Here is a 115343-nt window from a genome sequence, read left to right as displayed (position 1 = left end):
CAGACGCTGAGCTTTCTACCCAGGTTGCTGGTGACCTTGCTGGCGGTGATCCTGGCCGGTCGCTGGATGTCGACTTACCTGATGGACTTCTGCGTGTCCATCTTTACCCGCGCCGCCACCCTGGTCGGCTAGCCGCGCCCATGGAACCGATCTTCGCCCAGTTGCTGCCGCTGCTGACCGCCATCTGGTGGCCGTTCTGCCGCATCCTGGCGATGTTCATCGGCGCGCCCGTGCTGGGCGAGGCGGTGACGCCGACCACCATCCGCATCCTGATCGCGCTGGTGCTGGCGATCCTGATGCTGCCGCTGACCAGCGGCATGGACTGGGGGCCGGCGGCCATCAATCCCTTCTCGCTGCACGGCGTGGTGGCCACCATCGAGCAGGCGCTGATCGGCTTCGTGCTGGGACTGGCGTTCCACTTCGCGATGTCGGTGATCGGCGTGCTGGGCTTCATGGTGTCGTCGCAGATGGGCTTGTCGATGGCAGTGATGAACGACCCGATGAACGGCCAGTCGTCGGACGTCACCTCGGCGCTGCTGTCGACGCTGGCCATCATCGTCTTCTTTGCCATTGACGGCCACCTGGTGCTTGCCAACGTCATCGGCCAGAGCTTCAAGGCCTGGCCGCTGGGGCACGGCTTCGGCAACCACCTGCTGGAAGCGGTGGCGTACAACGTTGCCTGGATCTTCTCGGCCGCCATGCTGCTGGCGCTGCCGGTGGTGTTTTCGACCATGGTGGTGCAGATCGGCTTCGGCTTCCTCAACCGCGTGGCGCCCAGCCTGAATTTGTTTGCACTGGGCTTCTCCGTGATCACCATCTTCGGCCTGCTGATGCTGGCGCAGGTGGTGCGTTTCATCCCGGAACACTATATCCGCATGACGAATATGGTGCTGGAGATGATACGTCAGCAAATGCAGGTGGCGCATGGCTGACGACAGCACAGGCGATAAAACAGAAAAGGCTTCACAGCAGAAGCTGAAGAAATCCCGCCAGGAAGGGCAGGTGGTCCGCTCGCGCGACCTGTCGACCGCGATCGGCATCCTGGTCAGCCTGAAGCTGTTCGTCTACATGTTGCCGACCTACCTGGCCGAGTTCAACGAAATCTTCCACCAGAGCTTTGCGCCGCTGGATGGTGACGGTGCGATCGACAATGCCATGTCGATCGTGTTCAGCACCTCGATGATGTTGCTGATCAAAATGCTGCTGCCGCTGTTCGTCGTGCCGCTGTTCATCGTGCTGGGCGCGATGGTGCCGGGCGGCTGGGTGATTTCGATGAAGAACTGGGAGCCGAAGTTTTCGCGCATGAGCCCGGTGGCCAATATCGGCCGCCTTTTCAGCGGCAAGCACGCCTTCGAGCTGCTGATCTCGATCGGCAAGGCCGGCGTGCTGATCGCGGTGTTGATCCACGTGGCGCGCGGCATGGTGCCGGATTACACGCAGCTGCAGATGATGCCGCTGGGCCAGGCCTTGATGTCCGGCTCCAACCTGATGCTGGACGGCCTGATGTCGCTGGTGGCGGTGTTCATCATCTTTGCGCTGATCGACGTCCCGGCGCAGGCCTGGTTCTTTGCCAAGAACCAGCGCATGTCCAAGCAGGACCTGAAGGAAGAACACAAGTCGACCGAGGGCCGGCCCGAGGTCAAGGGCCGCATCCGCCAGTTGCAGCGGGCCATGGCGCGGCGCAGCGCGCGCAAGAGCGTGCCGACCGCCGACGTGGTGATCGTCAACCCGGAGCACTACGCGGTGGCGCTGAAATACGACCTGGACAAGGCTGCCGCGCCGTACGTGGTGGCCAAGGGCGTCGACGAAATCGCGCTGTACATCAAGGGGCTGGCGTTCGAGTTCAAGATCGAAGTGATGGAGCTGCCGCCGCTGGCGCGCGCCATCTACAACACCGCCCAGGTCAACCAGCAGATCCCGGTGCAGCTGTACCAGGCGGTGTCGCAGGTGCTGAACTATGTGTTGCAGTTGCAGGCATTCCGTGCCGGCCGGCGTAACGCCGAACCGGAACGTCCAAGAGAAAGTGAAGTTGTTGTGCCCACATCCATGAGCGAGGTTAAGCAGTGAATTTTTTCAAAACGCTGATTGCGGAGGCACGTCGCCACAAGTTTGCCACGCCGGCATTCCTGTTGATTATCCTGGCGATGATCATCCTGCCGCTGCCGCCGATATTGCTGGACGTGATGTTCACGTTCAATATCGTGGTGGCGCTGATTGTCATCCTGGTGTCGGTGTCGGCCCGCCGGCCGCTGGACTTCTCGGTGTTCCCGACGGTGATCCTGGCCACCACCATGCTGCGGCTGACGCTGAACGTGGCGTCGACCCGGGTAGTGCTGCTGCACGGCCATGAGGGCACGGCAGCTGCCGGTCACGTGATCGAGGCTTTCGGCAATGTGGTGGTTGGTGGTAACTACGTGGTCGGCATCGTGGTGTTCGTGATCCTGATGATCATCAACTTCATGGTGGTGACCAAGGGTGCCGAGCGGATTTCAGAGGTGTCGGCGCGCTTCACGCTGGACGCCTTGCCGGGCAAGCAGATGGCGATTGACGCCGACTTGAACGCCGGCCTGATCAATCAAGAGAAAGCCCAGCAGCGGCGCATGGATGTGGCCACCGAGGCCGACTTCTACGGCGCCATGGACGGTGCGTCCAAATTCGTGCGCGGCGATGCGGTCGCCTCGATCCTGATCCTGATCATCAACATGGTCGGCGGCGTGGCGATTGGCGCGCTGATGCAGGACATGTCGTTTGGCGACGCCTTCAAGCAATACGCGCTGCTGACCATCGGTGACGGCCTGGTGGCGCAGATCCCGGCGCTGCTGCTGTCGGCTGCCGCTGCGATCCTGGTCACGCGTATTTCGGACTCGGGCGACTTCGAGCAGCAGGTGGGCAGCCAGGTGCTGACCTCGCCGCAGGTGATGTTCAGCGCGGCCGGCATGATGATGATCCTGGCCGTGGTGCCGGGCATGCCGTGGCAGATGTTCGTGCCGTTTGCGCTGGTGCTGGCGTATGTCGGCTGGAAGCTATTGAACCGGGTGCAGAAACCGGAGACCTCGAATCTCGACGCCATCGAAGCGGCGCTGCGTGACGATCGCCTGCCGGACCTCGACTGGCACAGCCTGCCGATGGTGCAGCCGCTGCAGGTGGCCGTCGGCTACAAGCTGGTGGCGCTGATCGACAAGGCGCATGGCGAGCCGCTGACCAAGCGCGTCAAGGGCGTGCGCCAGAGCATTTCGGAATCCATGGGCCTGCTGCTGCCGCCGATCACCGTGCGCGACGACCTGGGGCTGAAGCCGACGCAGTATTCGGTGATCCTGTCAGGCAGCGTGGTATCGCAGGCCGAGGTGTTTGCCGACCGCCTGATGGCGATTCCGTCGCCGAACGTGTATGGCCAGATCGACGGCATTCCCGGCATCGAACCGGCGTACGGCATGCCGGTGACATGGATCGAAACCAGCGAAAAGGCCAATGCGCTGGGGCTCGGTTACCAGGTGGTGGAGACGCCAAGCGCGATTGCCACCCACTTGTCGAAGCTGATCCGCGAATACCTGCCGGAGCTGTTCCGCCACGAAGACGTGCCGGCGCTGGTGGAGCGGCTGACAGCGCAGGCGCCGAAGCTGGCGTCATCGCTGGACAAGGCACTGACGCATACGCAGCTGTTGCGCGTGTTCCGGGTGCTGCTGGCCGAAAACGTCTCGCTGAAAGATATCGTGCCGATCGCCACCACGCTGGTGGACAGCTCGGAGACCACCAAGGACCCGATCCTGCTGGCGGCCGAAGTGCGTTGTGCGCTGCGCCGCCAGATCGTCACCGCCTTGTTTGGCCAGAAGACCGAGATGCAGGCGTTCAACCTGGGCGGCGACCTGGAAAACATGCTGCTGGGTTCGCTGAACCAGGCGCGCCAGAGCGGCAAAGTCGTGCTGGACAACTACCCGATCGACCCGCATTTGCTGGCCCAATTACAGGTCAACATGCCGGTGGCGCGCGAGCAGATGAAGCAGCAGGCGACGCCGCCGCTGCTGCTGGTGCTGCCGCAGATCCGACCGCTGCTGGCGCGCTACGCCCGCCTGTTCGCGCCCGGCCTGCACGTCCTCTCCTACAACGAAATCCCGGAAAACCGCGAAGTCAGCATCATCGGCACCGTCGGTTAAAAAACCGGGGTCAGTTCTGCCAAACGTACACGGGCTCAACTGCGAAGCAGTTGAGCCCGTGTACGTTTGGCAGAACTGACCCCGGTGTTTAGCCTTGGAGTTTCTGGGCCCAGGCGGGCAGGCGGTTGAAGAGGCAGTGGGTGACGTTGTTGAAGCTGCCGAACTGCAGGCCGCGCTGCTCGGCCAGCAGCGTCAGGCTTTGCTTCGAGAACAGGCTGATGTGGCCGTTGCGCGGCGAGGCGTACCACCAGGTCAGGCGGCTGTTGGCCTGAATCTGGCCATCCGATAGCAGGGTGGAGAAAATCACCATGCATTCATCTTCCATCAGCGACGTCAGGTTGCTCATCAGCTCGGCCACGTCGGGTACGTGCTCGAACACTTCGAAGGCGGTGATCAGGTTGAACTTGCCCAGCGCGCCGATCTGTTGCTCGTTGCGCGGGAATGGGTCGTAGGAACTGGAGTTCCAGCCATGGCCACGCAAGGTTTCCGATAGCAGGCCGCTGCCTCCACCGTAGTCGAGGTGACGGATATCGGCGCGGCTGGCGCCCAGCAGCTGCTGTACAAATTCTGCATTCGACAGCGGACGCCGGCTGACATAGTCCGGATCAATCTCGACATAGCTGTCGTTGTAGATGTGCTGCTGGAATTCCTGCTCCGTCCACCCGCCGAACTCCGGCGCCAGCACGAAAGCGCATGCCGGGCAGCGGTGGTAGTAGACCGGACGTCCCGACAGCGGCAGGAACAACTGGCGCGCTTCTTCGCAACTCTTGTTGAAATCGACCACGTCATGGATGACAGTGGCTGCCTGACAGACCGGGCAGCTGACGCTGGCCGGCGTGTGTTGATGGTTCTGCATGGTACGCTTCCGTTCAGTTGGTGTGCAGCTGGAAGCGCGGCATGCCGCCCGCGCCCGGCAGTGTGTTCAGGTCGGCGGCGACGGCTGCAATGACCGGCTCCCAGTCGCCCATCTGCTGCTGGCGATACAGCTTCGCGCTGGGATACCATGGGCTGGTTTCACCCTGTTCCAGCCAGCGCCATTCAAACGGCTTCGGCAGCATGATCCACACCGGCTTGCCCAGCGCACCGGCCAGGTGGGCAACGCTGGTGTCGACCGTCAGCACCACGTCCATCAACTCGCACAGCGCGGCGGTATCGCTGAAATCCTTGATCTGGCCAGCCACCTGGCGTATCGGCAGCGTGTCGAGCAACCGCTGGTCCATGGTGCGGACGTCTTTTTGCAGGCTGATGAACTCGTACTGTCCGGAGATCAATGGCGTCAGCACCGACAGCGGCAGGCTGCGGTTATGGTCGTTGGCGTGCGTGGCGCTGCCGCTCCACACGATGCCGATGCGTGGCCGGGTTTTCGGGCCTAGCAGCGCCGCCCACGCGTCGCGCTTGGCCGCATCGGCGCGCAGGTAGGACGCTGGCGCCGGGACGCTGTCGACGCGGGTATTGAATGCGCCAGCCAAGCTCATCAATGGAATGTGGTAGTCGAAAGCGGGCAGGGCGTCGCCCTCGATGACGATCTGGTCGACGCCGTCCAGCGAGGCCATCAACGGCGCCAGGGTGCCCCAGACTTCCATCACGACGCGGGCGCCGCGTTGTTTCGCCAGCGCGGCATAGCGGCAGAATTGCAGCGCGTCGCCCAGGCCCTGTTCGGCGTGCAGCAGGATGGTCTTGCCTTGCAGCGATTCGCTGCCGCTCCATTGCGGCTTGACGAAGCGGCGCCGCGTCTTGTAGGTCGCCAGCTCCGGCGCGTGCCAGCGCCATTCGTAGCCGGCCCAGCCGCGCTCGTAATCGCCACGGGCCAGCAACAGCAGGCCCTTGTTGACGTTGGCGATGGGCGAGTCCGGCGCGATCGCCAGTGCCTGGTCGAGTCTGGCCAGCGCCTGATCGCGCAAGTCCAGTCCGCTCAGCAGCAGCGCCAGGTTGACGTAGGTGCCGGGATTGTCAGGCGCCAGCAGGGCCAGCTTTTCAAAAGCTGCCAATGCCGCTTCCGCATCCAGCGGTTGAGCGGCCTGTGGCGCGCCGTGTTGTGCGGCGCGTTCGGTTTTCAGCCTGAGCACTTCGCGCAGGCCGCGCCGCACTTCCTCGTGCTGGCTGCTGTTGTCGAGCGCGCGCGTGTGCAGTTGCTGGAGCTCGGCGTCGCCGCCATCGAGTTCCAGGGCGGCGGCGTACATCGCGGCTGCCGATGCATGTTGCAGCTGCTGTTCCAGTTCGGCGCCGCGCTGGCGATAGGCGGCTACCAGTTCGCGTTGCAGTTGCAGCGCCGTGGCTTCCGCCTGCTGCGCCTGTTCCGCCTGTTGCAGGACGCGCAGTGTCAGCGCGCGCTGGCGGTGCGCCTGTACGTGTTGTGGGTGCAGGCTAACTGCCTGATCCAGATGTTGCAGCGCATCGGCATGGCGTTCGCCGGCCAGCAGCAGGCGGCCCAGGTTGTAGTGGGCGTCGGCGTACTCGGGATACAGCGCCAGTGCCTGGCGGTAGCTTTGCTCGGCCTGCTCATGCTGGCCCTGGTCCTGCAGGATGTTGCCGCGATGATTGAGTGCTTCGATATTCTGCGGATTCAGCACCAGTGCCTGATCGGTGTTGACCAGTGCCAGGTCGTACTGGCCGGTCTGCCACAGCAGCGCTGCGCGGTTGCTCCAGGCCTGGTCGTCGCCGGCGTCGAGGTTGAGCGCCTGTTCGTAGGCTTGCAGCGCTTCGGCGCTGCGCATCAGCGATTGCAGCGTGACGGCGCGGTTGAAATGGGTGTTGGCGTCAGCCGGCGCCAACGTCAGCGCGCGGTCGTAACTGCGCAGCGCTTCTTCCAGTTGCTGCATTTCACGCAGGGCGTTGCCGAGGTTGTTGAGCGCGTTGGCATGCTCCGGATTGACCGCCAGCGCCGAGCGGATGAAGCCGGCGGCGGCGTCGAAATTGCCGCTCTGGAAGGCGGCGATGCCGGTATTGTGCAGGGCATCGAAATGCCCTGGGTCGAGCTGCAGCACTTGTTCATAGGCTTGCAGCGCCTGTGGCAACTGGCCTTCACTGTGAAACTGGACACCTTGGGCGAACAACTGGTCTACGTTGGATGGGATTGCCATAGAAAAGAGTAAATGAACGGGTAAGCCCGCCCTTATTGCAACTCATCGGCAAGGGCGGGTTGGGATAGCAGGGTCGCCACTTCCGCCATGGCCTTGAACAGCGCCAGCGTCAGCGCCGCCGTGTGCAGGCGGCTTGGGTGGGCGTGTTCGCCGGCTGGCGAAGGCAGTTCGCGCCGCAGGCGGCAGCGCAGGATGGTCAGGCCGGAGCGGCTGACCACCGCCGCCAGCTGCGGCAGAATCTCGCGCATGTGCTGCATGGCCGAGGTTTGCGTGGCGCCGATTTCCATCACCACGCCGTTGCCGCTGGCCGGTTCCAGCTGGATCACCACGCGGCCGACGCCGGGCAGCATCAGTTCCAGACGCAAGGCCACGCGCGAACGCCGGCGGCGGTTGCGGTCATATTCGTCGTCGTCCTTGACCACGACTTTCAATACCAGGCGCTCGGCGCCCCAGGCAAACACGGCAAAGCGCCATGGTTCCATTTCGGTCACCAGCGGCATGCCGGGACGAGCGTCGCGTGGCGAGTGGTCGGCCATGAACAGGCTGGCCGGCAGGTGCTGGCCGCTGGCCTGTTCCAGCCAGGCGGCGCGCTGCTCGGCATAGGTGCGCACCATGACCTGCCAGGAGGCGGCCATCAGGCTGGTATCGGGTGGTTGCCACACCAGCTGGCGTGACAGGAATACTTGATTGGGGCGCATGGCGGCCGGATCGGCGCCATCCGGCATCTCGGCCAGTGCACTGGCCAGCGCTTCGGCGGCGCCGGGCGGCAGGCCACGGGCGTCCGGGCCATCAACAATGGCGCCGACCGAATGCGGGCCGTTGGTGCCGTTGGGGCCACCGGGAGCGAGTGGGCCGAGCGGAAAATCGATATCGAGCGGGCCTTCGCTGCCGGGCACGCGCGTGACCTGGCCTGGCTGTGCCAGCGGCCGGTCCGGGACGCTCAGTGGGCGCGTCGCTGCTCCGATACGATCTACAGCCATCAAACTCGCTTTCTGAAATTACGGGTATAAAAAAAGCCAACCGAAGTCTTCCGGTTGGCCCTTGGTAGCATCCGGATATGTTGACATATCCGGATAGTACTACGATTACTGCAGCAGGGACATAACCAGCGACGAGGTGCTGTTCGACTGCTTCAGCATGGCGGTGCCAGCTTGCAGCAGCATCTGCGACGAAGTCATGTTCGACGATTCAGCAGCGAAGTCGGTGTCCATGATACGGCCGGTTGCAGCGGTGGTGTTGCTGGAGATGTTTTGCAGGTTGTTGTACACGTGGTCCAGACGGTTGGCCACAGCACCCAGTTGCGAACGCAGCGCGCCTACGGCGTCGATTGCGTCAGCCAGCTTGGTGATGGCGCCGTTAGCGGCAGTCGCGGTAGCGATCTCGGTACCGGCGGTACCGCCAGCACCAGCGGCACCAGCGGCGCCGGTCGATACGAACTGGGTCGCTGCTGCGGCGATCGAGCCAGTCATGGTGCCAACTGCGGTCGACATGACGACGTCCATTTTTTCGTCGCTCGAAGCACCGATCTGGAAGCTCAGGGTGGCAGCGTTGAAGGTACCGGTGGTGTCACGGAACAGCTGGGTGCCGCCGAACGAGGTGTTGCCGACGATGTTCGACAGTTCGTTCGACAGGGCGTCGAATTCAGCTTGTTGAGCAACGCGGTCATCATCGGTCGACGAAGCATCGGCCGACTGGGTTGCCAGATCCTTCATACGGGTCAGGATGGTGGTGGTTTCGTCCAGGGCGCCTTCGCCGGTTTGCAGCAGCGAAATCGAGTTCTGGGTGTTGCGCATAGCCATGGCCATGCCGCTGGTTTGTGCTTTCAGGCGGGTTGCGATCTGCAGGCCTGCAGCGTCGTCCATTGCCGAATTGACACGGAAGCCGGTGCTCAGGCGGGTTTGCGAAGTCGACAGGGCCGACTGGGTACGCGAGATCGAGCTTTGTGCGGAAAGGGCCGCGGAATTGGTGTGAAGGCTCAGCATGAAATAACTCCTGGTAGGTGGATTCAGTTCGGAGCAACGAATCTTTTTCGCTCTCCCAAGTACAAGACGACCGTATCTGGAAGGACATTAAATGCTGTGAGGAAATTTATTGAAAATAATTTGTAACCGGGCTGAAAACCGCCGTTTACCGCACTTCCCACCGGACAATTATCTGCCGATTGCAGTCTGGAATCAAATGAAAACAGCGCGGCTGGCGGGCCGCGCTGTTTTTAAAGTGTTGCTTTTTTACATATTCGGATAGTTCGGGCCGCCGCCGCCTTCCGGCGTCACCCAGACGATATTCTGGGTCGGGTCCTTGATATCGCAGGTCTTGCAGTGCACGCAGTTCTGGGCGTTGATCTGCAGGCGGTCGCTGCCGTCGTCGTTCTTGACGAATTCATACACCCCGGCCGGACAGTAGCGCGCTTCCGGACCAGCGTACTGGGCCAGGTTGACGTCCACTGGGACGCTTGGATTCTTCAGCGTCAGGTGGATGGGCTGGTCTTCCGCGTGGTTGGTATTGGAAATAAATACCGACGACAGGCGGTCGAAGGTCAGCTTGCCATCCGGTTTAGGGTAATTAATCGGCGCGAACTGCGCGGCCGGCTTCAGGCACTCGTGGTCGGCGTGCGAGTGGCGCAGTGTCCATGGCGCTTTGCCGCGGAAGACGATCTGGTCGATGCCCACCATCAGCGAGCCCAGGTACAGGCCCTTGTTCAGCCATGGCTTGACGTTGCGCGCCACATGCAGCTCTTCGTGCAGCCAGGACTGTTCGAAGGCAACCGGGTAGGAGGCCAGTTCGTCGCCCTGGCGGCCGGCGCCCAGCGCCTCGAATACCGATTCAGCGGCCAGCATGCCCGACTTGATGGCGGCGTGCGAACCCTTGATGCGGCTCATGTTCAGGAAGCCGGCGTCGCAGCCGATCAGCGCGCCGCCCGGGAACACCAGTTTCGGCAGCGATTGCAGGCCGCCGGCGGTGATCGCGCGGGCGCCGTAGGAAATGCGCTTGCCGCCTTCGAGGAACTGGCGGATTTCCGGGTGGGTCTTGTAGCGCTGGAATTCTTCGTAAGGCGACAGATAAGGATTGGCGTAATTCAGGCCAACCACGTAGCCGATCATCACCTGGTTGTTTTCCAGGTGGTACAGGAAGGAGCCGCCATAGGTCTTGCTGTCCAGCGGCCAGCCGGTGGTGTGGATTACCAGGCCGGGCTGATGCTTGGCCGGATCGATTTCCCACAGTTCTTTAATACCAATCCCATAGGATTGCGGGTCCTTGCCCTTGTTTAGGTCGAATTTGGCCATCAGCTGCTTGCCCAGGTGGCCGCGCGCGCCTTCGGCAAACAGCGTGTATTTACCGTGCAGTTCCATGCCCAGCTGGAATTCCGGGCCGGCTTCGCCGTCACGCTTGACGCCCATATTGCCGGTGGCGATGCCTTTGACCTGGCCGTCGTCGGTGTAAAGAATCTCGGCAGCGGCGAAGCCAGGGAAGATTTCCACGCCCAGCGCCTCGGCCTGCTGGCCCAGCCAGCGCACCACATTGCCCAGCGAGATCACGTAGTTGCCGTGGTTCTCGAAGCATTTCGGCAGCAGCAGGTTAGGGGTTTTGACGGCGCCGGTTTCGGTCAGGAACAGCACGCGGTCTTCGCTGACCGGGGTGTTCAGCGGCGCGCCTTTTTCTTTCCAGTCAGGGATCAGCTCGGTCAGCGCTTGCGGGTCCATCACGGCGCCGGACAGGATGTGGGCACCCAGCTCGCCGCCTTTTTCCAGCACGACAACGGAAACTTCCTGGCCTTTTTCAGCGGCCAGCTGTTTGATCTTGATCGCTGCCGACAAGCCTGCCGGGCCACCGCCGACGATGACGACGTCATATTCCATCGCATCGCGCGGGCCGTACTGTTCTACTAGGGTTTGGGGCTGTGTCATGGTCTATTGTTATAGTGATTTGGTGAATGAGAAAATTTTAGCACGAGTGTGCTTCTTTTTCGTCAGGAATGCAATTGTGGCGCCATTGTCCGCGACATTATTAGACACCGCAATCTAATACTGGCAATTTGTGTAATCATTATGTTTGGACAGTTAATTGTCGTCAGAGGAGCAGCTTGTGGGCATCGAAGTCAATTTTGAAGGAAAGATCGCGCTGGTCACCGGCGCTTCCAGCGGCCTTGGCGCGCGCTTTGCCAAGGTGCTGGCGCAGGCCGGCGCGCAGGTGGTGCTGGCCTCACGCCGCAGCGAGCGGCTGAAGGAATTGCGCGCCGAGATCGAGGCCGACGGCGGCGCCGCGCACGTGGTCAGCCTGGACGTGACCGACTACGCCAGCATCAAGTCGGCCATCGCCCACGCGGAGACCGAGGCCGGCCCAATCGACATCCTGGTCAACAACTCGGGCGTGTCGACCACCCAGCGCTTGGTGGACGTGACGCCGGAAGACTATAACTTCGTCATGGATACCAATCTGCGCGGCGCCTTTTTCGTTGCGCAGGAAACCGCCAAGCGCATGATTGCGCGCGCCAAGGGCGATCCGAACAAGACGCATCGCATCATCAATATCGCCTCGGTGGCCGGCTTGCGGGTGTTGCCGCAGATCGGCGTGTATTGCATGAGCAAGGCGGGCGTGGTGCAGATGACCAAGGCGATGGCGGTGGAGTGGGGCAAGTACGGCATCAATACCAATGCCATCTGCCCCGGCTATATTTCTACCGAGATCAACGAGGAGTATTTCTCCACCGAGCAGGGGCAGAAGCTGCTCGCCATGCTGCCGCGCAAGCGGCCTGGCAAACCGGAAGACCTGGACGGGCTGTTGCTGTTGCTGGCCGGCGAGGACTCCAACTTCATCAACGGCGCCATCATCTCCGCCGATGACGGCATGACCGCTACTTAAAGTTGCACGCCAACCAGCTTGTGCACCAGCTCGGACGAGGTGGAGGCAGAGAACTTGCGCATCAGCTTGGCGCGGTGCATTTCCACCGTGCGCGGGCTGAGGTCGACCTGGCGGGCGATGGTCTTGCTGGTCTTGCCTTCGACCAGCAGCGCGGCGATTTCACGTTCGCGCGGCGTCAGCTCGGCGGTGACCGGGCGCTTTTCGCTGACATCCTCGAAGGTCCAGATGCCGGCGCCCAGCGGGGCGCTGGATTGCATCGCGTGGCCGGTCACGTGGCACCAGAACAGCTCGCCATCGGCGCGGCGCATGATGCGCTCGTCGGAATAGCGGCCCTTGGCGTTCATGATGGGGATGATGCGGTCGCCGGTGCGCAGGAACTCGTCCATCGTCGGATACAGTGCGAGGAAGGACAGGCCTTCCAGCTGCGTGCGGCTGTAGCCGAACATGGCGGCCAGCGCTTCGTTGCAGGTCTGGATGGTGCGGTTTTCCGAAATGCACATGCCTACCGGCGCATGAAGGAAAATCGATTCGTAATCAATGATCGGCTGAGCGCGCATGTGGGTGCAGGTATTTCTACGGTATTGAACTTTTGATGTGCGTATTCTATGCTGGATCGCCGCATCGCTACGTATTTAACAACGTTGGCTATGCCCATGCAACATAATTCATAAAGGGACATTCATGAACAAGATCTATCCGGACGCCACCGCCGCCCTGGCCGGCGTCGTGCAAAACGGCCAAACCATTGCGGTGGGCGGCTTTGGCCTGTGCGGCATCCCGGAAGCGCTGATCGGCGCCTTGCGCGATTCCGGCGTCACCGGCCTGACGGCTATTTCCAACAACGCCGGCGTGGATGGCTTCGGCCTCGGCCAGTTGCTGGAAACCCGCCAGATCAAAAAGATGATTGCGTCCTACGTGGGCGAAAACAAGGAGTTCGCGCGCCAGTACCTGGCCGGCGAACTGGAACTGGAATTCACGCCGCAAGGCACGCTGGCGGAAAAACTGCGCGCCGGCGGCGCCGGCATTCCCGCCTTCTTCACCAAGACCGGTGTCGGCACCATCGTTGCCGACGGCAAGGAAATCCGCGAGTTCGATGGCGAGCAATATGTGATGGAACGGGCGCTGGTGGCCGATGTGGCGCTGGTCAAGGCCTGGAAGGCCGACAAGGCCGGCAACCTGGTGTTCCGCAAGACCGCGCGCAACTTCAACCCGAATGCGGCCATGGCCGGCAAGATCTGCATCGTTGAAGTCGAGCAGCTGGTGGAAACCGGTGAGATCGATCCCGACCAGGTGCACCTGCCGAGCATCTTCGTGCATCGCATCGTGGTCAACGCCACGCCGGAAAAACGCATCGAGCAGCGCACCATTCGCGCCGCCAACTAAAGCATACGGAGAGACAGACCATGGCATGGACTCGTGATGAAATGGCCGCGCGCGCGGCAAAAGAACTGCAGGACGGTTACTACGTCAACCTGGGCATCGGCCTGCCGACGCTGGTGGCCAACTATGTGCCGCAGGGTATCGAGGTGTTCCTGCAATCGGAAAACGGCCTGCTGGGCATCGGCCCGTTCCCGACCGAAGCGGAAATCGACGCCGACCTGATCAACGCCGGCAAGCAGACCGTGACGGCGCTGCCGGGCGCCGCTTACTTCAGCTCGGCCGATTCGTTTGGCATGATCCGAGGCGGCAAAATCAACCTGGCCATTCTCGGTGCGATGCAGGTGTCGGAACACGGCGACCTGGCCAACTGGATGATACCGGGGAAAATGGTCAAGGGCATGGGCGGCGCGATGGACCTGGTGGCCGGCGTCAAGAAAGTGGTGGTGCTGATGGAGCACGTGGCCACCGCCAAGGACGGCTCGACCTCGCACAAGCTGCTGCCGCAATGCGACCTGCCGCTGACCGGCGTCGGCGTGGTGGATCTGGTCATCACCGACCTTGGCGTCATTGAAGTCAGCGAGACCGGCCTGAAAGTCACCGAGCTGGCGCCAGGCGTCAGCCAGGACCAGATCCAGGCTGCCACCGGCGTCAAGCTCGACTTCTCGGCGCTGTAATCAGGCTGCGCGGCGGCGGCGGGCCATCAGGCCAACCAGGCCCAGGCCGCCCAGCAGCATGCCGTAGGTGGCCGGCTCCGGCACGGCGCTGACCGACCAGCGCGCGGCGGAGTAGGCGCCGCCGGTGCTACCCCATGGGGTGACGCCTGCACCAAGCAGGTTGGTCATCCTCGGCCCCAGATTCAAGGTGCTGCCGTAAAAAAAGCCGCCGCCAGGCTGCCGCGTTCCGCCGGTGAACAGCAGGTTGTTAGCCGTGCCATCGAAGGACGCCACCGCGCCGCCTGCCGCACCGCCCCACATATCTGACGCATAGTTGAAGATGGTGGTGGCAACCTCCCCATACTGGGTTTTGAACGCCACACCGTTCGCGAAGGCGGTGATGTTGGTCAGATCGGTGATCAGGTTGCCGTTCGCCGTGCCGTCAAACGTGCCGCTGGCAACATTGCCGTCAGCGAAGGTGTAGCTGTACTGGTAGGTGGTTGCCTGGGCAGCTGTCGCGGCCAGCAGGGCGACGGCGCAAGCGGCGTGACGCAAGATGGTGTTCATGTAGGATTCCCCTGTGTGGATGGTTGTGTGGGCGGGACTATCCCACAGCAGAGGTATCTTGTATGTCGCACAAATATGCTATTGACAATATCTGTGATGTGCGGTGCAATTGTCGTGAATCTAGTTGATGCTTTTCGGCAATGCGATGCCGCGATAGCGGCGGCGATACCACACCGCAGCCGTCGCGGCGAGGACGACGACTGCGGCAGCCGCCAGCAGATCCTGTCCGCCATGCGTGACCACCGCCGGCTGGCTGGAAATCATGGTTGACGCGGAAAACTTCTTGCCGGCGTAGCGCGCGCCGATCACCAGTTCCTCATTATTGATGGCGTTGACCAGGTACAGGCCGTAGCCGCCGGGATGCACGGTCATCTTGCCATCGCGGTAGACAAATGAACGCCGCTCGTCGCCGACACGGATGCTGCCGACCACGTGGCCGGCGTTGTTGACGGCGGTGGCGAAACTGTCGCCGTAGCCCACCAGCGCGCCGAGGTCGGTCATGCGGCCGCGCTCCCATACAAACGCATGCCATCGCCGGCCGGTGGTTTCCGATGCGCCGACCACCACGCCATGGTCGTTGACGGCGGTGGCGCTGCTCAGCCGCCCGCCCAGCGTGCCAAGGTCCTGCATGGCGCCGCCGCGGTACAGAAAGGCGTGGCGATAGCCGTCGGGCAGGGCGGCGGTGCCGACAATGTCGCCATGCGTGTTGATGCCGGCCGCATAGCTGATCTTGCCGCCCAGCGTGCCGAGGTCGACCGGTTCGCCGCTGCCATCGCTGCGGAATGCGCGGTAATAGCCGTCGCTGGTGTCGGCGTAGCCGGCCACCTGGCCGTGGTCGTTGATCGCAGCGCCGTAGCTGCTGTTGCCGCCCAGCGTGCCGACGTCGCGCATGGTGCCGCCGTGCGGGACGACAAAGGCGCGCCAGTAGCCGGCGGCATTCTGTGCGGTGCCGGCCACGTCGCCCCGCTGATTGATGTCGCGGGTGTAGCTGTCGCTGCCGCCCAGCGTGGCCAGTTCGATCGGGCGCTGGTCGTATAGCACCGCGCGCTGGCGGCCGCTGTCTTCAACGATGATGCCGGCCATCTGGCCGCGTGCGTTGATGTCGACGGCGATGCTCTCTTCTTTGCCGTGCGCGCCCAATGTCAGATCCGCCATGCTGTCTCCTTGTCTTGTCATGCAAGGCTTACAGCAACTCCCGTGCCACGCGTTTCTGCGGGCTGGCGCCGTCGCAGTGTGCGGAAATGAACGCTGTCGATGTCCGCTACCGGACAATCGGCCCGGAACACAGGCGCGCGGTCTTGCGGCGGCGGGCGGCGACGCCCACCAGCGCCAGTCCGGCCAGCAGCATGGCGCTGGTGGAAGGTTCGGGTACGGCGCTCACGCGCCAGCTGAAGCTGGAATAGGGCGTCATATCCGGTCCTTCGGCGTTGCCCTGGGTCGGCGTCCAGTAATTGATGACGTTGGTGACAGGGCTGCCCAGGAAGGCGCCAAGCAGCAGTACGTGGCTGCCGGACTGGAAACTGTTCAACACCAGCAGGCTGGTCTGCTTGCCGTCGAAAGACAGCACGCCAGCGCCGTTGCCGGTGGCATCGCGGATCTCCAGATTGCCATTGTTGGCGAACGCTTCGCCATTGACGTAGGCGGAAAAATTGCTAAGACCAGTAATCAGGTTGCCGTTGGCCGTGCCCTGGAACTTGCCGCTGACCAGGCTACCGTCGCTGAAGGTGTACTGGTATTCGTACAGGCCGGCGTGGGCAACGCCGGCCGAGGCCAGCAGCGCGGTGCAGGCCAGGGCGCGGAGGAACTTGTTCATGTGATCACCGTTAATATTAAAAATATCATTTTCACATGCGTGCTCATCCTTGTATGTAGCGCGTTTGTGCTACAAAAAAAGCCCCGGGCATCGCTGCGCGGGGCTTTGTTGGCAGGCGGGGCGCTTAGTGCGCTGCGCTCGCGGTCGCTGGCAGGACGACTTCCGGTTTGACGGTTGAGCCTGGATTGTTCAGCTCGGCGTTCAGGGTGTCGCGGTCCAGTTCTTTTTCCCAGCTGGACACCACCACGGTGGCGACGCCGTTGCCGACGAAGTTGGTCAGCGCGCGGCATTCGCTCATGAAGCGGTCGATACCCAGGATCAGCGCCATGCCGGCCACCGGAATCGTCGGCACCACGGCCAGCGTTGCCGCCAGCGTGATGAAGCCGGCGCCGGTGATGCCCGATGCGCCTTTCGAGGTCAGCATCGCCACGCCGAGGATGGTCAGTTCCTGCATCAGCGTCAGGTCGGTGTTGGTGGCCTGGGCCACGAACAGTGCCGCCATGGTCATGTAGATATTGGTGCCGTCCAGGTTGAACGAGTAACCGGTAGGAACCACCAGGCCAACCACTGGTTTCGAGCAGCCCAGGCGTTCCAGCTTGGTCATCAGCGAAGGCAGGGCCGATTCCGACGAGCTGGTGCCCAGCACGATCAGCAGTTCTTCCTTGATGTACTTGATGAACTTGATGATCGAGAAGCCGGTGTACTTGGCGATAATGCCCAGCACCACAAACACGAACAGGAAGCAGGTCAGGTAGAACGAACCCATCAGCTTGGCCAGCGGGATCAGCGACGCCAGGCCGTATTTGCCGATGGTGAAGGCCATCGCGCCGAAGGCACCGATCGGCGCGGCTTTCATGATGATGTTCACGACACCGAAGATGACGTGCGAGATGTCATCGATGAACTTGGTGATCGCACGGCCGCGCTCGCCCAGCAGCGACAGCGAGAAACCGAACAGGATGGCGATCAGCAGCACTTGCAGGATGTCACCCTTGGCGAAAGCATCGACGAACGTCTTTGGAATGATGTTCATGAGGAAATCGGTGGTGGTCAGACCTTCCGCGTGCGTGTATTGCGCGATGGCCTTGGTATCCAGGTGGGCTGGATCGGCGTTGAAGCCGGCGCCTGGTTTCAGCACGTTGGCGACGATCAGGCCGATCGCCAGAGCGAAGGTCGACACGACTTCGAAGTAAATCAGCGCTTTGCCGCCGACGCGGCCGATTTTTTTCACGTCCTGCATGCCGGCGATGCCGGAGACGACGGTGCAGAAGATCACAGGGGCGATGATCATTTTGATCAGCTTGATGAAGCCGTCACCCAGTGGTTTCATGGCGACTGCGTCGGTTGGCAGGTAAACACCCAGCAACACGCCGCAGACGATGGCGAAGAGTACCTGTATGTACAGGACTTTATAGAATGGTTTTTTCACGGGGTCTCCTCGTGGTTCGTGTGAGGAGTGCATCATCTCGCAAGCGGGCAGATATCACTATTGTGGAAAACCGCAAATACGCGCCAGTGATATCTGCCCGGAGTAAGGGATACTACTTACTGCGCGACCCAGCCGCCGTCCATATTCCAGGCCACCCCGCGCACCTGCTTGGCGGCATCCGAGCACAGGAACACCGCCAGCGCGCCCAGCTCTTCCGGCGTGACAAACTCGCCGGATGGCTGCTTGTCCGCCAGCAGGGCTTGTTTCGCCTGCTCGTTGGAGATGCCGTCGCGCGTGGCGCGGTCGTCGACCTGCTTCTGCACCAGTGGCGTCAGCACGAAGCCGGGGCAGATGGCGTTGACGGTGACGCCGGTGGTGGCGGTTTCCAGCGCATTCGCCTTGGTCAGGCCGATCAGGCCATGCTTGGCAGCGACGTAAGCCGACTTGCCGGCCGACGCCACCAGGCCGTGGGTCGACGCCAGATTGATGATGCGGCCCCAGTTCTGTTCGCGCATGCGCGGCAGCACCAGGCGCGAGGTGTGGAAGGCCGAGGTCAGGTTGATGGCGATGATGGCATCCCATTTCTCCACCGGGAATTCCTCGACATTGGCGACGAACTGGATGCCGGCGTTATTCACCAGCACGTCGACGCCGCCGAACTTGTCGCCGGCAAACTTGATCATCGCCTCGATTTCCGCCGGCTTGGTCATGTCGGCATTGTGATACGCGACCTGCACGCCGAATTCCTTGGCCAGGTCGACCTGCAGTTGCGCGATTTCCTTGGCGTCGCCAAAGCCGTTCAGCAGCACGTTGGCGCCTTCCGCCGCCAACGAACGGGCGATGCCCAAACCGATGCCGGAGGTGGAACCGGTAACCAACGCGGTTTTACCGCTCAAAGTCTTGTTTGCCATACTGTCCTCTACAGGGTTGGAGATTGGGGTGCGCTGCGCTACACTTTAATAGGATTTTAACCACAACGCGGTAAAATGGTGTTTCTGAACATTAAGGAAGCCGCATGCTCGAAGCCAAAATAAAGTCTGTTCAATGCCTGTCGCTGGCAGGCTTGCATCGCATGTCCTACAAAGAGTGGGGCGATGAGGCCAATCCCAATGTGCTGCTGTGCGTGCACGGCGTGACCCGCGTCGGCGATGACTTCGACTACATGGCGCGCGCGCTGGCCAAGGATTACCGCGTGATTGCCCCCGACATCGTCGGCCGCGGCCGCTCCGACTGGCTGAAGAATCCACAGCTGTACGTCATCCCGCAGTATGTCAGCGATATCGTAACCTTGCTGGCGCGCGTGCTGCCAGACGCCGAAAGTCAGAAGGTCGACTGGTTCGGCACCTCGATGGGCGGCCTGATCGGCATGGGCCTGGCTTCGCTGCCGGGCAACCCGATCCGCAAGCTGGTGCTGAACGATATCGGCCCGGTGCTGGCGCCGATGGCGATGCAGCGCATCGGTGACTACATCGGCCAGGACCTGCGCTTCGACAGTTTTGAAGCGGGCGCGCAGTTCGTGCGCGACGTCTCCACCCAGTTTGGCGAGCACACTGCTGACGAATGGCACAAGCTGGCCGCCGATGTTTTGCGCCAGGACAAGGACGGAAAATGGGTACGCCATTATGATATGGGGCTGGCGCTGCCATTCCGCTCGGCCACGCCGGAGCGCGCCGAAGCCGATCAGGCCATGCTGTGGGCGGCGTATGACGCCATCACCTGCCCGACCTTGCTGGTGCGCGGCGCCGACTCCGACCTGCTGTCGCGCGAAACGGCGCAACAGATGAGCCAGCGCGGCCCGAAAGCACAACTGGTGGAAATTCCGAACGTCGGCCACGCGCCGACCTTCATTCACGACGATCAGATTCACATAGCAAAGCAATTCCTGTTAGGTTAATAAGTATGGAAATCAAACGACTGTATGTAGGCAAGCGCCTGTCCGAGGTAGCGATTCACAACAACACGGTGTACCTGGCCGGCCAGGTGGCGGAAGACACGTCGGCCGACATCCATGGCCAGACGCGCGAAGTGCTGGCACATGTCGACCGTCTGCTGGCGGAAGCCGGCAGCGACAAGACCTGCATCCTCAGCTGCCATATCTTCATCAAGGACCTGGCAGATTTCGCCGGCATGAACGAAGAGTGGGACGCCTGGGTGGCGCAAGGCCACACGCCGCCACGCGCCACCGTCGAAGCGCGGCTGGCCGATCCGAAGTGGCTGGTGGAGATTGTTGTCGTCGCCGCGCAGCGCTAGGAATACCATGGTATCCACGACTGCGCTGACCAGTGCCACTTCCGAGCAACTGGTCCAGGGACTCACGCCTGACGAAAGCGCCCGCATGCTGGCGGCGCTGGAATTCGCCAGCACCATCTACGCCGACAAACAATGCAGCAGCGGCCAGACCGCGCTGGAGTTCGCGGTGGGCGTGGCCAGCACGCTGGCCTACCTCAGTACCGACGTCGAAACCCGCATCGCCGGACTGCTGTTCGAGCTGACCGTGCTTGACACCGAGCAGGCGGCCGTGATCGAGCCGCGCTTCGGCACCGACGTCAACGAACTGGTATCCGGCGTGCGCCAGCTGATACGCCTGCGCGAGCTGACGCAAAACCAGAACACCGGCGCTGCTGCCGCCGGACCGGGCCGCGGCCGCAACGCCCAGCAGATGGCGGTCGCGCAAGTGGAAACACTGCGCAAGATGCTGCTGGCCATGGCCTCCGACATGCGGGTGGTGCTGGTGCGGCTGGCGTCCTGCGTCACCACGCTGCGCTACTTTGCCGACATCAAGCTGTTCAACGACATGACCTGCGCCTACGGGCGCGAAACGCTGGACCTGTACGCGCCGCTGGCCAACCGCCTCGGCATCTGGCAGCTGAAATGGGAGCTGGAAGACCTGTCGTTCCGTTTCATCGAGCCGGATACCTACAAGCGCATCGCCAAGATGCTGGAAGAAAAGCGCATGATGCGCGAAGGCTTCGTCACCAACGCGATCGCCCGGCTGCAATCGGAAATGGCGGCGGCCGGCATCGAGGCGGAAGTGTTTGGCCGGCCCAAGCACATCTACTCCATCTGGAGCAAGATGAAAGGCAAGGAGCTGGACTTCACCGACCTGTACGATGTGCGCGCCTTCCGCGTCATCGTCGCCGACGTCAAGACCTGCTACACCGTGCTGGGCGTGGTGCACAATATCTGGACGCCGATCCCGAAAGAATTCGACGACTACATCTCGCGTCCCAAGCCGAACGGCTACCGCTCGCTGCACACGGTGGTGACGGCGGAAGATGGCCGGCCGCTGGAAGTGCAGATCCGCACCCAGGAAATGCACAACTTCGCCGAATACGGCGTGGCGGCGCACTGGCGCTACAAGGAAGAGGGTGGTTCCAACTTCCAGGGCCAGAAGTACGACGAAAAAATCGCCTGGCTGCGTCAACTGCTGGCGTGGAAAACCGACGTCGCCGACGCCGTGGTCGGCCAGGAAGAGCAGCAGCGCGAATGGGTGGAAAAGCTCAAGGCTGCCGCGCTGGACGACCGCATCTTCGTGCTGACGCCGCAGGCGCGCGTGATCGAACTGCCGGTCGGCGCCACGCCGGTCGACTTCGCCTATCACCTGCACAGCGATGTCGGCCACCGCTGCCGTGGCGCGCGGGTGGACGGCATCATGGTGCCGCTGAACACGCCGCTGAAAAACGGCCAGACCTGCGAAATCATCACCGCCAAGGGTGCACCGGGCACGGCCGGTCCATCGCGCGACTGGCTCAGCGACGAATACACGGTGGCGACGCGCACGCGCTCGAAAATCCGCGCCTGGTTCCACGCCATCGACATGCAGGAAACGCTGTCGCACGGCCGCGCGATGGTCGAGAAAACGCTGCAGCGCGAAGGCAAGACGGCGGTCAATCTGGAAGCGCTGGCCAACAAGCTCGGCTTCGCCAAGGTGGACGACCTGTTCCTGTCGGTGGGCAAGGACGAATTCAGCCTGCGCCACATCGAGCAAGCGCTGCACGACAGTGGCGAGCCGGCCGAGCCGGCGGACGAAGTCTTCCTCGGCAAGAGCCGCGCATCGAGCGTGGAGCAGGGCGCCAAGTCGGGCGTGCTGGTGGTGGGGACGGACGGCTTGATGACGCAGCTGGCGAAATGCTGCAAGCCGGCGCCGCCGGACGGCATTGTCGGCTTCGTCACGCGTGGCAAAGGCGTTTCGATCCACCGCGCCACGTGCAAGAACTTCGCCGAAATGCGCGCCAAGGCGCCGGAGCGGGTGATTTTTACGGAGTGGGGGCGTGCGGGTTCCGACACCGTCTACCCGGTCGACATCTTCATCCTGGCGAACGACCGTCAAGGCCTGTTGCGCGACATTTCCGAAGTCTTCTCGCGTGAAAAGATCAACGTCATCGGCGTGAACACGCAATCGGCAAAAGGTTTCGCGCGCATGACCTTCACCGCCGAAATCGGCGCCACCGCCCAGCTGCAAAAAGCGCTGAACGCCATCGCCGAAGTCACCGGCGTCCAGGAAGCCCGCCGCGCCTAAACCACATCCGGGGTCAGTTCTGCCAAATGTACATGAGCTCGTGTACGTTTGGCAGAACTGACACCGGTTTTTTATGCGGTGATTGTTTCGGCGATGCGCTGGGCGATGGCTTCGGCCAGCAGGTGGACGTGGTAGCCGTCGATGAAGCCGTGGTGGGCTTGCACCGCCATGGTCATTGTCAGCTTGCCGTCGGCGCGCGGTTCGCTGTAGCGGCCCCAGGCCAGTGATGGGATGTCGTAGCACTTGTGCTCGTAGATCGGATGCTCGATCGCGGACAGTTTCAGCCACGGCATGCAGGTGATGTAGATGTTGCGGCGCTGCTGGTATTCGTCGAGGTCTTCGGCGGTGTTGATCAGTTTGACGCTGGCCTCGGCTTCCTTGGCCGACGCTACACTGCGGGCGATGAATTCCTGCAGGTCGTCCGTCATCACGAAGCGCGCGAAGTTGAGGTTCTGGTCCTGGTTGATGACGGTGTAGGAGGCCCAGAAATCCTCAATCTTGATGACCTCACCCTTGTAGATGCGGTACAGATAGTTGTCGATGCCCTTCAGCGCGTGCAGCACGTGGTACAGGAAGAAATGGAAACTTGGCAGCCTGTGCTGTTTGCAGTAAGGCCGGAAATCCGGCACTTCCAGCTCAAAACTCAAATTGACCAGCGGGTTTTCGAACGACGCAAAGGCATTGTATCGGTCGCGGCGTTTTTCAAAATTCTGCATAAATTGAACGGTTCACTTTGGAGGCGCCGACATTATAGCTCTCTACCAATTTTCACTATGCATAAGCGCTGTTCTTCGGTTGCATGCCGGGCCAACTGCGCTAGCGCTTCGCTGGATGGTGGCGCGCTCACGGGAATCTTGCGCAGTGGCGCATGCGGATCGAACGCGCCATCGTATGTTGCCTCGCGCGGCAGCTGGCAAACAAGATCCAATGCTTGCTGATGATCCCCACGCGCCAGTGCCTCTTTCAGCATGCCCATGCCATAGCAGGCCTGGCCCTCAGCCCGGCGCAGATTGATGCGCAGCGGCGCCGTGGCTTGCAGCTTGTCCTCTATTTCCAGGAAGGCGACTTGCCCGCGAACTGCTGTCAGGTCGCCAGGCGCACTACAGTCGACTTGTATCAGGTCTTGCTCGTTGCCGTAGGCTGTTGCGCCAAATGTCGGTGACGAACACAATGCAGGCTGAAATATGCGATGCCTGAATTTGCCTTTTGCACCAACTTCGGAAAAGTATGTCATCGCTTGCTGGTAAGGTCGTAGCGCTTCAGGAACGACGTAGCTGAATTTCTGAGTGATTACGGGCTGATTGCTCGCGCAGCTTCCTCCGCCGTCCCCCATGGCTAGCAATCTACGATTTGGCGGCCCGTCCAGCTTCAGCTGGTATGACAGTGATTTCACATCGATCTTGTTGGCATCGACGATAAACGCGACTGATGTTGGGTAGTGCCACTGGCCGCTCTTGCCCACGTAACGAATGATGTAACGGGCGCCCGGCCTGAATCCTTCTGTTGGCCCGACGCGCACCAGTTGTTGCGCATGGATGCGGAAGTCAGGGTAAGTAAGCGTCACATTCAGCTGACCTTTGTGCTTGTTTGATGTGATGACGAAATCTTTTTCGTTCACATTCGCTGGAGGATCGCCTTGTGGCGTGAGGAATAGCGCGCCACGCGCATTTGCTGGTAAGCGCGTTAAGTTTGCATGTACAAAGCCTGCCGGTTCAATGAAGGGGCATGAGCATGCTACGGCGGTATCAGCAAACAGGAGTGCTGCTAATGTGATAAACGCTGCCCGGATCATTGGATGCCTTCAAGTATGGCCGCCAGTATGCCAGCAGAGCGCCGCTGGCCGTAGCCTTTGCCGTAGGCGCTAGAGGTGATGATGACGACCGATTTCAGCGCCGGAATCACGTGGATCTTGTTGCCGCCGTTGCCGGAGGCGAAGTGGACGACGATGTCGCGGCCGCCAATACGGTGCGTCTTCTGATACCAGAAATAGCCGTAGTGGTCGGCGTAGGGATCGACGTCGCTGATGCGTACGCGTGGCGCCAGCGCTGCGTCCAGCCAGCTGGCGCTGATGACGCGGCGCCCTTGATACATGCCACGCTCCAGCACCATCTGGCCGATCTTGGCGAGGTCGCGTGTGCGCAGGAAGAGGTTGCCCTGGCCCTTGGGATGATGGGCGGCGTCGCGCAGCCATTTCCAGCGCTGGATGCCGAGCGGCTCGAATAGCGCGGCGCGCGCGAATGCTTCCAGATCGGCGCCGGCCGCCTGTTCTACCGTGATGCCGGTGATGTAGGCGGTCAGGGAGTTGTAGCGGTAGCGCGTGCCGGGCGTGGTCTCCGCCGGCACGGCCAGCGCGAAGGCCACCGGGTCGGCGACTTCGTCCATCTTGTCCTCGTTGCCTGGCGAGGCGGGGTCTTCGTCGAAGGCGGCCAGGCCAGAGCGCATGGTCAGTGCCTGGTCGAGCGTGACGCCGGCCAGCGCCGTGCCTTGGGCTGCCGGCCACAACTGGCCGATGCGGTCCTGTGCGTTGAGCTTGCCCCGGTCGGCGGCAGCGCCTGCCAGCAATGCGGTGATGCTTTTGCCGGCTGAGCGGATGTCGTGCAGCGTGTCGGCGGTTTCGCCGTTGTAATAGCGTTCGGCAACGATGGCGCCGTCGCGCAGCACCAGCACGCTGCGCAGGTCGCGATGTTCGTCGCGGTCCCAGCGGGCCAGTACGTCGTCCAGCGGGTGCGCCAGCGCCTGGCCGGCCACCATTAACAGCATGCACGCAAGATATTTCATGACATTCCTGAAGAGTGACGTTCCGCCCAGTATGCTGCTAAATGTGCTCATCGGATTGTATCGATGAAACCTTCATCCGCTTGCGCCATGCGCCGGGCGTGATGCCGTAGACGTTGCGGAAGCTGCGCGTCAGGTGGGCCTGGTCAACGAAGCCGGCGGCATAAGCGGCGTCTGCCAGCGAGGCGGCGCTGCCGATGACCGCCGCCGCGCGTTCCAGCCTGCGGCCGCGCAGATAATCTCCCGGCGCGCAATGCAGGTAACGCCGGAATACCCGCGCCAGATGCACCGGATGCACACCGACATAGGCAGCTACTTGCGCTACGCTCAGGTCCGGGTCTTCGCTGGCATAGATCATTTCAAACGCTGTCTTCAGCCACGATGGCGGCTGCGTGGCACGCTTGCTTTCGTCCGAGGTCAGCGGGCTGCAAGCGGCAAGCAACTGTTGCGCGCTGCCGTCGAGCAGCAGGGGATTGAGGGAGGCGTGATGGAAATCTGTGGCGATCCGGCGCGCGGTCTGGATGGCGTAAGGATCGGCAACCGACATGGCGTAGCCGTGGCCATGCGCGTCGATGCCGCCTGAAACCGCGAGAAATGTCCCGCGCCCGCCATAGAACCGGTCGCGATGCGTCGTGCCCGGTGGATTAAATACCAGCAGCGGCGTGTTTGAAATCACCGGCGCATTCTTGGCCGAGGACATATAGCCGCCTGACAGCACCAGCACGAAATGCGCTTCTTCGTGCGTATGCAGTTGTACTTCTTCTTCCGGTGCATTCGCGGCCAGCAAATGAAAGCTGAAGTCTGCGGTCTGCCGCAGCGCCGGGCCGGAGCCCCAAAAGTCGGTCCGCTTACGCTGGATGGCCATCGCTTTGAGGGGCGACTTCTGCTTGCAGCGTGATGTGGTCGATGCCATGCTTTTCCAGCAGCATGGCCTTGATGGCGTGCAGGATGTCGGGCCAGCGCTCCAGTTCGACAATTTCGACGTGGCCGATCAGCGCCGGCTGTCCGGGTGACATATCCCACACGTGCAGGTCGTGCACTGAGCAGACACCGTCAATGCGCTCCAGGTCGGCGCCGACATGGAGGTAGTTGATGTCCTCGGGCACGCCGCCCATCAGGAAGTGGTAGGACTCGCGCAGCACGCCCACCGTGGATTTCAAGATCAGCAGCGCGACAAACAGCGACAGCAGCGGATCGATTTGCATCCAGCCGGTGTAGTAGATCACCGCGCCCGATACCAGTGCCGCCACCGAGCCCAATAAATCGCCCAGCACGTTGACCAGCGCGGCGCGCGTATTCATATTGCTATCGCCGCGCGACAGCAGCCAGGCCAGCACCAGATTAATCAGCAGGCCGAGCGCGGCGACGATGAACACGGTGGCGCCATGCACTTCTTCCGGATGCGAGAAACGTGACAAAGCCTCGTAGCTAATCCAGCCGACCAGCAACAGCAGCACCAGGCTGTTGACGAAGGCCGCCAGCGCCTCGGCACGGCCGAAGCCGAATGAGTGACGCGCTGATGGCGGGCGCTTGGCGATCAGTTGCGCCAGCAGCGCCAGGCCAAGCGCGGCAGCGTCGGTCACCATGTGGCCGGCGTCAGAAATCAGTGCCAGCGAATTCGACATGAAGCCAGTCACCACCTCGACCACCGCGAAGCCCAGCGTCAGCACCAGCGCCCACGCCAGCACGGACTGGCTACGCTGCGCCGTGTAGTGTTTATAGTGCGCGTCACCGGCGCGGTGTTCGTGCAGGTGGGCGGAGGAGGTGGCGGTGGTTTCTGCTTGCATGAGTTTGTGGTTGAGTAGGGATAGCGACAGTGTAATGTAAGCCGAAACGCCACGCTTTTACGTCGCCATAGGAGAAATAGAAATGTTTCCCGTGATTACCCTTGTTTTTCTTCGAATCGCTCTCTATAATGCTGGTCTTCGGGCGGTTAGTTCAGCTGGTTAGAATACTTGGTCGACATCCAAGGGGTCGGGGATTCGAATTCCTCACCGCCCACCAGATTACGCAGTACAATTTAAGCAGTACCCACGGGCGGTTAGTTCAGCTGGTTAGAATACTTGGTCGACATCCAAGGGGTCGGGGATTCGAATTCCTCACCGCCCACCAGACATCTGTAAGAGCGAGAAAGGCAATCACGGTTATGACACCGCGAACTACTACCAAGCTTTGGGAGTGACGCTAGTCAACGGGATTCTTTTGCTTGTAAAAAAGAGAGAAAAACGCGGCTAGCCCGCGTTTTTTTTCGTCCGCATTTTTTAAATTCAATCCGGCCCGCGCGCCGACATGGAGATCACAATGATTTCAGTTCGCCTTCCTGATGGTTCTGCCCGTGAATTTGACGGTCCGGTCACCGTTGCACAAGTGGCGTCCAGCATTGCTACCAGCCTGGGCAAGGCCGCGCTGGCTGGCAAGGTCGACGGCAAAGTCGTCGATACCTCCTATTTGATCGACAAGAACGTCGACCTGGCCATCGTTACCGATAAAGATCCGGAAGGCCTGGATGTCATCCGTCACTCAACCGCCCACTTGCTGGCCTACGCCGTCAAAGAGCTGTTCCCGGACGCGCAGGTGACCATTGGCCCGGTCATCGAAAACGGCTTCTACTACGACTTCTCGTACAAGCGCCCGTTCACCCCGGACGATCTGATCGCCATCGAAAAGAAAATGGCCGAGCTGGCCAAGAAAGACGAGCCAGTCACCCGCAAGGTGCTGCCGCGCGATGAGGCCGTGGCCTACTTCAAATCGATCGGCGAAGCCTACAAGGCCGAGATCATCGCATCGATTCCTGCCGACCAGGATGTGTCGCTGTACAGCGAAGGCAATTTCACCGATCTGTGCCGTGGTCCGCACGTGCCGTCCACTGGCAAGCTGAAAGTCTTCAAGCTGATGAAGCTGGCCGGCGCCTACTGGCGTGGCGACAGCAAAAACGAGATGCTGCAACGTGTCTACGGCACCGCCTGGGCGAAAAAAGAAGACCAGGAGCAGTACCTGCACATGCTGGAAGAGGCTGAAAAGCGCGACCACCGCAAGCTGGGCAAGCAGCTGGACTTCTTCCACTTCCAGGATGAGGCGCCGGGCCTGGTGTTCTGGCATCCGAAGGGCTGGACCATCTGGCAGCAGGTGGAGCAGTACATGCGCAACAAGTACCAGGTCAACGGCTATCAGGAAGTGAAGGCGCCGCAGATTCTGGACGCCAGCCTGTGGGGCAAGACCGGCCACTGGGATAACTACCGCGAAAACATGTTTGTCACCGAGTCGGAAAACCGCTCGTACGCGTTGAAGCCGATGAATTGCCCGGGCCACGTGCAGATCTTCAACAGCAATATGCGTTCGTACCGCGACCTGCCGCTGCGTTACGGCGAGTTCGGCCAGTGCCACCGCAACGAGCCGTCGGGTGCGCTGCACGGCATCATGCGCGTGCGCGGCTTCACCCAGGATGACGGCCACATTTTCTGCACCCACGAGCAGATCGAGCCGGAAGTGGTGTCTTTCCATACGCAAGCGATGGAAGTCTATAAAGATTTCCACTTCCATAATATCGACGTCAAGCTGGCGCTGCGTCCGGACAACCGCATCGGTACCGATGAAGTCTGGGATGAGGCGGAGGAAGCATTGCGCGCCGGCCTGCGCGCCTGCGGCGTGAGTTGGACCGAGCTGCCGGGCGAGGGCGCGTTCTACGGTCCGAAGATTGAATACCACCTGAAGGATTCGCTGGGCCGCCCATGGCAGGTCGGCACCATGCAGGTCGACTTCTTCATGCCGGAGCGCCTGGGCGCCGAGTACGTGGCGGCCGACAACAGCCGCCAGGTGCCGGTGATGCTGCACCGTGCGATCGTCGGTTCGATGGAGCGCTTCATCGGCATCCTGATCGAAAACTATGCGGGCGCGCTGCCGGCATGGCTGGCGCCGGTGCAGGTTTCGGTGCTGAATATCTCGGATGCGCAGGCCGAATACGTGCAGCAAGTGGCTGAAAAGCTGCGCCGCAGCGGGTTCCGTGTGCAGACCGATTTGCGCAATGAGAAAATAAACTATAAAATACGTGAACATTCCGTCCAAAAACTGCCGTACATCCTCGTGGTGGGCGACAAGGAGCGGGATGCCAACACCGTCGCCGTGCGGGCACGGGGCAATGTCGATCTGGGCGTCATGTCCGTCGATGCCCTGATAGAGCGACTGCAACAAGACGTCGCCACCAAGGCCTGATCGCACTGGCATATCATTAGATTTTAAAAGGAATCACCATAGCTACTGACAAGTCGTCGCATCGCATCAATGGCGAAATCACTGCCCCTGAAATGCGCTTATCCGGGGTCGAAAACGAGCCGCTCGGCATCGTGAGTTTGGCCGAAGCCTTCCGCCTGGCGGAAGAGGCAAACGTCGACCTGGTCGAGATCGCGCCGAACGCGGTCCCGCCAGTCTGCCGTCTGATGGACTACGGCAAGTTCAAGTATTCGGAGCAGAAAAAGGCGCACGAAGCGAAATTGAAGCAGAAAATCATCGCCGTGAAGGAAGTCAAATTCCGTCCGGGCACCGATGATGGCGACTACAATATCAAGCTGCGTAACCTGATCAAGTTCCTGGAAGACGGTGACAAGACCAAGATCACGCTGCGTTTCCGTGGTCGCGAGATGGCGCACCAGGATATTGGTTTCCGTATGCTGGAACGCCTGAAGGCCGACCTGGAGCCGCATGGCCAGGTCGAGCAATTCCCGAAAATGGAAGGCCGTCAGATGATCATGGTGCTGGCACCGAAGAAAAAGAAGTAATCCTGCTGTCAATGGCAGATAAAAAGGGCACGGATAGTGCCCTTTTTCATTTTTTCGGCTATAATTGCCGGCTGTAGTAAATGTAGTGGACTCGCATCCGCTGCACAAACAAGTGAGAGCAGGCATCTAAGAGCGACGTAGTGTTGCCACCTGTAATCCTGTTTAATAGGAGCTGTCCGAGAGGGCAGAATATCTATGCCAAAAATGAAAACCAAGAGCTCGGCGAAAAAACGTTTTCGCGTGCGTCCAGGTGGTACCGTTAAATCGGGTATGGCTTTCAAACGCCACATCCTGACCAAGAAGACGACGAAGAACAAGCGTCAACTGCGCGGCACCCGTAACATCGATGCAGCAGACGTCCAGCGCGTCTATGCAATGATGCCATCCGCTTAATCTCACACTCATCTAAGGAGCTAATATGCCTCGAGTAAAACGTGGGGTTACTGCGCGTGCCCGTCATAAAAAAGTACTGAATCTTGCCAAAGGCTACCGCGGTCGTCGTAGCAAGGTATACCGTATCGCCAAGCAAGCAGTGATGCGCGCTGGTCAGTACGCATACCGTGACCGTCGTAACAAGAAGCGCGTCTTCCGCCGCCTGTGGATCGCCCGTATTAACGCTGCTTCCCGTGAGCACGGCGTTACCTACAGCGTATTCATGAACGGTCTGAAGAAAGCTGCAATCGAACTGGACCGTAAAGTCCTGGCCGATATGGCAGTGATGGACAAGCCAGCGTTCGCTGCGATTGTCAACGTCGTTAAAGCTAAAATCGCTGCTTAATTTCAAGCGCTGATTTACGCAAGAGAACGGGGCAAGGGTCATACCTGTGCCCCGTTTTTGATTGAGGATAAGAAACGCATGTACTCCCTGGAACAACTCGTCGCCTCAGCAGTGCAGGATTTCGACGCGGTCAAAGATGACGCCGCCGCACTGGAAAACGCCAAAGCAAAATACCTGGGCAAGACCGGCCAGATTACCGAATTGATGAAAGGCCTGGGCAAGCTCGATCCTGACGCCAAGAAGGCGCAGGGCGCGCTGATCAACGCCGCCAAGCAGCAGATCGAAGCCGCGCTGACCGCGCGCCGTGATGCGCTGGCCGAAGCCCAGCTGCAAGCCCGTTTGAACGCCGAAGCAATCGATGTCTCGCTGCCAGGCCGCGGCCGCGCCGGCGGCGGCATCCACCCGGTGATGCGCACCTGGGAACGTGTCGAAGCGATCTTCCGCTCGATCGGTTTCGACGTGGCCGATGGCCCGGAAATCGAAAACGACTGGACCAATTTCACCGCGCTGAACAGCCCGGAAAACCATCCTGCCCGTTCGATGCAGGACACCTTCTACATCGAAGGCAACGACACGCAAGGCAAGCCGCTGCTGCTGCGCACCCACACCTCGCCGATGCAGGTGCGTTATGCGCGCAACAACCAGCCACCGATCAAGGTGATCGCGCCGGGCCGCACTTACCGCGTTGACAGCGATGCGACCCACTCGCCGATGTTCCACCAGGTTGAAGGCCTGTGGATCGCCGAGAACATCAGCTTCGCCGACCTGAAGGGCGTGTACCTGAACTTCGTCAAGGCCTTCTTTGAGACCGACGACCTGCAAGTGCGCTTCCGTCCGTCATATTTCCCGTTCACCGAACCGTCGGCCGAGATCGACATCGCGTTTGGTAGCGGTCCGCTGAAGGGCCGCTGGCTGGAAGTGTCCGGCTCGGGCCAGGTGCATCCGTCGGTGGTGCGCAACTTCGGCCTCGACCCTGAGAAGTATATTGGTTTCGCGTTCGGCTCCGGCCTGGAGCGCCTGACCATGCTGCGCTACGGAATCAACGACCTGCGCCTGTTCTACGAAGGCGACCTGCGTTTCCTGAAGCAGTTCAACTAATACGGCACCGATAAAAAGAAAGTCGAACGAATATGCAATTCTCTGAAAATTGGCTGCGTACCATGGTCGATCCGAAGATGACGTCGGACGAACTGGCCCATCTGCTGACGATGTCCGGCCTGGAAGTGGAAGAAGTCGAACCGGTCGCGCCGCCGTTCTCCAACGTGGTCGTGGGCCACGTGCGCGACATGGCCAAGCACCCGAACGCTGACCGCCTGAACGTTTGCCAGGTGGACGTCGGCACCGGCACCTTGCTGACCATCGTCTGCGGCGCGCCAAACGTGCGCCCGGGCCTGAAAGTGGTCTGCGCCATGGCTGGCGCCGTGCTGCCGCCTGGCGCCGATGGCAAGCCGTTTGAAATCAAGGTAGGCCAGCTGCGCGGCGTCGAGTCGCAAGGCATGCTGTGCTCGGCCAAGGAACTGAAACTGTCGGAAGAGGGCAGCGGCCTGCTGGAACTGCCGGACGATGCACCGATCGGCAAGAACTTCCGCGACTACTACGCGCTGAACGACCTCAAATTCACCATCAAGCTGACCCCGAACAAGGCGGACTGCCTGTCGGTGCTGGGTGTGGCGCGTGAAGTGTCGGCGCTGACCGGCGTGGCGCTGAACGTGCCAACCTTCCGCCCGGTCGCCGTCAACAGCGACGAAAAACTGCCGGTGAAAATCTCGGCGCCGGACCTGTGCGGCCGTTTCTCCGGCCGTGTGATCCGTGGCCTGAACGCCAGGGCCGCGACGCCGGACTGGATGAAGCAGCGCCTGGAGCGCAGCGGCCAGCGCTCGGTCTCAGCGCTGGTGGACATCTCCAACTATGTCATGCTGGAACTCGGTCGTCCGAGCCACGTGTTCGACCTGAACAAGATCCACGGCGGCCTGGACGTGCGCTGGGGCCGCAAGGGCGAATCGCTGAAACTGCTGAACGGTAACACCGTGGCGGTCGATGAATGGGTGGGCGTGATCGCCGACGACAAGGAAATCGAATCGCTGGCCGGCATCATGGGTGGCGATGCGACCGCCGTGTCGCTGGACACTGAAAACATCTACCTGGAAGCCGCATTCTGGTGGCCAAGCGCCATCCAGGGCCGCGCCCGCAAGTACAACTTCTCGACCGACGCGGCGCACCGCTTCGAGCGCGGCGTCGATTACGCCACCACGGTCGAGCACATCGAGCGCATCACCGCGTTGCTGATCGAAATCTGCGGCACGGCCAGCACCAGGGTCGGCCCGGTTGACGACCAGACCGTCAACGTGCCACAGCGCGTGCCGGTCAAGATGCGCACCGCGCGTGCGCAGAAAGTCATCGGCGTGGCGCTGGACGACCAAGTCATTGCCGACATCTTCACCCGCCTGGCGCTGCCGTTCACGCTGGAGGACGGTGTGTTCTCGGTCACCTCGCCGTCGTACCGCTTCGACATCGAAATCGAAGAAGACCTGATCGAGGAAGTGGCGCGCGTCTACGGTTTCGAGAACATCCCGACCGTGGCGCCGGTGGCTGCCAACACCATGATCATCGCGCCGGAAAACACCCGCTCGCTGTTCGCGGTGCGTCACCAGCTGGCCGACCTGGGTTACCAGGAAGTGGTCAACATGAGCTTCGTGGAAACCGCCTGGGAGCAGGACTTTGCCGGTAACGACAATCCGATAAAGCTGCAAAACCCGATCGCCAGCCAGCTGAGCGTGATGCGTTCGACGCTGGTCGGCAGTCTGGTGGCCAACGTGCGCTACAACCTGAACCGCAAAGCCAACCGCGTGCGCGCGTTCGAGATCGGCGCCATCTACCAGCGCGACGACAGTGTCACTGACGGTCCGCTGACGGTGGCCGGTTACCACCAGCCGAAGCGCGTGGCCGGTATCGCCTACGGCCCGGTGGCAGACGAGCAGTGGGGCCTGGACACCCGCGCCGTCGACTTCTTCGACCTGAAGGCCGACCTGGAGCACCTGTTCGCCCCGTTGCAACTGCGCTTTGTCAAAGCCGAGCACCCGGCGCTGCACCCAGGCCGCTCGGCGCATGTGCTGCTGGACGGCAAGGTCATCGGCTTCATCGGTGAGCTGCACCCGCGCTGGCTGCAGAAATACGAACTGCCGAACGCAGCCATTGTGTTCGAACTTGATGCGCTTGCCTTGCAGCAACGACCTGTGCCAAAGTATGATGAGATCTCCAAATTCCCGGGCGCGACCCGTGATCTGGCGGTAGTCGTCAAACAAGCGGTCCCGGCGCAAGACTTGCTGGATGCATTTAATGCAGCTGTGCAAGACATTCCACAGGGCAAGATTGTGCAAGCTATTGTTTTGTTTGATGAATATCGCGGCAAAGGTTTGGAGGCAGACGAAAAATCACTTGCTTTCCGCTTTAGCTTGCAAGATACTCAAAACACGCTGCAAGACGACGTGGTGGAGGCCGTGATGGCTGCCGCCAGCGACGCCGCCACGCAAAAACACGGTGCGCGCCTGCGTTAAATTGCGTTGCATTCTTGACTGATCGGGAGTCCGGCCTGTGCCGGACTTGTTCATTTTTACTATAAGGCAGGGCTGGAAAATTAATAATAACGACGTTGATTCCGCCGTACTCCAATCCGCATTGGCTGCCGATTTGCACCGCGCCATGCAGGTTGCCAGAGTGCGCCAGGATGCGGAAAAGGATTTGCCTACGCTGACCAAGGCGGAACTGGCCGAACTGCTGTTCGAACAGGTCGGTCTGAACAAGCGCGAGGCCAAGGACATGGTGGAGACCTTCTTCGACGAGATCCGCAACGCGCTGGAGCGCGGCGAGGCCGTCAAACTGTCCGGTTTCGGCAACTTCCAGCTGCGCGACAAGCCGCAGCGTCCAGGCCGCAACCCGAAAACCGGCGAAGAAATCCCGATCACGGCGCGCCGCGTCGTGACTTTCCACGCCAGCCAGAAACTCAAGGGCATGGTGGAAGAGAGCAATCCGATGGCGCGCGCCGCCTGAGCCGGAGCTGAGTCGCAATGAACGATCGTCCCGCCAAGTCCGAACTGGTGGTCCTGCCGCCGATCCCGGCCAAGCGCTACTTCACCATCGGCGAAGTCAGCGAGCTGTGTGGCGTCAAGCCGCATGTGCTGCGTTACTGGGAGCAGGAGTTCACCCAGCTGAAGCCGGTCAAGCGCCGTGGCAACCGCCGCTATTACCAGCACCATGAGGTGCTGCTGATACGCCGCATCCGCGAGCTGCTGTACGAGCAGGGCTTTACCATCAGCGGCGCCCGCAATAAACTGGACCACCGCAGCAACGGCAGCGCAGAGTATGATGACGGTGCAGCTGTCAACGGCATGCCGCCCGTGGCCGTTATTCCGCCACTGGACCGTGACTTCATCCGCAGCGAATTGCTGGCCATAATCGACTTGCTTAAAGTCGACTGAAAGGCCCGCACACGACTGGCGCAAAGCACGGATGGCAGCATGATTGCTGCTATACTTTCAATATTATTCGATTATCAGCGATGAAAGCTGATGCACGGTGGCGGACAGTCCGGGCCTATGCCGGACACGACGAGAGGAAACAATGATACGCGTTGCCATTTGTGACGACCATCAAATTGTAAGAGCAGGCTTTAAACAGATTTTTTCGTCCTCGGATGACTTCGAGGTAGTGGCGGAAGCCGGGACCGGCCGCGAAGCGCTGGATATCGCCCGCCGCGAAATTTGCGATGTGCTATTGCTCGATATCGCCATGCCGGATCAAAGCGGTATCGACACTTTGCGCACCATACGCCAGGGCCAGCCCGACCTGCCGGTGCTGATCTTGTCCGGCTATCCGGCGCAGCAGTACGCGCTGAACCTGTTCAAGATGGGCGCCAACGGCTACCTGAACAAGGAATGCGAAGCGGATGAGCTGATCACTGCGGTGCGCACGGTCTTCCAGGGCCGTCGCTACGTCAGTTCGCAAGTGGGTGAGTTGCTGGCGCAGAGCTTTGACCGCGACCCCAACAAGGCCCCGCACACGGAGCTGTCGGACCGCGAGTTCCAGGTGTTCCTGCGCCTGGCGCGTGGCGCCACCGTGTCGGACATCGGCGTGGCTTTGTCGCTGAGTATCAAAACCGTCAGTACCTATCGCACCCGCATCATGGAAAAGATGGGCATGCAGTCGAATTCCGACCTGACCTACTACGCGATGAAGAACAATCTTTTAGATTAGCAATATGTGCGCACTGTTGGGGTGCGCACAGACACATCTATTTTTCTTCCGGTCTATAATTGGTTAGCCTGGCATATCATTGCCTTGCCTCAATAGAGAAGGAAGTAGATGTATTTCACCGCAGAAACAGCGCCGCACCATCGCATGCCGCTGTACAAGACTGTCTTGTGCGTGACCTGCGCGTTGCTGCTGATCGTCAACGGTTTTAGCCTGTTTCATAATTTGCAAGCATTGCGCGGCGCGCAAGTCCTGCTCGGTCAGACTGCGCGCGTGGCCGACCGCCTGCAATACCTGAACGTGCTGGTGCTGGATGCCGAGAGCAGCATGCGCAGTTATTTCCTTTCCGGTCGCGATTCCTACCTGGGGCCAACGCGCACCGTGCTGGCCGACAGCGAAGCCGAGTTCCGCGAGCTGGAAAAACTGCTGGCCGATAATCCTTCGCAACTGAAAAACCTGGTCCAGCTGCATACGCTGGTGCGCCGCCGCCTCAGCATCATGAACCAGGCGATCGACGTCTATCGCGACGGCGGCCTGGCGGAAATCGTCAACATCGCCAAGCTCAGTGACGACCGCGCCAGCATGGACGAGATCCGCCTGCTGGTGGTCATCATGGAGCAGGAGCAGAACGAAACGCTGAACACGCGCAGCGCGATGTTCTATCAGGAGTACCAGAAGGCGGTGTGGCTGGGCGTCAGCATCAATGCGCTGGCCATCATGGTGCTGATCATGTTTTACCAGCTGGTGCGGCGCAGCTTTGCGCACCGCGCGGCGGTGGAATATGCGCTGCAAAGCGCCAACGAGAACCTGGAAACCACCGTGCAGCAGCGTACCGAGCAGCTGTCGGTGCTGTCGCGCCGGCTCATCAGCGTCAGCGAGGAAGAGAAGGTGCGCCTGTCGCGCGAGCTGCATGATGAACTGGGCGCCAACCTGACGTCGATCAGCATGGACATCGCCGCCGTCACGCAGCAGCTGCGCAACACCCATCCGGAACTCGCCGAGCAGCTGAAGCGGGCGCGCGGCACGCTGGTGGAAACGGTGGAAATGAAGCGCCGGATTGTCGAGAATCTGCGCCCGAGCCTGCTGGATAACCTGGGCCTGTGCGCGGCCATCGAAAGCTATTGCCAGGAATTCAGCCGCCTGTCGAAAGTGCGCTGCGACTGCAATGTGGCAGCGGAAATTGAAGGCTTGAGCCGTCATTCAGGGGATTTGTCGATTGCTTTGTTCCGTATCGTGCAGGAATCGCTGACCAATATCCGCAAATATGCGCAGGCCAGCCGCGTGACGGTCACGCTGAACCGCAATCAGGAAGGATTGATGCTGCGGATCATCGACGACGGCGTCGGCATTGCGCCGGACACCATCATCAAGCCGATGTCGCACGGCTTGCTCGGCATGCGCGAACGCGCCTTGCAGCTGGGCGGCACGATGAATATCCGCCGTGGCCGCAGCGATGCCGGCACCTGCATCGAGGTAGCGATTCCCTTGCGCAGCCGCGATGGGGCGGCGCCGTCCAACGAACCGCCGGACCACGAGCGCAGGGTGTCGCCGCAGGCGCCGCCAATGATGACGATACTGCCGCCCGCCATCAGCGAGGTCATCAGCAACGCGCTACATCCAGGCGCAGACGATCAAACTCCGTCTTCGCCACCTTATAGCACTCACCCGCATAAGCCTCCAGACCTGACCGATCAAGCACAGTGATGTTGCCACGGCGGTAGGTAATAAGGCCCTCGTCCTGCAGCTTGCCGGCGGCGGCGGTGATGCTTTCGCGGCGCACGCCCAGCATGATGGAAATCATTTCCTGGGTGACCTTCAGCGCATTCGATGGCGAACGGTCGAGACGGTCCAGCAGCCAGCGGCACAGTTTCTGTTCGATCGAGCTGTGGCGGCCGCCGACGGCGTTCTGCGCCATTTGTGCGAACAGCGCGGTGTTGTAGCGCATCAGCAGCGCAGGCAGGGCACCGCCTTTGGCAAACGCGGCGCGCAGGTGTTCCGCCTTCATGCGGTAGCCATAGCCGGCTGCTTGTACCACGGCGCTGCACATGGCGCGCTCGCCTTCGAACAGCGACACGCCTACCACGCCTTCATGGCCGACCACGGCGATTTCGGTGGTGGCGCCGTCTTCCATCACATACAGCAGTGAAACGATGGCGCTGGTTGGAAAATGCACATACTCCATCGCGGTGCCGAATTCAAACAGCTCCTTGCCGAAGGGCAGTTGTACCAGTTCCAGGTGTTCAAACAGGGATTCCAGGACTTCGCGGGGCAGCGCGCCCAGCAACTCATTCTGCTGTGCACCGCTGTAAGTGACCACAGGCCGGGCCGCAATATTCTTGTAGGCGTTCTTGGTGATTGCGTTGACTTGGGTGTTGTTCATGGAGTTCCTCACAAGCTAGTTACGTGTTGGTGTAACTTTATGAGGAATGTTAATTGGCGAACATAAGAGCAGGGGACGCACGAGTGTAGGCATGGATCAGGCAGGTCTGTAGTCCTGATCCTACGCGCCCACTGTCTTTCTATGGGAGGCAGCGGCATAATGGCATACATCCCGAAAACAGGGCGCACGAATATGCATGTACTGGTGGTCGAAGACGACGCAGTGTTGGCAGATGGCCTCAGCCGGGCGCTGGGCAGTCATGGCATGCAGGTCGAGGTGGTCGGCAACGGTGCCCAGGCCGACCTGCTGCTGCAACGCGTGACGACGGTGGAAGTGGTGCTGCTGGATATCGGCCTGCCCGGCATCGACGGTTTTGAGGTCGTGCGCCGCCTGCGCGCGCGGGGCGCCAGCGTGCCGGTGCTGCTGCTGACGGCGCGTGACGCCATCGAGGACCGCGTGCGCGGCCTGGAACAGGGCGCTGATGACTACCTGGTGAAGCCGTTCGCCACGGCCGAGCTGGTGGCACGCATCAAGGCGCTGGCGCGGCGCCATACGCCCAGGCCGGCTGCGCTGTCGCTGGGCGATTTGTCGCTGGATACGTGCACCAGGCGCGCGCGTGTCGGCGACCAGGCGATCGAACTGTCGGTACGCGAGTGGGCTGTGCTGGAATATCTGCTGCAACACGCAGCGCGCGTGGTGTCCAAGCAGCAGATCATCGATGCCATCCTGCCCTGGGGCGATGACCTGAGCCTGAACGCGGTGGAGGTGTATATCTCGCGCCTGCGACTGAAGCTGGCCGACGCCGGCGTCACCATCCGCACCATTCGCGGCTTCGGCTACCTGCTGGAGCTGGCCGCATGAGCAGCATCCGCCTGCGCCTGCTGAAGTGGCTGATTCCGCCCATCCTGCTGATGAACCTGGGCGCCGGCGCATTGGCTTACGTGCTGGCGCCGCCGCCATTGCGCGAAGCGGTGCTGCGCACGCTGGTGCTACTGGAAATCGTGCTGGCGCTGGCTTGCGTGGCGCTGATCTGGTTCTCCGTCAGCAGCGGGCTGCGGCCGCTGAACCGGCTGCGCGCCGAACTGAACCAGCGCGAAGGCGACGATCTTGCCGCCATCGCCGCCGATGATGTGCCGTATGAGCTGGAACCGGTGGTGTCGGCCTTCAACGGCCTGCTGGCCAAGGTGGGCGAGGGCGCGCAGGCACGGCAGGATTTCCTCGCCAACGTCGCGCACCAGCTGCGTACGCCGCTGGCGGGGCTGAAGACACAGCTGGAGTGGCTGGGCGCGCGGCATGCGGAGCCGGACAGTGCGCAGTCGGTGCGGCTGATGCTGTCCGCCACCGAGCGCATGATACGGCAGACCAATCAGTTGCTGTCGCTGGCGCGCGCCGAACCGCATCACTTCGAGAAAGCCCGGCTGGAGCCGCTGGCGCTGGATGCGCTGGTGGCCGAGGCGGTGCAGGGGTTTGTCGATCAGGCGACGCTGAAGTCGATCGACATCGGCTTCGACCTGCAAGCGGCCACCATCACCGGTGATCGTTTCCTGCTGCGTGACCTGATCGACAACCTGATCGATAACGCCATCCGCTACACGCCGCCGCGTGGCGCGGTGACGGTGACAGTGCGCCCCGGCCTGCTGACTGTGGAAGATAACGGCCCCGGCATCCCGCCGGCCCGGCGCGAACAGGTGTTCAACCGCTACGTGCGGCTGGATGACAAGAGCCACGGCAGCGGCCTCGGGCTGGCCATCGTGCGCGACATCGCCGTAGTGCACGGCGCCGGTCTGGTCATTTCCGCACCGAAAAGCGGGCGGGGCGCCTTGTTCACGGTGAAATTCCGCTGAGTTTGTGCGATCGTCAGCGGTTTGTCAGGTTTCCCTCAGGGAATTGCAAGGCGGCAAGCGTACACTGATCCCCAGCAGATAAGCGACGGGGAGCACGGCCATGAAGCACATTCACCGGGGTTTCACACTGATCGAAGTGCTGGTCACGGTGGCGATTGTCGGCATTCTGCTGGCGGTCGCGGTGCCGGCCTACAGCGACTATGTGACCCGTGGCCGCCTGAACGAGGCATTCACCGGCCTGGGCGGCGCGCAGCCGGCCGCCGAGCAGTTCTGGGCCAACAACCGCACCTATGTCGGCTTTGACGGTTCGGCCGGCTTTCCGCAGGCATCGCCCAACTTCACCTACGCGCTGAGCAACGCCACCGCCTCCACCTACACCATCACTGCCACCGGCCGCAGCAAGACCTCGGGCTTTGCCTACACCATCAACGAGAGCGGCACGCACGCCACCACCGCCAGCCCGACCGGCTGGGGCACCAATGCCGACTGCTGGGTCGACCACAAGGGCGGCGCATGTACCGAATAAGCTTCCAGCCCGGCTTCACGCTGATCGAGTTGCTGGTGACGATCACCATCTTCGGCGTCATGCTGGCGATCGGCATTCCCAACGCCGGCAGCTGGCTGCTGGCCAACCGCGCGCGCAGCGTCAGCGAGTTTTACGCTGAAGGCTTCGGCATGGCGCGGCGCGAGGCGATCGCGCACAACACCGCCAGCCGCATTTCGCTGACGCCCAACGAGAATAACGGCCAGATGGATTGGCAGATCGACCTGTGCTATGTCGGCGCCGATACCCAATGCCTGCCCGGCCAGGACGGCTGGTCGACCACCGACACGCCCTCGGCCAATGATCCGCTGGGCGCGACCGGCTACCGCTCGGTGCGGCGCCTGGCCGGCGGCCTGCCATCGGGTGAGGTGCTGCAACCGAGTGTGCAGCCGGAGGGCAGTTCGCAGGTGTATTACACGGCGCTGGGCTGGGTTAACACCACGTTTGCCGAACGCCTGACGCAGCTGCGGCTGACACCGGCCGGCAAGTATGCCAGCGAAGTGCCCACGGTCGCCTTGAACATCACGCTGGCCGGCATGGCGGTCAAGTGCGATCCGACTGTCACCGTCCACGATAGCCGGGCCTGTCCGCCATGAAAACGCTCGTGCGCCCACGCTGCCAGGACGGCATCGCCTTGCTGGAAGCGATGCTGGCCATCGTGATCCTTGGCATTGGCCTGCTGGGCACGGTAGGCATGCAGGCGCGCGCCTATTCGGCGTTGTCGGATGCCGGCATGCGCGCCGAAGCGACGCTGGCCACTGAAAAACTGATCGGTGTGATGAACGCCGACGTCGCCAACATCGGCCTGTACAACCTGGCCGAGAACGCCTCGCCGAATGCCCGGCTGACGCCATGGGTGCAGGAAACCAGGGCGGCCATCCCCGGCGCCGTGCTGTCGGTGGCGGTGGCCGACCAGCCGGCGCAGAACCGCTACCAGGTGGACATTTCGATCCGCTGGCAGCGCAAGGCGCGCAGCGAAGCCAACCGGCACCGCGTCACCTCCTATATCGCGCGCTGACATGGTTAACTTGCTCATACGCCGCACACACGGTTTCTCGCTGGTGGAGCTCATGGTCAGCGTGGTGATCGGCCTGCTGGCGCTGCTGTTTGCCACGCGGCTGGTCATCAGCGGCGAGGCCAACAAGGATGCAGCGGTTGGCGGTGGCGATTCGATGCAGAACGGCATGCTGGCCATGTTCCAGCTGAGCGGCGACGCCGCCATCGCCGGCTGGGGACTGAACGACCGCACCGTCAACGGCTGCGCCACCAATTTCAGCGACCAGCGCGGCTACCAGTTGCTGACCGCGCAGCGCGACGGCAACAGCATCACGCCGCTGGCGGCGGTGGTGATCCAGTCCAACGGCGCCAATCCCGACGTGATCTCGTTCAATAGCGGCAGCTCCAATGCTGGCGTCGGCTCGACGCTGATGAAGGCCAACTACACCGGCGAGGCGTTTGTGGTCGGCGCCGAGAGCACGCCTTACGGCTACAACCCTGGCGACGTGCTGGTGGTGGCGCCACAGACGCCGGACCGGCCTTGCTCGGTGATGCAGATCGCCGGCTTTAACCCTGCCACCGGGCGCGGCGCCGAGATGCAGCTGCAAGGCGGCAGCCAGTACCGCTACAACGCCATCGCCGGCATGGCGCAAAACTACGCGATGAACGTCACGTATATGTACAACCTGGGCCAGCCGGACCAGTTGCATTTCCACATCTGGTCGGTCGACAACGGCGTGCTGCTGCTGCGCGCCACCGACCTGGCCGGCGCGGCGGCGGCTGGCGTTTCGGTGGCGGACAACATTGTCTCGATCAAGGCGCAGTACGGCTTCGACACGCGGGTACTGGCCAGCTACGATCCGAACCCGGCCAACAACGGCAAGCAACTGCTGCCGACCGCCAACGGCGGCATGCAGATCGGCGCCTGGAGCGGTGCCATGATCGATGCCGACAGCGACGGCTCCAATGGCGGCCTGGGCGACTATCAGCGCATCGCCGCCGTGCGCATTGCCGTGGTGGCGCGCAGCAAGACGGTTGAGCGGCCGGGTCCGGGCGCCGAATGCACGGCCACCGCTGTCATGCCGACCGTGTTTGCCAGCAGCGTGCCGACCGGCGTGCAGGCGGTGCCGGTGCAGGTCAACGTCGCGGTGGCGGGCGACACACTCAGCTGGAAGTGCTACCGCTACCGTGTGTTTGAAACCATCGTTCCCATTGTGAATGCACAGTACCGACCATGATTACCTCGACCTTCCAGCGCGGCATCGCCTTGCCCATCATGCTCATCATGCTGGCGGTAATGATGGTGAGCAGCATTTACCTGCTGAAGTCCAGCACCTCGACCACGCTGACCACCAGCAACCTGGCCTATGACGCCGCCATGACCAAGGCCGCCGACGCCGGCCTGCACGCCGGCTTCACCTACTTGCGCAATCTGGCCACCAAGGCCGACCTGCTGGCCGACCAGCCGTCGGCCGGCTATGTCGCCACGCTGTCGCAGGCCTGGACCGCCAGCAATCCCAACTTCTGGCTGGGCTCGGTGACGTTGCCAGCGGATGCAGACGGCAACCGGGTCGAGTACGTCATTCACCGCCTGTGCAATTTTGCTGGTTCCTATGACGCGAACAACAACAAATGCCAGACCACGGCGCCGCGTCCGGGCACCACCGGACCGCGCGCGCTGGGCGAAACCTTGCGGGTCGATGCGCCCAACCTGGCCAGCACGGCGCAGATCCATTACGTGGTCACGGCGCGCGTGTTCGGGCCGCGCGGCGGCAATGTGGTGACGCAGGCGGTCATCATGAAGGGGCCTTGAGGAGATCATCATGAAAAAGCTATTTGCACTACTGGCCTTGCTCGCGGCTTTGCCGGCCATGGCCGCCACCACACAGATCGCCCAGGTGCCGCTGCTGAACATCACCGGCACCGGCACGGTCAAGCCCAACCTGATGCTGCTGTTTGATAACTCCGGCTCGATGGACCAGACCTACACGCCGGACTATGTCAATGACAACCTGTGCCGCAGCAACCTGACGCTGGCGCTGGGCGCCATGGCCTGCAATGTCGGCCATCCGCCGTTCATGAGCCCGGACTTCAACAAGCAGTATTACAATCCGGCCATCCGCTACATGGTGCCGATCAAGGCCGACGGCAGCTACTACCCGGAGCAGAACGCCGCCAACACCAGCAACTGGACGGTGGTGAGCAATGACGGCTTCGGCGCGCGCCGGGCCGACCTGTTCGGCACCGCGGGCGTCAACAACATCAACCTGGTGACTGGCTTCCCCGACCTGAAGTGGTGCGTAGTGAATGCGCTTAATCTGTGCGCATTCAATAGCGCGAGCTATACCTATCCGGACCTGCTGTACCGCACGCCGGTCGACATCACCACCGGGCCGTACTATTACACCATCGGCGTCGGCCAGTACTGCACCGACGACACCATGCGTACCTGCAAGTCGACCACCATCGGCGGGGCGGCGCCGGCCGGCTACCCGGTGCCGGTCAAGGTGCGCTGGTGCAGCGACCGCGCGCTGACCCAGTGCCAGGGCAAGCGCGTTGGCGCCTATATCTACCCGGCGTATTCGCAGCCGATCGGTGCCATCGTCTCGTACGGCACAATCGGCATCGGCGCTTCCAGCGCCGCCACTTCGCTTGGCATCAGCAATGTGCAAGTGACTGACACCAGCAACAATGTGGTCACGATCAGCAGCGGCACGGTGACGGCCAGCACCGGCACCAATAGCGCGATCAAGCAGCAGACCATGGCCAGTGCGCTGGCCGCCAACATCATCGCCACGTCAACCACCACTTTCAACAACAATCCCACGTCGGCGCGGCTGTACTTTGCCTGCGTGCGCACGCCGACCGGGCAGGCCAGCGTGCCGGCCTGCAGCACCTTCGGCATCAACCTGACGGCGGACAATGTGGTGGCGGTGGTGCCGATGCTGAGCTGCGCCGGCACTTTTGTTGTGCTCAACTGCACGCCGTACACCGATGGCACGCGCTCGGGCTGGGGCTTGTCGGCCACGTCGAGCGTCTCGCGCCTGTCGCCGGCCTCGGTGAGCTTCAGCGGCACCACCGGCAACTCGGCGCGCATCACCCTCAGTTTCAACGGCAACACCTTGATCGGCAATGCCAGCCTGGGCAATGGCCGCTCGGCGGCGCAGGTGGCCGCCTCGGTGGTCAGCGGCATCGGCACCGGCAATAGCTCGGGCCGCGCCTACATCGGCGGCAGCAGCAATTGCCCGGCGCCGCTGGGCAATACCAGCGTGTGCATCATCGACACCACCAGCACCGCCAGCGGCGGCACGATAGCGCTGTCGATCACCAATAGCGGCAGCCTGAGCTGGAACAGCACCGCCGCTGTGGTCGACACGATCCCGCTAACCTATGCCGCCATCACGCCCGGCCTGGCGGCGCCGAATGCGTTTGTGCGGGTCAACATTATCAGCGGCCAGTCCTATCCAAAGTCGGCAGAGCGCGTCGATTGCGCCGGCGCCACCTGCACCTACACCGAGGAAATGACCAATTTCGCCAATTGGTATGTGTATTACAAGAGCCGGCTGCAAATGATGAAGACGTCGGTGGGCATCGCCTTCTCGCCGATCACCGCCAACTACAAGGTGGGCTACGTCAAGCTGTCGGCGGCCGGCTCGGGTGGCGCCATCGACATGAAGCCGGCCGAATTCACCGGCGCGGCGCGCAGCACCTGGTACACCACGCTGTACAACACCACCACCTCCGGCTCGACGCCGATCCGCACCGCGATGGACAATGTCGGCCGCATGTTTGCCAACCTGTCGCCATATAACTACGCCGGCGGCCAGGAAGTGGTGCAGTACCCGTGCCAGCCGAATTTCCTGATACTGACCACTGACGGCTACTGGAACGGCAGCACCACCAACAACGTGGTCAACAACGACAACGTGGAAAGCGCGGCGCGCTTCTGCACCATCGCTTCCGGCTGCGTCGACAAGCGCGCGCAGAGCCAGCCGTCGATCGCCGACGTGGCGCTGCACTGGTACAACGGCGGCTCCAGCACCGGTACGGTGTCGCTGCGGCCGGCGCTGGAGCCCGATATGAGCAAGCCTGGCTCGGTGCCGGCAGCGGCTGGCGAAAACACCCATTTGCACATGAACACCTACACGCTGGGCCTGGGCGTGGACGGTATCATGACTTATGAGCCGAACTACGACACCGCGCCCAAGCCGGGCGGCGACTTCTACAACCTGATCACGCAGGCGCCCAGCGGCTGCCCCTGGAACGGCGGCGGCGCCTACGTCTGGCCGAATCCGGACGTGACCAGTACCGCCAGCACGGTGCAGGAGCGGGTGGATGACCTGTGGCACGCGGCCATCAACGGCCACGGCAAATATTTCAGCGCGCAAGATCCGAAAGATGTGGTCAACGGCTTGCGCGAAGCGCTGTCGAATATGCAGGTGCGCACCGGCGCGGCAGCCGCAGCGGCCACCTCCACGCCGAATATCACGCTGACCGACAACGACATCTTCTCGGCCACCTTCACCACCGTGCACTGGTACGGCGAGCTGACCGACCGCAAGATCGACACCAGTACCGGCCAGGTCATCAACACGCCGGACTGGAGCACCAACACCACCGTGGGCGCGGCGCTCAGCACGCGCCGCATCAAGATGATGAAGGCCGATCAGCTGCCCGGCACCGATCCGGTCGATTTCCTGTTCAGCGATGCGCTGATGGACGCCACCACCAAGGGCTGGTTTGCCAACAAATGCAGCATCCTGTCGCAATGCACGCTGCTGTCGGCCAGTGACAAGGGGACGGTCAACAACGGCGTCAACATGGTGAACTGGCTGCGCGGCGTGCAAACCTATGCCGATGACAACATCTTCCGCGCCTACACCACGACCACCGATGCCAACGGCAACATCGTGCCCATCGTCATTGGCGACATCGCCTCGTCCAAGCCGGCCTATGTGCGCGAGCCGCATAACAGCTATCCCGATCTGTCCTACACGCAATACAAGACCGACTACGCCGGCCGGGCCGGCACCGTATTCGTCGGCGCCAACGACGGCATGCTGCACGCCTTCAACGCCCGCACCGGCGCCGAACGCTGGGCCTATGTGCCGCGCATCGTCATGGGCAAGCTGGCGGCGCTGTCCAGCATCACCTACGGCACCAACCACCAGTTCAGCGCCGACGGTTCGCCGGAAGTCGCCGACGTGCAGATCGGCGGCGCCTGGCGCACAGTGCTGGTGGCCGGCCTGAATGCTGGCGGGCGCGGCTACTATGCGCTGGATGTGACCGAGCCGGATAGTCCCAAGGTGCTGTGGGAGTTGTGCGCCGACGCGGTGGTTTGTCCGCAGCACAACGATGTCGATCTCGGGCTGAGCTTCGGTAATCCGCAGTTCGGCAAATGGCGGGGGCGGTGGGTGGTGTTCCTGACTTCAGGCTACAACAATGTGTCGGGCACCGACGGCGTGTCCGGCGGCTCCGGCGTTGGCACGCTGTTCGTGGTCGACGTCGCCACTGGCGAAGTGCTGGCCAAGGCCGCCACCTCGGGCGATACCGGCACGCCATCCGGGCTGGCGCGCATCACCGCCATCAGCAACGATCCGCTGTCCGACCCGACCGTCACCTACATCTACGGCGGTGACGTGCTGGGGCAGATGTGGCGCTTCGACATGACCACCGAAACCGGCCCGATCGGCGTGCTGCGCATGGGCACGGCCGGCGCCACCAAGCCGATCACCACACGGCCGGACGTAACGCTGTGCGGCGTGCCGGTGACCAGCACCGACGCCAACGGCGTCACCAGCACGCGGACCACGGCGTCGCGGGTGGTGCTGTTCGGCACCGGCCGCCTGCTGGATGTGCCGGATACGTCCAATACCGATGTCCAGAGTCTGTACGCGCTCAAAGACAGCGGCACGGCGCTGGGGCCGCTGCCAACCAGCAATATGGTGCAGCAGGTGCTCAGCGTGCGCGGCTCTTCCAGCAACACGGTGACCTATGCGGTGACTGCCAACCAGGTCGACCTGTTGCAAAAAGATGGCTGGTACTTCAACTGGAACCTGAATGCCGGCGAGCGGATGAACCTGGACCCGCAGATCGTCAGCGGCGTGGCGAATGTCATCACCAACGTGCCGTCGTCGTCGTCGGCCTGCTCGGTGGGCGGCACCAGCAATCTGTACCAGATCGACGTTTGTACCGGGCAGGGCGTGAATGGCGATCCGGCCGGCGCCACGCTGTCGAATACCTCGGCGGCGGTCGGCTTCATCATCATCCGCTTGCCGAGCGGCCAGCTGAAGCTGATCACCACGCTGGCCGACGGCAGCAACATCACCAGTGCGGCCAAGGAGCTGGACACTGCCGAAGCGCACCGGGTCGGCTGGCGGCGTATAAAGGGGCAACAATAAAGGGGCAAGAGGCGGTATAATCGAGGGTTTGCAGAACCGCCTCAGATCGCAGAACACATGGTCAACGATACCGAAAACACAATCCCCGAGAATAATGACGACGCCGTTGCGGCCGCTGGTGCCAAAACGCCAGCGCTGATCGCCCGTGAAGTCCAGCGCCGCCGTACTTTCGGCATCATCTCCCACCCGGATGCGGGTAAAACCACGCTGACCGAAAAGCTGCTGCTGTTCTCGGGCGCGATCCAGATGGCCGGGACGGTCAAGGCGCGTAAATCGGGCCGCCATGCGACCTCGGACTGGATGGAGATCGAGAAGCAGCGCGGCATTTCGGTGGCCTCGTCGGTGATGCAGTTTGAATTCCGCGACCACGTGGTCAACCTGCTGGATACGCCGGGCCACCAGGACTTCTCGGAAGATACCTACCGCGTGCTGACCGCCGTCGACTCGGCGCTGATGGTGATCGACGCCGCCAAGGGCGTGGAAGCGCAGACCATCAAGCTGCTGGACGTCTGCCGCATGCGCAATACGCCGATCGTCACCTTCATGAACAAGCTGGACCGCGAAACCCGCGACCCGCTGGAACTGCTGGACGAGCTGGAATCGGTGCTGAAGATCCAGTGCGCGCCGGTGACCTGGCCGATCGGCATGGGCAAGAATTTCCGCGGTGTGTACCACCTGCTGAACGACACCATCATGCTGTTCAAGGCTGGTGAGGAAAAAGCTGACGGCGCTTTCGAGCTGATCGAAGGCATCGACAATCCGCGCCTGCAGGAAATGTTCCCGCTGGAGATGGATCAGTTGCGCATGGAAGTCGAGCTGGTGCACGGCGCCTCGAATCCCTTCAACCTGGAGCAATTCCTGGCGGGCGTGCAGACGCCGGTGTTCTTCGGTTCAGCGATCAACAACTTCGGCGTGCGCGAGATCCTGTCGGCGCTGGTCGACTGGGCGCCGGCGCCGCGCGAGCGTGACGCCACGGTGCGTTCGGTCGATCCGAAAGAAGAGCCGTTCACCGGCTTCGTGTTCAAAATCCAGGCCAATATGGACCCGGCGCACCGCGACCGCATCGCCTTCCTGCGGGTATGCTCGGGCCGTTTCGAGCGTGGCATGAAGGTCAAGCACCTGCGCCTGGGGCGTGAAGTCAAGCTGTCGTCGGTGGTGACCTTCATGGCATCGACGCGCGAACAGGTGGAAGAAGCGTATGCCGGCGACATCATCGGCCTGCCTAACCACGGCAATATGCAGATTGGCGACTCGTTCACCGAAGGCGAACAGCTGACGTTCACCGGCATTCCATTCTTCGCGCCGGACTTCTTCCGCCAGGTACGCATCCGCAACCCGCTGAAGATCAAGCAGTTGCACAAAGGTCTGCAACAGCTGGGCGAAGAAGGCGCGGTACAGGTCTTCAAGCCGGTGCAAGGTGGCGAGCTGGTGCTGGGCGCAGTCGGTGTGCTGCAGTTTGAAGTAGTCGCCAGCCGCCTGCTGAACGAATACGGCGTAGACGCCGTGTTCGAAAGCACCAGCATCAGCAGCGCGCGCTGGGTCTCCAGCGACGACCGGAAAGCGCTGTCGGACTTCGAAGACCAGTTAGGCCACAACGTCGCCTACGACGCCGCCGGCAACCTGGCCTACCTGGCCACATCCAGCGTCAACCTGCGCCTGACGCAAGAGCGCTGGCCGAAGCTGCAATTCCACGCCACCCGCGAACACTCCGCCAAGCTGTAAAACTCCGGGGTCAGTTCAAACTCCGGGGTCAGTTCTGCCAAACGTACACGGGCTCAACAGCGTTGCTGTTGAGCCCGTGTACGTTTGGCAGAACTGACCCCGGATTTAGTTGGTGGCGAGGGCGCGCAGGAGGGCGGGGACTTCGGTGCTGATTTCGCGCGCCAGGTAGCCTAGCGGGCCGTGCTTCAGGGTCAGCTGCTCGCCGGCCATCGCGTGTAACGCGACGCCCCAGGCGGCTGCTTGTTCCAGCGGCGCGCCGCGTGCGGCCAGGCCGGTGATGATGCCGGCCAGTACGTCTCCTGAGCCGGAGATCGCCAGGCCGGTGTTGCCGCCTTCGTGGCGCCACTGCTGCGCGCTGGCGTCGGCGATGACCGTTAGTGCACCTTTTAATACTACCGTGGCGTGCCAGCGCTGCGCCGCCAGCCGCGCGGCCGCTTCCGGCTGCGACTGGATGTCGGCCTTGTCGGCGCCGGTCAGGCCGGCGAGTTCGCCTGCATGCGGCGTCAGCAGCACGGGACTCGTGAAGCGGAAGCCGCCCGGCGTCTGTGCTTCGTTGCAGTCGGCGTCGCGCGCGGCGATGCTCATGCCAGCCGCATCAAGTATCAGTGGTTTGTCGGCACAGCAGGGCAGCAGCGCGCGGACCAGCTGGCAGCAAGCGGCGTCGTCTTGCATGCCGGGGCCGATCAGGACGGCGCTGGCTTGGCCGGCAACGTGCTGCACGGCGCCGCTATCGTCGACTCGCAGGCCGCCTTCTGCTGTCTCTGGCAGGCCAATCACGCGTGCTTCCGGCACGGCGACGCCGATTTGTGGCGCTACGCTGGCCGCCGTGGCAATTACCAGCTTGCCGGTGCCGGCACGCAGGGCTGCGTTGGCGGCAAGCAGCACGGCGCCCGGCATCTCCTTCGATCCGGCGATGATCAGCACGTATCCTCGTGCATCTTTGTCGGCATCGGCCTCCGGCATCGGCAGCGGCCAGTCACGTAGCAGACGGGCGTTGATGGTGTCGTTCATGGGTTGGCCGCCGCTGGCTGGTCTTTTTCATGCGTCACCGGCGTGCCGGATTGCTCCAGCGGGGCGACAAAGTTGGCTTGCACCAGCATCAGCTTGCCATGCTTGCCTGCCTCCGGGTCGAAACGGTATTCGGTGATGCCGCAATTCGGCACGTCGCTGGCGCGATCGATGGCGAGAATGGCGTCCTCATCCAGCCGCTCCAGCAGGTAGCGGAAGCAGTTGACGATGACCTGGTGCGCGACAATCAGCACGCGTTCGCCCCGGTATTCCCGGCTGATCGTGTCTATTACGCTGCGCAGCCGCAGAATGACGTCGCACCAGCTTTCGCCGCCAGGTGGCCGGAAGTAAAACTTTCCGACGTGGGCACGCTGCTCGGCCAGTTCGGGATATTTGTCGTGGATGCCCAGCGGCGTCAGCCGGTCGAGAATGCCGAATTCCTTTTCGCGCAGGCGTTCGTCAACGGCGATGGTCAGCTGCTCGCGGTCCAGCCGTTCCAGTACCGCCTGGGCGGTGGCGCGTGCCCGCACATACGGGGAGTACAGCACCACAGTCGGCTGCGCTTCGGGCCCGAGAGCCTGAAACCACGCGCTCATGGCGACGGATTGACGCTGTCCCAGTTTGGATAACGGCACGTCGACGTCACGGTCGGCAATATCGATCAGGAATTGTTTTCCCACTTCAGCGGCATCGCGCGCGACATTGCCGGCGCTTTGCCCATGCCGGACCAGCCAGAGTTGCTGCGGCCATTTCTGTTCCATTAGCCTATCCTTTTGAGATCGAGTTCGACCCACACCGGGGTGTGATCGCTGGGCTTCTCGCGTCCGCGCACTTCACGGTCGACCTCGGCTTTGACGAGCGCCGGTGCCAGCGATGGGCTGAGCAGCAGGTGATCAATGCGCAGTCCCGCGTCACGGCCATATGCGTTGCGGAAATAATCCCAGAACGTATAAATCTTTTCACCCGGATGCATGGTGCGGAGCGCATCAGTCCAGCCTTGCGCCAGCAGGCGATGATAGGCTTCCCTGACTTCGGGACGAAATAATGCGTCATCCAGCCAGCGCTCGGGCTTGTAAACATCCAGCTCTGTTGGCATGACATTAAAATCGCCGGCCAATATCGCAGGACTATCCAGCAGTTTTTCGGCATGCACGATCAGCCGCTCGAACCATTTTAATTTGTAATCGAATTTTGGACCTGACGCGGGATTGCCATTAGGCAGATATAAACCACCGATTAATATCCCATCCACCACCGCTTCGATATACCGGCTTTGGCTATCTTCCGGATCACCGGGCAGGCGTCGTCCTGTTTCGATAGGCAACTGCCCACGTGCCAATATTGCTACGCCGTTCCAGCTCTTTTGACCGTGCCAGATAGCTTGATAACCCGCCGCATTAATCGCATCCACCGGGAATTTCTCCTGTGGCGCTTTTAATTCTTGCAGGCAGACGACATCCGGCCGGGTTTCTTCCAGCCATTGCAGCAGGGCAGGGAGGCGGGCACCTATGCCGTTGACGTTGAAGGTGGCGATACGCATAAGACAAGTATGCGCTGCCCAGCCCCTGTTGCACGTGCGCCAGCGCACGAAAAACCGTGCAGTCATGCCAGTTGTTGGCGTGTTCGTGCTCACCACTGGCATGTCCCGGCAAGCGGACGACACAAGGAGCTTGACATCTACTCAGGTTGAGATTACTGTATTATTCAACTAATACACAAATACAACCATCATGGCCCCGCATACTTCCAGCCTGTTCTCGATAGCGACCGGATCGTCCGATCCTATCTATCGCCAATTGATCGAACAGGTCCGGCGATTAATTGCCGCAGCTGTATTGAAACCCGGTGACATTTTACCGTCGGTGCGTGATGTGGCCGTGGCATTGGCAGTGAATCCAATGACGGTATCCAAAGCTTATAACATGCTGGAAATCGAAGGTTTATTAAGCCGTGCACGAGGTATCGGCATGCGGGTAGCCGAAGGGAGTAAGCCACAGGGACGCGAGACGCTGTTGATTCCAACGCTGGAGCGAGCAGCCGCTGAAGCCAGGCAATTGGAATTGGATGCGGAAACCGTTATCGCACTGTTCACCAAAATTCTTGGAGAAAATAAATGAAGTCAATTGTCGACATTGCGAATCTGCATAAAGCTTTCGGTAAGCAGCAGGTATTGCAGGGAATTAACTGGAATATTGAACCAGGCAAGGTCATTGGCTTGCTCGGCCGCAATGGCGCCGGTAAGTCAACCCTTCTGGAATGCCTGCTGGGACTGCGGGAAGCCGACGCAGGCAGCATCGCGCTATTCGGCCAAAAGGCAATGGACAACGAAATCCGCGCGAATATTGGCTACGTTCCGCAAAAATCCGAGCTGTTTGAGTGGTTGACGCCAGTGCAACTTCTCGACTATTTCAAGGCCTTGTACCCGCGCTGGAATCAGGTCAAGGTGGACGCCCTGGTCCAGCGCTGGGGTTTCGGAGGCGAACTCAAGGACAAGCAGATCAGTCAGCTATCAGGCGGGCAAAAGCAGCGCTTGTCGATCATCCGCGCCTTGGCCCACGATCCGAAATTGCTGGTGCTGGACGAGCCAGTCGCCAGCCTGGACCCGGCCGGCCGTCGGGAATTTTTGCAAGAACTCATCAGCAGCGTGGTGGAACGCGACACCACTGTCATCTTTTCCACCCATATCCTGTCCGACCTGGAGCGGGTGGCGCTGGACGTGGCGTTCCTGCAAGGCGGCAAAATCGTGCTGCAAGGCCCCATGGATGAGTTGCTTGAGGGTAAAAATCTCAGCCTGGAGGATTTGTTCTTTGAGGTGACCAAATGAACGCCGCCACCCGCCACGGGTATCGCATCCTGCTTGCGCAACTGGTCAACAATACGGCGAGCTTCCGGATGATGAAGCGCATCACGCTGCTGCTGGTGGTGGCGGAAATTGTTCTGCTCAGTCTGTACAGCGCCGGTACGGAGGCGCCGCTGCCGCTGCTGATGATTGCCGTGCCCTGGGGCATGCTGCAAACGTGGTGCGGTTCCTTCATGAGCAGCGCCGTGCTACAGAACCGTCCGGAATACGCCTGCCTGGTGCCGCACTTGCGCTCGCGTCTGATGGTGCTGACCGCCGCGCTTTACTGCGCCAATTCCGTGCTGCTGGGGCTGCTGACCGGCGTGGTGTTTGGTCATCCCGGCTACGGCCTGTTGGCAGGCATGACAATTTCCACGTTGTCGATGTTCATGCATCGATTTAATGTGCTGGCCTGGGTGATGGCTTTCGTGGTTCCGGCGATCATACCGCTGGTGTTCAACGTTCTGCCGCATGTCCTGATCGCGATTGATCGGGAACTGCTGCTTACTGCCGTCGGCGTGCTCATCATGCTGCCATTGGGCGCCTGCGGCTTGCAGCTGATTTTTCCTCGGGGCGGAGAACGGCATTGGGCATGGCACGCCAGGTTTACCCGCCAGCAGAACGCCATGGCCGGCAAGACCGCCAAAATATCGGCGGTGCAGGGCGGTCAGCGTTGGCAGCGATGGATCGGGCGCCTGTATGCTGGCGCGCTACGCCAAGATAGCCAGCCCGGCGTCGCTCCGGCGCGCAGGATGATGCATGTGCTGGGGCCGGCCGCGTACGGCGGCAGCTATATGGCCTATGCGCTGCTGACGACGGTGGGCGCGTTGGTAATTGGCATGCTCTGCCTGGACGGTGGCAACCGCAGCGGCGTGCTGGCGGCGGCAGGCTGCCTGCAACTGAGCGCCGCGCTTGCTTATGTCATCAGCGTGGTCGACAACGTGCCACGCTACAGCGCCGAGCAACGCATGTATTTCCTGACGCCGGCCGCGCCAGCCGTTGCCGATATCAACCGTATGATCGGCAAGACGCTGCTGCGCCGCTTCTTCTGCGTATGGTTGGTGACGCTGGTCTGCGCTGTGGTGCTGGATTCGGTTGCCATGGGTAGATTCGGCCTGCGTGGCAGCAGCTTTGCGCTGGCGATGGGAATGTTGTGGGTTGCAAGGCCGCTGATGCGCGATTATGCCACCATGCAGCCAGACAGCGGCAGACTCGACGGTATGGTGGCCATCGTGCTGGTGACGTTGATCATTCTTGCCATCATGGCCGTTGCGGACCGGGCGCCAGCCTTTCCGTGGTACGAAATTGGTGTGGCGTCCGGCATCGCCGCCGCCATCAATCTGGCCATGCGCTGGCGCAAGCTGATGGCGATGCCACCGGTATTGCCTGCTGGCCGGCTGGCGGCTTGATCAGTTTTGCAGCACCAGCCCGAGCGTCACGATGCGCTTGCCCATAGTGCAGTCGATTTGCAGGTGGTCGGGAAGCAGCGCGTGGGCGTAGCCAAGCTGAAAACGCGGCCGGCCGCGCTGCTGGCCATAGCCTTCTGCCGTTAGCGAGTTGCGTTCGTTGAGTTTGAACTCGGCGCCGATGCCCCACGTGGCATCGGTGCTGCGCGTGGCTTGCGTGCGCACCACGCCGGCGTTCAGGTGCAGCAGCACATTGTCAGCAAGCAGTGAAAAGCTGAGTGGCACATTCAGCGACAGGTCGCCGTCCAGCCCGCGTCCGGTGCGGAACTGGTTGGCCAGCACCATGCCGATACCCCAGCCGCCGGCTTCCAGCGTCTTGAACACGGTCTTGGCCTGCAGGCGTGCATAGTGGGTACGGCTGGCGTCATCCTCCATCCAGGCGCCGCCGACCGCCAGTTCCCAGTCGCCGCCGACGTTGCACGCGGGCGTCGCCCAGTATTCACGTGTCTCGCCGGCGCGCTGGGCGTAAGTCTCCAACTGGCATTGGCCAGGCGAGGCGATGGCGGCATCGTCCACCGTCAGCGGGCGGCCGGCGTGGGCGGGCAGGGAGGCGCAGGCCAGCAGGCCAGCGCCGATCGCGCGGTGCGACCGGGTCAGGGTGTTCAGCAAGGTCATCAGGGTATCAGGGGCAGGGATCGCGACGGGATCACAGTGCGGCCGATTCTATCAGTCCGTGCCGGCGGGTAACATTACAGTCAGGATAATTTACGGCTGAGCCACAACACATCCACCGCCGCACCGATCCAGCAGATGAATACCACCGCCGAGGCGAGGTTGGTGGCGGCGTTGTCGACACCGGAGGCGTGCACGCGCTCCAGAATGACGAACGGATCGATAGCCAGTTTGCCGCTGGTGATCTCGTCCGCCAGCTGGCTGGCCAGTTGCAATACGGTCCGCAGCAGGTATAACACGGCAATCGCCGCAGGGACCAGGAACAGCATGCCGCGCACTGTGCGCCGTGGCCGCAGCGCCAGATGGCCTAGTCCGGGGAACAGCAAGGCGGAAATGAGTGCTGGTGCCGTTGATGCTTTCAATATCGCTCCTGTTGTTACTTTATGCCGATTGATCGAACGCAAGATTGCTCATCGGCAGCGAGCGTAGATTACAACATCTTGGCTGCGAGGGGGAATCATGCGTGCTTCGACTATTATCGCTGTGCTGGCGACTTGCGTGGCGCACGCCGCGTGTCGTGCAGGCCATGCTCAGTAAACTGCGGATAGGGCCGAAGCTGCTGCTGGCGCCAGGCGTGGTGCTGATCTTGCTGATTGCGTTGTCGGCAGGCGCCTACCTTGGCCTGTTGCGGCAGAACCAGTCGCTCGACAACATGGTACAGCAACGCGCCGTGCGCCTGAAGGCGGCAGCCGACCTGGTGGCCAGCGCGCACCAGGCGCACACGCAAATCTACCAGCTGCTGACCTGGGTCAACGGCAGCTTTTCGGCATCGCGGGTGGATGCGCTGGTGCGCGAGATCAACCTGCACCACGCGGCGCTGGACCGCCAGTTCGCGCAGCTGGAAATCGCCACCCAGGGTGATCCGGCCGAGCGGCGCTTCGTGGCGCAGTCACAAGCCGCGCACGCGGTCTACGTCAAGGCGGTGCGCGAGGTGATCGAGCTGGCGATGGCCGATCAGTCGATCGCGGCCAACGCCATGGCCAAGGCAGGGCGGGCGTTTGATGTGGTCGAGCAGCGCTTGCAGGAACTCAGCCGGCTGGAGCAAAGTCTGAGCGAGCGCGCCTACGCCGACGCCGAAACCGATTTTCGCGTGCTGTCGACCTGGATGCCGATTGTGGTGGCCTTGTCGATCGCGCTCTCGCTGCTGGTCAGCATGGCGGTGCGCAACGCCATGCTGAAGGAGGTGCGCGAGATCGGCGCGGCGGCGCTTGACCTTGCCGAGGGCAACCTGACGGTGCGCCAGCGCGTCTACGGCAAGGACGAAATCGCCGAAACCTCGCGCGCGCTGGACACCAGCATCCGCAACCTCAACACCACCTTGAAAACCATTCTGGCGACGGCGCATTCCATCGACAGCGCCTCGCGCGAGATCGCCCACGGCAACGCGCTGCTGGCCCGTCGTGGCCACGCGCAGGTCGGCACGCTGGGGAGTGCCGGCAGTACCATGCAGCAGATCAGCACGCGGGTGTCACAGCTTGCCAGCGATGCTGAACTGGCGGGCGAACTGGCCCACTGCACCAACAGCTTTGCCGCGCGCAGCGGCAGTGTGGTGCAGCGGCTGGTGGTGACGATGGCGTCGCTGCGCGGCAGCTCGCGGCGCGTGGTGGAGGTGGCCGGCATCATCGATGGCCTGGCGGTGCAGACGCATATGCTGGCGCTGAGCGCATCGATGGAGGCGGCCCGCGCCGGCGAGCATGGGCAGCGCTTTGCGATCGTCGCCGGCGAGGTGCGCACGCTGGCGCAGCGCTCGGCGTCGGCGGCGCTGGACATCAAGGCGGCGGTGGCGGATGCCGTGGCAGACATCGATTACGGCACCCGCTCGGTGGAGGAAGCCGGCGCCAGCATGGCGGAAATCGCCGATTCGGCACGCCAGGTCGGCAAGCTGCTGGAACAGATCGGCAACGGCAATGTGCAGCAGGCGCAGGACGTGCAGGAGGTGCAGCAGGCCGTCGTCAGCATGGATCAGGTGACGCAGCAGAATCTGGCGCTGGTCCAGCAGGCCGCTGCTGCCGCCAGCAGTTTGCAGCGGCAGGCGCTGTATCTATCGGAAGCGGTGGCCACCTTCAAGCTGGATGAAGGGGCGGAACCGCCGGATAATACGCGCCCGGCCGGCAGCCAGCGCGTGGTGCGGCTGCGGCTGGCGTCGGTGCGGAATTAGGCGGCGACGGCGCGCCAGCGGTCGCCATCCTTGCGGATGTAGTGGGCGAAGACGTAGCGCCACGGCATGGCCAGCGGGATGATGATGGCGACCGCGCATTCGATCGCCGTGCCGGCGATGCTGTCGTCCATGGTGCCGCTTTGCCAGGCCGGCATGGCGACCAGCAGCAGCCACAACGACTTCCAGATCAGCTCCCAGAACAGCACCGGCAGCATCTGCAGCGGATAGCGGATGCCAATGATGCACAGCAGGCTAAACGCGGTCAGCATGCACTTGACCACACCCTGCGCCAGGCCCCACGGCTCGGCGTGCTGGAGCACACCTGGCCATACCACCAGCGCCAGTCCCAGCGCGATAATCAGATAGACGGCTCTCAGCGAATACAGGCGAAACAGCGATACTTGTGGCATGGCGTAGCTCTCCGTGGTTGGGATTATTCGACTTCTTTCAGCACTTTTTCGATGGCGATGATGCGCGTTTGCAGGTCGGCCAGCGCAGCGGCAGCCTGCTCCTGCGCGGCGACCGCGCGTTCGGCGATGGCGCGGTAGGAGGCTTCGTTCTCGGCTTGCAGCTGCGCCTTCTTGATGGTGGTCTGTGCGCGCACCAGGAAGATCATGAAGATGGTGCCGAAGAAGATGGCCAGGGTGGTCAGATAAACGGGTTCAGACATATGCGCCTCTATTTTTCAGGGTTGTTGGTCAGGGTTGCCACTGCTTCAGCGATCATCGCGGGCGTCAGGTCGATGGCGAAGCGCGTGGTGTCGAAAAAGTTCAACGCCTTGCCATCTTCCGACAATTCCATCTGGCTGGTCACCAGCCCGGCTTCCTCCAGTTTCTGCAAATGCAGATGCAGCAAGGGGCGGCTGATATTCAACTCGCGCGCCAGCTGGCTGACATAATTCCGCCCACCGGACGCCAGCGCCGCCACCACCCGCAAACGGTGCGGGTTGGACAGCGCCGCCAACGCTGCCAGCAACTGATCGCCTGTGAGATGTTTTGATTTCATGTGTAAAGAATACCTGACAGGTGTAAGCAACGCAAGCAAAAAAAATCCCGGCGCGTGGCCGGGACTTCAGTGGAGCGATACGCGCTTATTCGTAGTCGCTGATCGGCGCGCAGCCGCAGAACAGGTTGCGGTCGCCGTAGACGTTGTCGGCGCGGCCGACTGGCGGCCAGTACTTCTGCTTGCGCAGCGATGGCAGCGGATAGGCAGCCACTTCACGCGAGTACTTGCGGTCCCAGACGTCGGCGGTCAGCACTTCAGCGGTGTGCGGCGCGAACTTCAGCGGGTTGTTCAGCTTGTCGAACTCGCCGCTTTCCACTTTGGCGATCTCGCTGCGGATGGCGATCATGGCGTCGATGAAGCGGTCCATCTCGGCTTTCGATTCCGATTCGGTCGGCTCGATCATCAGCGTGCCCGGCACCGGGAACGACATGGTCGGTGCGTGGAAGCCGAAGTCCATCAGGCGTTTGGCCACGTCTTCGTTGCTGATGCCGGTGGCGTCCTGCAGCGGGCGCAGGTCGATAATGCACTCATGCGCCACCAGGCCGTCGTGGCCCGCGTACAGAACAGGGAAGTGCGGCGACAGGCGGCGCGCGATGTAGTTGGCGTTGAGGATCGCGGTTTCGGTCGCAGCGGTCAGGCCTTCCGCGCCCATCATGGCGATGTACATCCACGAAATCGGCAGGATCGATGCCGAGCCGTATGGCGCGGCCGACACCGAACCGATGCCGGCGTTGTCGCGGATATAGCCGGTCGAACGCTGGTTCGGCAGGAACTTGGCCAGGTGTGCGCCAACGCCGATCGGGCCGACGCCCGGGCCACCACCGCCGTGTGGAATGCAGAAGGTCTTGTGCAGGTTCAGGTGCGAAACGTCGCCGCCGAACGCGCCGGGTGCGGCCACGCCGACCAGTGCATTCATGTTGGCGCCGTCGACGTACACCTGGCCGCCGTGGCTGTGGACGATGTCGCACAGTTCGCGAATGCCTTCTTCAAACACGCCGTGGGTCGAAGGGTAGGTGACCATGACGCAGGCCAGATTTGCGGAGTGCTGTTCTGCTTTGGCTTTCAGGTCGGCCAGGTCGACGTTGCCGTTGGCGTCGCAGGCGGTCACCACCACCTGCATGCCGACCATCGACGCCGATGCCGGGTTGGTGCCGTGCGCCGACGATGGAATCAGGCAGATGTTGCGGTGGCCTTCGCCACGCGACTGGTGGTAAGCCTGGATCACCAGCAGGCCGGCGTATTCGCCCTGCGAACCGGCGTTAGGCTGCAGCGAAATGGCGGCGTAGCCGGTCACTGCGCACAGCATCTCTTCCAGCGAGGCGATCATTTCGCGGTAGCCGACGGTTTGCGCTTCCGGTGCGAACGGGTGGATGGTCGAGAATTCCGGCCACGTCACCGGGATCATTTCGCTGGTGGCATTCAGCTTCATGGTGCAGGAGCCCAGCGGGATCATGGTGCGGTCCAGCGCCAGGTCCTTGTCGGCCAGCGAGCGCAGGTAGCGCAGCATCTCGGTTTCCGAGTGATAGCGGTTGAAGACCGGGTGCGTCAGGTAGGCCGACGAACGTGCCAGCGCTTCAGGGAATGCTTGTGCGACGGCGGCTTCGACGGTGTCGAAGTCCGGGCCATGGGCCGGGCCGCCAATCGGGTGCGAGAACACGGTCCACAGCAGCGCGATGTCTTCGCGGGTGGCGGTTTCGTCCAGCGACACGCCGATGTGGGTGGCGTCGATCACGCGCAGGTTGACGCCGTGCGAGTGGGCCGATGCATGCAACTGCTCGGCGTTTTTGACATTGACGGTCAGGGTGTCGAACCAGCTGTCGTTGGTGATGGTGTAGCCCAGCGTTTTCAGGTTGGACGCCAGCACGCCGGTCAGGCGGTGCACGCGCTGAGCGATCTGCTGCAGGCCCTGCGGGCCGTGGTAGACGGCGTACATCGACGCCATCACCGCCAGCAGCACCTGCGCGGTGCAGATGTTGGAAGTGGCTTTTTCGCGGCGGATGTGCTGCTCGCGGGTTTGCAGCGCCAGGCGGTAGGCCTTGTTGCCCTGCGCGTCGATGGTGACGCCAACCAGGCGGCCAGGCATCGAGCGTTTGAATTCGTCGCGGGTGGCCATGTAGCCGGCGTGCGGGCCGCCGAAGCCCAGCGGTACGCCGAAGCGCTGCGAGTTACCTACCACCACGTCGGCGCCCCATTCGCCAGGTGGCGTCAACATGGTCAGCGCCAGCAGGTCGGCGGCGGCTACCACCATCGCGCCCTTGGCCTTGATGGCTTCCACGTCGGCCTTGTAGTCACGCACATTGCCGTTCACGCCAGGGTATTGCAGCAGCACGCCGAAGCATTCGCCGACACCGGCCAGCTCTGCCGGGTGGAACAGCTTGACCTCGATCTCCAGCGGCCTGGCGCGGGTCTGCACCACCTCCAGCGTCTGCGGCAGCACATCGTCGGCGACGTAGAACACATTGGATTTTGATTTGCTGACGCGCTGTATCAGCGTCATCGCCTCGGCGGCAGCAGTGCCTTCGTCCAGCATGGAGGCATTGGCGATGCCCATGCCGGTCAGGTCGGTGATGGTCTGCTGGAAGTTCAGGATGGCTTCCAGGCGGCCTTGCGAAATCTCTGGCTGGTAAGGCGTGTAGGCGGTGTACCAGGCCGGGTTTTCAAAGATGTTACGCAGGACGACGTTGGGCGTCAGCGTGTTGTAGTAGCCCTGGCCGATCAGCGACTTCAGTACCTTGTTTTTCGACGCGATTTTTTTCAGCTTGTTCAGCGCTTCGTTTTCCGGCATCGGCTGTGCGTAGGCGCCCAGCGGCAGGTCGGCCTTGTTGCGGATGTTGGCAGGCACGATGGCGTCAATCAGGGCGGCGCGCGTGGCGTAGCCGAGTACCGACAGCATCTCCTGCTGTTCGGTGGCGTCCGGGCCGATGTGACGGGCGATGAAAGCGTCGCGCGCTTCGAGTTGGGTCAGGCTGGTGCGGGTCATGGTTTGTCAGGGCTGGCTAGAGGAGGGATAGACAAAAAGGCCAGCGCGGAGCTGGCCTTGTGGCGCCGATCAGGCGCCGATGTTTTTGCTGTAACCGGCTGCGTCCAGCAGGCCGTTGATGGCGGCGGCGTCGGCTGGCTTGATCTTGAACAGCCAGTTGGCGTAAGCATCGGCGTTGATCGACTCTGGCGCATTGACCACGTCGTCGTTGACGGCAACCACTTCGCCCGATACCGGTGCGTAGATGTCGGAAGCGGCTTTTACCGACTCCACCACGGCGGCGTCGTCGCCGGCGGTGTAGCTGGTGCCGACTTTCGGCAGTTCGACGAAGACGATATCGCCCAGTGCGTCCTGTGCGTACTCGGTAATGCCTACAGTGACGGTGCCGTCAGCTTCAGCGCGTACCCACTCGTGGGATTCGGTGTACTTCAGGTCTGCAGGAATGTTCATGTGCTAATGCTCCAGAGGGATTGAGTAATAAATTTAGACAGCCAGAAATTAAACAGCCAGGATTTTGCCGTTGCGGACGAACGGCAATTTAACCACAGACGCGGCCAGTTTCTTGTCGCGGATTTCCACGTGCACGGTGTCGCCGACATTGACGCCCATCGGCACGCGCGCCAGCGCGATCGCCTGCTGCATGGTCGGGCTGAAGGTGCCGCTGGTGATTTCGCCGGTGGCTTCGCTGCCGGCCACGATGACTTTCTGGTGCGCGCGCAGCACGCCGCCTTTTTCACGCAGGATCAGGCCGACGAATTGCGCGTTCTGGCCCTTGGCCTGCAGCGCTGCCTTGCCGATGAAATCACGCTCGGACACGAGGTCGATGGTCCAGGCCAGGCCGGCGTCCAGCGGATTCACGGTTTCGTCCATGTCCTGGCCGTACAGGTTCATGCCGGCTTCCAGGCGCAGCGTGTCGCGTGCGCCCAGGCCTGCCGGCTTGACGCCGGCGGCGGCCAGCGCATTCCACAACTGCTCGGCCTTGTCGGCGGCGACGCCGATTTCAAAACCGTCTTCGCCGGTGTAGCCGGTGCGGGCGATCATCGCCTCGCCAAACGCTGCGCTTTGCGCGAAGGCGACGTTGAATGGCTTCATGTCAGCGGTGGACGCTTTCGATTCCGGGATCACTTCCCATACCTTGGCGCGCGCGTTCGGGCCTTGCACGGCGATCAGCGCCATGGCGTTATCGCCATCGCGGCGCTGGGTGATGGTCAGGCCGCCGGTATTCTGCTGCTGCATCCACGCCACGTCCTTCTCGGCGGTGCCGGCGTTGACCACCAGGCGGAACCAGTTCTCGTTGATGAAGTAGACGATCAGGTCGTCGATGACGGTGCCCTCTGGATTCAGCATGCAGGAGTAGAGCGCCTTGCCCGACACTTGCAGCTTGTCGACGTTGTTGGCCAGCAGGCCGCGCAGGAAGGCGCGCACATTGTCGCCCTTGATGTCGACCACGCACATGTGCGCCACGTCGAACATGCCGACGTCGGTGCGCACGGCGTTGTGTTCTTCGATTTGCGAACCGTAGTTGACCGGCATGTCCCAGCCGCCGAAATCGACCATGCGGGCGCCGGCAGCGCGGTGTGCGTTATTGAGTGGGGTAGCTTTGAGCGTCATGGTACGGTCCGAACGAAAAGAGGTTAACAGGGAATACAATGATTCCAGCATGTTGCGCCCCTCTGTCCTTGGTACCTGAGAGATAGCGGAAGCAGGTTCCGCACGCCCCTTCGGTGGGTTGCGTCCGCAACCTCTCTCCAGAGTTTGAGCCATATTGCAGGCCCCTTGACCGGTCCTTTTGCCTGAGAGTTTTTGGGTAGTGCCCCTTCGGCGGCAACGCGAGTTTGCCCTCTCCCGATCAAGACTCGGAAATATATGTCAGAAGGGCCTGAATGTCAATCTTGCCTGCGCGCGCACGAATGAACGGAAGGAAACCCTAAAAAGCAACAATTTGCTAGAATAAATCACATTATTTCGAGAGCCCACAGATGAGCCAAGACCAAAACAATTACGACGGGCATGCGTGGTTTACGCTGTCCGGCGATGTTAACAGTGATATGGTGCGCCGCGTGTTCGACGCGGTGGCCGATATGACCGAAGACCGCATTACCACCGCCCACATTCTGATCCAGTCGAATGGCGGCTATGTCAGTGACGGCATCTGCCTGTACAACTACCTGAGCAAGCTGCCGATCAAGATCGTCACCTACAATGCCGGCGCGGTGGCGTCGATCGCGGTGATCCTGTTCCTGGCCGGAGCCGAGCGCTATGCCAGCGACACCGCGCGCTTCATGGTGCACAAGTCGCACGCCAGCGCGCCGCACGGCGCCCGTCCGGATGCGCTGCGCATCATTGTCGAAGGCCTGCAGGCGGACGATGCCCGCACCGAGCAGATCCTGCGCAAGCACGTGGAGCTGAGCGAGGAACACTGGCGCACGCACGAATATTCGGACCTGCACCTGACGGCTGGCGAAGCGTTGAAAGTCGGCGTCATCAACGGCGTCGAAGATTTCGTGCCGCCCGAAGGCCAGCGCGTGACCAACATCTGAAGCCCGTATTCTCGCGGCGCTTGATGTAGGGCATATTCATCAACTCCCGGTAAACGTTACGATAAATCAACACTGTGCTGGTGGAACAGCCGGTGTGGGTTTTGTGCAGCGATTTACAATGGGAGTTTCTATCATGCGCAGTCAATTCGTCCCCCTTTCCATCCTGGCGCTCGCCTGGGTGGCCGCCGTCGGCAGCGCTGTTGCCGGCGAACCGATACAGCCAATTCCGCCCGCCAAAGTGAGCAACCCGGCCATGGTCGAATTGGGCAAGAAGCTGTTCTTTGACCCGCGCCTGTCGCGTTCCGGCTTTATTTCCTGCAATAGCTGCCACAACCTGAGCATGGGTGGCACCGACAACATCAAGTCGTCGATTGGCGATCGCTGGCAAAAAGGTCCGATCAATTCACCGACGGTGCTGAATTCCAGCATGAATCTGGCGCAGTTCTGGGATGGCCGCGCCAAGGATCTGAAGGAGCAGGCTGGCGGCCCGATTGCCAACCCGGGCGAGATGGCGTTCAGTCACGAACTGGCGATCGGTGTGCTGGCATCGATTCCCGCCTATCGCGCGGAGTTCAAGAAAGTCTTCAAGAAAGACGAGATCAATATCGACCAGGTCACGCGCGCCATCGCCGCCTTCGAGGAAGTGCTGGTAACGCCGGACTCGCGGTTTGACCAATGGCTGAAAGGCAAAAAGAACGCGCTGACCAGGGATGAACTGGCGGGCTACCAGCTATTCAAGTCCAGTGGGTGCGTGGCCTGTCACAATGGCCCGGCGGTGGGCGGGAATTCGTTCCAGAAAATGGGGATTGTCGAGCCTTACAAGGCGACCAGCGTGGCCGAAGGGCGTTCAGCGGTGACCGGCAAGGATAGCGACCGTTTCAACTTCAAGGTGCCGACCTTGCGCAATGTCGAGCTGACCTATCCGTACTTCCACGATGGTGAGGCGGCCACGTTGAAGCAGGCGGTGGATGTGATGGGACGTTTGCAGCTGGGACGACAATTTGACAGTGAAGAAAACCGCAAGCTGGTTGCCTTCCTGAAAACGCTGACGGGCAAGCAGCCGCAGCTGGTGCTGCCGATACTGCCGCCATCGAGTGACGAGACACCGCGGCCGGTGCCGTTCAACTGAAGGTGAATGATGCGGCGCGCGCGGCGCCGCATTTACCGCTGATGTGCTACTTAGCGGTTGCCGGATTGCTTGTCGTTTTTGTGGCTTTGACGACCAGCTTCGACGTGTTGCTCATGGGTGCCGCCTTGCGTGCCGCCGCTACGCGATCCGCTGGACGAGCCTGCGCTGCCCGATTGTTTGCTGCTACCTTGGTTCGAGCCCTGTTTGGAGCCCTGATTGCTGCTGCTGCCTTTTTGGTTCGAGTTCATTTTGATTCCTTTGTAAAATAAAAAAGAACGTACTCGCCAGAATCGTCCCGGCTGTTGGGTAGCTGAGGCGTTTCCGGTGACGTCATGATGCGTTCTGGCGCTTCTGATCGCTATCGGAGTTCCTCCTTGTGGCTTGTAGGAGATAAGCTTGTTGGGCCGCGCTGAAAATCATGATTGCTTTGTGGAAGCGTGTCACAATAAGTTGATCAATCGGAGCAGATCTTTTCATGAGTGCAACTTCGACAACCATAGCCACGCAGAAGAAGACGGTGTCGTCGCGTCATGCCTTGCTGGAGGAGTTGATTGGTATTGCGGTCAGGCATGCAGGGGATCAATACCTGGAGTTGGCCAACAAGTTGGCAGGCGCATTGATCGACGCCACCGATGGCGACACGCGGTTGATCCAGCAGCGCATTCGTGCCGGTAATCTGCTGCGCAACCGCAATTTCGCGTTCCTGCATCTGGCGACCAGCGCGCTGGGAAAAGCGCTGCGGCGCGAGATTGCCGAATTAGCGCCCACCGCCAAGCCCGCCACGCGCGCGCCGGTGCAGGCTTTGTCGCTGGTGTCGCTGGAGGAGATGGACAACAAGGTTGCGCTCGGCGGTGCCAGCAAGCCATTCGAGAGTTTGTATGCCGATGCCTTGCAGACCTTGAATGTGCGGCTGGCGTTCCTGCTGGAGCGGGATATATTGCGGATGAGCCAGAATCCCTTCCGGCCGGCGGTATTCCTGGCGGCGTTGCAGCAAGCGTGGCTGGAGTTCGATCCGGAGGAGGAGTCGAACGGGTTATTGCAGCCCTGGCTCAAGCCTGGCATGTTTATCGAACTGGCGCCGATGCTGGAGGCCTTGAGTTTGGCTTTGCAGAGCAAGGGCGTGCTGCCGGGATCGGTGGATGGCTATCAGCGGCGCAAGGCGGATGGTGGCGCCGCCGCGCGACCCAGGCCGAATCAGCAGGTGCTGGCGCAGCAGTTGCGGCAATTTTTTGCATCCAGCGATGTGGCCGGATCGGCGGCCGGGGAGATCGTTGACGGCATCGCCAGCGGCATGCTGGGCGCCGACGGCGGTGTCGACCTGTCGATACCCGACTTGCCGGCATCAGCGCTGGCGGCGGGGAATAATTGGGCGCCGAATGCCGGTCAGACAACGCATGGCCAAGTAGTCGGCGCCGCCGCCGTGGCAGCGCAGGCCAGCTGGCCGCAAGGTCCGGCGCGCGGCTTCAGCAGTGCGGCGATCAGCAACGAGGACGCTCAGCGCCAAGCCCAGCTGCACGCCAGGCAGCCCTTGCTGACCTATCTCGCCGAACTGCAAAAAGCCGTCCCCTACGAATCCATCGGCAGCCTGGCAGCGGTGGCGGGAGGCGGCAATGTGTTCTACCTGCCCAACCTCAAGCAAGCCATGCCGGAAGGCAGCCTGTCACGTGCCGATGAATCCACCATTGACCTGCTGTCAGCCGTGTTCGACACCGTATTTCGCGACCAGAGCATTTCACCTGAAACTCGCGAGCTGATCCGTTTCCTGCAAATCCCGGTCCTGAAGGCCGCGCTGGTCGACAAGAATTTCTTCTTCCAGGAAGCCCATCCGGCCCGCCGCCTGCTGGAACTGCTGTCGCGCATGGGCTGGGAGCAGCGCAAAGGCCCGGATGACCCGCTATTTCAGGCGATGCAGCGCAGCGTCGATCGTGTGGGCCGCGATTACGACAATGAAATGACCGTCTTCACGGAAGCCGTCAACGAACTGGAGGCCCAGATCCAGGCGGAAGAAAAAGCCGCAGCAGCCGCCATTGCCGCCCCGATTGCCGCCGCGCTCAAGCAGGAAAAAGTGGCGGAATCGAACAAGCTGGCAAAAAACGCCGTCGCCCTGCGCATCGGCACCGGCGAAGTGATCGCGATTATCGAAGCTTTTCTTGAGCAGCGCTGGGTGTCGGTGCTGACCATTGCCTATAGCGTGGAAGACGACAAGCCCGGCGCCGTCAACAACGCCACCAAAACCATGGACGACCTGATCTGGAGCGTGCGGCCCAAGTTCAGCGCCGACGACCGGAAGCAACTGATCGCCCGGCTGCCGGGCATGCTGTCCGCGCTGAACAAGTGGCTGGATGTCATCAAGTGGCAGGATGCCGACCGCTTACGGTTTTTTGCCGAGCTGGCGGAATGCCACGCGTCCATCGTCCGCGCGCCGATTGAAATGTCTGCCGAGCGTCAGGTCGAGATTGCCATGCAGGTCGCCCGTCAGGCCGCCGAGCGCAGGCTTGCATTGCAGGCGCAGGCAGCTGCCATCGCGCCGGTGGCGGAAGAGGGCGATGAGGCCGCCGTCGAGGTCGACAGCCTGACGCGGGGCATGTGGCTAGCGTTCGAGGAAGCAGATGGCGGGAGCCGCAAGGTCAAGCTGGCGTGGATCAGTCCACGGCGCACGCTGTATATTTTTTCCACGGCAGCCCGGCAGGAAGCATTTTCGCTGTCCGGCGACGAGTTGCTGCGCCGCTTGCGCGCTGGCAGTGCGCAGGTGCTGCACGCAGAGGGCGTGGTGGCTGTCGCGCTATCGCAGGCGCTTTCGCGCGGCGCGCACAGCGATGCCGGCACCAATCAGCCGGCCGCTGGCTGAACGCTGTTCGGCGGAAGGTCAAACAGCGCGGCGCTGTGCCGATTACCTCAGCGCAGATCCAGCAGCGCGGCACCATGCCGATTTCCTCAGCGCACAGCCAGCAGCGCGGCGCCGTGCCGATTACCTCAGCGCACAGTCAGCAGCGCGCCGCCCATGCCGATGAACACTACTGCCGTACTGCGGCCAGCGAGGCGACGGCGGCGGGCACTGGTTGCCACATTGCGCTTCAGCCAGGCCGCGCAACTGACGTAAAAGAAATGCGACAGCAGTGTGCAGGCGGTAAAGGTCGTAGTCAGCAGCATAAAGCGCAGCGGATCAATGTGGTCATGCGGCATAAATTGCGGGAATACCGCAGTAAAGAACAGAATCGCCTTGGGATTGCTGATCGCCACCAGCAGTCCCGCACGGAAGGTGCTGAAGCGGCTTTCCTCCACCGGGCGCGATGCTGCTTGCGCCGTCTGCTGCCCTGCGCCGCGCCAGGCCTTGATGCCGAGATACACCAGATAGGCCGCACCGGCCAGCTTCAGCAGCCCGAATGCCAGCTCCGACGCCTTCAGCAGCAGCCCCAGTCCGGTCACCGCCGTGGTGGCAACAATGAATACGCCCAACGCATTACCCGCCGAGCTATAAAAAGCCCGCCGCGCGCCCTGGCTGGACGCGGTGGAAATCGCCATCAGCACGCCTGGTCCCGGACTAAAAGCCGCAGCCAGCGATACGGAGAGAAACAGCAGCCAGGTCGAAAAACTCATCTTGCGCACTCCGTCGAATTAAAAACCGAGTATCGTTTTAAACTGGTTAAACATAAATGCTTTATTATTTATAATATTTTTAACCAGTGATTCACAATCATGGATAAATTGCGCAGCATGGAAGTGTTTGTCGGTGTCGCCGACGCCGGCAGCTTTACGGCGGCGGCCAGGGCCTTCGACCTCTCGGTGGTCATGGTCGGCAAGCACATTGCCGAACTGGAGCAGCGGCTGGGCGCGCGTCTGCTGAACCGTACCACGCGCCGTCAGAGCCTGACCGAGATCGGCGAGCAATACTGTGAGCAATGCCGCCAGATACTGGCGCACGTGCAAAGCGCTGAATCGGGCGCGCTGGCCATGCGTAGCGGCGCGCGCGGCAATCTGCGGATCAGCGCTCCGGTGGCCTTCGGCAGCGCCTTGCTGGCACCCAGGCTGCCGATTTACATGGCCGCCCATCCGGAGGTCAGTGTCGACCTGGAACTCAGCGAACGCATTTCTGATGTGGTGGAGGAAGGGCTGGACGCGGCTATCCGCATCGGCCGGCTGGAGGATTCCAGCATGATTGCCCGCCCGCTGAAGCCGTACGGCATGGTGATCTGCGCCGCGCCAGCCTACCTGGCCCAATACGGCGCGCCAGCGACACCCGCCGACCTGGCGCGGCATCAATGCCTGGATTTCCTGCATTGGCGGCGCGTGGTGCGCTGGAAACTGGACGCCCAGGCCGCGCCGCAGCCTAGCCGCTTCCGCTCCAACAATGGCCAGGCGCTGAAGCAGATGGCGCTGAACGGCTTCGGCCTGGCCATGCTGGCCGAAATCGTCGTCGCTGAAGAAATCGCCGACGGCCGCCTGGTGCCGCTGCTGTCCGACTATCTGCCGCCGCTGCGGCCGCTGCATCTGATTTACCCGCGTGGACGGCAGGCCACGCCGAAGCAGCGCAGCTTTGTCGACTTTGTCGTCGAGCATTTCGGCCTGTCCTGATCAGGGCGTACCGTTGGCGCCGTGTTGCAGCCAGCCGGCGCGCTCACCCAACCGCGCGGCCCAGGCCGCCAGCGACGGCAGTTGCGGCCTTGCCATTGGCGTGGACGTCCAGCGATTGAACGACAGGCCCAGCACGATATCGGCCAGCGTGAAAATGTCGCCGGCCACCCACGCGCCGGTCTGCGCCAGTTGCGCATCGAGTAGCGCCATCAGGCGGTTCCACTGCTGGATGCTGGCATTGACCGCTGCCGGATCGGCATGCGTCTCGCTGCGCCGCACCAGCGCCAGGAAGGCGTAGCGCCATGCGCTGTTCAATTCAGTGGCCTGCCAGTCCATCCACTTTTCAACCTGCGCACGTGCCATCGGCGCCGCCGGCAACAAGTCGTGGCGGCCATGCTTGCCGGCGAGGTAGCGGCAGATCGTATTCGATTCCCACAGCACATGGCCATCGTCGATCAGCACTGGCACCATGGCGTTGGGATTGCGCTGCTGCACATCGGTCCCGCTAGATGGCTCCAGCTGATACTGCAGGCCGATTTCGACGCAGGTCCACAGCACTTTGCGGACATTGATGGAGGTGGACTTGCCAAGTATGATCATTTTCAAAACATTCGGTTTAATTGTATGTACTTTAACGCGTACTTAACTTTTGTTGCGCTGCAATAGAGGCTAAAATATTGTCATACGGTGAAATAGGAGAGCACGATGTTTTGGTGGCATTGGTTAAGTGTGGCGGGCAGTCTGGCGGTGACCGGACCAATAGGTGTCGCCATCGCAGTTTGGCTGCTGGCTGGCAAGTCCTGGCGGCTGACCTGGACTTGGGCGCTGCTGTTCGGCGGCGGCATGGCGCTGGTGGTACTGACCAAGCTGGCTTTCATGGGTTGGGCGATCGGCATCGAGTCGGTGGAATTTGCCGGTTTCAGCGGCCATGCTATGCGTGCCGCCGCCGTTTATCCAGTGGCCGCCTTCCTCCTTACCCGCTCGTTGCCGCCGCTGGCGCAGATACTGGGCAGTACCGCTGGCGTGTTGCTGTCGGTGCTGATTGCCATGTCGCGCATCCATACCGAGGCCCACTCGCCGTCCGAAGCCTGGACCGGCTGCATACTCGGCCTGCTGGTGGCCGCCGCCTTCATCTGGTACGCCAACGCCGAACGCCAGATGGCGCTGAGCCGGGTATTGGTGGCGCTATGCCTGCCTGTGCTGCTGGTGGCGCCGCGCGTGCAGCCGATTCCGGCGGAGATGTGGATCGCCAAGGTGGCAACCTACCTGTCCGGCCGCGATCATCCCTACACCCGCGCCATGTGGCGCGCGCCCAAACCGCAGGTGCGCTGACAACGGTGTAGCACTATCCTTTTTCGGCCTGATATGATGCGCAAAATGGTATTATTGTGAAATTTTCCAGCCCAAACACCTAGATAACAACGTGCGTCTATCCTCCATCAAATTGTCGGGATTTAAGTCTTTCGTTGATCCCACCAATTTCCAGGTACCGGGTCAGTTGGTTGGCGTGGTGGGTCCCAACGGCTGCGGCAAGTCGAACATCATCGACGCCGTCCGCTGGGTGCTGGGCGAATCCAAGGCTTCGGAACTGCGCGGCGAGTCCATGCAGGACGTGATCTTCAACGGCTCTACCCACCGCAAGCCGGCTGGGCGCTCGTCGGTGGAGCTGGTGTTTGATAACAATGCGGGCAAGGCGGCGGGCCAGTGGGGCCAGTATGCCGAGATCGCCGTCAAGCGCACGCTGACGCGCGACGGCACCTCTACCTATTACATCAACGGCCAGCCGGTGCGCCGGCGCGACATCCAGGACATCTTCCTCGGCACCGGCCTCGGTCCGCGCGCCTATGCGATCATCGGCCAGGGCATGATTTCGCGGATTATCGAATCGCGGCCGGAAGAGTTGCGCGTGTTCCTGGAGGAGGCCGCTGGCGTATCGAAGTACAAGGAACGCCGTCGCGAAACCGAAAACCGCCTGCACGACACGCGCGAAAACCTGCTGCGCGTGGAAGACATCCTGCGCGAACTGAATTCCAACCTGGAGAAGCTGGAAGGACAGGCTGCGGTGGCGACCAAGTTCCACCAGCTGCAAGCCGACCAGGAAGAAAAGCAAAAGCTGCTTTGGCTGCTGCGCAAGATCGAAGCCGAGAACGAGCAGAAAAAATACTTCCGTGAAGTCGAGCAGGCACAGAACGATCTGGAAGAGCAGACCGCCAAGCTACGCAATGTCGAGCTGTCGCTGGAGCAGATGCGCCAGTCGCACTTTGCCGCCGGCGACCGCCTGCATTCGGCACAGGGCGCGCTGTACCAGACCAATGCGGAAATCGGCAGCCTGGAGGCACAGATCAAGTTCGTGGTCGAGTCGCGTGGCCGCTTGCAGGCGCAACTGGCGGCGCTGACCGCGCAGCGCGATCAATGGCAGCGTCAGGCCAGCGAAACCGGCGAGCAGATCGAGGAAGCGGAATTCTCGCTGGAAGAACTGGGCGCCAAGGTCGAGGAAGCGCAGATGATGGCTGAGCAAAAGGCCGAGTCGCTGCCGATGCTGGAACAGGCCTGGAAAGAAGCGCAGACCAGGAGTACTGAATCGCGCTCCCGCATCATGCAGGCGCAGCAGCAGCTGGAGCTGGAATCCGCGCACCAGCGCAATGCCAGCAACATCCTCAACGGCCTGGCCGTGCGGCGCGAGCGCCTGATGCAGGAAAAGACCGGCCTGGCGCTGCCGGATAGCGCGCATCTATCCAACCTGCGCCTGCAACTGGAAGAAAAGCAGCAGGCGCTGGAAGAGCAGAGCTTTGTGCTGGAAGAAGCACTGGAACAGCAACCGAAGCTGGAGCAGGAGCGGCACGAAGCGCAGCAGCAGGTGAATACCGAAACCGCCGCCAACGCGCAGCTGGAAGCGCGCCTGAACGCGCTGCGCCAGTTGCAGGAACGCGTGCAAACGCAGGGCAAGGTCACGCCGTGGTTGCAGAAGCATGAACTGGAATCGCTGCCGCGCCTGTGGCAAAAGCTGAATATCGAAACCGGCTGGGAGCCGGCGCTGGAATCTGTGCTGCGCGAGCGCACGTCGGCATTGCAGATGTCGAACATCGAGTGGGCCAAGGCCTTCTTCAGCGATGCACCGCCGGCCAAGCTGGCGCTGTATGCGCCGTCGACCGCCGTGCCGCCGGCGCCGGTGGAAGCGCCGGGCCTGAAGCCTTTCCTGAATCTGCTGAAGATTAACGATCCGGGTCTGCGCGGGCTGTTACAGGACTGGCTGCACAACGTCTACATCGCTGAAGACACCGCCGTAGCGTTCAATGAGCGCGCCAAATTGCCGGCAGGCGGCAGCATCATCACGCGCCAGGGCCATATCGTCACGCAGGGCAGCGTGCGTTTCTACGCCGCCGATTCGGAGCAGGACGGCATGCTGGGGCGTCAGCAGGAAATCGACAACATCACCAAGCAGCTGCGCGCGCAGCAGATGCTGGCCGATGAAGCGCGTTCGCGCTCGGTGCGCGCGGAAGCCGCAGTGACCGACCTGACGCGCCGCCTGACCGAGTACCGCGCCAAGCTGCAAAGCCTGCAGCAGTCGGTGCACACACTGCAACTGGAAGTGGTCAAGCTGTCGGAGATCGAGGCGCGCTTCACTCAGCGCAGCACGCAGATCGAAACCGACCTGTCCGAAATCACCGCGCAGGAAGAGGAACAGACCCAGATCAAGCTGGAGTCCGAGGAAAAGTTCGAGCAGCTGGACATGGAGCTGGGCGAGCTGCAAGGCACGCACGAAGACGGTCAGACCGAATTCATGCAAAAGGAACAGCGCCTGGCCGATGCGCGCGAAGCGCTGCGCGACCTCGAACGCGCCGCACAGGAAGTGCAGTTCGCAGAAAAAACGCAGCGTAGCAAGATCGAGGAATTCCGCCGCACTATTGCCACCGCCACCGCACAGGTGGCGCAGGTGACGGAAAGCATGGAGGCCGGCCGCATGGAACTGGAAAGCCTGGAGCAGGGCACGGCCAACGAAGGCTTGCAGGACCTGCTGGACCGCCGCACCGACCAGGAAAAAGCGCTGTCCGATGCGCGCCACGAACTCGATCAGATCGCGCAGCAGCTGCGCATGTTCGAGGAAGGCCGCATGTCGACCGAGCGCGCGTTGCAACCGCAACGCGACAAGATCATGGAAATGCAGCTGAAGGAGCAGGCCGCGCGCTTGAATCAGGAACAGTTTGCCGCCCAGCTGGCCGAAGTGCAGGCCGACGAGGCGGCGCTGGCCGAGAAGCTGCACCCGGACATGAAGGCGTCCTACCTGCAAGGCGAGGTGACGCGCCTGACCAACGCCATTTCGATGCTGGGCGCCGTCAACCTGGCGGCGCTGGACGAACTGGCCACTGCGTCCGAGCGCAAGAACTTCCTCGATTCGCAAAACGCGGATCTGACGGAAGCCATCAATACGCTGGAAGACGCCATCACCAAGATCGACAAGGAAACGCGCGATCTGCTGCAGGATACCTTCGACCGTGTCAACGGCCACTTCTCCGAGCTGTTCCCGATCCTGTTCGGCGGCGGCCAGGCGAAGCTGATCATGACCGGCGACGAAATCCTCGACTCCGGCGTGCAGGTGATGGCCCAGCCGCCGGGCAAGAAGAACGCCACCATCCACCTGCTATCCGGTGGCGAGAAAGCGCTGACCGCCACCGCGCTGGTGTTCTCCATGTTCCGCCTGAATCCGGCGCCATTCTGCCTGCTGGACGAGGTGGACGCGCCACTGGACGACGCCAATACCGAACGATTCTGCCGCATGGTCAAGCGCATGTCCGAACATACACAATTCCTCTTCATCTCGCACAACAAGATTGCGATGGAGATGGCCAATCAACTGATCGGTGTGACGATGCAAGAGCAGGGTGTATCGCGCATCGTGGCGGTGGATATGGAATCCGCCGCAAACTTCGCTACCGAGGCACAAGCAGCATGACAGATCTCCAACTCAGTTTAATCGCAGCCGCCGGCGTGTTTGTCGCCGGTGTCTTCACGTACAACAAGATCCAGGAATACAAGGCCAAGAAAAGCGTCGAACGCGCTTTCGCAACCGACCATGACGATGTGCTGATGCGCAGCGGCGAAGAACCGCAGCTGGCACCGGGCGTGGACCCGGTCGCGCCGCACGTCCGTCAGGAACCGAGTTTCTCGCTCGATAGCGCGGCGCCTGGCGTGGCCGGCGGCGAAGCTTCCGCCGCTGCTGCGGCATTGGGCGCGGTAGCCGCTGAATTCACCACCGACGATGTCGCCGGCCAGCCCGCCAGCGATGCCGAACTGGCCGCACGCGCCAATGCCGCTTCAGCGGTGGCAGCGGAACAGGCCACAGCACTGGTCGATCCGCTGATCGACTGCCTGCTGCCGCTGGCGCTGGAAGCCCCGGCGCGCGGCGACAAGCTGCTGCCGGTGCTGCAAACCCTGCGCATGGTCGGCAACAAGCCGGTGCACTACATCGGCAAGGCAGTCAGTGGCGACTGGGAACCGATCGCCCATGGCGGCGTCTATACCGAACTGCAAGGCGGCGTGCAGCTGGCCAGCCGCAGCACCGCGCTGAACGAGCTGGAATACTCCGAACTGGTGACGCGCCTGCGCGCGATGGCCGATGAAATCGGCGCCGAGCCGGCGATTCCGGACATGATCGAGGTGATGGCCGAGGCGCGCAACCTGCATCGCTTCGTTGCCGGACATGACGCGCAACTGGGCGTCAATCTGCAATCGAACGGCGCACCGTGGGCAATCAACACGCTGATCGGCGCGCTGGAGAAGCAGGGCTTCGATGTGCGTCCGGACGGCCGCTTTGTCATGCCGGACGGCGAAGGCGGCTTCCTGTTCTCGCTGTCGACCAACGTGACGCCGGCCGAGGAAACCACGGCCCGCCTGACGCTGCTGCTGGACGTGCCATGCGTGGCGCCGGCGCGCGACGGCTTCGGCGCGATGGTGGCTTGCGCGAAATCGCTGGTGGCGCGCCTGGACGCGACCATCGTTGACGATTACAACCAGCCGCTGTCGGATGCGGCGTTGACCGAGATCGCCAGCCAGGTGCAGGATTTCTACACCGAGATGAATGACGCCGACATCCCGGCTGGCTCCACCCGCGCGCTGCGTCTGTTCAGCTGAGAAGGTTGGCAATGTCAGAAGTAGATTTCAAAACGCGCATCGAGCAACTCAGCGCGGAGCTGAACCGGCATTTGCACGCCTATCACGTCGAAGACGCGCCCACCATCCCGGACGCCGAGTACGACAAGCTGTTTATCGCGCTGCAAAAGCTCGAAGCGTCACATCCGGAGCTGGCGCTGCCGGACTCGCCGACCAGGCGTGTCGGCGCGGCGCCGCTGCCACAGTTCGAGCAAGTCAGCCATACGGTGCCAATGCTGTCGCTGAACAATGGCTTCACCGACGAGGACATCGAGAACTTCGACCGACGCGTGCGCGAAGGCCTGGACACCGCCGCGCTGGTGGAATACGCCGCCGAAGTCAAATACGACGGCCTGGCGATCAACCTGCGCTACATCCACGGCGTGCTGACCGAAGCCGCCACGCGCGGCGACGGCTACACCGGCGAGGACGTCACCACCAACATCCGTACCATCCGCAGCATTCCGCTGCGCCTGAAGACCGACAATCCACCGGCCATCCTCGACGTGCGCGGCGAGGTGCTGATGTTCAAGAAGGATTTCGAGTCGATGAATGCGCGCCAGCGCGAAGCAGGCCAGAAGGAGTTCGTTAACCCGCGCAACGCGGCGGCGGGCAGCCTGCGCCAGCTGGACTCGCGCATCACCGCATCGCGCAAGCTGAGCTTCTTCGCCTATGGCATTGGCGCGCTGGAAGGCGCTGAGATGCCGCCGTCGCACTCGGCGCTGCTGGACTGGTATCGCACGCTTGGCCTGCCAGTGGCCAAGGAAGCCTCGGTGGTGCGCGGCTACGATGGCCTGATGGCTTACTACAAGCGGATAGGCGATGCCCGTCCGGCCATGCCCTACGAAATCGACGGCGTGGTGTACAAGGCCAACCGCCTGGAAGACCAGCGCACGCTGGGCTTCGTTTCGCGCGCGCCGCGTTTCGCGCTGGCGCACAAATTCCCGGCGGAGGAGGCGCTGACCGTGGTGCAGGCGATTGAAGTGCAGGTGGGCCGCACCGGCGCCATCACGCCGGTGGCGCGGCTGGCTTCCGTGTTCGTCGGTGGCGTCAACGTCACCAACGCCACGCTGCACAATGAAGATGAGGTACGCCGCAAGGACGTGCGCGTTGGCGACACTGTCATCGTGCGCCGCGCCGGCGACGTGATCCCGGAAGTGCTGTCGGTGGTGCTGGAGCGCCGTCCCGATTCAACGGTCGCCTACGAACTGCCGAAGGAATGCCCGGTATGCGGTTCGCACGTGGTGCGTGAAGAGGGCGAGGCGATTGCGCGCTGCTCCGGCGGCCTGTTCTGCTCCGCGCAGCGCAAGGAAGCCATCCGCCACTTCGCCGGCCGCCGCATGATGGACATCGAAGGCCTGGGCGACCGCTATATCGACAGCCTGGTCGAATGGGGCAAGGTGCAGCGCGTGGCCGACCTGTATGCGCTGAAGCTGGAAGACCTGCTGGACATGAAGCGGCTGGCGGATGAACGCGACGCGCTTGATCCGACTGCGACGCCGGAGACGGTCGCCAAGGGCAAGATCGCCACCAAGTGGGCGGACAACCTGCTGGAAGCGATCGCCGCCAGCAAGAACCCGCCGCTGGAGCGCTTGCTGTTCGCGCTCGGCATCCGTCACGTCGGCGAATCCACCGCCAAGACGCTGGCCGAATGGCTGGGCCGCTTTGAACTGGTGCGCCGCGTGCCGGCCGCGCTGCTGCGCGTGCTGCCGGACATCGGTGGCACGGTGGCGGAATCGATCGCCGACTTCTTCGCCGAACCCAAGAACCAGCAAGCCATCGACGCGCTGCTGGCGGCCGGCGTGGCGCCGAAAGGCGAGCATGCGCCAAGCGCCAAGCTGCGTGAAAAACTCGATCCGGTCAAGCTGATGGCCGCGTTGGCAATCCCTAAACTGACCGAACCACGCAGCAAGCAGCTGGTGGAAGAGGGCGTGACGCTGGAGGCGCTGGCTTACCTCAACGTGTTCAATGTCTTCGGCCTGCCTGCTACGGTGGCGGAGTCGGTGGAGAGCTGGATGGCGCAGCCGGACAACCGCGCCAAGGTCAAGGCGCTGCACCTGCTGCGCGAAGACCTGCTGGCGCAACTGCCGGAAAGCGTCTCCAGCGAAGGCCACCTGACTGGCAAAACCTTTGTGCTGACCGGCACGCTGCCGACCATGGGCCGCGACCAGGCCGCCGCGCTGATCGAGGCGGAAGGTGGCAAGGTGTCCGGTTCCGTCTCGAAGAAGACGCATTATCTGGTTGCCGGCGCCGATGCCGGCAGCAAGCTGGCCAAAGCGCAGGAACTGGAAGTGACCGTCCTCGACGAAGCCGGCCTGCTGGCCCTCCTATCGCAGAAATAACCATGTCAAAAATCAGAAAAGCCGTATTCCCGGTTGCCGGTCTTGGCAGCCGCTTCCTGCCAGCGACCAAGGCGCAACCGAAAGAAATGCTGCCCATCGTCGACAAGCCGCTGATCCAGTATGCGGTGGAGGAGGCGGTCGCCGCCGGCATCACCGAAATGGTGTTCATCACCGGCCGTAACAAGCGCGCCATCGAAGACCATTTCGACACCGCCTACGAGCTGGAGTCGGAACTGGAAGCGGCCAACAAGCAGCAACTGCTGGAGCTGGTGCAGAACGTCATCCCCAAGCATATCAATTGCATCTATATCCGCCAGTCGGCGCCGCTGGGCCTTGGCCACGCGGTGCTGTGCGCCCGCCCGGTGGTTGGCGAAGAGCCGTTCGCCGTGCTGCTGGCAGACGACTTCATGGACACTGCCGACGGCGTCAAGCCGGTGCTGGCGCAGATGACCGACCTGTATGCCTACGAGCGCTCCAGCATTCTGGCGGTGCAGGAAGTACCGCGCGCGGCGACACGCCAATACGGCATCGTCAGCTCCAGCAACTATCAGCCCAAGCTGGACCTGGTGCATGGCATCGTCGAGAAACCGTCGCCCGAGGTGGCGCCGTCCACGCTGGCGGTGGTGGGGCGTTATGTGCTGTCGGGCCGCATCTTCAGCTACCTGGAGAACATCGGCAAGGGCGCCGGCGGCGAGATCCAGCTGACCGACGGCATCGCCGAGCTGATGAAGGACGAACGCGTGCTGGCGTATCGCTATGACGGCACGCGCTACGATTGCGGCTCCAAGCTGGGCTACCTGAAAGCTACCACCGCGATGGGCCTCAAGCACGCCGAAACCGGCGATGACTTCTGCGAGTTCCTGCGCGAGATCCAGTGCCAGACCAAAGGAGATGCGCCATGACTGTTCGTGAAATCCTGAAGATGGGCGATCCGCGCCTGCTGCGCATCGCCGAACCGGTGACCGAATTCGACACGCCGGCCATGAAGCAGCTGATCGCCGACATGTTCGATACCATGCACGCGGCCAATGGCGCCGGGCTGGCGGCGCCGCAGATCGGCGTCAACCTGCAACTGGTGATCTTCGGCTTCAAGCAGAACCTGCGCTATCCGGACGCGCCGCAGGTGCCGGAAACGGTGTTGATCAATCCCGTGCTGACGCCCTTGTCGGACGAAATGGAAGAGGGCTTCGAAGGCTGCCTGTCGGTGCCTGGCCTGCGCGGCAGCGTGCCGCGCTACGTCAAGCTGCGCTATGAAGGCGTGGATGAACACAATCAGCCGATCCGCCGCGAAGTGGACGGCTTCCACGCGCGCGTGGTGCAGCACGAAGTGGACCACTTGCTGGGCAAGCTGTACCCGATGCGCATCAAGGACTTCTCCAAATTTGGTTTCACCGAAGTGATGTTCCCCGGCCTCGATCCCAACGACGACGACTGACCCTATGCTCCAATTCTCGTTCCAACAAAAGATGTTCCTGGCGCTGCTGGCGCTCGTCACCATTGCGTTCGGCTGGATACTGGCGCCGTATGGCGGCGCGATTTTCTGGGGCGTGGTGCTGGCCATTCTGTTCGCGCCGGTCTACCGCTGGCTGCTGCAGCGGACGCGTAACCGCGCGGGCCTGGCTTCCATGCTGACGCTGTTGCTGATTGTGGTGATCGTCATCCTGCCACTGACGCTGGTGTCGATCTCCATCGTCAACCAGGCGGCGTCGGTGGTGGAGCTGGTGCGTTCGGGCGAGATCACAGTCGGCATGTTCTTCAACAAGGTCATGGCAGCGCTGCCCAACTGGATGGTGTCGCTGCTGGACCGTTTCCATCTGACCAGCCTGTCCTATTTGCAGGACAAGCTGACGGAAGCCGCGTCGCAAGTCAGCCAGGAGGTCGCCAAGCGTGCCATCAACGCCGGCTTGTACACCTTCGATTTCCTGACCAGCCTGTGCATTCTGCTGTACCTGTTGTTCTTCCTGCTGCGCGACGGCGACAAGCTGGCCAGACGCATCCGCGAGGCGGTGCCGCTGAGCCGCAAGTACAAGCAGCGCCTGTTCCAGAATTTCACCACCGTGATCCGCGCCACCGTCAAGGGCAACATCCTGGTCGCCATCGCGCAAGGCGCATTGGGTTGCCTGGCGTTCTGGTTCCTGGACGTGCGTGCGCCGGTATTGTGGGGCGTGCTGATGGCCTTCCTGTCGTTGCTGCCGGCGGTGGGCGCCGCCATCGTCTGGGCGCCGGTAGCGGTGTATTTCCTGGCGACGGGAGCGGTATGGCAAGGCATTTCCCTTGCGCTGTTCGGTGTATTCGTCATCGGCCTGGTGGACAACTTCCTGCGCCCGATCCTGGTTGGCCAGGATACCAAGATGCCCGACTATGTGGTGCTGCTGTCGACGGTTGGCGGCATGGCGCTGTTTGGCCTGAATGGCTTCGTCATCGGTCCGGTGGTTGCCGCGCTGTTCATCGCCGCCTGGGACCTGTTCACGACGGCCAGCGAGTTTCACGCCGACTAGAGGTCTTCTTCGCGCAGCAGGTCGCGTGCATTCAGCAGCGCATAGACGATGTCCGGCTTGTTGCGGAAGCAGCGGCGCACGGCGGCCGGTAGCGCCTCGTGCGTCTTGCGGCACAGGCCCGGTTGCTCGTCCAATCTGATCGACAAGCCCATCACCGTGCTGACGCCGCGTGCCGATGGCGTGATGCTGAGCGTAATGCCCAGCAGCTCGCGCAGCCTGCGCTTGATGCGGCCCAGATCTTCATAGCTGCCGATGGCTTCGATGGCGGCGATCAGCTTCTTTTCTTCCTCGCGCGTGAGTTGCAGCACGCGGATGTCGGTGCCATCCGGCGCTTGCTCCCACGCGTCCAGCAGTTCATCGCGGCCGCATACGCAAGCACCCGGCGGGCACTCTTTGCGAATCTGGAAGGGCAGAGGCTTGTTCATCCACCGATTTTACTCTCGTTTTTGCCGCTGGAGGCGTTGCTGCAACAGCGCGAGAACGGCGGCTTCCTCAGGTCGCAGCGCGTGCAGGTCTTCCTTGAGTTCCTGTTGCGCGCGGCGGCGCAGCGTGTCGAGCATGGTGCCGTCGAGATAGGACTCGATCACCGCCGGATGCACATAGCATTTGCGGCAGATGGTTGGCGTATTGCCGAGCTTTTTGGCAACCGCTTCAATCGCCTGCACGATGTTTTTCTTGGCCTGCGCTTCCGAATCGTATTTCTCGTACTCCAGCAGCGCGACCGCTGCCAGCACGGTGCCGGCCCAGGTGCGGAAGTCCTTGGCGGTGTAGTCGGCGCCGGTGACCGATTGCAGGTAGTCGTTGACATCCGCCGAGCCGATGGCGTGCGGTTGGCCGTCATCGTCTTCGTACTGGAACAGCTCCTGGCCCGGCAGGTCGCGGATGCGCGAGATGATGCGCGCGAGGCGGCGGTCATGCACCTCGACCGCGTGATGCACACCGCTCTTGCCACGGAAGCGGAACTCCACCTTGCTGCCGTTGAGCCGTACATGGCGGTCGCGCAGCGTGGTCAGGCCGAAGGACTTGTTCTCCCGCGCATATTCCTCGTTCCCGATGCGCATCAGCGTCGCTTCCAGCAGATAGACGATGGTGGCCAACACCTTCTCGCGCGGCAGGCCGGGCTTGCGCAGCGCTTCATCGACCGCCTTGCGGATTGCCGGCAGCGCCTTGCCGAAGCTGAGCATGCGCTCGTACTTCGCCTCGTCGCGGTGGCTGCGCCAGCGCGGATGATAGCGGTACTGCTTGCGGCCGCGCGCATCGCGCCCGGTGGCCTGCAGATGGCCGAGCGGGTGCTTGCAGATCCAGACGTCGGACCATGCCGGCGGTATCACCAGCGACTTGATGCGCGCCAGCGTGTCTTCGTCGTTGACGGCCTTGCCTTCGCTGTCAAGATAGCGGAACTTCTTGCCGTGTGGCCGGCGCGCGATGCCCGGCTGGTCGTCGTGCACATACCGCAGCCCCGCCAGTTTGGCGGCAATCGGGGCCAGGTCGGCGGCAGGCATGTCATCGCGCTTCATCACTATCCTTGGTGATCTAGGTACGATGCATCCTACCCGGCCTACCAGGGCGGTGATGTGCGCCAGCGCACGAAGTGTTCAGTCCATGCGCTTGAGGCGCTGGCCGACGATGCTCCACTTGCATGGCTCGCCGTCGACGGCGCCGGTCAGCACCCAGCCAGTGCCGATCTTCTCGACGCCGATCTCGGATTCCAGTTCTTTGGCCAGCTTCTCGGCCCAGCCCTTGGCGGCCCCCTGGCCCTTGAACAGTTCATGGCCGTCGTAGATGACGGTGGCGTCGAAAACAGGGGCGGCAAATATGGTCATGATGGTCTTCCTATTAAAAGCAAGCCGATATTGTGCCACGTCGGAGCGGTGTGCGAACTGCGCCACTACGTCATTCAACGTATATCTCGAAGATTGTCGGCTAGTTAATCTTGACGCATCCAAAACCAGACGGGGAGAGCAAGATGGGGTTGAACAAGGTGCTGTGGGCGGCGGCGGCCGCTGCGGCGGTAGGTAATGCGTGGGCCGGGGCGACGGTCAATTTTGGCGAGGACAAGTCGGTGACCGTTGGCTTCGGCCTGCGCGAGAGCTACACCAGTGCGGAAAACGGCGCGCCGGACGGCGGCCGCTCCAGCGACTTTAACCTGGACAGCGGCCGCCTGTTCTTCGGCGCCTCGCTGAACAAGAACATCAAGGGCATGTTCAATACCGAGTGGGACGGCGACAAGATCCGCGTGCTGGATGCAGCCGGCCAGTTCGCCATCTCGCCGGAGCTGAACATCTGGGCTGGCCGCCTGCTGTCGCCGTCCGATCGCGCCAATATGGCTGGTCCTTACTATTCGATGGGTGGCGGCTACTGGGCCGGCGTGGCCTCGCGTTACGGCTATAACGGCGGCATCTTCCGTGGCCGCGATGACGGCGTGGTCGTCTGGGGCAATGTCGGCGACGGCGGACGCCTTGGCTACTCCTTCGGCGCTTTCGAGGGCCACACCTTCGGCATCGGCTCGCTGACGCAGAACGAAGCCAAGGCGGCCGGCGTCAAGGCTGACGATAAGCTGATGTACGCGGGCCGCGTGCAGTACGATTTCTGGGATGCGGAGCCGGGCTATTACGGCACCGGCAATTACCTCGGCGGCGCCGATATCCTGGCCATCGGCGTGGCCGGCCGTACGCAGAAAGATGGCGTCCTCACGGTCGGCAAGGCAGGCGACTACAGCTCGTATAACGTCGACTTCCTGCTGGAGAAACGCATCAAGGGCGCCGGCGCCTTCGCCATCGAAGCTGCCTGGTACAAATACGATACCGACGACATCATCAAGTCCGAGCAGGGCAAGGCCTATTCGGCCGGTGCGTCCTACATCTTCGAGCAGAAGGCCGGCTGGGGCAAGTTCCAGCCCTTCGTGCGCTGGCAGAAGTTCGCCGCCGACACCAACATCGACACCAGACAGTTCGACATCGGCGCCAACTACATCATCGATGGCTACAACGCGCAGATCAGCGCCGTGTATTCCAAGACCAAAGTCACCAGCGCCGCCGATCAGGACAAGTTCCAGATCGCGTTGCAACTTCAATACTGATTAACCACCACGGAGCTAACCCATGCAAAATCGTCGTCATTTTATCGGCACCCTGAGCCGCATCGCCGCCGCCACCGCACTGATGGCCGCCGGCACGCAGGCCTACGCCGCCGACACCATCAAGGTCGGCATCCTGCATTCGCTGTCCGGCACCATGGCCATCTCGGAGACTTCGCTGAAAGATGTGGCCCTGATGACCATCGATGAAATCAACGCCAAGGGCGGCGTGATGGGCAAGAAGCTGGAGCCGGTGGTGGTGGACCCCGCTTCCAACTGGCCGCTGTTCGCGGAAAAGGCACGTGGCCTGATCGCGCAGGACAAGGTGGCGGTGGTCTTCGGCTGCTGGACGTCGGTGTCGCGCAAGTCGGTGCTGCCGGTGTTCAAGGAGCTGAACTCGCTGCTGTTCTACCCTGTGCAGTATGAGGGCGAGGAACTGGAGAAGAACGTGTTCTACACCGGCGCCGCACCTAACCAGCAGGCGATTCCGGCGGTCGAATACCTGATGAGCAAGGACGGCGGTGGCGCCAAGCGTTTCGTGCTGCTGGGGACCGACTATGTTTATCCGCGCACCACCAACAAGATCCTGCGTGCCTTCCTGAAGAGCAAAGGTGTGAAGGACAGCGACATCGACGAGGTGTACACGCCGTTCGGCCATTCGGATTACCAGACCATCGTCGCCAACATCAAGAAGTTTGCTGCGGGCGGCAAGACGGCGGTGATCTCGACCATCAACGGCGATTCGAATGTGCCGTTCTACAAGGAGCTGGGCAACGCCGGCCTGAAGGCGACCGATGTGCCGGTGGTGGCGTTCTCGGTTGGCGAAGAGGAACTGCGTGGCGTAGACACCAAGCCGCTGGTGGGCCACCTGGCGGCGTGGAACTACTTCCAGTCGGTGAAGAATCCGGTGAATACGGACTTCATCAAGAAGTGGAAAGCCTATGCGGCGGCGAAGAAGCTGCCGAATGCCGCCACGGTGGTGACCAACGATCCGATGGAAGCTACCTATGTCGGTATCCATATGTGGGCGCAGGCGGTGGAGAAGGCCAAGTCGACCGACACCAACAAGGTGATCGCGGCGATGGGCGGCCAGACCTTCAAGGCGCCATCCGGCTTCACGCTGACGATGGACGCCACCAATCACCACCTGCACAAGCCAGTGTTCATTGGCGAAATCCGTCCGGATGGGCAGTTCAACGTGGTGTGGAAAACGCCAGGTCCGGTGCGTGCCAATCCATGGAGCCCGTTCATTCCGGGTAATGAAGGCAAGCAGAAACTCTGATTGAGCCGCGCCTCATCCCCATGTGGCGGGGCCAGTCCCCTGGCCGCCGCCGTGCGGGTTGTGCGATTTCCGCATACTGGAACTACTATGTTACGCAAACTATTGTTGATTGCTTGCCTGTGTTTTAGCGCTTCGGCGTCGGCAGCCATTCCCCCGGAAACGCTGGCACCGCTGGCAGGCGATGATATGGACGCGCGCGTCGAGGCCGTTGGCAAGATCGGTGCGCTGGCCACCGACGAGGCCACGCGCTTCCTGGCATCGCTGCAAAACGGCGGCGTCTATGCCACGCCGGATGGCAAGCTATACATCGTCGCCGATGACAAGGCCATTGACGCCGCCAGCGGCGCCGCCGTGGCCATGCCCGAGGGCCTGGACGGCATCATGGTCAACAACCGCCTGCGCGGCGCCGTCGAAGACGCGATGTCCGCACTGAAGATGTTTTCACCCGACCGCGCGCAACGCCTGGCCGCTGTCACTGAACTGCAAAAAAGCGCCACGCTGGCGCAAGCGCCGTTGATCGAAAAGGCGCTGGGCAAGGAAACCGACGCTGAAATCCGCAGCCTGCTGCGGCTCGTCGCCGCCACCGCCAACCTGCATGCGCCGCAAGCTGCACAACGCCGCGCCGCCGTCGAGGCGCTGGCCGACAGCAGCAACGCCAGCCTGCGGCCAACGCTGCAAAGCATGCTGTCGCAAGATCCCGACCAATCGGTGCGCATCGCCGCCGCGCAGACGCTGCAAGCGCTGGACAGCCGCCTCGCGCGCACGGAATTTGTCGGCAACCTGTTCTACGGCGTCTCGCTGGGCAGCGTGCTGCTGCTGGCGGCGCTTGGCCTGGCCATCACCTTTGGCCTGATGGGCATCATCAACATGGCGCATGGCGAGCTGCTGATGATCGGCGCCTACACCACCTATCTGTGCCAGCTGGCGTTCCGCCGCTGGATGCCGGATGCGCTGGACTGGTATCTGGTGGCGGCGCTGCCGGCCGCCTTCATCGTCACCGCGCTGGTCGGCGTTGCGCTGGAACGCACAGTGATCCGCTGGCTCTACGGGCGTCCGCTGGAAACCCTGCTGGCCACCTGGGGCATCAGCCTGATATTGATGCAGGCCGTGCGCACCATCTTCGGCGCGCAAAACGTCGAGGTGGCCAACCCGGCGTGGATGTCGGGCGGCGTCACCGTGCTTGGCTCGCTGGTGCTGGCGTATAACCGCATCGCCATCATCGTGTTTGCCGCGCTGGTGGTGGCGGGTGTGTGGCTGATCCTGAATAAAACCCGTCTTGGCCTGTTCGTCCGCGCGGTGATGCAGAACCGCCGCATGGCCGGCTGTGTCGGCGTGTCGACCGCCAGGATAGACATGATGACTTTCGGTCTCGGTTCCGGCATTGCCGGACTGGGTGGCGTTGCGTTGTCGCAGCTGGGAAATGTCGGGCCGGACCTGGGCCAGGGCTACGTCGTCGACTCGTTCATGGTGGTGGTGCTGGGCGGTGTTGGCCAATTGGCCGGCACCGTGATCGCCGCGCTGGGCCTTGGCGAAGCCAACAAATTCCTGGAGCCGGTGGCGGGCGCGGTGCTGGCCAAGATCGCCATCCTCATTTTCATCATCATCTTTATCCAGAAGCGTCCGCAAGGGCTGTTCGCCATGAAAGGCAGGAGCGCTGAATGAACCAACCATCCTTGTTTTCGCGCCGGGCGTGGGGCGGCATCGCCGCGTGCACGCTGGTGCTGGCGGCGCTGCCGCTGCTGAATCTCTTCTTCGCGGACGGCCATCCGCTGCATGTACCGAGTTACATGGTGAGCCTGATCGGCAAGTTCATGTGCTATGCGCTGGCGGCGCTGGCGCTGGACATGGTGTGGGGTTACGCCGGCATCCTGTCGCTGGGCCATGGCGTGTTCTTCGCGCTGGGCGCTTATGCGCATGGCATGTACCTGATGCGCGCCATCGGCCGCGAAGGTGTGTACCAAAGCGATCTGCCGGATTTCATGGTGTTCCTCGACTGGAAAACCTATCCGTGGTTCTGGAGCGGCACCGACAGCTTCTGGGTGGCGCTGGCCCTGGTGGTGCTGGTGCCGGGCGTGCTGGCCTTCCTGTTCGGCTTCTTTGCCTTCCGCTCCCGCATCAAGGGCGTGTACTTCTCGATCATCACGCAGGCGATGACATATGCCTTCATGCTGCTGTTCTTCCGTAATAACACCGGCTTTGGCGGTAACAACGGCTTCACCGACTTCAAGCGCATACTCGGTTTTCCGATCAATGCGCCGGGCACCAAGGCGACGCTGTACCTGGTGACGCTGGCGGTGCTGGTCGGCGCGCTGCTGCTGTGCCGCTGGATCGTCAGGTCCAAGCTGGGACGCGTGCTGCAGGCGGTGCGGGATTCCGAGTCGCGCCTGATGTTCATCGGCTATAACCCGCTATGGTTCAAGCTCTTTGTGTGGACACTGTCGGCGGTGCTGTGCGGGATTGCCGGCGCGCTGTATGTGCCGCAGGTGGGTATCATCAATCCATCCGAGATGTCGCCGGCGAACTCGATCGAGATGGTGATCTGGGCGGCGGTAGGTGGCCGCGGCACGCTGCTCGGTCCTATCCTCGGCGCGTTTTCTGTGAACGGCCTGAAAAGCTGGTTCACCGGCGCCTTCCCGGACCTGTGGCTGTTCGCCCTCGGTTTGATCTTTATCCTGGTGACGCGCTATCTGCCGCGCGGCATCGCCGGGCTGGTACGCAAGGAGCAGGCATGAGCGCAATGAACGATGGACGCATCGCCCTGCAAGGGTTGGATACGACGCACGGTGCGATCCTGTATCTGGAAGAGATCAGCGTGGTGTTCGACGGCTTCCGTGCGCTGAATAAACTGAGCCTGGATATTTCGGTCGGTGAGCTGCGCTGCATTATCGGCCCGAACGGCGCCGGCAAGACTACCATGATGGACGTCATCACCGGCAAGACGCGGCCGACGTCCGGCACGGCGTTCTTTGGCCAGACCATGGACCTGAGCCGCATGAGCGAGCATGAGATCGCGCACGCCGGCATCGGCCGCAAATTCCAGCGGCCGACGGTGTTCGAACAGCATACGGTGTTCGAGAACCTTGAGCTGGCGATGAAGATGGACAAGCGCGTGCGGCCGACCTTGTTCTCGCGGCTGTCGTCCGAACAGCGTGACAAGATCGAGGAGATCCTCACGCTGATCCGGCTGAACGGCAGCGAGCGGCGGCTGGCCGGGCTGCTGTCGCACGGCCAGAAGCAGTGGCTGGAAATCGGCATGCTGCTGATGCAGGAGCCGCAATTGATCCTGCTTGATGAGCCGGTGGCAGGCATGTCGGATGCCGAAACAGCGCGCACGGCGGAGCTGCTGAACGAATTGCGTGGCAAGCATTCGATCATGGTGGTCGAACATGACATGGCGTTTGTCACCGAAATCGCGCAGCAGGGCACGGTGACGGTGCTGCACGAGGGTTCGGTGCTGGCGCAAGGCTTGATGGCCGAGGTGCAGGCCGACGAACGGGTGATCGAAGTTTATCTGGGACGCTGACGCTATGCTGCAAGTTGAAAAAATCAATCAATACTATGGTTCTTCGCACACCTTGCGCGGCGTGTCGCTGCAGCTGGAAAAGGGCAAGTGCATGGCGCTGTTGGGCCGCAATGGCGTCGGCAAGACCACCTTGCTGAAGTGCCTGATGGGCGTGTTGCCAGTGTCGGCGGGCAGTGTGCGGCTGGAAGGGCGTGACATCACGAGGCTGGCGCCGCACCAGCGGGCGCGGGCCGGCATCGCTTATGTGCCGCAGGGGCGGGAGATTTTCGCGCGCTTGACGGTGGAGGAAAACCTGCTGATGGGGCTTGCCACGCATGGCGGCAAGAAGGCGCATATGATCAAGGGCGAGGTGTATGAGCTGTTCCCGGTGCTCAGAGAGATGCTGCACCGGCGCGGCGGCGACTTGTCCGGCGGCCAGCAGCAACAGCTGGCGATTGCGCGCGCTCTGCTGGCCGAGCCGAAGCTGATTATCCTGGACGAGCCGACCGAGGGCATCCAGCCGTCCATCATCAAGGATATCGGCAACGTGATCCGGCTGCTGCGCCAGCGTGGCGACATGGCGATCCTGCTGTGTGAGCAGTATTTCGATTTTGCGCACGAACTGGCGGATCAGTTCATGGTGCTGTCGCGCGGCGAAGTGGTGGCGTCCGGCGCGCAGGCGGCGATGAACGATCCCGAGGTCAAGCGTCACCTGGCAGTCTGACGAGATTGTGCAAGGTTCGGGCGGACATGCGTTTTTTTTCAGTTATGGCTTCAGCAGGTAGGCGGCGATGTCGCGCGCATCGGATTCGGTGACGCCCATGCCGGGCATCGCGCTTTGCGCGTGAATGCGTTGTGGATCTTGTATCCATCGCGCGAGATTGGCGGCATTGTTGGGCAAGCGGCCGGCGATGTATTCGCGTTTCGCCATATCGTGCAGCGGCGGCCCGACCATGGTGGCGGGTCCGGTGACGCCGGGAATCTGATGACAGGCGTTGCAGGCGTATTGCGTCAATGCGAGGCGGCCACGCTCAATGTCTGGTTGCGCGTATGCCGCGCGTGGTGCACGTTCCGGGTGGCCAGCCTGCCCGGCAAGTGCATCATACGCCGCTGGCGACAGCGCTGGCAGCACTGTCAGGAAGGCGACGACGGCCCAGATGTCCTGGTCGGCGAGGTGGTACTGCCAGGCCGGCATGCCGCTCATCTTGATGCCGTGGCGCGTAATCCAATAGAGTTCATTCGGCTTCCAGTGGCGGGCGGCGTCGGACAGCGGGCCGGGGATCGGTTGCATGCTTTTGCCGATATCGCCTTGCGCCACGCCCGGCGCGCCGTGGCAAACCAGGCAATTGTCGCGATACAGGCCGGCGCCGCGCAGCACCAGCGCGCTTCGCACGTTCGCGTTCGCACTGACGCTGGCCGGCGTGGCGATATCGCGCGCGTGGTTGCGCACTGACCGGTGCAGCGCGATTTCCAGCAGGCTGTGGACCCACTGGAAATGCGGCTGCGTTGCGCCGGCGTTGTAGAAGCCGCCGTACAGCATCACGGCGCCGCCAGCAGCGGCCAGCACCGCCATCACCGCCAGCGCGGCGGCAATGGTGAGGGCGACGAGTCTGCGACGGGCGGTGGCCATGGCTTGCGTCCTATTGAAAAGACAAGAATATTGTGATTCTTATAGTATATCGGGACGACAGGCTTAGACAGGTCCCCAATCGTGCGCATCCTTTTTCTGCTCCCACTGGCATGGCTGGCCGCTTGCGATAGCGGCAAGCAGGAAGCTGTGCGTGTGGCGAATGGCGATGCCCGGCTAGGCAAGCAGTTGCTGGCGCAATACCAGTGCGGGACTTGCCATCAGATTGCCGGTGTGCCGGCGGCGCGCGGCCAGCTTGCGCCGCCGCTCGACAGTTTCGGGCAGCGCAGCTATATCGCTGGCAGCGTGCCGAATACGCCGGAGATGCTGGCGCGCTGGCTGGTCAATCCGCCGGCGCTGAAACCAGGGACCACCATGCCGGCCATGGGTGTGTCCGAAGAAGATGCACGCCATATGGCGGCTTATCTGTATTCGCTGCCATGACGAGCCCTCAGCAATCGGCATTGCATCCAGCCGGACCGGACGCGGAAGTGATCGCGCAGTTGGCGTGGGTGCTGACTGGCGGCGCGGTGCTGGTGTTTGTTATGGTCATGGTGTTGTGCGTGATGGGCTTGCGCGGGCGGCGCGTGGTGCGCGTGCGCTGGTGGTTGTGGGGTGGCGGCATTGCCTTGCCGGTGCTGGTGCTGTCTTCGCTGCTGGCATTTTCGACGTTGCGCAGCGCGCAGTTGAGCGAGGTGTCGTCGCAGCATGCGGTAAAGATTGCGGTGGTGGCGCGGCTTTGGTGGTGGGAGGTGCGTTATACCGATCCGGCCGGTGGGCCGGATATTGTGCTGGCCAATGAGATACGGCTGCCGGTGGGGCGGCCGGTGTATCTGGGCTTGAGCAGCGCGGATGTGATTCATAGTTTCTGGGTGCCTGCGCTGGCGGGCAAGGTGGACATGGTGCCGGGGCGCGTGCATGGCTTGACCTTGCGGGCAGATCGCGCGGGCGTGTATCGGGCGCAGTGCGCGGAATATTGCGGCGAGCAGCATGCGCGCATGGCGCTGCATGTCGTTGCCCAGAGCGAGCAGGAATTTGCGGCATGGCTCGCCGCGCAAGTCCGGCCAGCGCGCGCTAGCCGAGCCGCAGACGGCAGGGCAGCAGCGCGCGGCAGTCAGGCCGATGGGCAGGCGGCGGAGCATGGCGATGCGACGGCGGGGCTGGTTGAGGCGGGACGGCGGGCTTTTGTGGCGCAGCGCTGTGGCGCTTGTCATGTCGTGCGCGGCGTCAGCGAGGGCGTGGCGGGCCGGCCGGCGGGCGAGGGCGGTGTCGGGCCGGATCTGACGCATGTGGGTAGCCGCCTGTATATCGGCGCGGGCACGCTGCGCAATGACCGTGGCGCACTGGCAGCCTGGATCGCCAATCCGCACAGCTTCAAGCCCGGCGTGCGCATGCCTGCCAGCGCGGACATGGACGGCGCCACGCTGCAAGCGCTGGCCGCCTATCTGGAGCACCTCAAATGAACAAGCCACTGAGTTCCCTGCCGCGCCCGGAAGGCGAACTGGAAGCGCTGGAGCGCGTCTGGCGCACGCCGCGCGGCTTGCGCTTCCTCACCACGGTCAACAACGCCACCATCGGACAACTCTACATCGGCACTGCGCTATTGTTCTTCGTGCTGGCCGGCGTGCTTGGCTTGCTGATCCGCGCGCAGCTGGCGATGCCCGACAGCACGCTGCTCAGCCCTAACGTCTACAACCAGGTATTCACCATGCACGGCACGGTGATGATGTTCCTGTTCGCGATTCCCGTGGTGGAAGCGATCTCGGTATTCCTGCTACCCGCCATGCTGGGCGCGCGCGACCTGCCGTTCCCGCGCCTGTCGGCGTACGCATACTGGGCTTACGCGGCTGGCGGCATTGGCTTCTTCCTCAGCATCTTCGCCGGCATGGCGCCAGATGGCGGCTGGTTCATGTATCCGCCGCTGACCGGCAAGGAGCATTCGCCCGGCATCAACGCCGACTTCTGGCTGCTGGGCATAGGCTTCATCGAAATCTCCGCCATCGCCGGCGCGATCGAACTGATTGTCGGCATCCTGTTCACCCGCGCGCCGGGCATGACGCTGAGCCGCATGCCGGTCTACGCCTGGGCCATGCTGGTGATTGCCTTGATGATCGTGTTCGCCTTCCCGGCGATCATCGCCGGCACCACGCTGCTGGAACTGGAACGCGCCTACGACTGGCCGTTCTTCATTCCCGAGCGCGGCGGCGATCCGATACTGTGGCAGCATCTGTTCTGGTTCTTCGGCCATCCCGAGGTGTACATCATCTTCCTGCCGGCGGCCGGCATGGTGTCGATGATGCTGCCGACGCTGGTGGGCGCGCCGCTGGTGGGACACCGGCCGGTGGTCATCGCGCTGGGCGTGGTCGGCGTGGTCAGTTTCGCGCTGTGGGCGCATCATATGTTCACGGCTGGCCTGAGCCTGTGGTCATCCACGCTGGTGTCGGCTGCCAGCATGATCGTGGCGGTACCGACGGCTGTGCAAGTGTTCGCATGGATTGCCACACTATGGCGCGGCCAGGCCAGGATCAACGCGCCGATGCTGTTCATACTGGGCTTCCTGTTCATCTTTGTGCTGGGCGGGCTGACCGGCGTGATGGTCGCGGTGCTGCCATTTGACTGGCAGGCGCACGACAGCTACTTCATCGTCGCGCACTTTCATTATGTGCTGATCGGCGGACTGGTATTCCCGATGTTCGGCGCGCTGTATTACTGGCTGCCGCTGGTGAATGGCCATCGCCTGTCCGAAAGGCTCGGCCGCTGGGTATTTGGCCTGATGTTCACCGGGATGAACCTGGCGTTCTTCCCGATGCACATCAGCGGCTTGCTGGGCATGCCGCGCCGCGTCTACACCTATTCGTCGGAGATGGGCTGGGATGGACTGAACCTCGCCTCCAGCATTGGCGCGCAGATACTGGCGCTCGGCATATTGCTGTTCATGGTGGATGCGGCGCGCACGCTGCGGCGGCCGAAGCAGGAGCACGGCAATCCATGGCAGGCGCCGACATTGGAGTGGATACCCGCCGAGGACTACGCCACCCGCAGCATTCCCGATGTGCGTTCGCGCGAGCCGCTGTGGGACGATCCGCAGTTGTCGCAAGAAGTCGAGCAGGGCGCGCACTGGTTGCCAGGCACCCAGACCGGCCGGCGCGAGACGATCGTGACCAGCCCGGTGCAGGCCAGGCCCTTATACGTGCAGGTGCTGCCCGGTGACAGCTGGTTGCCGCTGACCGCCGCCCTCGGCACGGCCGGCTTCTTCCTGCTGCTGACGATACAGATGGCGATCGCCGCCTGGATTTGCGGTGTGATCGCCGTGGCATCAGTAGTGGCCTGGATGTGGCAGTCGGACAGCCTGCCGTTGACGCGCACCGCGCGCGTGGCCGACGATGTGGTGCTGCCGGTCGGCGCCCACGGCGTGCTGTCCCACTCGTGGTGGTCCACCATCATCATGCTGGTGGTGGACGCCACCATCTTCGCATCCTTCGTCTTCGCGCACATTCACATTGCGATGCGGCTGGACATTTGCCCGCCACCCGGCAACAGCCTGCCACCGGCGGCCTGGAGCTGGGCGACCTGCGGCGCGCTGCTGGCCGGCTCGCTGCTGATGGCCTGGGCGCGTCGCCGCGCGGCGGATGGCTGGCAGCGGGCGGCCTTCGCGCTGGCGCTGATCTGCATGCTGTCGGGTGTGGCAGGCGAAATCGGCGCGCATCTGGCGGCAGGACTGGACGCCACCGCCACCGCATGGGCGGCGACGGTGGCGGCGATGCTGGCTTATCAGGGCTTGCATGCGGTCTTGCTGACGATACTGGCGCTCTATCTGTGGGCGCGCTCGTGGTGTGGCCGGCTCAGCGCAGTCAACCGCGCGACGCTGGACAACTGCACGCTTGTGTGGCACTACGTCACGCTGCAAGGGCTGGCGATGGTGGTGGCGCTGCGTCTCGTCAGTGGGCCTTGAAAAAATTGCGGACGATGCTGTCGATCTCGCCGCTGCGTTTCATCTGCGCGATGGCGCTGTCGAACTGGTGGACAAAGTCCGCTTTGTAGGCGTACTTGCCGTTGTCCCGGCTGGTGTAGCCGAGGTAGCCCTGTTTCACCGCAATCACCGCCGCCTCGGCCAGTTCGGCGTGCGTGCCGCCTTCCATGTACTTGCCTTCGGACTTCAATTGATTGAGTGTCCACTGGATCGATACGCGGTCATTGATATAGCAGTCGATCCGCCTGAGTCCCAGTTTGATGATATTGGTTTCGCTGTCCTTGCCTTCTTCCATGCGTAGCAGGCCGGCGCGCACCGCGTACGAAAACGCGTCGCCGCCGACGATGAAGCCGGCGTTGTTGCCGATGGTCAGACCATAGAAGTCCTCCGGCCAGTGCTTGCGCGGCCTGGCCGTCAGCACCTCCTTGCGGCATACGGCCACCACGCGCTCATCGTACAGCGGCAGCGAATACGGCCAGGTCCACGGCTCGTCCTTGGTGTTCTTATAGGGTGGATACAGCGCGAAGCCGGTGCCTGTGCGCAGCAGCGCCATGCCGCGCTTCCATGGCACGGCCTGCACCTCGATCCGGTAGCCATGCATGCGGCTGAAGGCGGCGCGCGCGATCTCGTAGTACAAGCCGGCTGGCTTGCCGTCCTTTTCGTAGGAGTACGGCGGATAGCCGGCATCGGCATAGATCGTCACCGGAATATCCGCCGCACGTGCACTTGCGCACAAGGCTGAGACGAGGAGGAATAGGCGAACATTCATCCACCCATCCTAACATGATAGTCAGCGCGCGGCCCATTCCATGAGCTGGGCGCACAAAAACAGCAACAGGCCGATCATGCCGCCGACCAGCGTGCCGTTGACGCGGATGAATTGCAGATCCTTGCCGATATTGAGTTCGATCTGGCGCGACATGTCCTGGTTGTCCCAGGCCTTGACGGTATCGCTGATATGGCGCGTGAAAAAGCTGGAGAAGGCCGGCGCCAGCGTGCGCGCCATGCCGGCCAGGTGCTGGTTCAGCGAGGCGCGCATGGCGGGATGGCGCAACAGTTCCTCGCTCAGCCAGCCGGCGGCCTGGATCACGCCCTGGTTCAGGCGCGAGTCATCCTGGCTGATATCAGCCAGGACCCAGTCACGCACGCTGCCCCACAGGTCGCGGATGTAGTTGTTGAAAGTGTCGCCCTCGCGCAGATAGCGCTTGAAGTCCTCGCCCTTGGCGATGAAGGAGGGATCGGATTCCAGCCGCAGCAGGAAGCGCTGTACCATGTCGTCGAACTTGATGCGCAGCTTGTGGTCACGGTCGGCGGCGATATCCTCCATGACATTTTGCAGCGCCTTGGCGATCATTGAAGCGCCGCTTTCGCTGATCCATTCGGTTGGCAGCATCAGCTCCATGGTGGCGTGTTCGCGTTTCAGCCAGGCGGCGATCTGACCGGCGATCATGTCGCGCGTGGCGGGGCGGTTGATCACGCCCATCAGCGCGACCATGCCGTCATCCAGCAGTTCCTGGTGGCGGCCATCCCTGGTCAGGCTGGCCAGCAGGGCGCCCAGCGAGCGTGACATGTCCAGCTTGCCGATGGCGGCATTCAGCGCATCGCGCAGCAGTTGCTGGATGCGGGCATCGTCGACGGTGGCGAGGATTTCGGGCAGCAGCTTGAGCAGGTGGCTGGCAAGATAGCTGCGGTTGGCCGGCTCCCTCAGCCATTCCGCGACATGGGTGGACGGATCGGTCTTCAGGATCACGGCGGCCAGCGCTTCGGGCTTGAGGAATTTTTCCTCGACAAAGCCAGCCAGGTTATCGGCGATGCGGTTCTTGTTGTTCGGGATGATGGCAGTATGGCGCGAAACGAAGGGAATCGGCACCTTGCGGAACAGCGCCACCACCGCAAACCAGTCGGCCAGCGCACCCACCATGGCGGCCTCCGAAATGGCACGCAGCCCGTCCACCCAGAAGCCGCGCGGCAGCAGCGACGTCATGACGAACAGCGCCGCCGCTGCCGCCAGCAGCGACAGCGCCAGTCGTTTTGATCGCCTGAGTTCTTCGTCCTTGCTCATGCGCCGATTATGGCACGGTCCGGCGCCGACGTGCGCCGCGCTGGCGGCGATATGATATTAAACGGCTGCCGCACGGATCTTGCTGAGGGCGACGGCGGCAGCCGAGGTGCGCGTTTCGACACCCAGCTTGATGAATACATGCTCCAGATGCTTGTTAACCGTGCGCGGGCTGGTGCCGAGGATGTCGCCGATGTCGCGGTTGGTCTTGCCCTTGATGACCCAGTTCAGCACCTCCGATTCGCGCTGCGTGAGCTTGAAGCAGGCCATCAGCGATTCGATCGTGGCGACGTCGGATTCTTCGCGCAGCACGATCATCCATTGTGCATTTTCGCTGAACTCCGCCGCCGAGAAAATCAGCCGCCGGCTGCCGCGCGCCAGTGTCAGCGGCGGGTGCGACTGGCCCTGGCTGTGCGCCAGCTGCGTCGCCTGCAGCCACGCCGGCAGTTCGGCGTCCACCATATAGCCTTGCATCAGCGTGCGGGCAAGCGGCGTTTGCCAGACGATACGGCCGTCGCGCGGCGTCATGGCGATGACGGCGTTGCCGAAGGCGTCCAGTGCGCTGCGCGCCTGGTCGACCAGCCTGGCCGTCTGCATGTGCGAGGCGATGCGGGCCAGCACTTCGCTGGTGCGCAGCGGCTTGGTGACGTAGTCGTTGCCGCCGGCGTCAAAGGCGTTGACCACATGCTCGGCTTCGGTCAGGCCGGTCATGAAGATCACCGGGATGTGGCGCGTGGCGAGATTGCTCTTCAGTTGGCGGCAGGTTTCAAAGCCGTCCATGCCGGGCATGATGGCGTCCAGCAGGATGATGTGCGGCTGTGCCTCGGCGGCGCGCAGCAGCGCGGCCTCGCCATTGTTCGCCACCAGCACCGTGTAGCCCGATTCATCGAGCGCATCATGCAGCACGGCGAGGTTTTCCGGGACGTCGTCCACCACCAGCACGATGCTGGCTTCAGTGTTGAAGTTCATTGCTTTCTTTCACAAAGTCCGCCATTGCGTCCAGCTGGAAGCGGGCGGCGAAGCCGCGCATGGTCTGGGTGAAGTGCTGGTAACGCGGGTCGAGCGCGCCGATTTCGTCCAGCTTGTTCTGGATGCCGCGGACATAGCCGATGCGTATCAGTTCGCGTAGCGCGGCTATGGCGTCGGACGGCGGATAGACCAGCGCCGGTGGCGCGGCTGGCGCCGGATCTTCGGCACGGGCTGCGGTAGTCCAGTCCAGCGCCAGGCGCGCGCCTATCCAGTCCAGCAGCTCGCCGAAGTTGACCGGCTTGATGAAGAAGTCCTCGGCGCGGATGGCGGCCGGATTCTCCATGCCCTTGTCAAAGGCATTTGCCGAGACGATGGCGATCGGCACGGCCGACTTGCGCTTGCGGCGCAGGATGTAGCTGGTTTCCCAGCCGTCCATGCCGGGCATGGCCAGGTCCATCAGGATCAGGTCGGGCTGGAAGCTGTCATGCAGGTCCAGGCATTCGAGGCCGGATTCCGCCTGGGCGATGTCAAAGCCCAGCGGTTGCAGCATGTGCAGCAGCAGTTCCCTGTCGACGCGTTCGTTGTCGACCACCAGGATGCGGCGGCGCGCACCGAGGTAACCGGTGCGCTGGCTGGCCGGGCTGGAGGACAAGGCACCGCTGCGCGGCGCCGGCGCGTGCACGCTGGGCAGGAACAGGCGCACATGGAAGATGCTGCCGCGCGGCGTGCTGCGGACTTTCAGCTCGCCGCCCATCAGCTGCGTCAGCATGCGTGCGATCGGCAGGCCCAGGCCGGTGCCGCTGGCGTTGGCGTGCGCGCTGGCGCTGCCGCGCGAGAATGGCTCGAAGATGTGGTCGATCTCGTCCTGCTGGATGCCGGGACCGCTGTCCTCGATGTCGAACGACGCCATCTCGCGCGCGTATCGCAGCCGCATGACGATGCCGCCGTGGCTGGTGAACTTGACCGCGTTGCCGAGGATGTTGATCAGGATCTGGCCGAGCCGCTTGCGGTCGGCGCGCACGCAGCGCGGCAGCACGCCGCTCAGTTCATAGCGGAACTCCAGGCCCTTGTTGGCTGCCTGCAGTTCGAACATGCGCACCACCTGGCCGATGAAGTCGGGGAAGTCCAGTTCCTTCATGTCGAAGTTGAATTTGCCGCCTTCGATGCGGGCGATGTCCAGCGTGCCTTCGATCAGCGACAGCAGATGCTCGCCGCTGTTGCGTATCACCCGCACCGCCTGCTGCCGGTGGGCGGGAATGGCGGGATCGTTATCCAGCAGTTGCGCGTAGCCGAGGATGGCGTTCAGCGGCGTGCGGATCTCGTGGCTGATGCCGGCGATATAGCGGCTCTTGGCCTGGTTGGCCAGGTCGGCCGCCTGCTTGGCCTGCTGTAGCTGGGCGTCGGTCTGCTGGTGCAGTTCGATCTCGCGCGTCAGCAGGCCGGTCTGGCGGTTGGATTCCTCCTGCGCCACGCGGCGGCTTTCGCTGGTCAGCACCAGCCACCAGGCGACGATGCCGCTGGCCAGCAACAGCGCGGCGAAGATCTTGAAGAACACCAGCCGTAGCTGCGGCAGCAGCGTCGCATCCGGCAGCACCGATTGTTCATGGTAGTAGATCAGACCAAGCAGCGCGCCCAGCGATAGCACGGTGACGATCATCAGCAGCAGATAATGTCCGAGGCCGCCGCTCAGATAGCGCCATAGCGATTGCGGCAGCAGCGCGCGCATGGCTTCCTGCCACTGCACGGCGACGCGCGCGTGAGGCTTGCAGGTGTCATTGCAGCGGGCGTCGAGGCAGCAGCACAGCGAGCAGATCGCACCCTGGTAGGCCGGGCAGTGCGCCATGTCCTCGGCCTCGTATTCCTTTTCGCAGATGACACAGGTTTTGCTGTGTACCGGTGGTGCCGGGCGGGCGATGTAATACTTGCCGCGCGTGGCAACGGCAATCAGCGGCGACGCCACCAGCGCTGTCAGCAGCGCGATGAAGGCGGAGAAGGCATGCGCCTGCGGGCCGAACACGCCCATGAAGGCGGCAATCGACAGCGCGGAGGCCAGCAGCATCGCGCCCACGCCCACCGGATTGATGTCGTACAAATAGGCGCGGCGGAATTCGATCCCTTTCGGGCTCAGTCCCAGCGGCTTGTTGATGACCAGGTCGGCCACCACGGCGGTAATCCAGGAGATGGCGATATTCGAGTACAGGCCCAGTACCTGGTCCAGCGCCTGGAACACATCCAGTTCCATCAGCAGCACGGCGATCAGCGCGTTGAACACTGCCCACACCACGCGGCCCGGATGGCTGTGCGTCAGCCGCGCGAAAAAGTTGGACCAGGCCAGCGAGCCGGCATAGGCGTTGGTCATATTGATTTTCACCTGCGACACCACCACCAGCAGCGCGGTCGCCGCCAGCGCCGCCTGCGGATGCGAAAACACTTCGCCGAAACCGACCAGGTACATATGTGTGGGATTGACTGCCTGTTCCAGCGGCACAGCGACGCTGATCGCCAGGTAGGCCAGCAGCGCGCCGCCCAGCATCTTGGCGATGCCAAGCAAGATCCAGCCCGGTCCCGCGATCAGCACGCCGAGGTGCCAGCGCAGGCGGTTGGCGCGGGTCTGCTGCGGCATGAAGCGCAGGAAGTCGACCTGTTCGCCGATCTGCGTGATCAGCGCGACACCCACCGCTGTGGCGGCGCCGAACATCAGCACATTGAACTGGCCATTGGCGCCGTCGCGGCCCGCGTACTGCATCAGCTGCGCCGGCAGCTCCGGGCGCTTGTGCAGGATGGCGATGAAGGGCAGGGCCATCAGGATCAGCCACACCGGCTGGGTCAGCATCTGGATGCGGCTGATCAGCGTCACGCCGTGCGTCACCAGCGGCACCACCACCAGCGCGCTGACCATATAGCCCAGCCACAGCGGCATGTGGAAATACAGCTCCAGCGCGTAGGCCATGATGGCGGCTTCCAGCGCAAACAGGATGAAGGTGAACGAGGCGTAGACGAAGGAGGATATTGTCGAGCCGATGTAGCCGAAGCCGGCGCCGCGCGTCAGCAAGTCCATGTCGACGCCGTGGCGGGCAGCGTAGTAGCTGATCGGCAGGCCGGTGAGGAAGATGATCAGCCCGACCGCCATGATGGCCCACAGCGCGTTGACGAAGCCGTAATTGACGGTGATGGTGCCGCCGATGGCTTCCAGCACCAGGAAGGAAATCGCGCCAAACGCCGTATTCGAGACGCGGAACACCGACCAGCGGCGAAACGCGCGCGGCGTATACCGCAGCGCGTAGTCCTCGATGGTTTCGTTGGCAACCCAGGTGTTGTAGTCGCGCCGGATTTTGACGATGCGCTGTGTCGTGGTCATAAAAAAAGCAGCTAGTTGTCTAGCTGCTTTTTAAGCAAGGACCGTGCCGTGCGCTTTAGCGGTGCTTGTTGCTATTGAGCTTGTCCAGCAGCCGCGCCAGCTCTTCCTGCATGGCCGGCGACAGGTTGACGAACTGGCAGCCGATCTGCACCTGCTCGCCCAGCAGGAAGGAGCGGAAGGTGCGCGACAGGCGCACTTCCAGGTCGGCGATCATCACCGAGTCCGGCCCCAGTTCCAGCCGCACGCGCTGCAGCTTGCGGCCGACGTGCAGGCCGACTGCGTCGCGCGGCGCGGCGCGCATGCCGACGCCGCCGGCGGAGAAGTCGTACAGCTGCAATTCATACGGCTTGCCGTTCATCACGAACGACGCCATGTAGTAGATACCCAGCGGCGTTTCCAGCCGGGCCGAGGCGCGGCGGTTCAGCACCAGGCATTTGAGCGGGAATTCCAGCGGCAGCAGCGTGGGTTCGTTCGGCAGCGATGCCCACTCCGGCGACGACAGCGTGAACTGCACCTTGGACGCGCGCAGCCAGGCGACAAAGGTGGCGTCGCCGGGCGGCAGGAATTCACCCTCGTTCAATTCCAGCACGAAGTGGGGATTTTCCGGATCGACCGATTTCAGCCGCGCCATCACCACATTGGTGGCGCTGGAAGGATAGATCGAGACCGCCTCGCCGGTTTCAGCCAGGAAGGTCAGGGCATCACCGATGTCATGCTCATCGGTCATGTCGTGGGGTTTCGAACCCGTAGCGATGGGCTCCACAGCATCTTTTAGGGTGGGGGGCCCGCGACGGAATTCATTTGGTATAGGATCGTTCACGACGGCATATCTCTTTGATAATGACTTCCACAATGCGAGGTCGATCTCCGCAGTTTACAGCGGATTCTTGATCTTGGCTTGCAAAATGGCAAGAAATTTTAGGAACTTGTGGTTCAAAAGCGTTCGTCGGGACGCAAATAGCGCCACAGCCCGACCGGCAGATCACCCAGTTTCACTTTACCGATACGAACCCGTTTCAAACCGACAACTTTCAAGCCCACCATGTCGCACATGCGGCGGATCTGGCGCTTCTTGCCTTCGCGCAGCGTGAAGCTGAGCTGGTCGTCGTTCTGCCAGCGTACCTTGGCCGGCAACAGCGGCTTGCCGTCCATCCACAGGCCGTGGTTGAGTTTTTTCAGGTCGCTGTCGGGCAGCTTGCCCGGCTTGGTGTACTCGACGCGCACCAGGTATTCCTTGTCGACGTCGGTGGTTTCGCCGATCAGGTGCTTGGCGACGCGGCCGTCCTGCGTCAGCACCAGCAGGCCGACCGAGTCGATATCCAGCCGGCCGGCCGGCACCAGCGAGCGCAGCTGGGTCGGGTGGAACTGTTCCGGCGACGGATCGTCGGGCCAGCGGTTTTCCGGCTTGATCAGCGCCACCGCCGGCTGGTAGCCGTCCTCGGCCTGGCCGGACACATAGCCCATCGGCTTGTTGATCAGGATGGTCACGCGCTTGGACTGCTCGGCGGCAGCCTGGCGCTCGACGGTGACTTTCTGGCTCGGGTAAATCTTGGTGCCCAGCTCGGAGACGATCTTGCCGTCGACGCGGACCCAGCCGCGCGCTATCCATTCATCGGCTTCACGGCGCGAGCACAGGCCCAGTTCAGACATGCGTTTGGACAGGCGGAGTAATTCTTCAGACATTTCAAACTCTTTTTAAATCGGGTTAAACCTTGATGGCGTCCAGCAGGTCGGTTTCCAGCTGGATCTGGTTGCGGGCGTTGGACAGCGCCGCACCGTCGATCAGGAACACGTCTTCCACCCGCTCGCCCAAGGTCATCACCTTGGCGGTATGCAGGTTGATCTTGTACCGGGTCAGCACGTTGGCGATCGCATACAGCAGGCCGGTGCGGTCGTTGGCGGCCACCGACAGCAGATAGTATTGTCCCCGCTCGTCCGGGCGCAGGTCGACGGTCGGCTGGATCGGGAAGGTGCGCGACAGGCGCGACAGCCGCCCCTTGCCCGGCGCCGGCAGCGGCTCCGGGTTGGTCAGCAGCGAGCACAGCTCATGCTCCAGCAGGTTGATGATGTCGCGGTAGTTCTTGGCGAAATTCTGCTCGGTGACCATGAAAGTGTCCAGCGCGTAGCCGTGGCGCGTGGTGTGGATCTTGGCATCGAGGATGGAGAAGTTCTTGCGGTCGAAATAGCTGCAGATGCGCGCGAACAGGTCCGGCTGGTCCTTGATGTAGACGGCGATCTGCAAGCCTTCGCCGATCGGCGCCAGCCGGCACTTGACCACCGGCTGTTCGCTGTTGAAGCGCTCGTACAGCGCGCGCGTCTGCCATGCGATGTCGGAGGCGTCGTGGCGCAGGAAGTAGGCGACGTCCAGCTGCTGCCAGAACGCTTCGTGCGCATGCGCGTCGAGGCCATACAGGCGCAGCGTGGCCAGCGCTTCGTCCTGGCGCTGGCGCAGCTCGTTGGCGGCGCTGTGCGGCTCGCCGCCCAGCACGCGCTGGGTGATCTTGTACAGGTCCTCCAGCAGCTTGGCCTTCCAGGCGTTCCACACTTTCGGGCTGGTGCCGCGAATGTCGGCCACCGTCAGCAGGTACAGGCCGGTCAGGTGGCGCTCGTCGCCGACCACCTTGGCGAACGCCTGGATCACGTCCGGATCGGACAGGTCCTGCTTCTGCGCCACTTGCGACATGGTCAGGTGGTTTTCGACCAGGAATACCACCAGCTCGGTATCCTCGTCCTCCATGCCGTGCTCGCGGCAGAACTGTTCGGCGTCGGCCATGCCCAGCTTGGAATGGTCGCCGCCACGGCCCTTGGCGATGTCATGGAACAGCGCGGCCAGGAACAGCACCCAAGGTTTCGGGAAGTTGGCCATCAGCTGGCTGCAGAACGGGTATTCGTGCGCGTGCTCGGCCATCGTGAAGCGGCGCATATTCCGCACCACCATCAGGATGTGCTGGTCCACCGTGTAGACGTGGAACAGGTCGTGCTGCATCTGGCCGACGATCTTCCGGAAGTTGGGCAGGTAGCGGCCCAGGATCGACAGGTCGTTCATGCGGCGCAGCGCATGGATGATGCCGCGTGGCGCCTGCATGATCTGCAGGAACAGCGAACGGTTGGCCGGATCGGCGCGGAAGGCGGCGTCGATCTGGAACCGTTCGTGCCACAGCGCGCGGGTGGCGCGTGCCGTCATACCCTTGATCGACGGGCGTTCGGTCATCAGCAGGAAAATTTCCAGCATGGCCGACGGCGTCTTCTGGAAGGTGTCGTCCTCGGCAATGTCGATCAGGCCGTTGACGTCATTGAAGCGGGCGTTGATCGGCGCCGCCACGCCGTCCTGCGGGAACAGCCGTTCCTCGATGTTTTGCAGCAGGATGGTGTTCAGCTGGGTGACCGTCTTGGCGGCCCAGTAGTAGCGCTGCATCAGGTATTCGCTGGCGCGGCGCATGTGGACGCCGCTGCCGGTGGCGGTCAGGCCCAGCGATTCGGCAATCGCGGTCTGCACGTCGAACACCAGCCGGTCTTCGCGGCGGCCGGCGTGCAGGTGCAGGCGCACGCGGATGTCCTTGAAGGCGCGTTCCTTCTCCATCAGCTGGCGCGCCTCGGTCTGGGTAATCAGGCCGCTGGTGGCCAGCGTGCGCCAGGAGTTGGCCAGGCCTGAAGCCTTCACCAGCCACAGGATCACCTGCAGGTCGCGCAGGCCGCCGGGGCTTTCCTTGCAGTTCGGCTCCAGGCTGAAGGCGGTGTCTTCGTATTTCGCGTGGCGCTGCTTCATCTCCAGCACTTTGGCGTGGTAGAAGGCGCGTGGGTCCATGGCGGCGTCATAGCGCGCCTGCAACTCGGCAAACAGCTGATCGTCGCCGCAGATGATGCGCGCCTCCAGCAGGCTGGTTTGCACCGTGATGTCGGCTGCCGATTCGCTCAGGCATTCGTCCACGGTGCGGATGCTGTGGCCGATTTCCAGGCCCAGGTCCCACAGCAGCTGCACCAGCGCTTCCAGCTTTTCAGTGGTGCTGGCGTCGGGCGCCTGCGCCAGCAGGATCAGCAGGTCGATGTCGGAATAGGGGAACAGCTCGCCGCGGCCGTAGCCGCCGACGCCCACCAGCGCCGTGTCTTCCGGCAGCGCGGCTGCATGCCAGGCCGTGGTCAGCACCGCGTCGACGCTCTGGCGCAGGCTGCGCAGCAGCTTTTCCGGCTTGCCATCTTCCTTGAAGGCGGCAACCACGACCTGGCGGTCGGCCTTCAGCTGGCGCTTGAGCTGTTCGCGCAGTTGATTTTTCATCACGGCCGCGTTCACGGGATTACGCTGCCTTGGCGAGGCCAGCGACAAACGCCGGTGGCGGCGGGCTGCCGGCCGACAGCGTCAGCACTTCGTAGCCGCTGTCGGTCACCAGTATCATGTGCTCCCATTGTGCCGACAGGCTGCGGTCCTTGGTCTTGATGGTCCAGCCGTCGTTCATTTCGCGGATTTCGCGGCGGCCGGCATTAATCATCGGCTCGATGGTGAAGATCATGCCGGATTCCAGCTTGACGCCAGTGCCTGGCTTGCCGTAGTGCAGCACTTGCGGCTCTTCGTGGAACACCTTGCCGATGCCGTGGCCGCAGAATTCGCGCACCACGCTATAGCCGGCTTTTTCAGCGTGCTGCTGGATGGCGTGGCCGATGTCGCCCAGCGTGGCGCCTGGCTTGACCTGCTCGATGCCCAGCCACATGCATTCATAGGTGATGTCCGACAGGCGTTTGGCCAGGATCGACGGTTCGCCGATGAAGAACATGCGGCTGTTGTCGCCGTGGTAGCCGTCCTTGATGACGGTGATGTCGAGGTTGACCACATCGCCATTTTTTAAAACCTTGTCGCCCGGAATGCCGTGGCAGATGACGTCGTTGACCGAAGTGCAGATGGCTTTAGGGTAGGGCGTGTAGCCCGGCGGGCAGTAGTTCAGCGGCGCCGGCACGGTGCCCTGCACGTTGACCATGTATTCGTGGCACAGGCGGTCCAGTTCACCGGTGGTGACGCCGGGCTTGACGAAGGGGGTGATGTAGTCGAGCACTTCGGAACCGAGGCGGCCTGCCAGGCGCATGCCTTCGATATCTTCGGCGGTTTTGATGGAAATGGACATATTGGATCGCAATCAGCTAGAAGTAAACGGTGAAAACGCCGGCCGCGCCGCAGAGGGCGGCGCGTGGCGTTCAATATGTCGAAATTATAAACGACGCCGGGCTGGTCGCGTGCGGCGTCGTTGCGGAGAGGATCAGGCTTGTTTGCGGGCGCGGCGGCGTGCCTGCCAGCCGATCAGGCTCAGGCCGGCCAGCAGCATGGCCCAGGTTTCGGTTTCCGGCACTGCGGAGACCGGTGAATGGAAGTCAAGATCGTCGTCCATGCCGAATACGCCATGACGGCCAAAAGCACCAAAACGGCTCGCGTCCGCAGCGTCCGCCAGTTCTTCCTCAGTCAGGATGTCACCCAGTCCGTCGAGCGCACGCTGGTTGGCAACGCGGCGTGCTTCTTCTTCAGCCTCATCCAGCGGCTCGCTGTCGAGTTTCGCTCCATCGGCCAGACGGATGTCGGAAAATTGCTGCGGCTGCTTCTTGTCGAGGGCGTCATCGTCCGCTGCTGCCTCGTTTTGCGCAATGGTAGCGCCGGGCGTGCGGGTGATGCGACTGACGTTGCCACAGATGCGCGGCACCAGGATGCAGTGCTTTTCGACGCAATACACGGCAGCTGGCTCGGCGCGCGTTTCGGCCCACTTGTCGCGGGTTACCGTAGCGCAGACCGAGGCGCTGCCGAAATGCATGTCGCGGATGGCGTTATCATATTGATACTTCCCGGCAATGTGCTCGCGGGTGATGCTGACCTTGTCGTCAGACAGACCTTCTTCCAGGCGGCGCTTCAGCGTGCTGCGCACGGCTTCAGGGATGTCGGTGTAGCGGTCAATCGCGGCGGCGGTGCTGCCGGTGTACGGATTACGCCCAGGATGGTCCCATGAACAGGTAGGCTGCACTGCTGCGGCGAGGGTTACTGCAAATAAGAATGACATGACGGCGATCTTTCAGAAGGACGCTATCGCATGGGTTGGGCGCAACGAAGTTAATTAATCAATTGGAAGTTTCTTTTCCATAGTCGTAATAATATTAGATTTTCTGCATCTTTAGGGATTTTTTGATGGTCTGCGTCATCTTGGTGCGCAGCCGCGCAACACTAGCATGTTGATGCACTGATTTGGGATGTCTTTCCTGGCCTTGGAATGCTTGCCTGGAGGGCGGTTTTTAAGGTAGAATCTCGGGTTGCTTGAATTTGGTTTAAGCAATGTTGTTATTCTCGTTAATTTTAAACACGCGAATCCGGTTGACAAGGGTGCTTGGGCGCAGCTCAAGTGACTGATCGGATTCCAGAACTAACCCTGGAGTAAATTATGTCCGTAACTATGCGCGAAATGCTGGAAGCCGGTGTCCACTTCGGTCACCAAACCCGTTTCTGGAACCCAAAGATGGCACCGTTCATCTTCGGTCATCGCAACAAGATCCATATCATCAATCTGGAAAAGACGATGGGTATGTATCAAGAAGCGATCAAGCACGTGAAACAGGTTGCCGCAAGCCGTGGCACCATCCTGATGGTAGGCACCAAGCGTCAAGCACGCGATATCATCGCTGCTGAAGCCCAGCGCGCAGGCGTTCCTTATGTTGACCAGCGTTGGCTGGGCGGCATGCTGACCAACTTCAAAACCATCAAAACCTCGATCAAGCGCCTGAAAGACATGGAAGCCGCTGTGGCCGATGGTTCGGCAGAGAAGATGTCGAAAAAAGAAGCGCTGATGTTCCAACGCGAAATCGTCAAGCTGCAAAAATCGATCGGCGGCATCAAAGACATGGGCGGCGTTCCTGACGCTATCTTCGTCGTTGACGTTGGCTACCACAAAGGCGCCATCACCGAAGCCGCTAAACTGGGCATCCCAGTCATCGGCGTGGTCGATACCAACCACTCGCCAGAAGGCGTGCAGTACGTCATTCCAGGCAACGACGACTCGTCGAAAGCCATCACCCTGTACGCCCGTGGCGTAGCAGACGCGATCCTGGAAGGCCGTTCGGCAGCTGGTGCAGAAGTTGTTGAGATGGTTAAAGCAGCAGCCGGCGACGAATTCGTCGAAGTCAGCGAACAGGCTTAATCGTTCCTGACAGGCTGTACGAAAAAAGGGGTGGCCAACAGCTCCCCCTTTTTTTTAACTAACCACCCCCGAATACCGAATTACAGGAGAATTACATGGCAGCGATTACTGCAGCAATGGTAGGCGAACTGCGCGCGAAAACCGACGCGCCGATGATGGAATGCAAAAAAGCACTGACCGAAGCCGAAGGCGACATGGGCCGTGCGGAAGAGATCCTGCGCGTCAAGCTGGGCGGCAAGGCTGGTAAAGCCGCCAGCCGCATCACCGCTGAAGGCGTGGTAGCGACCTACATCGCCAACGGCGTTGGCGCACTGGTGGAAGTCAACTCGGAAACCGACTTCGTTGCGAAAAACGACGACTTCCTGAATCTGGCCAACACCGCTGCCCGTCTGGTAGCGGAGAAAAACCCGGCCGACGTGGCTGCCCTGCTGGCCCTGCCAGCTGGCGACGAAGGCAAGACCCTGGACGAAGTGCGTTCGGCCCTGATCGGTAAAATCGGCGAAAACATGTCGATCCGCCGCTTCCAGCGTTTCGAAACCAGCGCCAAGCTGGCTGCGTACCTGCACGGCACCCGTATCGGCGTGATCGTCGAGTTCGACGGCGCCGAAGAGCAAGTCGGCAAAGACGTGGCCATGCACATCGCTGCAATGAAGCCAGTGTCGCTGTCGGCTGACCAGGTGCCAGCAGAACTGATCGAAAAAGAGCGCTCGGTTGCTCAGCTGAAAGCAGATGAAGATGCTGCTGCCGCTGTTGCCGCTGGTAAACCAGTACAGCCTGCCGACATCGTCGCCAAGCGTCTGGAAGGCTCGGTACAGAAGTACCTGAAAGAAGTATCGCTGCTGAACCAGGCTTTCGTGAAAAACGACAAGCAATCGATCGAGCAGATGCTGAAAGAAAAATCGACCACCGTCAAATCGTTCGTCATGTACGTGGTTGGCGAAGGCATTGAGAAGAAGGTAGACGACTTCGCAGCAGAAGTGGCTGCGCAAGTTGCCGCTTCCAAAGGAGCGTAATAAAAGAAACGGGCCGAGAGGCCCGTTTTTTTAAGCCCGCAGCAGGACGCGGCGCCGGGCAAGGTATCATAGGCGCCGCAACATCATCCCCGAACAACCCCTCAATAGGAGCCCCGTCTCATGTCCAAACCAGCCTACAAACGCGTCCTCCTCAAATTGTCCGGCGAAGCCCTGATGGGCGATGACCCATACGGCATCAATCGCGCCACGATCGAGCGGACCGTCGCCGATGTGGCCGAGGTCGCGAAACTGGGTGTGGAACTGGCGATCGTCATTGGCGGCGGCAATATCTTCCGTGGCGTTGCGCCTGGCGCCCAGGGCATGGACCGCGCCACCGCCGACTACATGGGCATGCTGGCCACCGTGATGAACGCGCTGGCACTGGCTGACGCCATGCGCCATGTCGGCGTCACTGCACGCGTGATGTCGGCGATCGGCATCGAGCAGGTGGTCGAGCCGTATGTGCGCCCGAAAGCGCTGCAATACCTGGAAGAAGGCAAGGTCGTGGTATTCGCGGCCGGTACCGGCAACCCGTTCTTCACCACCGATACCGCAGCGGCGTTGCGCGGCTCGGAAGTGAGCGCGGAAATCGTGCTGAAGGCCACCAAGGTCGACGGCGTGTATACTGCCGATCCGAAGAAGGACCCGAACGCCACGCTGTACCACACGATCAGCTTCGATGAAGCCATCGCCAAGCACCTGCAGGTGATGGACGCCACTGCGTTTGCGCTGTGCCGCGACCAGAAACTGCCGATCAAGGTGTTTTCCATCACCAAGCCGGGCGCGCTGAAACGCGTCATCATGGGCGAGGATGAAGGTACACTGGTTCACGTTTAATTTAGATAGATATACAGGAGAGCAGCAATGTCCGTAGCTGACGTTAAAAAGAGCGCGCAAGACCGCATGACCAAATCGCTGGAAACCCTGCGCGCCGATCTGGCCAAGGTACGTACCGGCCGCGCCCACACCGGCATCCTCGACCACGTCACCGTGGATTACTACGGTAGCCCGACCGCGATCAACCAGGTGGCCAACCTGACGCTGGTCGACGCCCGCACCATCGGCGTGCAGCCGTTCGAGAAAAAGATGGCGGCTGCCATCGAGAAAGCCATCCGTGACGCCGACCTGGGCCTGAACCCGGCCGCGCAGGGCGACATCATCCGCGTACCGACCCCGCCGCTGACCGAAGAGCGCCGCAAGGAAATGGTCAAGCTGGCCAAGGGCGAGGCGGAAGACGCCAAAGTTGCCGTGCGTAATATCCGCCGCGACGCCAACGAGGGCCTGAAGAAGCTGGTCAAGGACAAGGCGATCTCGGAAGACGACGAGCGTCGTGGCACCGACGACGTGCAGAAGCTGACCGACAAGTTCATTGCCGACATCGACAAGGTACTGGGCGAGAAAGAAAAAGAAATCCTGACGGTTTAAAGCCCGCCAGACGCCAGCAACCTGTTCAGCACCTCGTCTGCGGGGTGCCGGATTCGGTTGACTGGCGTCTTGTCTTTTTGTCGCACACCTGCAATACTTTATACTTTGGCACCGACGTTTTCATGAAATATACGAGTTCGACTACCGAGGTTCCAGACGCACCTGCCGTCCCGCGCCACGTGGCCATCATCATGGACGGCAATGGTCGCTGGGCAACCAAGCGCTTCCTGCCACGCGTTGCCGGTCACGCCAAGGGCGTGGATGCCGTGCGCACCGTGGTCGAATCCTGCGCCCGCCGCGGCGTTGAATACCTGACCCTGTTCGCCTTCAGCTCGGAAAACTGGCGCCGTCCGGAAGAAGAAGTCTCGCTGCTGATGCGCCTGTTCGTCACGGCGCTGGAACGTGAAGTCTCCAAGCTGCACACCAACAACATCCGCCTGCGCGTGGTCGGCGACTTGTCGCGCGCCGACAAGAAGCTGCAGGACATGATCGCCGCCGCTGAGCGCAAGACCGCTGCCAACACCCGCATGACGCTGACCGTCTGCTTCAACTACGGCGGCCGCTGGGACATCATGCAGGCCGTCTCGCAGATGGTCAAAGCCCATCCGGGCACGAGCGACTTCAGCGAAGCGCAGCTGGCGCCCCACCTGGTCATGGCCTACGCGCCCGAGCCGGACCTGTTCATCCGTACCGGCGGCGAACAGCGCATTTCCAACTTCTTGCTGTGGCAGCTCGCCTATACCGAGCTGTTCTTTACCGACACCTACTGGCCGGACTTCTCCGCCGCGTGTCTTGATGAGGCGATCGCCTCCTATCAGCACCGCGAGCGGCGTTTCGGCCGCACCGGTGCGCAACTGGCTGAAAAGACAAACTGATGCTGAAAACGAGGATTATTACCGCTCTGGTGTTGCTGGCGGTGCTGCTGCCGGTCCTGTTCTTCAACTATTTCCCCGCGTTTGCCCTGGTGGTGACGCTGTTTGTCGGCGCCGCCGTGTGGGAGGGCGCACGCCTGTTCGGCCTCAGCGAAAGCAAGGCGCGCGTGGCCGGCTTTGTCGGCGGCGCACTGTTCGTGTTGCTGATGTACTCGGCCAAGCCGGGTGCGGTCAATGCGCTGTACGGCGTCGCTGCGTTGCTGTGGCTGATCCGCTATGCGCCGACGCTGGGCCTGGGCTTGCCGCAACTGGGCACGGCCGCCAACTGGTCGCTGGCCATCACCTTTACCTTTGCCGTGTTTGCCGCCTTTTTCGCGCTGGTCGGCCTTTACCTGAAATCGCCGCTGTACCTGTTGTCAGTGATGGTGCTGGTGTGGATCGCCGATATCGGCGCCTATTTCTCCGGCAAGGCTTTCGGCAAGCGCAAGCTGGCGCCGAGCATTTCGCCAGGCAAGTCGTGGGAAGGCGCGATCGGCGGTGCGATTGCCGTGCTGGTGCTGGCGGTGATTTCGGTGCTGCTCGCCGGCGGCGCCGCGCCCTGGCTGCAAGACACCTTCGCCTTCAAGCTGCAAGCCCGCTTTGGCTGGGGCGTGGCCTTGCTGGTGCTGCTGGTGCTGGTGATGTTCTCGGTCATCGGCGACCTGTTTGAATCTGCGCTCAAGCGCCGCGCCGGCATCAAGGACAGCAGCAATCTGCTGCCTGGCCACGGCGGCGTGCTGGACCGCGTGGACGCGCTGATCCCGGTGCTGCCGATGGCCGCGCTGGTCTCGTCCTGGATCTGAAAGAATTACCATGCAACGTATTACCGTATTAGGCGCCACCGGCTCTATCGGCGTCTCCACGCTGGACGTGATCGCCCGCCATCCGCAACGCTACGCTGTCTACGCACTGTCGGCACATAGCCGGGTTGAGGAACTGGCCGCGCAATGCGTGCAGTTCCGCCCGGCGCGCGCGGTGGTCGGCACGGCTGCCGCCGCCGATCAGCTGGCCGCACTGCTGCGCGCCGCTGGCGTCAACACCGATGTGGCGTGGGGCGAGCAGGCGCTGTGCAGCATCGCCAGCGCTGCCGAAGTCGACAGCGTGATGGCGGCAATTGTCGGCGCCGCCGGCCTGGCACCGACGCTGGCCGCCGCCCGCGCCGGCAAGAAGATCCTGCTGGCGAACAAGGAAGCGCTGGTCATGTCCGGTCAGCTGTTCATGGACGCCGTGCATGAATCCGGTGCCGTGCTGCTGCCGATCGACAGCGAACACAATGCGATTTTCCAGTCGATGCCGCAATTTGGCGGCAAGGTGCCGGCCGTGCGCGACAGCGCCGCCGGCGTCGCCAAGATCCTGCTGACCGCTTCCGGCGGCCCGTTCCTGACGCGCGATGTCGCCACGCTGGACGCGGTGACGCCGGATCAGGCCTGCAAGCATCCGAACTGGTCGATGGGGCGCAAGATATCGGTCGATTCGGCCACCATGATGAACAAGGGCCTGGAAGTGATCGAGGCGCACTGGCTGTTTGGTGCGCCGGCCGACCAGATCGAAGTGGTGATCCACCCGCAGTCGGTGATTCATTCGATGGTGTCCTACGTCGACGGCTCGGTGCTGGCGCAGCTGGGCAACCCGGACATGCGTACGCCGATCGCCCACGCGCTGGCCTACCCGGAACGCATCGCCTCCGGCGTGGCGCAGCTGGACCTGACGCAGGTCGCCACGCTGCAATTCCAGCGGCCTGACTTCGAACGCTTCCCCTGCCTGGCCCTGGCGTTTGAAGCATTGCGCGCCGGCGGCACCGCGCCAGCACTGCTGAACGCCGCCAACGAAGTGGCGGTGCAAGCCTTCCTCGACCTGAAAATCGGTTTCCGCCAGATCGACCGCGTGATCCGCCATGTGGTCGACACGCTGCCGCACGGCGCCGCCCACAGCATCGACGCGGTGATAGCGCAAGACGCCGCCGCCCGCGTCGCCGCTGAAACCTTTATCGCCGGACTGGCAAAATGAGCGGCATCCAGACCGTCCTGGCGTTCATCTTCTGCCTTGGCCCGCTGGTGGTATTCCACGAGCTGGGCCACTACCTGGTGGCGCGCTGGTGCGGCGTGAAAGTGCTGCGTTTCTCGGTCGGCATGGGCAAGGTGGTCTGGTCGCGCCGTTTCGGCAAGGACCAGACCGAATGGGCGCTGTCGGCGCTGCCGCTGGGGGGCTACGTCAAGATGCTGGACGCGCGCGAAGGCGAGCTGGCCGGCCTGCCGGAATCCGACCTGCAACGCGAATTCACGCGCCAGAACGTGTGGAAGCGCATCGCCATCGTTGCCGCCGGCCCGATCGCCAACTTCCTGGTGGCCATCGTGCTGTTTGCCGGCCTGTATATGCACGGCGTGGAAGAGCCCAGCAGCAAGATCAGCGTGCGTGCCGCCTCGCCGGCCGCGCAGGCCGGCCTGCAGAGCGGCGACATCGTCACCGCTGCCAACGAACAGCCGGTGCACGTGTGGTCCGAACTGCGCTGGCAGTTCATCCAGTCGGCCATCGATCAGCATGAGGTGCGGCTGGCAGTCGAGCGTCCGGGGCAGGGCCGCGTGGCGCTGACCGTGCCGGCGTCGGCGCTGAAGGACATGGACCTGGAAGGCGACGTGCCGTCCCAGCTGGGCCTGGGCGTGGCGCTGCCGGCGCCGGTGGTGCTGCGCGTGCTGCCGGGCAGCCCGGCCGAACGCGCCGGCCTGGCGGCAGGCGACCTGCTGACCGGTGTGGATGGCGTGGCGGTGGCCGATGGCCAGGGCTTCATCGAGAAAATCCGTTCCGCGCCGGGGCGCGCTGTGCAGGTGACGCTGCAACGCGCCGGCCAGCCGCTGACGGTCAGCGTGGTGCCGGAAGCCGGTGAAGCAAAATCCGGCAAAGGAACTGTAACAGTCGGTAAGATCAACGCGGAGATCGCCAATCGCCCGGATATGATCCGAGTGCCCTCGGCACCGCTGGCTGCGCTGCAAAAGTCGGTAGTGCGGGTCTGGGATACGTGTACGATGACGCTGAAAATGATCGGCAAAATGGTCACCGGCGAGGTCTCGCTGAAGAATGTGACCGGTCCGATCACGATTGCCGACTACGCCGGGCAGACTGCGCGGCTGGGCCTGGAGTATTATTTGAGCTTCATTGCCTTCATCAGCATCAGTCTTGGGGTAATGAATTTGCTGCCAATTCCCGTTCTAGATGGGGGGCATTTGCTGTATTATTCGCTGGAAGTTTTAACTGGGCGTTCTGTGCCGGAGCGCGTCGGTGAAATCGCGCAGCGGCTGGGCATGGGCTTGTTACTGAGCCTGATGCTGTTGGCGGTGTTTAACGACGTTGTCCGGTTGCTGTAGCTGTAATGTGTAGTTCTCGTTGATTGAGCCATTGAACCCGATGAAATTATATTCTGACCGTATTACTTCAACTTCCTTGCGCCGCAGCCTGATTGGCGCCGCTGTCCTGGCACTCTGCAGCGGTAGCGCCATGGCGATCGATCCCTTCGTCATCAAAGATATCCGCGTCGAAGGCATCCAGCGTACGGAAGCCGGTACGGTCTTCAGCTATCTGCCGGTACGAGTCGGCGAAACCTTTAACGACGATAAATCGGTGACCGCCATCAAGGCGCTGTATGCGACCGGTTTCTTCAAGGACGTCAAGCTGGAGAAGGACGGCCAGGTACTGGTGGTGCTGGTCGAGGAACGCCCGGCCATCGCCAAGGTGG

106 protein-coding genes, 2 tRNA genes and 2 riboswitches (2 of these 110 running past the window's edge) are annotated in these 115343 nt (G+C 62.3%); of the genes, 64 read left to right on the top strand and 44 right to left on the bottom strand.

From position 1 onward, the window contains the following. The 4 genes in view from fliQ to BLS51_RS02150 are tightly spaced (at most 8 nt apart) and all read left to right on the top strand, a layout consistent with a single transcriptional unit that may run on beyond the window. On the top strand, positions 1–132 hold the 3' end of the coding sequence (gene fliQ / locus BLS51_RS02165) for a flagellar biosynthesis protein FliQ (RefSeq protein WP_090179020.1). 141 nt of this gene lie to the left of the window's left edge; 132 of the gene's 273 nt are visible here — the last part of the coding sequence; the start codon falls outside the window, past its left edge; it ends in the stop codon at positions 130–132. An 8-nt stretch (positions 133–140) separates the two neighbouring features. Next, the gene (locus BLS51_RS02160; RefSeq protein ID WP_090179024.1) at positions 141–932 is read left to right on the top strand and encodes a flagellar biosynthetic protein FliR; all 792 of its coding nucleotides are present in this window, start codon (positions 141–143) and stop codon (positions 930–932) included. Next, positions 925–2067, top strand: coding sequence for an EscU/YscU/HrcU family type III secretion system export apparatus switch protein (locus BLS51_RS02155; RefSeq protein ID WP_090179027.1), 1143 nt, complete (start codon positions 925–927; stop codon positions 2065–2067). Before BLS51_RS02160 ends, BLS51_RS02155 begins: the two co-directional genes overlap by 8 nt. Continuing rightward, positions 2064–4151, top strand: a complete 2088-nt coding sequence (locus tag BLS51_RS02150) for a flagellar biosynthesis protein FlhA (RefSeq protein WP_090179031.1) — start codon at positions 2064–2066, stop codon at positions 4149–4151. The genes BLS51_RS02155 and BLS51_RS02150 overlap by 4 nt, the downstream gene beginning before the upstream one ends. 88 nt (positions 4152–4239) lie before the next feature. Here the strand turns inward: BLS51_RS02150 and BLS51_RS02145 are convergent, their stop codons facing one another. From BLS51_RS02145 to BLS51_RS02125, 5 genes are all read right to left on the bottom strand, one after another. Continuing rightward, positions 4240–5007, bottom strand: coding sequence for a class I SAM-dependent methyltransferase (locus tag BLS51_RS02145; RefSeq protein WP_090179035.1), 768 nt, complete (start codon positions 5005–5007; stop codon positions 4240–4242). 13 nt (positions 5008–5020) lie between these two features. Next, positions 5021–7231 (bottom strand): tetratricopeptide repeat protein, encoded by a 2211-nt coding sequence (locus BLS51_RS02140; protein ID WP_090179038.1) that lies wholly within the window; start codon positions 7229–7231, stop codon positions 5021–5023. Positions 7232–7263: 32 nt separating this feature from the next. Next, on the bottom strand, positions 7264–8211 hold the full coding sequence (locus BLS51_RS02135) for a hypothetical protein (protein WP_090179040.1): 948 nt from the start codon (positions 8209–8211) through the stop codon (positions 7264–7266). Between the two features lie 105 nt (positions 8212–8316). Then, complete coding sequence (locus BLS51_RS02130; RefSeq protein ID WP_090179043.1) at positions 8317–9213, bottom strand: flagellin N-terminal helical domain-containing protein; 897 nt, start codon at positions 9211–9213, stop codon at positions 8317–8319. Between the two features lie 246 nt (positions 9214–9459). Then, positions 9460–11136, bottom strand: a complete 1677-nt coding sequence (locus BLS51_RS02125; RefSeq protein WP_175472491.1) for an electron transfer flavoprotein-ubiquinone oxidoreductase — start codon at positions 11134–11136, stop codon at positions 9460–9462. A gap of 178 nt (positions 11137–11314) precedes the next feature. Between BLS51_RS02125 and BLS51_RS02120 the strand changes: the two genes are divergently transcribed. After that, complete coding sequence (locus BLS51_RS02120; RefSeq protein WP_090179051.1) at positions 11315–12091, top strand: SDR family oxidoreductase; 777 nt, start codon at positions 11315–11317, stop codon at positions 12089–12091. Here BLS51_RS02120 and BLS51_RS02115 read toward each other — a convergent pair. Beyond that, a complete protein-coding gene (locus BLS51_RS02115) occupies positions 12088–12648 on the bottom strand; it encodes a LuxR C-terminal-related transcriptional regulator (RefSeq protein ID WP_090179054.1) in 561 nt (186 codons plus the stop codon). The genes BLS51_RS02120 and BLS51_RS02115 overlap by 4 nt on opposite strands. 124 nt (positions 12649–12772) lie before the next feature. On the opposite strand from BLS51_RS02115, the gene BLS51_RS02110 reads away from it, so the two are divergent. After that, the gene (locus tag BLS51_RS02110; protein WP_090179058.1) at positions 12773–13474 is read left to right on the top strand and encodes a CoA transferase subunit A; all 702 of its coding nucleotides are present in this window, start codon (positions 12773–12775) and stop codon (positions 13472–13474) included. A gap of 20 nt (positions 13475–13494) precedes the next feature. Beyond that, complete coding sequence (locus BLS51_RS02105; RefSeq protein ID WP_090179062.1) at positions 13495–14145, top strand: CoA transferase subunit B; 651 nt, start codon at positions 13495–13497, stop codon at positions 14143–14145. On the opposite strand, the gene BLS51_RS02100 is transcribed toward BLS51_RS02105, so the two are convergent. The 5 genes from BLS51_RS02100 to BLS51_RS02080 form a co-directional block, all read right to left on the bottom strand. Next, positions 14146–14691, bottom strand: coding sequence for an FxDxF family PEP-CTERM protein (locus tag BLS51_RS02100; protein ID WP_090179065.1), 546 nt, complete (start codon positions 14689–14691; stop codon positions 14146–14148). A 120-nt stretch (positions 14692–14811) separates the two neighbouring features. Beyond that, entirely contained in the window at positions 14812–15846 is a 1035-nt protein-coding gene (locus BLS51_RS02095) for an HAF repeat-containing protein (protein ID WP_090179069.1), read from the bottom strand. Between the two features lie 106 nt (positions 15847–15952). Beyond that, a complete protein-coding gene (locus BLS51_RS29925; RefSeq protein WP_090179073.1) occupies positions 15953–16504 on the bottom strand; it encodes a PEP-CTERM sorting domain-containing protein in 552 nt (183 codons plus the stop codon). A 124-nt stretch (positions 16505–16628) separates the two neighbouring features. Continuing rightward, positions 16629–17966 (bottom strand): dicarboxylate/amino acid:cation symporter, encoded by a 1338-nt coding sequence (locus BLS51_RS02085; RefSeq protein ID WP_373994320.1) that lies wholly within the window; start codon positions 17964–17966, stop codon positions 16629–16631. 83 nt (positions 17967–18049) lie between these two features. After that, positions 18050–18844, bottom strand: a complete 795-nt coding sequence (locus BLS51_RS02080; protein WP_090179080.1) for a 3-hydroxybutyrate dehydrogenase — start codon at positions 18842–18844, stop codon at positions 18050–18052. Between the two features lie 104 nt (positions 18845–18948). Between BLS51_RS02080 and BLS51_RS02075 the strand changes: the two genes are divergently transcribed. From BLS51_RS02075 to BLS51_RS02065, 3 genes are read left to right on the top strand one after another with little or no spacing between them, the layout of a single operon-like run. Beyond that, on the top strand, positions 18949–19827 hold the full coding sequence (locus BLS51_RS02075; RefSeq protein ID WP_090179083.1) for an alpha/beta fold hydrolase: 879 nt from the start codon (positions 18949–18951) through the stop codon (positions 19825–19827). A 5-nt stretch (positions 19828–19832) separates the two neighbouring features. Further along, positions 19833–20183 (top strand): RidA family protein, encoded by a 351-nt coding sequence (locus BLS51_RS02070; protein ID WP_090179088.1) that lies wholly within the window; start codon positions 19833–19835, stop codon positions 20181–20183. A gap of 7 nt (positions 20184–20190) precedes the next feature. After that, positions 20191–22452 (top strand): RelA/SpoT family protein, encoded by a 2262-nt coding sequence (locus tag BLS51_RS02065; RefSeq protein WP_090179092.1) that lies wholly within the window; start codon positions 20191–20193, stop codon positions 22450–22452. Positions 22453–22523: 71 nt separating this feature from the next. Here the strand turns inward: BLS51_RS02065 and BLS51_RS02060 are convergent, their stop codons facing one another. The 5 genes from BLS51_RS02060 to BLS51_RS02040 are packed head-to-tail and all read right to left on the bottom strand — an operon-like array spanning position 22524 to position 27014. After that, entirely contained in the window at positions 22524–23168 is a 645-nt protein-coding gene (locus tag BLS51_RS02060; protein WP_090179094.1) for a CatA-like O-acetyltransferase, read from the bottom strand. 32 nt (positions 23169–23200) lie between these two features. Continuing rightward, entirely contained in the window at positions 23201–24244 is a 1044-nt protein-coding gene (locus BLS51_RS02055) for a hypothetical protein (protein ID WP_139168633.1), read from the bottom strand. Beyond that, a complete protein-coding gene (locus BLS51_RS02050) occupies positions 24241–25230 on the bottom strand; it encodes a serine hydrolase domain-containing protein (RefSeq protein ID WP_175472490.1) in 990 nt (329 codons plus the stop codon). The genes BLS51_RS02055 and BLS51_RS02050 overlap by 4 nt, the downstream gene beginning before the upstream one ends. A 37-nt stretch (positions 25231–25267) precedes the next feature. Then, positions 25268–26092 carry a helix-turn-helix transcriptional regulator gene (locus BLS51_RS02045; RefSeq protein WP_175472489.1) on the bottom strand — a complete coding sequence of 275 codons (825 nt, stop codon included), beginning with the start codon at positions 26090–26092 and terminating at the stop codon, positions 25268–25270. Next, positions 26076–27014, bottom strand: coding sequence for a cation diffusion facilitator family transporter (locus BLS51_RS02040; protein WP_090179103.1), 939 nt, complete (start codon positions 27012–27014; stop codon positions 26076–26078). The genes BLS51_RS02045 and BLS51_RS02040 overlap by 17 nt, the downstream gene beginning before the upstream one ends. Before the next feature lie 140 nt (positions 27015–27154). On the opposite strand from BLS51_RS02040, the gene BLS51_RS02035 reads away from it, so the two are divergent. From BLS51_RS02035 to BLS51_RS01980, 12 genes are all read left to right on the top strand, one after another. Continuing rightward, positions 27155–27231: transfer RNA gene (locus tag BLS51_RS02035), tRNA-Val, on the top strand. Positions 27232–27262: 31 nt separating this feature from the next. Further along, positions 27263–27339 (top strand) — tRNA-Val (locus tag BLS51_RS02030). 189 nt (positions 27340–27528) lie between these two features. Next, entirely contained in the window at positions 27529–29436 is a 1908-nt protein-coding gene (thrS, locus tag BLS51_RS02025) for a threonine--tRNA ligase (RefSeq protein ID WP_090179106.1), read from the top strand. 20 nt (positions 29437–29456) lie between these two features. After that, entirely contained in the window at positions 29457–29999 is a 543-nt protein-coding gene (gene infC / locus BLS51_RS02020; RefSeq protein WP_255369053.1) for a translation initiation factor IF-3, read from the top strand. 195 nt (positions 30000–30194) lie between these two features. Continuing rightward, positions 30195–30392 (top strand): 50S ribosomal protein L35, encoded by a 198-nt coding sequence (gene rpmI, locus BLS51_RS02015; RefSeq protein ID WP_090179112.1) that lies wholly within the window; start codon positions 30195–30197, stop codon positions 30390–30392. Between the two features lie 25 nt (positions 30393–30417). Further along, positions 30418–30777 carry a 50S ribosomal protein L20 gene (gene rplT, locus BLS51_RS02010; protein ID WP_056156032.1) on the top strand — a complete coding sequence of 120 codons (360 nt, stop codon included), beginning with the start codon at positions 30418–30420 and terminating at the stop codon, positions 30775–30777. A gap of 78 nt (positions 30778–30855) precedes the next feature. Beyond that, the gene (gene pheS / locus BLS51_RS02005) at positions 30856–31875 is read left to right on the top strand and encodes a phenylalanine--tRNA ligase subunit alpha (RefSeq protein ID WP_090179114.1); all 1020 of its coding nucleotides are present in this window, start codon (positions 30856–30858) and stop codon (positions 31873–31875) included. A gap of 32 nt (positions 31876–31907) precedes the next feature. Then, a complete protein-coding gene (pheT, locus tag BLS51_RS02000) occupies positions 31908–34331 on the top strand; it encodes a phenylalanine--tRNA ligase subunit beta (RefSeq protein ID WP_090179118.1) in 2424 nt (807 codons plus the stop codon). A gap of 145 nt (positions 34332–34476) precedes the next feature. After that, positions 34477–34824: an integration host factor subunit alpha gene (locus BLS51_RS01995; RefSeq protein WP_090180773.1), complete on the top strand. Its 348-nt coding sequence runs from the start codon at positions 34477–34479 to the stop codon at positions 34822–34824. A 17-nt stretch (positions 34825–34841) separates the two neighbouring features. Beyond that, positions 34842–35252 (top strand): MerR family transcriptional regulator, encoded by a 411-nt coding sequence (locus BLS51_RS01990; protein WP_090179123.1) that lies wholly within the window; start codon positions 34842–34844, stop codon positions 35250–35252. Positions 35253–35394: 142 nt separating this feature from the next. Continuing rightward, positions 35395–36027, top strand: a complete 633-nt coding sequence (locus BLS51_RS01985; RefSeq protein WP_090179127.1) for a response regulator — start codon at positions 35395–35397, stop codon at positions 36025–36027. A 108-nt stretch (positions 36028–36135) separates the two neighbouring features. Beyond that, entirely contained in the window at positions 36136–37728 is a 1593-nt protein-coding gene (locus tag BLS51_RS01980; protein WP_090179132.1) for a CHASE3 domain-containing protein, read from the top strand. Here the strand turns inward: BLS51_RS01980 and BLS51_RS01975 are convergent. Continuing rightward, complete coding sequence (locus BLS51_RS01975) at positions 37625–38404, bottom strand: Crp/Fnr family transcriptional regulator (RefSeq protein ID WP_090179136.1); 780 nt, start codon at positions 38402–38404, stop codon at positions 37625–37627. The two genes, BLS51_RS01980 and BLS51_RS01975, sit on opposite strands and share 104 nt — an antisense overlap. A 192-nt stretch (positions 38405–38596) precedes the next feature. Between BLS51_RS01975 and BLS51_RS01970 the strand changes: the two genes are divergently transcribed. The 9 genes from BLS51_RS01970 (at position 38597) to BLS51_RS01930 (ending at position 49911) form a co-directional block, all read left to right on the top strand. Then, entirely contained in the window at positions 38597–39265 is a 669-nt protein-coding gene (locus tag BLS51_RS01970; protein ID WP_090179139.1) for a response regulator transcription factor, read from the top strand. Beyond that, positions 39262–40248 (top strand): sensor histidine kinase, encoded by a 987-nt coding sequence (locus BLS51_RS01965; RefSeq protein WP_090179142.1) that lies wholly within the window; start codon positions 39262–39264, stop codon positions 40246–40248. Before BLS51_RS01970 ends, BLS51_RS01965 begins: the two co-directional genes overlap by 4 nt. Before the next feature lie 100 nt (positions 40249–40348). Then, entirely contained in the window at positions 40349–40774 is a 426-nt protein-coding gene (locus tag BLS51_RS01960; protein ID WP_090179146.1) for a type IV pilin protein, read from the top strand. Continuing rightward, positions 40762–41388: a pilus assembly FimT family protein gene (locus BLS51_RS01955; protein WP_090179150.1), complete on the top strand. Its 627-nt coding sequence runs from the start codon at positions 40762–40764 to the stop codon at positions 41386–41388. Before BLS51_RS01960 ends, BLS51_RS01955 begins: the two co-directional genes overlap by 13 nt. Beyond that, positions 41385–41810, top strand: coding sequence for a type IV pilus modification PilV family protein (locus BLS51_RS01950; protein WP_090179153.1), 426 nt, complete (start codon positions 41385–41387; stop codon positions 41808–41810). Before BLS51_RS01955 ends, BLS51_RS01950 begins: the two co-directional genes overlap by 4 nt. Position 41811: 1 nt before the next feature. After that, positions 41812–43026: a PilW family protein gene (locus tag BLS51_RS01945; protein WP_090179156.1), complete on the top strand. Its 1215-nt coding sequence runs from the start codon at positions 41812–41814 to the stop codon at positions 43024–43026. Then, a complete protein-coding gene (locus BLS51_RS01940; protein ID WP_090179160.1) occupies positions 43023–43601 on the top strand; it encodes a pilus assembly PilX family protein in 579 nt (192 codons plus the stop codon). Before BLS51_RS01945 ends, BLS51_RS01940 begins: the two co-directional genes overlap by 4 nt. Before the next feature lie 10 nt (positions 43602–43611). Then, the gene (locus tag BLS51_RS01935) at positions 43612–48189 is read left to right on the top strand and encodes a pilus assembly protein (RefSeq protein WP_090179162.1); all 4578 of its coding nucleotides are present in this window, start codon (positions 43612–43614) and stop codon (positions 48187–48189) included. A gap of 57 nt (positions 48190–48246) precedes the next feature. Next, positions 48247–49911: a peptide chain release factor 3 gene (locus BLS51_RS01930; RefSeq protein WP_090179165.1), complete on the top strand. Its 1665-nt coding sequence runs from the start codon at positions 48247–48249 to the stop codon at positions 49909–49911. A gap of 105 nt (positions 49912–50016) precedes the next feature. Here BLS51_RS01930 and BLS51_RS01925 read toward each other — a convergent pair whose 3' ends face one another. The 3 genes from BLS51_RS01925 to xth are packed head-to-tail and all read right to left on the bottom strand — an operon-like array spanning position 50017 to position 52459. After that, positions 50017–50922, bottom strand: coding sequence for an NAD(P)H-hydrate dehydratase (locus BLS51_RS01925; RefSeq protein WP_090179168.1), 906 nt, complete (start codon positions 50920–50922; stop codon positions 50017–50019). After that, positions 50919–51680: a histidine phosphatase family protein gene (locus BLS51_RS01920; protein ID WP_090179171.1), complete on the bottom strand. Its 762-nt coding sequence runs from the start codon at positions 51678–51680 to the stop codon at positions 50919–50921. The genes BLS51_RS01925 and BLS51_RS01920 overlap by 4 nt, the downstream gene beginning before the upstream one ends. Further along, a complete protein-coding gene (gene xth, locus BLS51_RS01915) occupies positions 51680–52459 on the bottom strand; it encodes an exodeoxyribonuclease III (protein ID WP_090179174.1) in 780 nt (259 codons plus the stop codon). Before xth ends, BLS51_RS01920 begins: the two co-directional genes overlap by 1 nt. A 190-nt stretch (positions 52460–52649) precedes the next feature. Here xth and BLS51_RS01910 point away from each other — a divergent pair, with 190 nt between their 5' ends. The 3 genes from BLS51_RS01910 to BLS51_RS01900 are packed head-to-tail and all read left to right on the top strand — an operon-like array spanning position 52650 to position 55167. Then, positions 52650–53036 carry a GntR family transcriptional regulator gene (locus tag BLS51_RS01910; protein ID WP_090179177.1) on the top strand — a complete coding sequence of 129 codons (387 nt, stop codon included), beginning with the start codon at positions 52650–52652 and terminating at the stop codon, positions 53034–53036. After that, positions 53033–53743 carry an ABC transporter ATP-binding protein gene (locus tag BLS51_RS01905; protein WP_090179181.1) on the top strand — a complete coding sequence of 237 codons (711 nt, stop codon included), beginning with the start codon at positions 53033–53035 and terminating at the stop codon, positions 53741–53743. Before BLS51_RS01910 ends, BLS51_RS01905 begins: the two co-directional genes overlap by 4 nt. Beyond that, on the top strand, positions 53740–55167 hold the full coding sequence (locus BLS51_RS01900) for a hypothetical protein (RefSeq protein WP_090179183.1): 1428 nt from the start codon (positions 53740–53742) through the stop codon (positions 55165–55167). Before BLS51_RS01905 ends, BLS51_RS01900 begins: the two co-directional genes overlap by 4 nt. Here the strand turns inward: BLS51_RS01900 and BLS51_RS01895 are convergent, their stop codons facing one another. Further along, entirely contained in the window at positions 55168–55839 is a 672-nt protein-coding gene (locus BLS51_RS01895) for a hypothetical protein (protein ID WP_090179187.1), read from the bottom strand. Positions 55840–55919: 80 nt separating this feature from the next. Beyond that, positions 55920–56258, bottom strand: a complete 339-nt coding sequence (locus BLS51_RS01890; RefSeq protein ID WP_090179190.1) for a hypothetical protein — start codon at positions 56256–56258, stop codon at positions 55920–55922. A gap of 164 nt (positions 56259–56422) precedes the next feature. Between BLS51_RS01890 and BLS51_RS01885 the strand changes: the two genes are divergently transcribed. Then, positions 56423–58054, top strand: coding sequence for a methyl-accepting chemotaxis protein (locus tag BLS51_RS01885; protein ID WP_090179194.1), 1632 nt, complete (start codon positions 56423–56425; stop codon positions 58052–58054). On the opposite strand, the gene BLS51_RS01880 is transcribed toward BLS51_RS01885, so the two are convergent. From BLS51_RS01880 to gcvT, 6 genes are all read right to left on the bottom strand, one after another. Then, complete coding sequence (locus BLS51_RS01880) at positions 58051–58464, bottom strand: hypothetical protein (RefSeq protein WP_090179197.1); 414 nt, start codon at positions 58462–58464, stop codon at positions 58051–58053. The genes BLS51_RS01885 and BLS51_RS01880 overlap by 4 nt on opposite strands. Positions 58465–58487: 23 nt before the next feature. Beyond that, on the bottom strand, positions 58488–58724 hold the full coding sequence (locus BLS51_RS01875) for a hypothetical protein (protein WP_090179200.1): 237 nt from the start codon (positions 58722–58724) through the stop codon (positions 58488–58490). Positions 58725–58732: 8 nt separating this feature from the next. After that, positions 58733–59059 (bottom strand): ArsR/SmtB family transcription factor, encoded by a 327-nt coding sequence (locus BLS51_RS01870; protein WP_090179205.1) that lies wholly within the window; start codon positions 59057–59059, stop codon positions 58733–58735. Positions 59060–59144: 85 nt separating this feature from the next. Continuing rightward, positions 59145–62039 (bottom strand): aminomethyl-transferring glycine dehydrogenase, encoded by a 2895-nt coding sequence (gcvP, locus tag BLS51_RS01865; RefSeq protein WP_090179211.1) that lies wholly within the window; start codon positions 62037–62039, stop codon positions 59145–59147. Positions 62040–62108: 69 nt separating this feature from the next. Next, a complete protein-coding gene (gcvH, locus tag BLS51_RS01860; RefSeq protein ID WP_090179214.1) occupies positions 62109–62489 on the bottom strand; it encodes a glycine cleavage system protein GcvH in 381 nt (126 codons plus the stop codon). Positions 62490–62537: 48 nt separating this feature from the next. Then, the gene (gene gcvT / locus BLS51_RS01855) at positions 62538–63650 is read right to left on the bottom strand and encodes a glycine cleavage system aminomethyltransferase GcvT (RefSeq protein WP_090179218.1); all 1113 of its coding nucleotides are present in this window, start codon (positions 63648–63650) and stop codon (positions 62538–62540) included. Positions 63651–63702: 52 nt separating this feature from the next. Continuing rightward, positions 63703–63801: riboswitch (glycine riboswitch) on the bottom strand. A 9-nt stretch (positions 63802–63810) separates the two neighbouring features. After that, a riboswitch (glycine riboswitch) is annotated at positions 63811–63897 on the bottom strand. A gap of 121 nt (positions 63898–64018) precedes the next feature. On the opposite strand from gcvT, the gene BLS51_RS01850 reads away from it, so the two are divergent. Next, on the top strand, positions 64019–64579 hold the full coding sequence (locus tag BLS51_RS01850) for an ATP-dependent Clp protease proteolytic subunit (RefSeq protein ID WP_090179221.1): 561 nt from the start codon (positions 64019–64021) through the stop codon (positions 64577–64579). A 133-nt stretch (positions 64580–64712) separates the two neighbouring features. Continuing rightward, complete coding sequence (locus BLS51_RS01845) at positions 64713–65708, top strand: cytochrome-c peroxidase (RefSeq protein WP_090179224.1); 996 nt, start codon at positions 64713–64715, stop codon at positions 65706–65708. A gap of 50 nt (positions 65709–65758) precedes the next feature. Here the strand turns inward: BLS51_RS01845 and BLS51_RS01840 are convergent, their stop codons facing one another. Continuing rightward, positions 65759–65956, bottom strand: coding sequence for a hypothetical protein (locus tag BLS51_RS01840; RefSeq protein ID WP_090179228.1), 198 nt, complete (start codon positions 65954–65956; stop codon positions 65759–65761). Between the two features lie 227 nt (positions 65957–66183). Between BLS51_RS01840 and BLS51_RS01835 the strand changes: the two genes are divergently transcribed. Further along, positions 66184–68556, top strand: a complete 2373-nt coding sequence (locus tag BLS51_RS01835; protein ID WP_090179233.1) for a DUF1631 family protein — start codon at positions 66184–66186, stop codon at positions 68554–68556. A 125-nt stretch (positions 68557–68681) separates the two neighbouring features. Here the strand turns inward: BLS51_RS01835 and BLS51_RS01830 are convergent, their stop codons facing one another. Further along, entirely contained in the window at positions 68682–69305 is a 624-nt protein-coding gene (locus BLS51_RS01830) for a LysE family translocator (protein WP_090179236.1), read from the bottom strand. A 99-nt stretch (positions 69306–69404) separates the two neighbouring features. On the opposite strand from BLS51_RS01830, the gene BLS51_RS01825 reads away from it, so the two are divergent. Continuing rightward, positions 69405–70280 carry a LysR family transcriptional regulator gene (locus BLS51_RS01825; RefSeq protein ID WP_090179239.1) on the top strand — a complete coding sequence of 292 codons (876 nt, stop codon included), beginning with the start codon at positions 69405–69407 and terminating at the stop codon, positions 70278–70280. On the opposite strand, the gene BLS51_RS01820 is transcribed toward BLS51_RS01825, so the two are convergent. Further along, positions 70281–70880, bottom strand: a complete 600-nt coding sequence (locus tag BLS51_RS01820; RefSeq protein WP_090179242.1) for a glutathione S-transferase family protein — start codon at positions 70878–70880, stop codon at positions 70281–70283. It abuts the gene before it with no gap. Between the two features lie 105 nt (positions 70881–70985). On the opposite strand from BLS51_RS01820, the gene BLS51_RS01815 reads away from it, so the two are divergent. From BLS51_RS01815 to BLS51_RS01785, 7 genes are all read left to right on the top strand, one after another. Beyond that, the gene (locus BLS51_RS01815) at positions 70986–71612 is read left to right on the top strand and encodes a phosphatase PAP2 family protein (protein WP_090179245.1); all 627 of its coding nucleotides are present in this window, start codon (positions 70986–70988) and stop codon (positions 71610–71612) included. 91 nt (positions 71613–71703) lie between these two features. Then, positions 71704–75231, top strand: coding sequence for a chromosome segregation protein SMC (smc, locus tag BLS51_RS01810; RefSeq protein WP_090179248.1), 3528 nt, complete (start codon positions 71704–71706; stop codon positions 75229–75231). Further along, on the top strand, positions 75228–76409 hold the full coding sequence (locus tag BLS51_RS01805; protein ID WP_090179251.1) for a cell division protein ZipA C-terminal FtsZ-binding domain-containing protein: 1182 nt from the start codon (positions 75228–75230) through the stop codon (positions 76407–76409). Before smc ends, BLS51_RS01805 begins: the two co-directional genes overlap by 4 nt. An 11-nt stretch (positions 76410–76420) precedes the next feature. Then, positions 76421–78769, top strand: coding sequence for an NAD-dependent DNA ligase LigA (ligA, locus tag BLS51_RS01800; RefSeq protein WP_090179254.1), 2349 nt, complete (start codon positions 76421–76423; stop codon positions 78767–78769). Between the two features lie 2 nt (positions 78770–78771). After that, positions 78772–79671, top strand: a complete 900-nt coding sequence (galU, locus tag BLS51_RS01795) for a UTP--glucose-1-phosphate uridylyltransferase GalU (protein WP_090179258.1) — start codon at positions 78772–78774, stop codon at positions 79669–79671. Further along, positions 79668–80204 carry a peptide deformylase gene (gene def, locus BLS51_RS01790; RefSeq protein WP_090179261.1) on the top strand — a complete coding sequence of 179 codons (537 nt, stop codon included), beginning with the start codon at positions 79668–79670 and terminating at the stop codon, positions 80202–80204. The genes galU and def overlap by 4 nt, the downstream gene beginning before the upstream one ends. A 4-nt stretch (positions 80205–80208) precedes the next feature. Continuing rightward, complete coding sequence (locus tag BLS51_RS01785) at positions 80209–81267, top strand: AI-2E family transporter (RefSeq protein ID WP_090179264.1); 1059 nt, start codon at positions 80209–80211, stop codon at positions 81265–81267. Here BLS51_RS01785 and BLS51_RS01780 read toward each other — a convergent pair. From BLS51_RS01780 to BLS51_RS01770, 3 genes are all read right to left on the bottom strand, one after another. Next, the gene (locus BLS51_RS01780; protein WP_090179268.1) at positions 81264–81692 is read right to left on the bottom strand and encodes a hypothetical protein; all 429 of its coding nucleotides are present in this window, start codon (positions 81690–81692) and stop codon (positions 81264–81266) included. The two genes, BLS51_RS01785 and BLS51_RS01780, sit on opposite strands and share 4 nt — an antisense overlap. 9 nt (positions 81693–81701) lie before the next feature. Further along, positions 81702–82784: a DNA topoisomerase IB gene (locus BLS51_RS01775; RefSeq protein ID WP_090179271.1), complete on the bottom strand. Its 1083-nt coding sequence runs from the start codon at positions 82782–82784 to the stop codon at positions 81702–81704. A 78-nt stretch (positions 82785–82862) separates the two neighbouring features. Further along, positions 82863–83090 carry a hypothetical protein gene (locus BLS51_RS01770; RefSeq protein ID WP_090179274.1) on the bottom strand — a complete coding sequence of 76 codons (228 nt, stop codon included), beginning with the start codon at positions 83088–83090 and terminating at the stop codon, positions 82863–82865. Between the two features lie 143 nt (positions 83091–83233). On the opposite strand from BLS51_RS01770, the gene BLS51_RS01765 reads away from it, so the two are divergent. The 6 genes from BLS51_RS01765 to urtE all read left to right on the top strand — a co-directional run bounded on the left by BLS51_RS01765 (position 83234) and on the right by urtE (position 89851). Next, positions 83234–84346: a porin gene (locus tag BLS51_RS01765; protein WP_229207425.1), complete on the top strand. Its 1113-nt coding sequence runs from the start codon at positions 83234–83236 to the stop codon at positions 84344–84346. 82 nt (positions 84347–84428) lie between these two features. Then, positions 84429–85625: an urea ABC transporter substrate-binding protein gene (urtA, locus tag BLS51_RS01760; RefSeq protein ID WP_229207476.1), complete on the top strand. Its 1197-nt coding sequence runs from the start codon at positions 84429–84431 to the stop codon at positions 85623–85625. A gap of 87 nt (positions 85626–85712) precedes the next feature. Next, on the top strand, positions 85713–87287 hold the full coding sequence (gene urtB / locus BLS51_RS01755) for an urea ABC transporter permease subunit UrtB (RefSeq protein WP_090179282.1): 1575 nt from the start codon (positions 85713–85715) through the stop codon (positions 87285–87287). Then, positions 87284–88357, top strand: coding sequence for an urea ABC transporter permease subunit UrtC (gene urtC, locus BLS51_RS01750; RefSeq protein ID WP_090179285.1), 1074 nt, complete (start codon positions 87284–87286; stop codon positions 88355–88357). Before urtB ends, urtC begins: the two co-directional genes overlap by 4 nt. After that, positions 88354–89148, top strand: coding sequence for an urea ABC transporter ATP-binding protein UrtD (urtD, locus tag BLS51_RS01745; RefSeq protein ID WP_090179287.1), 795 nt, complete (start codon positions 88354–88356; stop codon positions 89146–89148). Before urtC ends, urtD begins: the two co-directional genes overlap by 4 nt. Before the next feature lie 4 nt (positions 89149–89152). Further along, complete coding sequence (urtE, locus tag BLS51_RS01740) at positions 89153–89851, top strand: urea ABC transporter ATP-binding subunit UrtE (RefSeq protein WP_090179292.1); 699 nt, start codon at positions 89153–89155, stop codon at positions 89849–89851. Between the two features lie 42 nt (positions 89852–89893). On the opposite strand, the gene BLS51_RS01735 is transcribed toward urtE, so the two are convergent. Further along, positions 89894–90757, bottom strand: a complete 864-nt coding sequence (locus BLS51_RS01735; RefSeq protein ID WP_090179296.1) for a c-type cytochrome — start codon at positions 90755–90757, stop codon at positions 89894–89896. A gap of 81 nt (positions 90758–90838) precedes the next feature. Between BLS51_RS01735 and BLS51_RS01730 the strand changes: the two genes are divergently transcribed. The 3 genes from BLS51_RS01730 to ctaD are packed head-to-tail and all read left to right on the top strand — an operon-like array spanning position 90839 to position 94706. After that, positions 90839–91198 carry a c-type cytochrome gene (locus BLS51_RS01730; protein ID WP_229207426.1) on the top strand — a complete coding sequence of 120 codons (360 nt, stop codon included), beginning with the start codon at positions 90839–90841 and terminating at the stop codon, positions 91196–91198. After that, complete coding sequence (locus BLS51_RS01725) at positions 91195–92217, top strand: c-type cytochrome (RefSeq protein WP_090179299.1); 1023 nt, start codon at positions 91195–91197, stop codon at positions 92215–92217. Before BLS51_RS01730 ends, BLS51_RS01725 begins: the two co-directional genes overlap by 4 nt. Continuing rightward, on the top strand, positions 92214–94706 hold the full coding sequence (ctaD, locus tag BLS51_RS01720; protein WP_090179302.1) for a cytochrome c oxidase subunit I: 2493 nt from the start codon (positions 92214–92216) through the stop codon (positions 94704–94706). The genes BLS51_RS01725 and ctaD overlap by 4 nt, the downstream gene beginning before the upstream one ends. On the opposite strand, the gene BLS51_RS01715 is transcribed toward ctaD, so the two are convergent. From BLS51_RS01715 to BLS51_RS01675, 9 genes are all read right to left on the bottom strand, one after another. Next, entirely contained in the window at positions 94693–95427 is a 735-nt protein-coding gene (locus BLS51_RS01715) for a substrate-binding periplasmic protein (RefSeq protein WP_229207427.1), read from the bottom strand. The two genes, ctaD and BLS51_RS01715, sit on opposite strands and share 14 nt — an antisense overlap. Before the next feature lie 87 nt (positions 95428–95514). After that, on the bottom strand, positions 95515–96786 hold the full coding sequence (locus BLS51_RS01710; protein WP_090179310.1) for a DUF445 domain-containing protein: 1272 nt from the start codon (positions 96784–96786) through the stop codon (positions 95515–95517). A gap of 57 nt (positions 96787–96843) precedes the next feature. Then, the gene (locus BLS51_RS01705) at positions 96844–97752 is read right to left on the bottom strand and encodes a response regulator transcription factor (RefSeq protein ID WP_090179312.1); all 909 of its coding nucleotides are present in this window, start codon (positions 97750–97752) and stop codon (positions 96844–96846) included. After that, entirely contained in the window at positions 97736–101110 is a 3375-nt protein-coding gene (locus tag BLS51_RS01700) for a hybrid sensor histidine kinase/response regulator (protein WP_090179316.1), read from the bottom strand. Before BLS51_RS01700 ends, BLS51_RS01705 begins: the two co-directional genes overlap by 17 nt. 55 nt (positions 101111–101165) lie before the next feature. Then, positions 101166–101837 (bottom strand): flagellar brake protein, encoded by a 672-nt coding sequence (locus tag BLS51_RS01695; RefSeq protein ID WP_090179319.1) that lies wholly within the window; start codon positions 101835–101837, stop codon positions 101166–101168. Positions 101838–102043: 206 nt separating this feature from the next. Next, the gene (locus tag BLS51_RS01690) at positions 102044–102793 is read right to left on the bottom strand and encodes a pseudouridine synthase (RefSeq protein WP_175472488.1); all 750 of its coding nucleotides are present in this window, start codon (positions 102791–102793) and stop codon (positions 102044–102046) included. A gap of 22 nt (positions 102794–102815) precedes the next feature. Beyond that, entirely contained in the window at positions 102816–105383 is a 2568-nt protein-coding gene (locus BLS51_RS01685) for a [protein-PII] uridylyltransferase (RefSeq protein WP_090180784.1), read from the bottom strand. 19 nt (positions 105384–105402) lie between these two features. Then, positions 105403–106221: a type I methionyl aminopeptidase gene (gene map / locus BLS51_RS01680; RefSeq protein ID WP_090179328.1), complete on the bottom strand. Its 819-nt coding sequence runs from the start codon at positions 106219–106221 to the stop codon at positions 105403–105405. 132 nt (positions 106222–106353) lie between these two features. Then, positions 106354–107139 carry an MHFG family PEP-CTERM protein gene (locus BLS51_RS01675; protein WP_090179331.1) on the bottom strand — a complete coding sequence of 262 codons (786 nt, stop codon included), beginning with the start codon at positions 107137–107139 and terminating at the stop codon, positions 106354–106356. Between the two features lie 375 nt (positions 107140–107514). Between BLS51_RS01675 and rpsB the strand changes: the two genes are divergently transcribed. From rpsB to bamA, 9 genes are all read left to right on the top strand, one after another. Next, on the top strand, positions 107515–108267 hold the full coding sequence (rpsB, locus tag BLS51_RS01670; protein ID WP_090179334.1) for a 30S ribosomal protein S2: 753 nt from the start codon (positions 107515–107517) through the stop codon (positions 108265–108267). Between the two features lie 95 nt (positions 108268–108362). After that, complete coding sequence (gene tsf / locus BLS51_RS01665; RefSeq protein ID WP_090179338.1) at positions 108363–109280, top strand: translation elongation factor Ts; 918 nt, start codon at positions 108363–108365, stop codon at positions 109278–109280. Between the two features lie 120 nt (positions 109281–109400). Then, positions 109401–110117, top strand: coding sequence for a UMP kinase (gene pyrH / locus BLS51_RS01660; RefSeq protein ID WP_090179341.1), 717 nt, complete (start codon positions 109401–109403; stop codon positions 110115–110117). A 27-nt stretch (positions 110118–110144) separates the two neighbouring features. Further along, the gene (gene frr / locus BLS51_RS01655; RefSeq protein ID WP_090179345.1) at positions 110145–110705 is read left to right on the top strand and encodes a ribosome recycling factor; all 561 of its coding nucleotides are present in this window, start codon (positions 110145–110147) and stop codon (positions 110703–110705) included. A gap of 122 nt (positions 110706–110827) precedes the next feature. Further along, the gene (uppS, locus tag BLS51_RS01650; RefSeq protein WP_090180788.1) at positions 110828–111580 is read left to right on the top strand and encodes a polyprenyl diphosphate synthase; all 753 of its coding nucleotides are present in this window, start codon (positions 110828–110830) and stop codon (positions 111578–111580) included. After that, a complete protein-coding gene (locus tag BLS51_RS01645) occupies positions 111580–112419 on the top strand; it encodes a phosphatidate cytidylyltransferase (protein ID WP_090179349.1) in 840 nt (279 codons plus the stop codon). Before uppS ends, BLS51_RS01645 begins: the two co-directional genes overlap by 1 nt. 10 nt (positions 112420–112429) lie before the next feature. Beyond that, a complete protein-coding gene (gene ispC / locus BLS51_RS01640; protein ID WP_090179352.1) occupies positions 112430–113623 on the top strand; it encodes a 1-deoxy-D-xylulose-5-phosphate reductoisomerase in 1194 nt (397 codons plus the stop codon). Next, positions 113620–114975 (top strand): RIP metalloprotease RseP, encoded by a 1356-nt coding sequence (rseP, locus tag BLS51_RS01635; RefSeq protein ID WP_090179355.1) that lies wholly within the window; start codon positions 113620–113622, stop codon positions 114973–114975. Before ispC ends, rseP begins: the two co-directional genes overlap by 4 nt. Before the next feature lie 40 nt (positions 114976–115015). Beyond that, on the top strand, positions 115016–115343 hold the 5' end (the start) of the coding sequence (bamA, locus tag BLS51_RS01630) for an outer membrane protein assembly factor BamA (RefSeq protein ID WP_090179358.1). It continues 2009 nt past the right edge of the window; only the first 328 of its 2337 coding nucleotides appear in the window; its start codon is at positions 115016–115018; the stop codon falls past the right edge of the window.

Source organism: Duganella sp. OV510 (genome assembly GCF_900100205.1).
Classification (GTDB): Bacteria; Pseudomonadota; Gammaproteobacteria; order Burkholderiales; family Burkholderiaceae_D; genus Rugamonas.
This window is presented reverse-complemented; position numbering and strand designations above follow the sequence as displayed.

Coding starts and splice junctions, on each gene's coding strand:
- BLS51_RS02160 (WP_090179024.1), top strand. CDS start 141: ATGGAACCGATCTTCGCCCAGTTGCTGCCGCTGCTGACCGCCATCTGG.
- BLS51_RS02155 (WP_090179027.1), top strand. CDS start 925: ATGGCTGACGACAGCACAGGCGATAAAACAGAAAAGGCTTCACAGCAG.
- BLS51_RS02145 (WP_090179035.1), bottom strand. CDS start 5,007: ATGCAGAACCATCAACACACGCCGGCCAGCGTCAGCTGCCCGGTCTGT.
- BLS51_RS02140 (WP_090179038.1), bottom strand. CDS start 7,231: ATGGCAATCCCATCCAACGTAGACCAGTTGTTCGCCCAAGGTGTCCAG.
- BLS51_RS02135 (WP_090179040.1), bottom strand. CDS start 8,211: ATGGCTGTAGATCGTATCGGAGCAGCGACGCGCCCACTGAGCGTCCCG.
- BLS51_RS02130 (WP_090179043.1), bottom strand. CDS start 9,213: ATGCTGAGCCTTCACACCAATTCCGCGGCCCTTTCCGCACAAAGCTCG.
- BLS51_RS02125 (WP_175472491.1), bottom strand. CDS start 11,136: ATGACACAGCCCCAAACCCTAGTAGAACAGTACGGCCCGCGCGATGCG.
- BLS51_RS02115 (WP_090179054.1), bottom strand. CDS start 12,648: ATGCGCGCTCAGCCGATCATTGATTACGAATCGATTTTCCTTCATGCG.
- BLS51_RS02110 (WP_090179058.1), top strand. CDS start 12,773: ATGAACAAGATCTATCCGGACGCCACCGCCGCCCTGGCCGGCGTCGTG.
- BLS51_RS02105 (WP_090179062.1), top strand. CDS start 13,495: ATGGCATGGACTCGTGATGAAATGGCCGCGCGCGCGGCAAAAGAACTG.
- BLS51_RS02100 (WP_090179065.1), bottom strand. CDS start 14,691: ATGAACACCATCTTGCGTCACGCCGCTTGCGCCGTCGCCCTGCTGGCC.
- BLS51_RS02095 (WP_090179069.1), bottom strand. CDS start 15,846: ATGGCGGATCTGACATTGGGCGCGCACGGCAAAGAAGAGAGCATCGCC.
- BLS51_RS29925 (WP_090179073.1), bottom strand. CDS start 16,504: ATGAACAAGTTCCTCCGCGCCCTGGCCTGCACCGCGCTGCTGGCCTCG.
- BLS51_RS02085 (WP_373994320.1), bottom strand. CDS start 17,966: ATGCACTCCTCACACGAACCACGAGGAGACCCCGTGAAAAAACCATTC.
- BLS51_RS02080 (WP_090179080.1), bottom strand. CDS start 18,844: ATGGCAAACAAGACTTTGAGCGGTAAAACCGCGTTGGTTACCGGTTCC.
- BLS51_RS02075 (WP_090179083.1), top strand. CDS start 18,949: ATGCTCGAAGCCAAAATAAAGTCTGTTCAATGCCTGTCGCTGGCAGGC.
- BLS51_RS02070 (WP_090179088.1), top strand. CDS start 19,833: ATGGAAATCAAACGACTGTATGTAGGCAAGCGCCTGTCCGAGGTAGCG.
- BLS51_RS02065 (WP_090179092.1), top strand. CDS start 20,191: ATGGTATCCACGACTGCGCTGACCAGTGCCACTTCCGAGCAACTGGTC.
- BLS51_RS02060 (WP_090179094.1), bottom strand. CDS start 23,168: ATGCAGAATTTTGAAAAACGCCGCGACCGATACAATGCCTTTGCGTCG.
- BLS51_RS02055 (WP_139168633.1), bottom strand. CDS start 24,244: ATGATCCGGGCAGCGTTTATCACATTAGCAGCACTCCTGTTTGCTGAT.
- BLS51_RS02050 (WP_175472490.1), bottom strand. CDS start 25,230: ATGAAATATCTTGCGTGCATGCTGTTAATGGTGGCCGGCCAGGCGCTG.
- BLS51_RS02045 (WP_175472489.1), bottom strand. CDS start 26,092: ATGGCCATCCAGCGTAAGCGGACCGACTTTTGGGGCTCCGGCCCGGCG.
- BLS51_RS02040 (WP_090179103.1), bottom strand. CDS start 27,014: ATGCAAGCAGAAACCACCGCCACCTCCTCCGCCCACCTGCACGAACAC.
- thrS (WP_090179106.1), top strand. CDS start 27,529: ATGATTTCAGTTCGCCTTCCTGATGGTTCTGCCCGTGAATTTGACGGT.
- rpmI (WP_090179112.1), top strand. CDS start 30,195: ATGCCAAAAATGAAAACCAAGAGCTCGGCGAAAAAACGTTTTCGCGTG.
- rplT (WP_056156032.1), top strand. CDS start 30,418: ATGCCTCGAGTAAAACGTGGGGTTACTGCGCGTGCCCGTCATAAAAAA.
- pheS (WP_090179114.1), top strand. CDS start 30,856: ATGTACTCCCTGGAACAACTCGTCGCCTCAGCAGTGCAGGATTTCGAC.
- pheT (WP_090179118.1), top strand. CDS start 31,908: ATGCAATTCTCTGAAAATTGGCTGCGTACCATGGTCGATCCGAAGATG.
- BLS51_RS01995 (WP_090180773.1), top strand. CDS start 34,477: ATGCAGGTTGCCAGAGTGCGCCAGGATGCGGAAAAGGATTTGCCTACG.
- BLS51_RS01990 (WP_090179123.1), top strand. CDS start 34,842: ATGAACGATCGTCCCGCCAAGTCCGAACTGGTGGTCCTGCCGCCGATC.
- BLS51_RS01985 (WP_090179127.1), top strand. CDS start 35,395: ATGATACGCGTTGCCATTTGTGACGACCATCAAATTGTAAGAGCAGGC.
- BLS51_RS01980 (WP_090179132.1), top strand. CDS start 36,136: ATGTATTTCACCGCAGAAACAGCGCCGCACCATCGCATGCCGCTGTAC.
- BLS51_RS01975 (WP_090179136.1), bottom strand. CDS start 38,404: ATGAACAACACCCAAGTCAACGCAATCACCAAGAACGCCTACAAGAAT.
- BLS51_RS01970 (WP_090179139.1), top strand. CDS start 38,597: ATGCATGTACTGGTGGTCGAAGACGACGCAGTGTTGGCAGATGGCCTC.
- BLS51_RS01965 (WP_090179142.1), top strand. CDS start 39,262: ATGAGCAGCATCCGCCTGCGCCTGCTGAAGTGGCTGATTCCGCCCATC.
- BLS51_RS01960 (WP_090179146.1), top strand. CDS start 40,349: ATGAAGCACATTCACCGGGGTTTCACACTGATCGAAGTGCTGGTCACG.
- BLS51_RS01955 (WP_090179150.1), top strand. CDS start 40,762: ATGTACCGAATAAGCTTCCAGCCCGGCTTCACGCTGATCGAGTTGCTG.
- BLS51_RS01950 (WP_090179153.1), top strand. CDS start 41,385: ATGAAAACGCTCGTGCGCCCACGCTGCCAGGACGGCATCGCCTTGCTG.
- BLS51_RS01945 (WP_090179156.1), top strand. CDS start 41,812: ATGGTTAACTTGCTCATACGCCGCACACACGGTTTCTCGCTGGTGGAG.
- BLS51_RS01940 (WP_090179160.1), top strand. CDS start 43,023: ATGATTACCTCGACCTTCCAGCGCGGCATCGCCTTGCCCATCATGCTC.
- BLS51_RS01935 (WP_090179162.1), top strand. CDS start 43,612: ATGAAAAAGCTATTTGCACTACTGGCCTTGCTCGCGGCTTTGCCGGCC.
- BLS51_RS01930 (WP_090179165.1), top strand. CDS start 48,247: ATGGTCAACGATACCGAAAACACAATCCCCGAGAATAATGACGACGCC.
- BLS51_RS01925 (WP_090179168.1), bottom strand. CDS start 50,922: ATGAACGACACCATCAACGCCCGTCTGCTACGTGACTGGCCGCTGCCG.
- BLS51_RS01920 (WP_090179171.1), bottom strand. CDS start 51,680: ATGGAACAGAAATGGCCGCAGCAACTCTGGCTGGTCCGGCATGGGCAA.
- xth (WP_090179174.1), bottom strand. CDS start 52,459: ATGCGTATCGCCACCTTCAACGTCAACGGCATAGGTGCCCGCCTCCCT.
- BLS51_RS01910 (WP_090179177.1), top strand. CDS start 52,650: ATGGCCCCGCATACTTCCAGCCTGTTCTCGATAGCGACCGGATCGTCC.
- BLS51_RS01905 (WP_090179181.1), top strand. CDS start 53,033: ATGAAGTCAATTGTCGACATTGCGAATCTGCATAAAGCTTTCGGTAAG.
- BLS51_RS01900 (WP_090179183.1), top strand. CDS start 53,740: ATGAACGCCGCCACCCGCCACGGGTATCGCATCCTGCTTGCGCAACTG.
- BLS51_RS01895 (WP_090179187.1), bottom strand. CDS start 55,839: ATGACCTTGCTGAACACCCTGACCCGGTCGCACCGCGCGATCGGCGCT.
- BLS51_RS01885 (WP_090179194.1), top strand. CDS start 56,423: ATGCTCAGTAAACTGCGGATAGGGCCGAAGCTGCTGCTGGCGCCAGGC.
- BLS51_RS01880 (WP_090179197.1), bottom strand. CDS start 58,464: ATGCCACAAGTATCGCTGTTTCGCCTGTATTCGCTGAGAGCCGTCTAT.
- BLS51_RS01875 (WP_090179200.1), bottom strand. CDS start 58,724: ATGTCTGAACCCGTTTATCTGACCACCCTGGCCATCTTCTTCGGCACC.
- BLS51_RS01870 (WP_090179205.1), bottom strand. CDS start 59,059: ATGAAATCAAAACATCTCACAGGCGATCAGTTGCTGGCAGCGTTGGCG.
- gcvP (WP_090179211.1), bottom strand. CDS start 62,039: ATGACCCGCACCAGCCTGACCCAACTCGAAGCGCGCGACGCTTTCATC.
- gcvH (WP_090179214.1), bottom strand. CDS start 62,489: ATGAACATTCCTGCAGACCTGAAGTACACCGAATCCCACGAGTGGGTA.
- gcvT (WP_090179218.1), bottom strand. CDS start 63,650: ATGACGCTCAAAGCTACCCCACTCAATAACGCACACCGCGCTGCCGGC.
- BLS51_RS01850 (WP_090179221.1), top strand. CDS start 64,019: ATGAGCCAAGACCAAAACAATTACGACGGGCATGCGTGGTTTACGCTG.
- BLS51_RS01845 (WP_090179224.1), top strand. CDS start 64,713: ATGCGCAGTCAATTCGTCCCCCTTTCCATCCTGGCGCTCGCCTGGGTG.
- BLS51_RS01840 (WP_090179228.1), bottom strand. CDS start 65,956: ATGAACTCGAACCAAAAAGGCAGCAGCAGCAATCAGGGCTCCAAACAG.
- BLS51_RS01835 (WP_090179233.1), top strand. CDS start 66,184: ATGAGTGCAACTTCGACAACCATAGCCACGCAGAAGAAGACGGTGTCG.
- BLS51_RS01830 (WP_090179236.1), bottom strand. CDS start 69,305: ATGAGTTTTTCGACCTGGCTGCTGTTTCTCTCCGTATCGCTGGCTGCG.
- BLS51_RS01825 (WP_090179239.1), top strand. CDS start 69,405: ATGGATAAATTGCGCAGCATGGAAGTGTTTGTCGGTGTCGCCGACGCC.
- BLS51_RS01820 (WP_090179242.1), bottom strand. CDS start 70,880: ATGATCATACTTGGCAAGTCCACCTCCATCAATGTCCGCAAAGTGCTG.
- BLS51_RS01815 (WP_090179245.1), top strand. CDS start 70,986: ATGTTTTGGTGGCATTGGTTAAGTGTGGCGGGCAGTCTGGCGGTGACC.
- BLS51_RS01805 (WP_090179251.1), top strand. CDS start 75,228: ATGACAGATCTCCAACTCAGTTTAATCGCAGCCGCCGGCGTGTTTGTC.
- ligA (WP_090179254.1), top strand. CDS start 76,421: ATGTCAGAAGTAGATTTCAAAACGCGCATCGAGCAACTCAGCGCGGAG.
- galU (WP_090179258.1), top strand. CDS start 78,772: ATGTCAAAAATCAGAAAAGCCGTATTCCCGGTTGCCGGTCTTGGCAGC.
- def (WP_090179261.1), top strand. CDS start 79,668: ATGACTGTTCGTGAAATCCTGAAGATGGGCGATCCGCGCCTGCTGCGC.
- BLS51_RS01785 (WP_090179264.1), top strand. CDS start 80,209: ATGCTCCAATTCTCGTTCCAACAAAAGATGTTCCTGGCGCTGCTGGCG.
- BLS51_RS01780 (WP_090179268.1), bottom strand. CDS start 81,692: ATGAACAAGCCTCTGCCCTTCCAGATTCGCAAAGAGTGCCCGCCGGGT.
- BLS51_RS01775 (WP_090179271.1), bottom strand. CDS start 82,784: ATGAAGCGCGATGACATGCCTGCCGCCGACCTGGCCCCGATTGCCGCC.
- BLS51_RS01770 (WP_090179274.1), bottom strand. CDS start 83,090: ATGACCATATTTGCCGCCCCTGTTTTCGACGCCACCGTCATCTACGAC.
- BLS51_RS01765 (WP_229207425.1), top strand. CDS start 83,234: ATGGGGTTGAACAAGGTGCTGTGGGCGGCGGCGGCCGCTGCGGCGGTA.
- urtA (WP_229207476.1), top strand. CDS start 84,429: ATGGCCGCCGGCACGCAGGCCTACGCCGCCGACACCATCAAGGTCGGC.
- urtB (WP_090179282.1), top strand. CDS start 85,713: ATGTTACGCAAACTATTGTTGATTGCTTGCCTGTGTTTTAGCGCTTCG.
- urtC (WP_090179285.1), top strand. CDS start 87,284: ATGAACCAACCATCCTTGTTTTCGCGCCGGGCGTGGGGCGGCATCGCC.
- urtD (WP_090179287.1), top strand. CDS start 88,354: ATGAGCGCAATGAACGATGGACGCATCGCCCTGCAAGGGTTGGATACG.
- urtE (WP_090179292.1), top strand. CDS start 89,153: ATGCTGCAAGTTGAAAAAATCAATCAATACTATGGTTCTTCGCACACC.
- BLS51_RS01735 (WP_090179296.1), bottom strand. CDS start 90,757: ATGGCCACCGCCCGTCGCAGACTCGTCGCCCTCACCATTGCCGCCGCG.
- BLS51_RS01725 (WP_090179299.1), top strand. CDS start 91,195: ATGACGAGCCCTCAGCAATCGGCATTGCATCCAGCCGGACCGGACGCG.
- ctaD (WP_090179302.1), top strand. CDS start 92,214: ATGAACAAGCCACTGAGTTCCCTGCCGCGCCCGGAAGGCGAACTGGAA.
- BLS51_RS01710 (WP_090179310.1), bottom strand. CDS start 96,786: ATGAGCAAGGACGAAGAACTCAGGCGATCAAAACGACTGGCGCTGTCG.
- BLS51_RS01705 (WP_090179312.1), bottom strand. CDS start 97,752: ATGAACTTCAACACTGAAGCCAGCATCGTGCTGGTGGTGGACGACGTC.
- BLS51_RS01700 (WP_090179316.1), bottom strand. CDS start 101,110: ATGACCACGACACAGCGCATCGTCAAAATCCGGCGCGACTACAACACC.
- BLS51_RS01695 (WP_090179319.1), bottom strand. CDS start 101,837: ATGACCGATGAGCATGACATCGGTGATGCCCTGACCTTCCTGGCTGAA.
- BLS51_RS01690 (WP_175472488.1), bottom strand. CDS start 102,793: ATGTCTGAAGAATTACTCCGCCTGTCCAAACGCATGTCTGAACTGGGC.
- BLS51_RS01685 (WP_090180784.1), bottom strand. CDS start 105,383: ATGAAAAATCAACTGCGCGAACAGCTCAAGCGCCAGCTGAAGGCCGAC.
- map (WP_090179328.1), bottom strand. CDS start 106,221: ATGTCCATTTCCATCAAAACCGCCGAAGATATCGAAGGCATGCGCCTG.
- BLS51_RS01675 (WP_090179331.1), bottom strand. CDS start 107,139: ATGTCATTCTTATTTGCAGTAACCCTCGCCGCAGCAGTGCAGCCTACC.
- rpsB (WP_090179334.1), top strand. CDS start 107,515: ATGTCCGTAACTATGCGCGAAATGCTGGAAGCCGGTGTCCACTTCGGT.
- tsf (WP_090179338.1), top strand. CDS start 108,363: ATGGCAGCGATTACTGCAGCAATGGTAGGCGAACTGCGCGCGAAAACC.
- pyrH (WP_090179341.1), top strand. CDS start 109,401: ATGTCCAAACCAGCCTACAAACGCGTCCTCCTCAAATTGTCCGGCGAA.
- frr (WP_090179345.1), top strand. CDS start 110,145: ATGTCCGTAGCTGACGTTAAAAAGAGCGCGCAAGACCGCATGACCAAA.
- uppS (WP_090180788.1), top strand. CDS start 110,828: ATGAAATATACGAGTTCGACTACCGAGGTTCCAGACGCACCTGCCGTC.
- BLS51_RS01645 (WP_090179349.1), top strand. CDS start 111,580: ATGCTGAAAACGAGGATTATTACCGCTCTGGTGTTGCTGGCGGTGCTG.
- ispC (WP_090179352.1), top strand. CDS start 112,430: ATGCAACGTATTACCGTATTAGGCGCCACCGGCTCTATCGGCGTCTCC.
- rseP (WP_090179355.1), top strand. CDS start 113,620: ATGAGCGGCATCCAGACCGTCCTGGCGTTCATCTTCTGCCTTGGCCCG.